We start from the raw sequence: 115,343 nt of genomic DNA, 5'->3' as shown, positions 1-115,343 counted from the left end.
AGGCGTTTCGGCACAAGACGCGCAAGGTTTCGTTCCAAGTGGTGTTCTGGTTGATCGTGCTGATGCACCAGGTGTTCTGGATCGACCACTTGTTCCTCGGCGCACACCTGTTCGCGCTGTTCTAAAGCAGTAAGCCGACCTGGCTGCGCTTGGGCAATTTGCTGACGACCAGTTGATGGGAGCGCCTTAGCAGCGCCTGCAATTCCTCGCCGCCCAGCGGATAGGGCGTGGCCATGATGATCCACTGGGCGCGTGCCAGATAAGGCGCCGGATGAATTCCCGGGCGATCGCAATGACCGAGAAACAAATCCTTGTCGACCTTGAACGCCAGTGACGCACCGCGCAGGCCCTGCAGGGCGAACATCTTGTTTGCGGCAATCGAAAACACCCGTACGCCGCCCCATTTGTAGTCTTCCCGTGCACCCGGCAGTGCGAGGCAGAATGCTGCGACCTCGTCTTCGCTCATGCGCCCAGCCTTCATATCAAGCGATCTCCGCAGGCATTGAATGTTTCGATCAAATGGTCAAGCCAGGCGCGAACCGCCGGCATCACCCCACGTCGATGAGGGTAGACGGCTTGCAGCCAGCCTCCCGGCAAGGACCACTCGGGCAGCAACTGCACCAGAGAGCCGTTTGCCAGTTCCTGCTCGCAGTACATCATCGGCAACGTGGTAAAGCCCTGGCCGGCGAGGGCGCAGGTCTTGCGCACGATGAAGTCATCAATGCCCAGTCGTGCTTCAAGGGACAGCTCGTAACTTTTGCCCTGACGATCAACCAGACGAATGTGCACCATTCGATCGGGTTCAAGTGCACCCAGCACTGGCAGGCTTTTCAGGTCATCGGGATGACTGATGTCATGTCCCTTGAGGAACGCGGGGTTGGCCACCATCAGCATTTGCGCCTGACGCAGTCGGCGTGTAACCAATAGCGGGTCTTCGTCGCCGGGCTCGCGTACACGTAAAGCGACGTCCACGCCTTCGGTCACCAGATCGACGCGGCGATTGACCAGCATCACTTCCAATTGCACCTGGGGAAATTTTTCGAGGAAATTGCTGATCACACCCGGCAACATTTCATGGGCCAATCCGACCGGCGAAGACACCCGTAAACGACCGCGTGGTTCGCTGGACATGCTGGCCACAGCCTCATCAGCCATTTCCGCTTCGAGCAGCATTGCCTGGCAGTGTCGCAGGTAGCGTTCACCTACAGCCGTCAGCTTGAGCTGGCGGGTGGTGCGTTGCAGCAGACGTGCGCCGAGACGCTCTTCCAGTTCGGCAATGCGCCGCGACAAGCGCGATTTGGGAATCCCCAGCGAGCGCCCGGCCGCTGCGAAGCCGCCAGCCTCGACAACTTTGGCGAAGTAATAAAGGTCATTGAGGTCTTGCATGCGTGTGTGCTCGATTGTTCTATCAGTGAGACAAACTATCGCATTGTTGCATGCTAATCAGCTATTGGTTTCGTCTGTAGGATTGTTTCCATCAGATCGCCCTTGTGGGCGATCCTCACCTGGAGATCCCACATGAAACTGCTGCATATCGATTCGAGCATTCTTGGTGACAACTCGGCTTCCCGTCAGCTGAGCGGTGAAGTGGTCAAAGCCTGGCAAGTTGCCGAGCCATCCGCTGTGGTGACCTATCGTGATCTGGCCGCTGATGCCATCAGCCACTTTTCCGCGACGACGCTGGTTGCTGCCGGGACCAGCGCTGAACTGCGCAATGCCGCACAACAGCACGAAGCCGAACTGAGCGCCCAAACCCTCGCTGAATTTCTCGCTGCCGACGCAGTAGTGATTGCCGCGCCGATGTACAACTTCACCATTCCAACCCAGCTCAAGGCCTGGATCGACCGCATCGCCGTGGCCGGTCAGACCTTCCGTTACACCGAAGCCGGTCCTGAAGGCCTGTGCGGTGGCAAGAAAGTGGTGATCGTTTCGACGTCCGGCGGCCTGCACGCAGGTCAGGCGACCGGCGTAGCCCACGAAGAGTACTTGAAAGTGCTGTTCGGTTTCATCGGCATCACCGATATCGAGTTCGTTCGCGCCCACGGCCTCGCCTATGGTGATGAAGTGCGTACCAAAGCCATGAACGACGCCCAGACGCAAATCAGCGAGCAACTGTTCGCCGCTGCGTAAGGCTTGCGTAAAGCAGCAAACCGTTCAGGTAAAGCCCCAAAAAACTCTGTATTCTGGATACGCAAGTACCAGGTGCGGAGTTTTTTGTTTCTGGTCGTTACAGGTTGTGGCCCAAGATATGCAATCGAGGGTTTACCTCCATGGTCCGGTAACAAGGTGGGCATCCCATGATGCGTCTTTGTGCAACCTTAGTGATATGCCTGTTGAGCAGCCTGAATTCGGTGCACGCCGCCCCCGCGCCACATCCTCACTGGAGCGTCGGTTATCACGAGATGAGTTTTCTCGACCCGCTCGATCTGCAGCCGATGCGCGGCATCGCGTTCTATCCCTCCAGCGAAAAAGAACATTCCAGCAAGCTTGAGGGCTACACGGTCGAAGCCGGCGAAGACACCAGGGTCGCCATGGGCCGCTTCCCGATGCTAATGCTCTCCCACGGCAATACCGGAACCCCGCTGGCGCTGCACGACCTGGCCACGTCGCTGGCTCGCAAAGGGTTTGTGGTGGTGGCGGTGATTCACCCCGGGGACAATTCCAGGGACCACAGCCGACTCGGCACCTTGAGCAACCTGTACGGGCGGCCGATCCAGATCTCCGAAGCCATCACCGCGACGTTGGGCGATCGTATGCTCGCGCCGTTCGTCAATGCCGAGCAGGTGGGCGTTATCGGTTATTCAGCCGGCGGGGAGACCGCGTTGATTCTGTCCGGCGCGACGCCCGATCTCGATCGCCTGCGCCGTTACTGCCAGGAGCGTCCGGATGACCGTGACGCCTGCAATACCCAGGGTGAGTTGATTGTCGACCGTGATGATTTGCAACCGGTGGCTGACCCGCGGGTCCATGCGTTACTGCTGATGGCGCCGCTGAGCCTGAAGTTCGGCCGACACACGTTGGCCGATGTGCATGTGCCGGTGCTGCTCTACAGCGGTGACGGCGACAAATTGGTGGCCTTTGACAAGAACGCCGCAGCGCTGGCGCGCAAACTGCCCATCGCACCGGACTTCAGATTATTGTCCGGGGCAGGGCACTTCGTGTTCATGGCACCTTGCAATGACGAACAGATCGCGATCATGCCGGCACTTTGCACCGATGCTGATGGCGTCGACCGCGAAGACATTCATCGCAATCTGATTGCCGAGGCTGGACGTTTTTTCTCGCGTACCCTGGGCAAGGCAACCCGGGCCGGGATGCAAACCGCCGATCAGTAGCTCAACGCCCCCACAGTTCATTGGGCCATCGAACGCTGCTTGAGCAGCAGCGTCAATCCAAGACCGCTGATCGACAACAGCGCCGCACTGAAGAAAATCCACGAGTACCCCATGTTCAGCGCAATGGCCCCCATCAGCGGGCCGGCAATCGCCAATGCCAGATCGAAAAATACTGCGTAAGCACTCAGTCCCGCGCCACGGCTGGAGTTGGGCACTTGTTTGATCGCCTCGACACCGAGCGCGGGGTAAACCAGCGACAGGCCAAACCCGGTCAACCCGGCACCTATCAAGGCATACCCGGTTGAGGGTGCGAGCCACAGCAGCACCAGGCCGACTGTCTCGATGGTCATGCAGGCAATGGCCGAGCTGAATCCGCCAAACCGGCTGATGCTGGAAATGAACAACAATCGCGCAAGGATAAAGCACACGCCGAACACCGTCAGGCAGTACGCCGCACCGCTCCAGCCGCGGTTCAAGTAGTACAAGGTAATGAAGGTGGTCAGGGTGCCGTAGCCAATGGACGCCAGGCTCAAGCTCGCACCGAACGGTGCAATGCGCCCGAACACCGCCCAGAACGGCAAGCGCTCACCACGCACCACTGGCACCGACGGTTTGTTGCGAATCAACAGTAGCGCCGCCAAGGCCAGTACCGACAGGGCAATGCCCAGGCTGGCGAACCCCAACTGAGCGACCATCACCACCCCCAACGGCGCTCCGATGGCGATCGCACCGTAGGAAGCTATTCCATTCCAGGAAATCGAACGTGCCGTGTGCTCCGCGCCAACCTGGCCCATGCACCAACTGATGGTGCCGACGCCGATCAAGCCTTGGGCGATCCCCAGCAACAAGCGGCCGGCTATCAGGATCGACAAACTTAACAACGGAAACCCTTGCAGCAAGGTCGACAGCAGCGTCAGCACACCGCTCAACACAATCCCTGACAACCCGTAAACGATCGCCCGTTTGGTCCCGACATTATCGGACATGCGTCCGGCCATGGGCCGACTGAGCAGGGTCGCAAGGTACTGCGAACCAATGGTCAGCCCCGCGATTACAGCACTGAACCCCAGTTGTTCATGGACATACCCCGGCAACACTGCAATCGGCAAGCCGATGCAGAGGAAAGCAATGAAGGTGTAGAAAACAATGGAGACGATCTGCAAGGTGATCGCCATGGAACTGTGCGGTGGCTGTTGCTGCGCAGACATGAGGGCTCGTTCGCGGGCGGCGGTGGGAGAGCTGCATGATGGCTGGGGTGCGGGATAAAAGAAAGCTGGCTAACGATTGAATGCTTAAACTCTTCGTCGATTGTGATGCCCACATCGCGGGCAAGCCTTGCTCCTACGGGTTTTGAGGCTGGCCGCGGTTTGGTGCTCAGCGCAAAGCCCTTGTAGGAGCGAGCCTGCGCGCGATGGATTCGGCACCTGAAAATTCCAGCCCTGGTATGCAAAAAGCCCCGTCACAAGGACGTAATGCTGTTCACTTAAGAGATAGAGCGAACAACAAGTAACCTGTGGCGAGGGAGCTTGCTCCCGCTGGACTGCGCAGCAGTCCCATTTTTAGGGTCGCTTCGCGCCCCAGCGGGAGCAAGCTCCCTCGCCACAGATACAGTGTTCGTCCTTAAGTGAAGAGCATTCCGTCACAAAGACAGGGCTTTTCGATTGAAGCGCAGGCTTAGAACACTACGCCCTGGCTACGCAGGTAATCGTCATAGGTACCGCTGAAGTCGGTCACGCCATTCGGGCTCAGCTCGATGATGCGAGTGGCCAGGGAGGATACGAATTCACGGTCGTGGCTGACGAAGATCAACGTGCCTGGATAGTTCTCCAGCGCCAGGTTCAGCGCTTCGATGGATTCCATGTCCAGGTGGTTGGTCGGTTCGTCCATCACCAGTACGTTCGGCTTTTGCAGGATCAGCTTGCCGAACAGCATGCGGCCTTGTTCACCACCGGAGATGACCTTGACCGACTTGAGGATCTCGTCGTTGGAGAACAGCATCCGGCCCAACGTGCCGCGAATGATCTGCTCGCCCTGTGTCCACTGGCCCATCCAGTCGAACAGGCTGACGTCGTCTTCGAAGTCGTGGGCGTGGTCCTGGGCGTAATAGCCCAGCTCCGCGCTTTCGGTCCACTTCACGGAACCGGCGTCCGGGGTCAGCTCGCCCATCAAGGTGCGCAGCAGGGTGGTTTTGCCGATACCGTTCGGGCCGATGATCGCTACGCGCTCGCCAGCTTCAACGGTGAAGCTGAAGTTCTTGAACAGCGTCTTGCCGTCGAAGCCCTTGGACATCTGCTCGATGGTGACAGCCTGGCGGTGCAGTTTCTTGGTCTGTTCAAAGCGAATGAACGGGCTCACGCGGCTCGATGGCTTGACCTCGGCCAGCTGGATCTTGTCGATCTGCTTGGCACGGGAAGTGGCCTGCTTGGCTTTCGAGGCGTTGGCCGAGAAGCGGCTGACGAACGTTTGCAGTTCGGCGATCTGGGCTTTCTTCTTCGCGTTGTCCGACAGCAGTTGCTCGCGGGACTGGGTCGCCGCGGTCATGTACTCGTCATAGTTGCCCGGGAACAGGCGCAGTTCGCCGTAGTCCAGGTCAGCCATGTGGGTGCACACGCTGTTGAGGAAGTGACGGTCGTGGGAAATGATGATCATGGTGCTGTTACGCACGGTGAGAATCGATTCCAGCCAGCGAATGGTGTTGATGTCCAGGTGGTTGGTCGGTTCGTCGAGCAACAGCACTTCCGGATCGGAAAACAGCGCCTGGGCCAGCAATACGCGCAGCTTCCAGCCTGGAGCGACTTCGGACATCGGGCCGAAATGCTGTTCCAGCGGAATGCCCAGGCCCAGCAGCAGCTCACCGGCACGGGACTCGGCGGTATAACCGTCCATTTCGGCAAACTCGGTTTCCAGTTCGGCCACGGCCATGCCGTCTTCTTCGCTCATTTCCGGCAGCGAGTAGATGCGGTCGCGCTCGGCCTTGACCTTCCACAACTCTTCGTGACCCATGATCACGGTGTCGATCACGGTGAATTCTTCGTAGGCGAACTGGTCCTGGCGCAATTTACCCAGGCGCACGTTCGGCTCGAGCATGACCTGACCACCCGAAGGTTCGAGGTCACCGCCAAGAATCTTCATGAAAGTCGACTTGCCGCAGCCGTTGGCGCCGATCAAGCCGTAACGGTTGCCACCGTTGAATTTGACCGAAACGTTTTCGAATAGCGGCTTGGCGCCGAACTGCATCGTGATGTTAGCTGTAGAGATCAAAGGTTTTTCCTGCGAAGCATTCAGAGTAGCCAGGGTGGCGGCTGGACCGCGCTTGACCCGAGTCAAGGTGCGCTGAAACGGGTTTTTTCCGTCATCAACGAGGTGGCGCGTAAAGTTTGGCGGCGATTGTACTGGTCTGGCTCTTTAAACGATAGGGCAATGGAGGCCACACCGTCGTTTTGGCGGTAGCAGTGCGCATTTTCAATGTTATAGGTTAACTATTGGTTACAAAGTGTGGCTAAAATGCCATCTCTCACCGAGGCCGACATACGGCCTGGCTCGAAAACGGGCCAAAAGACGCTGCACAAGCCTCCACACGCCGCTGGCTGGCAAGGGGCGCAGTTTGTTCACTTCTGATGTGTGACGATTTCCGTGAAACTGATCATTGCCGCTGTCTACGTTGTATCCATCGCGTACGTCCATCTGCGCGGTCGCGTGCGCCACAAGTTGGGGCGCCAGTTGAGCGATCACTCGACGTTTCTGGCGCCGATCAATTGCTTTCTTTATCTGTTCTCGAAAGTCCCCAACAAGCCCTACCTGGATCCGGCGGACTTTCCCGACCTGACGCCCCTGCAAACCCATTGGCAGGAAATCCGCGCCGAAGGCCAGAACCTGCTGCGTGCCGGCGAGATCAAGCGTTCCAACCAATACGATGATGTTGGCTTCAACTCGTTTTTCAAGACGGGCTGGAAGCGCTTCTATCTCAAGTGGTACGGCGACAATCACCCGTCGGCGATGAAACTGTGCCCGCGCACTACTGAGTTGGTTCAGAGCATCGGCTCGATCAAGGCCGCGATGTTCGCCGAGTTGCCGCCGGGCTCCAAACTGGTTCGTCACCGTGATCCGTATGCTGGTTCCTATCGTTATCACCTGGGACTGGAAACGCCTAATGATGCTGGTTGCTACATCAACGTCGATGGCGAGAACTATCACTGGCGTGATGGCGAAGCCGTGATGTTTGATGAGACGTTCATTCATTACGCGGAAAACACCACCCAACAGAACCGCATCATTCTGTTCTGCGATATCGAGCGGCCCATGAAGTATCGCTGGGCGGCCGCGTTCAATGGCTGGTTCAGCCGCACGGTGATGTCGGCTGCCGGCGCGCCCAACGAGGCGGGCGACAAGACGGGTGGCATCAATCGCCTGTTCGGCAGGATTTACAAGATTCGTCTGCGCGGCAAGGAATTGAAGAAGCGTAATCGCAAGCTCTATTACTTGCAGAAATGGGCCTTCTTCGGTGGTCTGCTGGCGATTTTTGTCCTGGTCTGAATCTCTTGTCAGTGCTGCTGCTGACGTCATCGCGGGCCTGCCTGCGATGACGCCGGAACATTCACCGCATCACTTGCTGACTTTCTTCCGCGCAGCCGGTTTACTCGCTGATTTGCTCTTGGCTGGCGCCTTGTCGGCGCTCCTGCCCCCAAGACTGCGCTTGAGCAGTTCGGTCAAATCGATGACATCCGCGGTCTTGCGCTCTTCTTCGCCAGTCGCCGTTTCAACGTCTTCGATCTTGCCTTCATGGGCCTTCTTGTCGACCAGGGCCATGATCTTGTCTTCGAATTCATCGCGGTAATCTTCGGGCGTCCATTCTGCGCTCATGTCCTCCACCAGGCGTTTGGCCATGTCGAGTTCACCTTTGGCCAGTTCTGCTTTGGTGACGTCCGGCCCTAACGCCAGCTCGTCAAGGCTGCGGACTTCCGCCGGCCAACGCAGCTTGACCAGTACCAGCGCCGATTCCAGTGGCATCAATGCCGCGAGGTACTGGCGGGTATGCAACACCACGCGTGCCAACGCGACTTTCTTGGTTTTGGTCAACGTCTCGCGCAACAGCGCGTAGACTTTGCCGCCACGTTTATCCGGTGCCAGGTAATAGGGCGTATCGATGTTTTGCAGCGGAATCTGCTCGCCGTCGACAAAGGCGAAAATGTCGATGGTTTGCGTGGATACGGGGTGCGCTGAGCGAATTTCCTCTTCGCTGAGCACCACATAACGACCCTTTTCGTAGGCTACACCTTTGACGATGTGTTCCTTGGTCACCTCCTTGCCGGTGACCTTGTTCACACGCTTGTAACCCACCGGCTCCATGCTGCGGCTGTCGAGCCAGTCGAAGTCCACCCCTTGGGAAGAGGTCGCCGAGACCAGCGCCACGGGGATATGCACCAGTCCGAAACTGATCGCGCCTTTCCAGATTGCCCGTGCCATGGTCGTGTTCTCGCGAGTGATGATCAGGTGACCGTAGGCCTCGAGCAAAAGTTTCAGCGGCCTGCAGCCCGTCTCTCGCGCAAGATCAACTTCGTGTTACACCTTGCCGTTGAGGTTTTGATTAACAAATCCGAACCCGGGGCGTAGCGTGCTATCGAAGACCTTACACGCGCGTGCCCAGAGGCAACCCATGAACAGATGCATCCTCGGCTTCATCCTGTTGGCCTCGAGCAGCATTCTCGGCCCGCTGGCCCAGGCGCAAGTCCCTTCGACTCACGCGCCGTTGCTTTTGGCGCAGAGCCTGCCGAACAGCGGTAACAACAACCCCTACAACAGCCCGATTCGCCGGGCCAATCCCAACAGCATGCAAGGCACGCAACCCAGTGCCCCAGCGATCCGAGGACCGAACACGGTCCCTGTGCCACGTCCGCCAACCCTCGACAACGGTGGCATCGGCAATCGCTACCCGCAGACGCCAGCGGCTCCCGCCAGCTCTCCCAGATTCATACCCAACCCGCCAGCGCGGGGTACTCCCATTCGTTGAACGGCAAAATCTGCATTTCTCCCCGCCATTCTCATGACAAAAGGAATCGTGCATGTTGTGTAAATCTCTTCTGACCGCTCTCTGTGCCAGTGCAATGTTGACCGTTACGCCGCCTGTGCTTGCCGCGTCCGCGCAGGCGATGAAAAGTGAACTGGGCACGCTTGAAGTCACGCCCATCGCCGAGGGGCTGGAGCACCCCTGGTCCGTGGCGTTTCTGCCGGATCGCCAGGGCATGCTGGTAACGGAAAGGCCCGGTAATCTGCGCCTGGTCAACACGCAGGGCAAGGTGTCGGCGCCGATCAGCGGAGTGCCCAAGGTCTGGGCCAAAGGGCAGGGCGGCTTGCTGGATGTGGTGCTGTCACCCGACTTCAAGCAAGACCGCTTGATCTACCTGTCCTACGCCGAGGGTGGTGGTCAGGGTAACAAGGCCGGTACGGCCGTCGGTCGCGGCAGGCTGTCCGAAGACCTGACGAGCCTCAGGGATTTCACGGTGATTTTCCGTCAGGAACCCAAGCTATCCGTCGGCAACCATTTTGGCTCACGGCTGGTATTTGACCGTGATGGTTATCTGTTCATTACCCTCGGGGAAAACAACGACCGGCCGACCGCACAAGACCTCGACAAACTCCAAGGCAAGGTCGTTCGCATATATCCCGACGGCAAGGTACCGGACGACAACCCGTTTGTCGGTCAGTCCGGTGTGCGTCCCGAGATCTGGTCCTACGGGGTGCGCAATCCGCAAGGTGCGGCGCTCAACCCATGGACCGGCACACTGTGGGAAAACGAACACGGGCCTCGGGGCGGGGACGAGATCAACGTGATTGAGCGCGGCAAGAATTACGGTTGGCCATTGGCGACTCACGGCATCAACTATTCCGGGCTGCCCATTCCTGAAGCCCAGGGCAAAACCGCCGAAGGCACCGTCGGGCCACGGCATTTCTGGGAAAAATCTCCCGGGTTGAGCGGCATGGCGTTCTACGACGGCGATCGTTTCAAGGCCTGGCAACACAACGTTTTCATTGGTGCGCTCGTCACGCAGGAACTGATCCGTTTGCAGTTCGACGGCGACAAGGTGGTTCACGAAGAGCGCCTGCTGGGGGAACTGAACAAGCGCATCCGCGATGTGCGGCAGGGGCCGGATGGTTACTTGTATGTGTTGACCGATGAAGAGGACGGCGCGTTGTATAAAGTCGGATTGAAGTAACGCAAAAAGGATCGCAGCCTGCTGCAGCGCCTGTATGAACACGCGCGACCTGGAAGCGCCGCCGCAGGCTGCGATCTTTTCAACGGTTATGCAGGATCACCGCCGCCCTTAACTTGTCCCGACCAAAGCTGCACATCTTCTCGAATTCCCTATGGCTGACCGGCACATGCTGGCAGTCCATGGTTTGTCGATGCTGGCTGTGGTCCACATCGGGATCGTGCAGATAGACGAATTCGTCGTCGCAATCGGTAACGATCACCCAGTGCGGTGATTTGGAGCGAGTCAGGCGATAGCTGCTGATCAGTACCAAAGGCTGACCGCCTTGCTCCAGCAGCCGTGGGAGGTCCAGCTGTCCGCCGATTTCGCACTCGACGTCGCTGGCAAGCAACTGTTCAGTGAACGCTTCGTGCACCAGACGCATTACGTCTTTTTTATGCTCGTTGCGCACGCCGTCGAGAAACAACGGCCCGCTCATGCTCAGTTGCAGACGCACCCGAAACCCGCGGCGCCAGGCCGCCAACGCCAAGCCTTGAGGGCTGCAGCCACCGTGGCCGGAGGTCATGAAAACGGTAGTCGCCTCGCGCCAGATCTGCAGTTCTTCGCGGCGCTGCGGATATTGGTCACGCTGCAGTGCGGCCATGGCCATGATCAGGCAAGCCGGACCGCAGGTGAATTCGGTGGTTTGTGCGTAATAAGGCACTTGAACGTTACGCGACTCGCGATGCTCAAGGATGCGTTTTTGCAGGCGCAGCGCATCGGCATGGTCCTGGTAATAGTCATGAATCACGGCGAAGCGCCGGTAGCCGTTGCGTTCATACAAGGCAATCGCCGCAGGATTGTCGATACGCACCTCCAGCCGCAAATAAGCACAGTCGTGCTCCAGAGCGCAGGCCTCGACGCAATCGAGCAATTTTTTACCCAATCCGTTGCCTCGTGCCTGGGCGGCGATGGCGATCGAATACAGTCGTGCCAGCGACGTACCTCGATGAAATAGCACCACGGCGTAACCCAGCAAATGCTCACCGTGCTGTGCTACCAACAGTTGCCCGTGGGCACGAGTAATCATCCATTGAAAGCTGCGACTGTTGAGCCGATCGGTGGTGAAACACTGCTCTTCCAGTTGCAATAACTGAGGCACGTCTTGCAATACCGCCAAACGAAATATTGTATTCATACGACCGCCGTAAAAGTTGCGTAACGAAACGGGACTTTCAAAAAACATCGTGCTTAATAGGAAAGGTCTTGTTCACCAACGGATCGATCACTATGTCAGCGGTACAAGGTCATTGGCGCGAAGTATCCGAGCAAACTTTGCCGGCGGCAATCACTTCTGAAACTTATTTAAAAGGTTCTTCAAATGAGTCGGGTAGAACTTCCAGCCAGTTGATTATCATCGTCGAACGCAGGGAGGACTGGGCTTCCTACTTTCCCAGCGAGGACATTGTCACGGCCCAGGAATACCTGGAACAAACCCGCGACAACGACCAGGGCAAGCGGGTTCAGGTCATCAACCTGTGCCGCAGCTACAAGTATCTGGGGCACGGGTACTACTGCTCGCTGCTGGCAGAGGCCCGTGGGCACAAGGTCATTCCCTCTGTGCGAACCATCAGTGAACTCACCCGTAAATCCTTGTACGGCCTAGCGTTGGATGACTTGGATAAAACCCTGGAAAAAGCGCTCAGTCATCATGCTTACAGCGATACCGAAGGTTTTACCCTGACACTTTACTTCGGCAAGACCAATATCGAGCCGTTGCAGGATTTGGCGCGGCAATTATTTGAAGTATTTGCCTGCCCGATTTTGTTAGTTGAATTTCGTCGAACTAACGGCTGGCACATCGAAGGCGTTAAGTCGGGCGCACTGCATAAGTTGCGCGAAGATCAGGAAGATCAGTTTGCACAATCCCTGGATAGTTTCAGTCGAAAAATCTGGCGCCAGCCGCGATCCCGGCGATTGGCCCGATACGACCTGGCCATTCTGCATGACCCCCAGGAAGCCTTGCCGCCCTCCAATGCCAAGGCGCTGGATAATTTTGTCAGGGTCGGCCGGACGCTGGGCATCGACGTTGATCTGATCGAGCGCAAGGACTATTCGCGAATTGCCGAATACGACGGCTTGCTGATCCGCGAGACCACCAGCGTCGACAACCACACGTATCGATTCGCCAAGAAGGCCGAAAGTGAAGGGCTGGTAGTGATGGACGACCCGGCGTCGATTCTGCGTTGCACCAACAAGGTGTACCTGACCGATCTGCTCAAGAGTCACCAACTGGGCATGCCCGCTACTGAAATACTCTACAAGGAACGACCGGAAGATTTCGAGCGGGTGGGCGAACGCCTGGGGTTTCCGTTGGTGCTGAAGATCCCCGACGGGTGTTTTTCCCGGGGTGTCATCAAGGTCGAAAGCCAGCAAGCCTTGCTCGAAGCTACCGCTGAATTGTTCGAGCATTCGGTGTTATTGCTGGCGCAGGAGTTTTTCTACACCGAGTACGACTGGCGCATCGGCGTGCTGAACCGCAAGCCGATCTTTGCCTGCCAGTACTTCATGTCCAAGGGCCATTGGCAAATCTACAACCACAAGGCCAAAGGCCAGGATATCAACGGTGAGTGCCGAACCCTGGCCGTCCACGAAGCGCCGCGAGCGGTGGTGGAGCTGGCAGTGAAGACCGCCAACCTGATCGGCGATGGTCTGTACGGCGTTGACCTCAAGCAGTCGGGGGACAAAGTGGTGGTGATCGAGGTCAACGACAACCCGAACATGGACGCGGGTATCGAAGACGCGTACTTGCAAGACGACCTGTATTCACTGGTGCTGGAAGAGTTCGTGCGACGCCTGGAACTGAAACGTCGCGGCCAGGCCTGGTGATCAGCCGATGATCAAGGGCTTTGAATTGACCCACGGCGCTCTGCACGCCGTCGATCGGCTGGATGCCCCGGTCGTGCTGTTCAGCAATCCCGATGTGGCCGAGCGCGACCTGTTGCACAGCCATTTCAAACTCGATGAACACGCCTTGGCGTCGGCACTCGACCCTGACGAGGTGTCGCGCATCGAGTTTCACCCCGACAACCTGTTCCTGATCTGGAAACGCCCGGAAAACTACTCCGGCTCGCAGAGCCTGGCGTTTGAAGTGTCATCCTGTGGCTTGCTGTTTTGCCCGGACCGCTTGCTGGTGATCGCCACCGATGACGCGCCGCTGAGCGGGTTGGGCAAGCGTCAGGCGCTGAACACGCCGATGGATGTGTTGCTCGATCTGCTCTTCAACAACATCCATCACTACTTGGGTCACCTCAAGGTGATCAAATTGGTTGCCCGGGAGCTGCAGCAGAAATTCAATGCGTCGATGCAGAATCAGCACCTGATCCAGATGTTCAACCTCAGCGAAAGCCTGATCTATTACATCAATGCCATCCACAGCAACGGCGCGGTCCTCACCCGACTGCGCAACCACGCAGAAAAGCAACACTTCAATGCCCATGCCATCAGCCTGATCGACGACCTGATCATAGAAAACAACCAGTGCTACAAGCAGGCGGAAATCTACTCGACGGTGTTCTCCGGGCTGATCGACGCGCGGGGCAATCTGATGAACAACAGCATGAACAACCTGTTGCGCAAACTGACGTTGATCAATGTGGTGTTTTTGCCGCTGAACCTGATCGCAAGCATCGGCGGAATGTCCGAATTCAGCATGATGACGGCAGGCACGCCGTGGTGGATTTCTTATCCGTTGTTCTTGAGCGCGATGCTGCTGGGGGCAGGGGTGATGGTGCTGGGGCTCAAGCGCTTGGCGAAATGAATCGGGTGATGTTCACCAGGCCTGTGGGCGCGAGCCTGCTCGCGATAGCCGCTTCCAAATCGCCAAAATGTCCGGATCAGAGCTGTTGAGCCGCATCCATGCGGTCGAGCGCGCCGCGTTTGGCGACGCGTTGGCATGATGTGCAAGGATTATTCGGCAACGGCTTTTTCGACTTTAGTCGACGCCGACCAGATCCTGTAACGTACCTCTACATCCTCAGGTACATAGAGCACGATCGGCAGTTTGCTGTTGTAGCGCAGCATGAAACCGTCACCCACCACGGGCACGAAATCCTGTTTGCGCTTGCCGTCCGGGCAGGCCATCAGGGTGCTCATCGGGCCGATGACTTTTTCCAGTCGGTAAAACGGATAACCCCAGCCTTCGAGGTTTTTTTCCTCAAGCATGCCGCCCAGGCGTTGGCGGTTGCAGTCGACGGTAAGGGTCTTGCCAGCGAGTATTTCGACCTGGAAATCGTCTTCCCGGGTTTGCGGTGCCAAGTGAATGACCTGGCGGCTGAAGCCGTCCTCGGCTTTTGGAAATGGCGCGGTTTTTTCCAGCGTTGCCCCGTGGATGACGCCCGACAGTGCAGCCGCGATAACGCCGATGGATGTGCGAAAAAATAAAGGACTCATGGTGCCTCCTTGCAGGTAAACAGAAGCGAACGATCGCCTGCGCGCATTCTCCCTTCCACGGGCACCCGATGCAAACTCACGCTGTGTGCAATTTGCAGGGCTATCTGAGGCCGATAGTGCAATTTGCATGACGGTTGTTACAGGTTGTTAACCTAAACCTCTGATTTACCGATGAGCTGCATAGCTGAATTCAAGGCATGTTTTATGCTGTAGATGTTCTTAAGCTGACCGGGATCGCACACGAGTCAGCCATCGATAACCGTTGGCAGTCTCACAAAGGAGAGGGTCGCCATGTTTCTTTCTGCCTTGGAACTTCGCAACATCATTGAAAGCAGTTTCCTGCCGAAACGCTGCCAATGTTCGCTCTCTCCGGACCTCAAGATGACCGTCAAGGTCTTCGCGGAGGATGGCACTGATACCCTCGATCTATTGAGAACGGATATCGATGCCCAGCATCTGAACAGCTGCAGGGAAATCCATGAGTTGATTGCGGGGCTGCGCTCAGACCTTTACCACCATCACGGGGAAAACGAGCACCGTGAGGTACTGGGCAAAGCGCTGTAGCCCAACGTTTGAATCTGCCGTGCGCTGCGGGCCTGGATCAAAATACCAGGCCCAGCGCCAGATCGAACGCATAAATGCAACTTGTGCGATCAGTCAGTTTTGATAACTGCAAGCGTCCGACAGTTTTCGGTAGGCGAGTTCCGCGGGTTTGCCCGACTGCTTATCGATATACGTCATCGTTGCCGTGATCACTTCACAATCCATCGTCGTGGGTTCGGTCAGGGCAATCACTTTGCCAATGTGCAGGGGCATTCCGTAATGATACGAGGGTATCGCGTCGGCGACGGTGGTGTCCGCTACGGTAAAACCTGAAAAGCTGGCACAGACAAGAGCTGAAGAAACGAGCAAAACGCGCGAGTTCATGGGGCAATCTCCAGTGCAGACGGAAGTCAGCTCGACGGATCGTCGAACCTGCCGCACTGGGCGTCAGAGAACTCTGAGGGCGTGCGGTCCAGTAAGTGTTGGACTGCACGATTAAGCATTGGTTAATTCTCCTGAACGCCACCTGTCGCTTTGCCACTACCGTTCGGCGGACGACCACACCATCAGGTGCGTTATGCCAGTTGTTTTCGATAGGGCAGGTCCGGCCCGGTTTTGCCGCAAGTCAGTGCCGCTGCCTGAACCGCAAACCGCATCATCGCTTCGATCTGCTCGCGGCTGAGCTCACGCAATCCCTCGATTGAATCCAGTTGTTGCTCAGTCAACCAGGCAATCAACGCCGCCTGAAAAGTATCGCCAGCGCCCACGGTATCTGCGATTTTGACCGCGCAGGCCGGCACCGACCACGAACCATGGACCCGGCTGAACACCGTCGCGCCTTCGCCACCGCGCGTCAGGAACACCAACTGGCAACGGTGCTGCAACCAGCCCTCGATGACCCGCGCAGGGTCCTGTTCGGGATACAACAGGCGCAAATCCTCATCGCTGACCTTGATCAGATCGGCATGTTCGACCAGCGTGGCCACGCGCGAACGCCACAACTCGATATCTGGCTCGGGGTTGAGGCGCACGTTCGGATCGAGGCTGATCAGGCGTTTACCGCTTTCCCGTCGCACCAACGCCAGCAGCGTGTCGGCAATCGGTTGCACCACCAGCGAAAACGAGCCGATGTGCAAGCCGCGTACGTCAGGCCCAAGTTCCGGCAGATGCTCAACTTTCAATTGCCGATCGGCACAACCTTCGCCACGGAAGCTGTAATGTGGCGAACCATCAGCACCCACCGCAACCATCGCCAGCGTGGTTGGTGCGGCGAAATCCCGTAGATAGCCGGTTTGTACCCCTTCGTCCTGCAGCACTTGCAACAGTCGTCGGCCAAGGTAATCGGTGGACAACCCGGCAAACAGCGCCACGTTCACACCCAATCGGCGCAAACCCACCGCAACATTGAACGGCGAACCGCCGGCAATCGCCTTGAAATTCACTTTTGAAGCCAGGCCACTGGCATCGTTTTCACTGAAAAAATCAAACAGCGCTTCGCCACACACCAGATACATAATTGTTCACTCTTCAAAGGGTTGCGACATGCTGTTGATAGCGTTCGTAGGCTTGCTGCGAAGCCACGACGTTTTGTGCAATGGGCAAGGTTTCACTCGCCGGGTCGAGCGTCACGCAGCGCTCGCACAGATCCGCCAGGCTCTCTTCTCGGCCGCTTTCCCGGGACTTGCACCAGGCCGCCTGAATCGCCGCCCCAAGGGCCGCGGCTTCGCTTTGTTCAGTGCAGACCACCGCAGTGTTCATGATGTCCGCGACTACCTGGCGCCATACCGTACTTTTCGAGCCGCCGCCGATCAGGCAAATGCTGCGGCTTTGTAAGCCATTTTGGCGCAGCAGGTCCACACCGAAACGCAATCCGAAGGTCGTGCCTTCAACCACTGCACGGCACAGATTGGCCTGGGTCAGGTTGGTCATGGTCAAGCCGCGCACGCTGCCGGTAGCGTGGGGCAGGGCGGGTACGCGTTCACCATTGAAAAACGGCAGCACACAAACGCCTTCGGCACCGATCGGTGCCTGGGCCGCGAGTGCATTGAAGCGATCGATATCCAGCTCGAATAACTCACGGAACACCCCGGTGGCATTGGTCAGGTTCATGGTGCAAATCAAGGGCAACCAGCCACCGCTCGAAGAACAGAATGTGGCGACTCCAGCGTCCGGGCTGACGATCGGTTGATCGGCATAGGCGTACACCGTGCCGGATGAGCCGAGACTCATGGTGATGGCGCCTGGCCGAATATTGCCGGTGCCGATGGCGCCCATCATGTTGTCGCCACCGCCGCTGGAAACAAGGGCTTGCGGATTGATACCCAATCGTCCAGCGATCGCCGGCAGGATCGTACCGACCGCTGCGTGCGCGTCGATCAGCTCCGGCAATGCCGCTTGCAGGCGCCCGCTCGGATCGATGTCGCGCAGCAATTGTAAATCCCACTGGCGAGTGCGCACGTTGAAATAGCCCGTGCCGGAAGCATCGCCGTACTCGCTGCAACTGCGGCCGGTGAGCCAGAAATTCAGGTAATCATGGGGCAACAGAATGCGGGCGATTCGGGCAAATACCGCCGGGTGCTGTTCTTTGGTCCAGAGCAGCTTAGAGACTGTGTAACCCGGTGCGATGACCACGCCAAGGCGCTCCAGCGAACCTTTTTCACCGCCCAGGCGTTCGAGAAGGCGATCGTTCTCGGCGCTGGTTTCGGTGTCGCACCAGAGTTTGGCAGGGCGCAGGACCTGGCCCTGATCATCGAGCAGGACGAGGCCGTGTTGTTGTCCGGACACACCGATGCCGAGGATCGATTGGCCATCGACACCGGCCGCCAGCAATGCGTGGCGAGTGGCGCTGGCGAAAGCATCCAGCCACTGAGCGGGGTCCTGCTCGCGACGGCCGTTGGCGCCGCTGATCATGGTGTGGGCAGCGGCGCCCTGGCCAATCACGGCACCACTGACCGCATCGAGGATAATGGCTTTGGTGCCTTGGGTGCCGCAGTCGATGCCGAGGAATAATTGTTGGTCTGCCATGGTGGGTCCTTGGTGTATGAAGATCGTTCCCATGCTCTGCGTGGGAACGCCTCAATGGACGCTCCGCGTCTGCTTCTGGATGGGGACGCAGAGCGTCCCGGGCTGCATTCCCACGCAGAGCGTGGAAACGATCAGAAATCACTGTGGGTGCGGCGGTGCGACGATTCGACTTGCCCGCGATGACGGCAGCAGATTCACCGCATGCTTACGCCAGAACCCGCTCCAGCGTGCGCGTCACACCCACCTCGCGCAAACTGTTGCAACACCACTCAAACGCCGCGACAAACTCTGCCGAGCGAGGGATCGCGGTGCCGAAAATCTCCTCAACCTCCAGCAAGCGCTGGGTGATCAATACGTCGTCGGCCACCAACGCCTGACAGAACGCCGCCCGTGGATCCGGTATCGAGTAGGTATCGCCATTTTCATCCACGCCTTTCAAGTACAAGGCCCATGCGGCCACCACCAGCGCCGCACGCTTGGTCTCGCGGCCATCGGCGATCAAGCGGTTGATGGTCGGAATGGTGAACTTGGGAAACTTCGACGACCCGTCCGAGCACACACGTTCCAGTTGATCGGCAATGGCCTGATTGGAGAAGCGTTCGACCAGCGTGTTCTTGTAATCGGTCAGGTCAATGCCTGGCACTGGCGCCAGTTGCGGCGTGACGTCGAGGTCCATGTAGGCACGCATGTAGCGCACGAACAGCGGGTCGTTCATGGTTTCGTGAACGAAGCGATAGCCCTTCAAGAACCCTAGATAGGTCAGGGCCAGATGACTGCCATTGAGCAGTTTGATCTTCATCTCTTCATAGGGCGTGACATCGTCGGTGAACTGCACGCCGACCTTTTCCCAGGCCGGCCGGCCATTGACGAACTTGTCTTCCAGCACCCATTGCACAAAGGGTTCGCAGACCACCGGCCAGGCGTCATCGACGCCATGTTTGTCCGCCAGCAGCAGGCGATGCTCAGTACTGGTCATCGGCGTGATGCGGTCGACCATGGCGTTGGGGAACGTCACGTTGCGCTCGATCCAGTTGCGCAACTCGGCGTCCCGCAGCGCGGCGAATGCCAGCAGTGCTTTGCGAGTGACCGCGCCGTTGTGCGGCAGGTTATCGCAGGACATCAAGGTAAACGCGGGTATACCTGCGGCCCGGCGCTTGGCCAGTGCCGCGCAAAGAAAACCGAACACGGTTTTGGGTGAGTCCGGGTTGGCGAGGTCGTGCTGGATCTGCGGCAGGTGCGCCATGAACTCGCCGTTGCTGTCATCGATGCAATAACCGCCTTCGGTGATGGTCAGCGAGACGATGCGGATCTGCGGGTCGGCGAGTTTGTCGATCAGCGTTTGCGCACCGTCCTCTGCCAGCAGCATGTCGCGAATGGCGCCGATCACTCGGACTGCGGTGTCATCGGTATCACCCAGCTCAAACAGGGTGAACAGGCAATCCTGTTGCTTGAGATCGTCGCGGGCGCGGCGGTCTTCGGCACGCAGGCCAACACCGCAGATCGCCCAGTCCAGGCCCTCGCCGGTGTTCATCAGCGCGTCGGTGTAGTACGCCTGATGGGCGCGATGGAAACCGCCGACGCCGATGTGGGCGATACCTTGGCGCGTGTCGCTCAGGGCGTAGGCGGGCAGTGCCACTTCGGGGGCGAGGCGGTTGAGGTTCTGTTTATTCAGTTTCATCACACACTCTCGCAAATCAGGCAGCAACGCGCAAAGGACGGGTCAGCGCCACGCCGTCGGCATCGAATAAATGGCAGTGTTCGGCATCCAAATGCAGGCTCAGGGTTTCGCCATAACGGCTGGCGAGGTCGCCGCGTACACGCATGGTGAGGGCTTCGCCGGAAGCGGTGCGAACATGGCAGAAGGTGTCGCTGCCCAGGCGTTCGCTGACATCGGCGGTGACTTGCAGTGTGCAATCGCCGGGTTTGGCCAATTCCAGGTGCTCGGGGCGAATGCCCAGCGTCACCGCACCGCCGACGCTCAGCTTGGCGCCGCTCAGCGCCAGGCTGATGCGGGTGCCGGCGTCCAGTTGCACTTCACAGCCCTGGCCATTGACCTGGGTGATCCTGCCTTTGAGGAAGCCCATTTTCGGCGTGCCGAGAAAACCGGCGACGAACAGGTTGGCCGGCTGGTGATACAGATCCAGTGGCGAGCCGACTTGCTCGATCTTGCCGCCATTGAGCACGACGACTTTATCGGCCATGGTCATGGCTTCGACCTGGTCGTGGGTCACGTAAATCATCGTCGCTTGCAGGTCTTTGTGCAGGCGCAGCAACTCCAGACGCATCTGCACCCGCAGCGCCGCGTCGAGGTTGGACAGTGGTTCGTCGAACAGGAAGATTTTCGGGTTGCGCACAATGGCCCGGCCGATCGCCACACGCTGGCGTTGCCCGCCGGACAGTTGCTTGGGCTTGCGCTCGAGCATCGGCCCCAGTTCAAGGATGCGCGCCGCTTCGCCGACTTTCTTTTCCACTTCGGCCTTGGGCACGCCGGCCAGATCAAGGGCGAACGACATGTTTTTGCGCACGCTCATGTGCGGGTACAAAGCGTAAGTCTGGAACACCATCGCCAGGTCTCGCTTGGCTGGACTGACTTCAGTGATGTCGCGGCCATCGAGTTCGATGGTGCCACCGCTGACTTCCTCCAGCCCGGCGATCAACCGCAGCAGGGTGGATTTACCGCAGCCCGATGGGCCGACGAACACCACGAATTCCTTGTCGTTCACTTCAAGGTCAATGCCCTTGATGATGGAAAAGCCTTCAAAGCCTTTTTGCAGATTCTTGATTTTCAGGTTGGCCATGGTGATGGGCCTCCGCATGTTTTTATTCATTTAAACCGGACGGCTTTTCGTAGGAGCCAGGCTTGCCGGCGAAGGCAATTTGACGGGCGCCTTCGCCGGCAAGCCTGGCTCCTACAAGGGGCGAACCGTTTATTTCACGGCGCCAAACGACAGGCCGCGCACTAATTGCTTCTGGCTGATCCAGCCGAAGATCAGGATCGGCGCGCAGGCCAGGGTCGAGACCGCCGACAACTTGGCCCAGAACAACCCTTCGGGGCTGGAATACGAAGCGATCAAGGCGGTCAGCGGCGCCGCTTTCGATGAGGTCAGGTTCAGCGACCAGAAGGCTTCGTTCCAGCACAGGATAAGCGACAGCAAAACCGTGGAGGCCAGGCCACCCTTGGCGATCGGCAGCAGCACGCGGACCATTTCCTGCCACAGCGTGGCGCCATCGAGGCGGGCGGCTTCGAGGATGTCCTTGGGGATGTCCTTGAAGTAGGTGTAAATCATCCAGACCACGATCGGCAGGTTGATCAGGGTGTAGATCACGATCAGCGCGATGCGCGTGTCGAGCAGGCCGAAACTCTTGGCCAGCAGGTAGATCGGCATCAGCACACCCACCGGCGGCAGCATTTTGGTCGAGAGCATCCACAGCAGCGTGCCCTTGGTGCGCTGGGTTTCGTAGAAGGCCATCGAGTAAGCGGCCGGCACCGCGATCAGCAGGCACAGGGCCGTGGCGCAGAAGGAAATCACCACCGAGTTCCAGGCGAAACTGAAGTAATCGCTGCGCTCGTTGATGTGCAGATAGTTCTCCAGGGTCGGTGCGAAGATGAACTGCGGCGGCGTGGCGAACGCGTCGATTTCGGTTTTGAAACTGGTCAGCACCATCCAGAAGATCGGGAAGAAAATCAGGATCGCGATGGCCCAGGCCAGGGTGCCGAGCAGCAGGCTTTGCAGACGGCGCGATTGTTGAAGGGTCATGGCAGGCCTCAGGCTTTGTCAGTCAGGTTTTTGCCGATCATCCGCACCAGCACGATGGCCGCGATGTTGGCGATCACTACGGCAATCAAGCCGCCGGCCGAGGCCATGCCGACATCGAACTGCACCAGCGCCTGGTTGTAGATCAGGTAGGCGAGGTTGGTCGAGGCGTAGCCGGGGCCGCCGTTGGTGGTGGTGAAGATTTCGGCGAACACCGAGAGCAGAAAGATGGTTTCGATCATCACCACCACCGCAATCGGCCGCGCCAGGTGCGGCAGGGTCAGGTGCCAGAAAATCGCCAGTGGCCCGGCACCGTCCAGGCGCGCGGCTTCTTTTTGTTCCTGATCGAGGGACTGCATGGCGGTCATCAGGATCAGGATCGCGAACGGCAGCCATTGCCACGAGACGATGATAATGATCGACAGCAGTGGGTAGTGCGCCAGCCAGTCCACCGGTTGCGCGCCGAACAGCTTCCAGACGTAGGCGAGGATCCCCGACACCGGATGGAAAATCAGGTTCTTCCAGATCAGCGCGCCAACCGTGGGCATGATGAAGAACGGTGAGATCAGCAACACCCGCACGATGCCGCGACCGAAAAACTCGCTGGCCTCCAGCAGTGCACTGATCAACACGCCGAACACCACGCTGATCAGCAGCACACTGCCCACCAGCAACAGAGTGTTGCTGGCACCGGGCAGGAACCCCGAATCGGTAAGGAAATAGGTGAAGTTTTCCAGCCCGATGAACTCGTTATCGCCGGGATTGAGCAAGTTATAACGAATCGTCGAGAAGTAGACGGTCATTCCCAACGGCACGATCATCCATAACAGCAGCAATGCTACCGAAGGGCTGACGAGAAACCAGCCGGGGTTGACCAACCGGCTCTTGCGTACCGGTTGGGGCATTTCCATGTGAGCTTTGGCAGTTGAAGTATTCATGGTGATCACTTGCTCGTTGTCCGACGAGTTCTCTGTGGCGAGGGAGCTTGCTCCCGCTCGGCGGCGAAGCCGTCGTAAAACCGGTTCGCACGTTGCGACTGTTAGATCGCAGGGGCCGCTTCGCAGCCCAGCGGGAGCAAGCTCCCTCGCCACAAAAATGGATGTTTACGGGTTACTTGGGATAACCGGCGCGCTTCATCTCTCGTTCAGTGGTTTGCTGGGCGGCGGCCAGGGCCTGGTCGACTGTGGTCTGGCCGATCAGCGCCGCAGAGAAGGATTTGCCGACCTGGGTGCCAATGCCCTGGAACTCGGGAATGGTCACCAATTGAATGCCGATGTACGGCACCGGTTTGGCGCTCGGCTTGCTCGGATCTGCTGCCTTGAGCGATTCGAGTGTGACCTTGGCGAATGGCGCGGCGCTCATGTAGGCCTCGCTGTAGGTCGAGGCCCGAGTGCCTGGCGGCACGTTGGCGATGCCGTCTTTCTCGGCCACCAGTGCCCCGTATTCCTTGGAAGTGGCCCAGGTGCTGAAGGTTTTTGCCGCGTCTTTGGCCTTGGAACTGGTCGGGATCGCCAGCGCCCAGGAATACAACCAGGCCGAGCCTTTGTCGGTGACTTCATGGGGCGCGTAGGTGAAGCCGACGTGATCGCTGACCTTGCTCTGGGTCTTGTCGGTGACGAACGAACCGGCAACGCTGGCGTCGACCCAGATCGCGCATTTACCGCTGTTGAACAACGCGAGGTTTTCATTGAAACCGTTGCTCGATGCGCCCGGCGGACCGAACTTTTTCATGGTATCGACATAGAAGTTCAGCGCGTTTTTCCATTCGGGGCCGTTGAATTCCGGTTGCCACTTTTCATCGAACCAGCGGGCGCCGTAGGCATTGGCCACGGTGGTGATCAACGCCATGTTCTCGCCCCAACCGGCCTTGCCGCGCAAGCAGATGCCGTACTGTTCCTTGTCCTTGTTGGTGAGTTTGCCGGCGAATTCGCTGATCTGGGTCCAGGTCGGACGCTCGGGCATGGTCAGACCGGCGTCCTTGAACAGGTCGGTGCGGTAATAGGTGATCGAGCTTTCGGCGTAGAACGGCAGGGCGTACAACGAGCCTTTCACCGAAAGGCCTTCACGCACCGACGGGAACACGTCGTCGAGGTCATAACTGGCCGGCAGGTCCTTCATCGGCTCCAGCCAGCCTTTGGCTCCCCAAAGTGCCGCTTCGTACATGCCGATGGTCAGCACGTCAAACTGCCCGCCCTGGGTGGCGATGTCGGTGGTCAGACGCTGGCGCAGAACGTTTTCTTCCAGCACCACCCAATTGAGCTTGATCTCTGGATGCTCGGCCTCGAAGGTCTTCGAGAGTTTCTGCATGCGGATCATGTCGCTGTTATTGACGGTGGCGATGGTCAGGGTCTGGGCGCCGAGGGTGACGCTGCTGAGGGTCATGCAGGTGAGGGCAAGCAGAGCTTTGACTGAAGGTTGCATCGAGCACTCCTTTTCTGCACCCGAAGGGCAACAGAAGGACAGTTATTGTTTTTGTGTCTTCCGAAGGCTGGAAGAATCTGTGCTGATTACAGCCTTCAATGGCGGGCGAGACAAATCATCCATCGCACTGGGATCGATACTTTTTTGCACTGCTGTTTGGCGATGTAGACGCAGGGAAGGGGGTTCCAGCGAGGCAGGGGTATTGAATCCGTACAGGTCTTCGCTACCCCAAGGTCGCCAAACATCCTGTAGGAGCAAGGCTTGCCCGCGATGGCGTATTTGAGGTCGCTATCGCGGGCAAGCCTTGCTCCTACAAAAGCTTGCGCGGTATTTAACCGAGGTTTTGTTCGGTCAACCGCTGCACCACCAACCGCCGGTAATGCGAAGGCGTCATGCCCTTGAGCTGCTGGAAGCGTCGGTTGAAGTTGGAAATGTTGTTGAAGCCCGACTCGAAGCAAACGTCGGTCACCGCTTTATCACCATCGGCCAACAACTCGCAGGACTTGCTGATACGCAGGCGATTGACGAACTCGATGAAGTTGCGCCCGGTGGCCTGCTTGAATACCCGGCTGAAATAGGTCGGCTTCATGCCCAGATGCTCGGCCACTTCTTCCAGCGTCAAGTCCCGGGCGTAATGGGCAAAAATGTAATCCACTGCACGGTTGGTGCGATCAATATTGTGTTCGTCGGCCAGTTGCGGCGTGGTTGCGCCGGACAGCAACTGATAGTCGTCAGTAGCGGCCAGCAATTCCAGCAGGATGAAAAAGTGCCCGAGCCGGGTCACGCCGGTGCTATCGGCGATGCGTTGCATCAGGTCCATCGCTCGGCCAATCGTCTGCTTGCCACGAAACTCGATGCCGTACTTGGCGCGCTCCAGCAGTGGCGCGAGGGTCTTGAGTTCGGCGAAGACCTGATAGCCACTGTCGAACAACTCGTCAGTGAAGTTGACCAGCATGTCGCGCTTGGGCACGACTTCGTCTTCGGCGACCTGGCTGATCCAGTTATGGGGCAGGTTAGGGCCAGTCAGAAACAGGGTTTCGGGATAAAAATTGCCAATGTAATCGCCGATGAATACTTTGCCGGAACTGGCGACGATCAGGTGCAGTTCGTATTCCTTGTGGAAATGCCAGCGCACCAACGGACAAGGAAAACCGTGCTGACGATAGATGATGGACAAGCCGTTGTGGTCGTCCATCAATTCGTAGGAAGGGTCGGTGACTCTGGCGATTCGGGTCATGGCAGGGCGCTTTTGTGTTTTGGTTACATGGCGTCGATCGTATTCCGGTTCTTTGCCTCAATCCATTGCGCCATGTACTGGGTACTTTTGTGGTGGTGATGGCGCAACATGCTGCCGGTGAAATTATCCCGTCGAATGTTCGCCAGATTCTGTCGACATTCCATCAGTCGCTGAATCAACGCCGGGCCATGCAAGGATTGCCGGTAGCGGTTGGCGAGCAAGGTCTGGCCATGCGCCTGTGCTTCAAGCCAGCGAGGCTTGTCGGTGTACAGTTGCACAGCCTGATCGGCAATCTCGCGAGCGGTGCAAGCGACAGCGCCGGGCCAGGCTTCGTCGCCATGCATCGCCTCCGCCCCTACGGGCGTCGCGACGTTGGGGGTGCCGCAGAGCATCGCATCAACAATCTTGCCCTTTATGCCGGCACCGAAACGCAGCGGTGCCAGGCACACTCGAGCCGCCGACATGACTTGCAAGGCATCTTCTGCCCAGTTCATGACATGAAATCCCTGGGCCGGGTTATGCAGTGCTGTTGCCTTGGGTGGCGTGTATGAGCCATAGATGTGCAGTTGCGCCGCGGGCAGTTGCTCGCGAATCAGCGGCCAGATCGTGGTTTTCATCCACAACACCGCATCCCAATTGGGCGCGTGCCGGAAGTTACCAATGCTGAGAAAGTGCGCCCTGTCTTCAAATGCGGCCGGCGCCACACTCGGCAGATCGACCATCAGCGGGCACCAATGCAAGAGGGTAGCGGGCAATTTGAACTGTTCGATCAGCAATTGGATTTCCACTTCGGAAATCATCAGGTTCAAGTCGCAACGATAGATCGCGGCAATCTCACGCTTGGCCAGATCGTTATCGGCCATGAACTCAAACTCTTCACGCAGGCTGGGCGCAAACAGTTCACTGAAGTCATTCGCGTCGTCACTGGCCTTCAAACGCTGTTTGAGACGTTGCTGCCGGGCATCACGCAAGCTCTGCAGGTCCGACGTCTCCAGCACGCGAACGGCGTCGGGACAGTGTTTTTCCACGCGCCAGCCGAACTGTTCTTCCATCATGAAACGGTCGAACAGCACCACATCCGGCGCGAGTTCGCGGATGAATGTGTCGAAGCTGCTGTTATTCAATTCTATCGGCACTTCGCGAATGCCCAGCGACGTCAGGTCAGCGCGCTGCTCACCATAACCGGCAGGGCTGCTGAAGGTGATGTCCCAACCTTGCTGCAAGAAGGTCTCGAGAATTTGCATCATGTGCCCACCGGCCGCCGAAGAACGGGGCTCGGGCCAGACGTAGCCGATGACCAGGACTTTGGTTTGGCGAGGTTGATTCATGGGCGATTGTTCCAGGCTACAAACGAGAATAAGGCGATACCAGGGAAAAACAGGTGAGAGTGTACGTAACCTTCCAGGTCACCTGAATCGAATGCGGATCACCAGCAATTGTTGTTCATCCAAACCAGCTTACTTCGACTGCGCGAGAATTCCCTGGACCTTGTCTCGCAACTGATCGATCGAAAACGGTTTGCCAATCACTGACATGCCTTCGGGCACGTCAATATTCTCCGCATAACCACTGGCGAACAGGATGGGCAATTGCGGGCGCAGCATCCGGGCCTGGATGGCCAGTTCCCGACCATCCATCACCGGCAGGCCGACGTCGGTCATCATCAAGTCGATGTGCTGGTCCTCGTCATTGAGGAACTCCAGCGCCTGTTCGCTACCATCCGCGTCAAGTACCTTGAACTCCAACTCCTCCAGCACATCGACGATCAGCATGCGCACGATGGCATCGTCTTCGACGACAAGAATGGTGGACGCATTGGCGGTGGACATAGTGGGGTTCCTGAAAAATGATTGGCGGTTGCCGGCTTGCGAAAGCGCCGGTCTCTTGCATGAGTAAGTGACGGCTCCCGACAAGTTCCCGAGGGACGGAAAAAGATTGGTCGCACATGTCAGGCAAGGATACCCGCGTCCATCAACTGGCGCAGGGGAATGTAGGACCTGGCGTTAAAACATGTGAGAAAAATGGATCAATGTGCCAGTTTTGGGGCAAACTCGCCCAATTCTGACAGTTCGACAAGGCCTGCCCCATGACCTCTGCGTCTTTGGTTGATGAGCAACGATTCCGCAAACTCCTGAGCCGCAATATCAGCCTGCCGCTGGGTGTCGGCGCCATCAGCGCTGTTTTCTTCGTGTCATTGATTACCTATCTGCTGTCGACGATCCAATGGGTCGAGCACACCGATCGGGTCATCAATAACGCCAATGAGGCCGTCAAGCTGACGGTCGACCTGGAAACCGGGATGCGCGGGTTTCTGCTCAGTGGCGACGAAAAGTTTCTCCAACCTTATGAAACGGCTAAGCCTCGGGTCGAGGTGGTGCTCAATACGTTGCTCGAATTGACGGCTGACAATCCGGTCCAGACCGATCGCTTGCACCGCCTGCAGTCGTTGCAGCAAGAATGGGCCAATTACGCGCAATCGATGATTGATCTGCAGCGATCGAGCGGCGATTACCGTAGCGCGGTCCGCGCCGGCAAAGGCAAGCGCCTGACCGACGAGATACGCAAGCAGTTCGAAGACGTGATCGACATGGAGCAGCAACTGCGTGCCACGCGCAATGAAGAGGTGCGGCGCACCACTGTCTGGAGCATTGGCCTTTATCTGCTGTTTATCGCAGGCATCAGCGCGTTGCTGGCCTACATCGGCCGTCGTGATCTGTTGAACCTGTCGCAAAGCTACTCCGCGACATTGGCTGCGCAGCAAGCCAGTGCTCAGCGCCTGGAGCAACAAGCGTGGCTGCGCAACGGCCAGACCGAACTGGCCGAGCAAGTATTGGGGCAACTGTCCCTGAATTTGCTGGGGCGCAACATCCTGCAATTCTGCGCGCAGTACCTGGGCAGCGCCGTGGCGGCGATTTACGTGCGCGAAGAACATGGTGGCCTGCGGCGAGTTGCGTCTTACGGTTTTTCGCGCGACCAGGAGGCACTTGAGCAACATATCTACAGTGAGGAAGGCATCGTTGGTCAAGTTGCGCATCAGGCCAAGTTGATTCGCCTCGACAACGTTCCGAGCGACTACTTCAAGGTCAGCTCCGGCCTCGGTGAAGGGCTGCCACGCAGTGTGCTGGTGGTGCCGACCAGTGATGACGACCGGGTCAACGGTGTTATCGAACTGGGTTTCCTGCGGCCCTTGGTTGACCGCGACATCGAATTGCTGGAGTTGATTGCCGGCAACATCGGCACGTCTATCGAGGCTGCGCGCTATCGTCAGCGCTTGCAGGAAGTGCTGGCCGAAACCCAGCAACTCAACGAAGAGTTGCAAGTGCAGCAGGAAGAACTCAAGACCGCCAACGAAGAACTCGAAGAGCAGTCGCGGATTCTCAAGGAATCCCAGGCCCATCTCGAGACGCAACAGGTCGAGCTGGAACAGACCAATGAACAACTCGCCGAACAGGCCGAAGTGCTGGCCCAACAACGCGACGCCATGGACCTCAAGAACACTGAACTCAATCAGGCGCAGATCCAGCTCGAAGAGCGCGCCGAAGAGTTGCAGCGCTCAAGCAAGTACAAGTCCGAATTCCTCGCCAACATGTCCCACGAACTGCGCACGCCATTGAACAGCTCGTTGATTCTGGCCAAGTTGCTGGCGGAAAACCCTCAGGAAAACCTCAGCGCCGAACAGGTGAAGTTCGCCGAGTCGATTTACTCCGCCGGCAACGATTTGCTCAACCTGATCAACGACATTCTCGATATCTCCAAGGTCGAGGCCGGCAAGCTCGAGATTCGCCCGGAGAACACCAGTGTTGCGCGTCTGGTGGACGGCCTGCGCGGAATGTTCCAGCCGTTGGCAACCGACAAGCAGCTGCAATTCCATGTCGATTTGCAGGACGGCGTGCCCGCGATGATGTTCACCGACCGTCAGCGCCTGGAGCAGGTGATCAAGAATCTGTTGTCCAACGCGGTGAAGTTCACCGAAAAAGGCAGCGTGAGCCTGAGCGTCGCCGCAGCGCCGAACAATGGCATAGCCTTCAGCGTCCGTGATTCCGGCATCGGCATTGCCGCCGATCAGCACGAAAGCATTTTTGAAGCGTTCCGCCAAGCCGACGGCACCACCAACAGGCGATACGGCGGAACCGGTCTGGGGCTGTCGATCTCCCGCGACCTGGCGGCCCTGCTCGGTGGCTCCATCAGCGTGAGCAGCACGCCGGGGCAGGGCAGTGTATTCACCCTGGTCTTGCCGCAGCAGTACATTGAGCCCGGAGAAGAACCCGTCGAACCGATGCGTGCCGCGCCGGTGGCGATTGCACCTTATGTTGCGCCAGCTACCGTGGCGTCGGTGGTGGCGCAGGATATTCCGCGTTTCAATGATGACCGGCAGAAGGCGCCGTTCACCTCGCGTTGCATCCTGGTGGTGGAGGACGAGCCGAACTTTGCGCACATCCTCTTCGATCTCGCGCATGAACTGGGCTACCACTGCCTGGTGGCCCACGGTGCCGACGAAGGTTACGACCTGGCCCGGGAGTTCATTCCCGATGCCATCCTGCTGGATATGCGCCTGCCGGACCATTCCGGCTTGACCGTGCTGCAACGTTTGAAGGAACACGCCGAAACCCGGCACATTCCTGTGCACGTGATTTCGGTCGAGGACCGGGTCGAAGCGGCGATGCACATGGGCGCGATCGGTTATGCGGTCAAACCGACCACCCGTGAAGAACTCAAGGACGTTTTCTCGCGTCTGGAAGCCAAACTGACCCAGAAGGTCAAGCGCGTCTTGCTGGTTGAAGACGACGATTTGCAGCGTGACAGTATTTCCCGGTTGATTGGCGACGATGACATCGAGATCACCGCGGTCGGCTTGGCCCAGGATGCACTGCACTTACTGCGAAGCACGATGTTCGATTGCATGATCATCGATCTGAAGCTTCCGGACATGCTCGGCAATGACTTGCTCAAGCGCATGTCTACCGAAGATATCTGCTCGTTTCCGCCGGTGATTGTCTATACCGGACGCAACCTCACCCGGGATGAAGAGGCGGAACTGCGCAAGTATTCGCGCTCGATCATCATCAAGGGCGCGCGCTCGCCCGAGCGTTTACTGGATGAGGTGACACTTTTTCTGCACAAAGTCGAATCGCGGTTGTCCCATGAGCGACAGAAGATGCTCAAGACTGCCCGCAGCCGCGACAAAGTCTTCGAGGGACGCAAAGTGCTGTTGGTGGACGACGATGTACGCAACATCTTCGCCCTAACCAGCGCGCTGGAGCATAAAGGTGCGGTCGTGGTCATCGGCCGAAACGGCCGGGAAGCGATTGAGCGATTGAATGAAGTGGAAGACATCGATCTGGTGTTGATGGACGTGATGATGCCGGAGATGGATGGTTTTGAAGCCACCATCGAGATCCGCAAGGACCCGCGCTGGCGCAAGTTGCCGATCATCGCGGTGACGGCCAAGGCCATGAAGGACGATCAGGAACGCTGCCTGCAAGCAGGCGCCAATGATTATCTGGCCAAGCCCATCGACCTGGATCGGTTGTTTTCGTTGATCCGTGTGTGGTTGCCAAAGATGGAACGTATCTAAGTGGAGCGCAATTATTCAGGGGAACGAATCAGCGAGATAGAGTTGCGGTTGTTGATCGAGGCCATCTACCTCAAGTACAGCTACGATTTTCGTGATTATTCAGGCGCTTCCATCAAGCGCCGGGTGAGCCAAGCGCTGAGTCAGTTCGAATGCAACACCATTTCGGCCCTCCAGGAAAAAGTCCTGCATGACCCGATGGCCTTCATGCAGCTCCTGCAATTGCTGACGATTCCGGTCAGTGAAATGTTCCGCGACCCTTCGCACTTCCTGGCCATCCGCCAGGAAGTGGTGCCGCTACTCAAGACGTACCCGTCGATCAAGATCTGGATTGCTGGCTGCAGCACGGGGGAGGAGGTCTATTCGATGGCCATCCTCCTGCGTGAAGAGGGCTTGCTTGAGCGCACCATCATTTATGCAACCGACATCAATCCGCGCTCGCTGGACAAGGCCAAGCAGGGAATATTCTCGATGGAGAATGTCCGCGCCTACACTTCCAACTACCAGCAAGCCGGTGGTAAACGCTCGTTCGCCGACTACTATACGGCGGCGTATGGCTACGCCATTTTCGACAAGTCGCTGTGCGAGAACGTGACCTTTGCCGACCACAGCCTGGCTACCGACAGTGTATTTTCAGAAACACAATTAATTTCGTGTCGTAACGTATTGATCTATTTCAATAAAAAACTTCAGGATCGGGCTTTCGGTTTGTTTCATGAGTCGCTGTGCCACCGTGGTTTCCTGGTGCTGGGCAGCAAGGAAACCCCGGATTTTTCAGCCTTCGGCAACCAGTTCGAACCGCTGGTCAAACAAGAACGGATTTATCGAAAATCATGAACAGCGCAACGGGTTTGCCTTCAGTAGAAGCGATCGTGATCGGCGCTTCGGCCGGTGGGGTCGAGGCGCTGCTGAGTATTCTCGGCCCGCTGCGTGCAGGCTTCGTGTTGCCGATCATTGTCGTGTTGCACTTGCCGGAACAGCGTCGCAGCCATCTGGCGGAAGTGTTCGCCCGGCGCGTGTCGCTGCCGGTTCAGGAAGCCAGCGACAAGACTCCGGTGGTGTCCGGCACCCTGTATTTCGCATCGCCCGGCTATCACTTGTCGGTGGAACAGGACCGCAGCTTTTCCCTGAGCCTGGAAGACCGCGTGCATCATTCGCGGCCGGCCATCGATTACCTGTTCGAGTCTGCCGCCGACGCCTACGGTCCCAGCCTGGCGGCAGTCTTGCTGACGGGCGCCAACCGTGACGGTGCGAACGGTCTGGCGCAGGTCAAGCAGCGCGGTGGTCTGACCATCGTGCAAGACCCGCAGGAAGCCCAGGTTGCAACCATGCCCCAGGCAGCATTGGATATTCACCAACCTGACCACATTCTCCCTATCCGCGGCATCGGCCGTCTGCTTGTCGAGCTGGAACGAATCGCATGCTAAGTAATATCCAGGCCAAACTGCTGATCGTGGACGATCTGCCGGAGAATCTGTTGGCACTCGAAGCGCTGATCAAGCGTGAAGACCGTACCGTCTACAAAGCGCAATCTGCCGACGAGGCCTTGTCGCTGTTGCTGCAACACGAATTCGCCATGGCCATTCTCGATGTACAGATGCCTGGGATGAATGGCTTCGAACTGGCCGAGTTGATGCGCGGTACGGAAAAAACCAAGAACATTCCAATCGTGTTTGTCAGTGCCGCCGGTCGTGAGCTCAATTACGCGTTCAAGGGCTACGAAAGCGGCGCTGTGGACTTCCTGCACAAACCGCTGGACATCCATGCGGTCAAGAGCAAGGTCAACGTTTTCGTCGAGCTGTTCCGCCAGAGCAAGGCGATGAAACAGCAAGTTGAAGAACTCGAGCAAAGTCGCCGCGAGCAAGAAGCGCTGCTCAAGCAATTGCAGAGCACCCAGCTGGAATTGCAACAGGCGGTACGCATGCGCGATGACTTCATGTCGATTGTCGCCCATGAGGTGCGCACGCCGCTCAACGGCCTGATCCTCGAAACCCAGCTGCGCAAGATGCACCTGGCCCGGGATAACGCCTCGGCGTTCACCCTCGACAAAATGCACGCCATGGTCGATCGCGACGAACGGCAGATCAAAAGCCTGATCCGGCTGATCGAAGACATGCTCGATGTGTCACGCATCCGCACCGGCAAATTGTCGATCCGCCCCACGCGGTTTGATCTTTCGGCCCTGGTGCGCGCCCTGCTGGAAAATTTTGCCCAACAGATCGAAGCCGCCGAAGCGACCGTGACACTTGAAGCCGAACAACCGGTGGTCGGCAATTGGGACGAATTCCGCATTGAGCAGGTAGTTTCCAATCTGTTGACCAATGCCTTGCGCTACGGCGCCAAGAGTCCGATCAGCGTCAAGGTGTACAGTGAGCACGGCGAAGCACGGATAGAAGTCCGTGATTGCGGAATCGGCATCAGTGAAGAAAACCAGCAACGGATTTTCCAGCAGTTCGAGCGGGTGTCGGCCAAGCACGCCGTCGCCGGACTGGGTTTGGGATTGTTTATTTCCGAACAGATTGTCACCGCCCATGGCGGTACCATTACCGTCGAAAGCCGGATTGGCGAAGGCGCCCTGTTTCGCGTTTGTCTGCCGCTGTAGGAAAACAGCCCGATAAACGCAACCTCTGATCGACCCTACGGTCGTATCAGCAGCTATTGACCGAACAAAGGCTTCCCATGAGTGAAGATGCACAAGACGTCGTACTGATCGTCGAAGATGACCCCTCGATTCTGATGGTCCTGTCGGCCTATTTGTCGGGGGAGGGCTACCGGGTGTTGCAGGCCGAGAATGGCGAGCAAGCGTTTGAGATTCTCGCCAGCAAGCCGCACCTGGACATGATGATCACTGACTTCCGCCTGCCGGGTGGGATTTCCGGCGTGCAGATCGCCGAGCCCGCGGTAAAACTGCGACCGGAGCTGAAGGTGATTTTCATCAGCGGCTACCCGCAGGAAATCCGTGAAACAGACAGCCCGATCACCCGCTCGGCACCGATACTGGCCAAGCCATTCGACCTGGACGTGTTACAGGAAATCATGCAGGACATGCTCTCCTGAATCCCGGCAGAGGCCGCTTCAGGCGCTGATCATCTCCCGCACCTTGGCCGTCAACAGGTCAAACGTGAATGGCTTGGTGATCATCTGCATGCCCGGATCGAGGAATCCGCCGCGTACGGCCGCGTGTTCGGCATAACCGGTGATGAACAGTACTTTCAGGCCGGGCCGGAACTGCCGGCCGATTTCTGCCAGTTGCCGGCCGTTCATGCCGGGCAGTCCGACATCGCTGATCAACAGGTCGATGCGTTGAGCCGATTCAAAGATCGGCAGGGCGCTGTCGGCATCGCACGCTTCGACGAAGGCATAGCCCAAATCACTGAGCACCGTGCTGACCAGCACCCGTACAGCCGGGTCGTCCTCAACGATCAGGACGGTTTCGCCATTCTGCGCGAAGAGCGGGTGGTGACTGTCCACCGGCGGATCTTGCGGCAGATCACCACCGTAACGCGGCAGATAAATGCTCACCGTGGTGCCTTCACCCACTTCGCTTTGAATGGCGACGTGGCCCCGCGATTGTTTGCTGAAGCCATAGATCATCGACAATCCAAGGCCGGTGCCCTGGCCGATCGGCTTGGTGGTGAAGAAAGGGTCAAACGCGCGGTTGATGGTGCTCTGCGGCATGCCGCAGCCATTGTCGGTAACGCTGAGCGTCACGTAATCACCGGGTTCGAGATTGCTGTGCAGGTCGGTAAAGGACTTTTCCAGATGTTGGTTCGAAGTGGTCACTACCAGTCTGCCGCCGTTGGGCATGGCGTCGCGGGCATTGATGACCAGGTTGAGCAGGGCGCTTTCCAGTTGATTGGGGTCGGCCTCGGCCACCCACAGTTGTTCGCTCAACTGCATGTCCAGGCGAATGCTCTCATTGATGCTGCGTTGCAACAGTTCACCCATGGAAACCACCAGCGTATTCATTTCCACGGGTTTGGAATCGAGCGACTGCCGGCGAGAAAACGCCAGCAGGCGATGGGTCAAACCAGCGGCCCGGTTGGCCGAGGTCACGCCAAGATCGATCAGGCTGTCCAGGTCTTCGATGCGGCCGCGGGCCAGGCGCCGGCGCAACAGCTCAAGGCTGCCGATGATGCCGGTGAGCATGTTGTTGAAGTCATGGGCGATACCGCCGGTGAGTTGGCCAACCGCTTCCATCTTCTGGGATTGACGCAAAGCTTCTTCGTTATGGCGCAATTGCGCGGTGCGCTCTTCGACCTGTTGTTCCAGGGTTTCCAGGGTGTTTTGCAGGCGCAGTTCGCTTTGGCTCAAGTCGACCAGCCGATCCCTGGCTTCGTACTGTCGTCGACGGCCGCGCAAGGCGGTGGTCACCAGACTGATCAATGTCTCCGGGTGAAAAGGACGTTCCAGGAACGTGACGTTGCCCAACTGCGGCCCGAAGCGCGAAGCGGGGTTCTGTTCCGGGCCACCGTGGTGCGTCAGCAAAACAATTGGCAAGTCCGACCAGGCCGGTTGTTGATCGATGAGGGTCAACAGCGGACCCAGATCACTGCGCAACAGCGCTTCGGAAGAGATCAGCAGCAAACCGGCGCCTTGCTCCAGTTCGCTGCACAGTTGCGGTAAATCCTGGCTGATGATCCCGTCGAACCCTGCTTCTTTGAGCAACATCATCGCAATCTGACTGTCTCGCCCCAGCGGGGCGAGAATAATTGCGCGTTCGGATGTCGCAGGTTGGGTCATCACAGGCCTTCATCCCCAAGCAATGGAATGCTCGCGCCCATATAGGTCGGCACGCCGCGCAGTACGCCCTGGAAGGCTTCCAACGGTTCGCCGATGGTCATGCCTTTGGCGCTGATGCGGTATTCGCGGATAGTTGCTTCATGGCTGCCGGTACGTTTCTTGATGATTGAAATGGCCCGGCGGACTTTGCCCAAGGCTTCGAAGTAGCGCAATAGAATCACTGAGTCGGCCAGGTAGGTAATGTCCACCGGGGCCTGCATGTCGCCGACCAGTCCATGCTGGGCAACGGTCATGAAGGTCGCAGCGCCTTTGCGGTTGAGGTAAAGCAACAACTCGTGCATGTGCAGTACCAGGGCATTCTCCTCTGGCATCGCCGCTTGATAGCCGTTGATGCTGTCGATCACTACGGTCTTGATGTTGCCTTGATCGACGCAGCGCCGCACCCGGTGGGAAAACTCGCCAGGGGACAGTTCGGCGGCATCCACCTGCTCGATCAGCAGGTTCCCGCCATCCTGCAACGCCTGCAGATCGATACCGATGTTCTTCATCCGCTCGAACAGCAATCCAAGCTCTTCGTCGAAGATGAACAGGGCTGCTTTCTCGCCCCGAGCCACTGCGGCGGCGGCGAACAGCATCGAAATCAGCGATTTGCCAGTGCCGGCCGGCCCGAGAATCAGCGTGCTGGAACCCGTTTCGATGCCGCCACCGAGCAGCGCGTCCATTTCGGCAATGCCGCTGGTCAACTGCCGCCGGACGTAGTTGCCGCGATGTTCGGCGGCCACCAGGCGCGGGAACACGTGCACGCCGTCGGTCATGATCGTGAAGTCATGGAAACCACCACGGTATTTCTGGCCGCGGTATTTCACTACGCGGATACGGCGGCGCTCGGCACCGTAATTGGGCGTCAACTCCTCCAGGCGAATCACACCGTGGGCCACACTGTGCACGGTTTTATCCAAAGATTCGGTGGTCAGGTCGTCGAGCAACAACACCGTGGCATCGTAGCGCACGAAGTAATGCTTGATCGCCAGGATCTGGCGGCGGTAGCGCAGTGAACTCTGCGCCAACAAGCGGATTTCAGACAGGCTGTCGAGGATTACGCGGGTCGGTTTGACCCGCTCGACCACTTCGAAGATCTGTCGTGTGGCTTCACCCAGCTCCAGATCGGAGGAATACAGCAGTGATTGCTGATGCTCGGCGTTCAACACGCTTTCGGGCGGCGTCAGTTCGAAGATATGGACGTTTTCGCCCAGCTCCCAACCGTGGGAACGGGCACCCTGGCGCAACTCGTGTTCGGTTTCAGACAGGGTGATGTACAACGAACGCTCGCCGGCTTCAGCGCCAGCCATGAGGAAATGCAATGCGACAGTGGTCTTGCCGGTACCTGGTTCGCCTTCAAGTAAAAACACATGGCCGCGGGACAACCCTCCATTGAGGATGTCATCCAGGCCTTCAATACCTGTGGCCGCTTTTGTGCTGATCAACTCGTTGGATATAGACAAATAATGCCCTCTCTTGAATAGGGGAAACGAGGCTGCTGGCACGATGGCCATTATAGGCTGCCTGTTTCACTTGACCCTTTGTCGAGACGACGGTTCAACCTTTTCTGCTATGGGCGGTTGATGCGTATAAGGAAACACCGCAGAGAGCGCGTCCTTACAGACCTTGCTGCAAGGCCGGATCATCCGGATTGAGCTGTTCGAGTTGGGCCAGCAGGATCTGTACGTTTTGCAACTGGCCGCTTTCCTTCCAGTAGTTGATCAGCAGCACCCGCGCCCGGCGATCGTTGGGGTGTCGCTGCACGATATCCTGCAATTGCTTCTGCGCCGCTGCCAGTTCCTGTTCACCGTGCAGCGTGGTGGCCAGGTCATAGCGGTAATCCTTGTTGTCCGGTTCAAGCTCCACGGCCTTGGACAAGCCGAGCAGGGCGAACTCGCTTTGACCGTGATGCAACAGCCACATCCCCAGTGCATGTTGTAAATAGGCTGAATCGGGCTGCGCCTTCAGTTGTTTGGCCAGCAACTGGCGAGCGGCGTCGTTCTGACCAAGTTTATCCAGCACCTCGATCTGCATCACCAGCGCCGGCAAATTGTCCGGGGCAAGGCGCAAGGTATTTTCAAGAGCCTGCTGCGCTTCTTTGAATTGGGCATTGTGCAGATACAACCGCGCCAATTGATATTGGTTTTCGGCACTCTGCGGCGCACTTTTGAGCGTTTGCTGCCAGGCATCGATGGCCTGCTCCAGCGGCGCGAAATACAGACCAAGGTCATCCGGTGAAAGCCCGAGCAATGCGTTGACCGCGGCCAGGCGTACGCTTTGCTCGGGGTCATCGAGCAATGGCCCCAGCAACAGAGTGCGTTGGCCACTGGACACCAGCCCGCTGATGCTTTTGATCGCGGCAATACGCACGTCCGCTGATTCATGCTGCAAATCCGCATCAGCCAGTTTCAGCGCGACGGAGCTCGGATAGTTGGGCAGTTCGGCATGCAGCCAGACGCGTCGTTTCGGCGAAATGTCAGGCCGGGCCAGTTGCTGGTAAAGCACCCGTGCCGCACCCGGTTGGCCGGCCCGGGCCTTTTCCAGAGCTTCGCTGTAACCACGCTTGATGGCCTCGGGTATCACAGGGGTTGTACTGCGCAGAAACGCCCACGCAAGACCGATGGCGAACAGGACACAGAGGCTGATTAGCAGGTAACGGCGGGACTTGGGCATGCAGAATCCGGGCTGGCAAGCTTTTGCAAAGTGATCAGCTTCGGTCAGGCAGGGCTGTGAGTCAAACCTTGGGCGCTTGCAAAGCGCTTTCTTCAGGTTGTCGAGGTTGCGAAGCAGTGTCTACGCTTGCTGAATAGCAATCAACGAGCGTTCCATGCAGCCGTTTTTGCAGTACTTCAAGGCGATCCTTCACCCCGGCCCCGGGGTGTTGCTGTTTGCCTTGCGAACCATTGCGGCCGGGTTGCTGACGCTGTACCTGGCATTTGTGTTCGATCTTGAGCAACCCAAATGGTCGATCATGGCCGTGGTCATCATTAGCCAGCCCTTGGCCGGCATGGTCTTGGCCCGCAGTTTCGGCCAGGTCATCGGCACTACGCTTGGCGCGGCTGTGGCGGTGCTGATCATGGCGATTTTCCCCCAGGCGCCGGTGCCGTTTCTTATCACGCTGTCCCTGTGGCTGGCGTTGTGTACTGCCGGTGGCACCTTGTTGCGCTACACCAGTTCGCAGGCATTCGTACTCAGCGGGTATACGGCGGTGGTCGTCGGTTTGCTGGCCGTGCCGGAACCTGACGGCACATTTTTGCTGGCCGTCACCCGTGTCACCGAAACATTGCTCGCGGTGGCCTGTGTTTGCGTGGTGAGTCTATTGACCGCACGCCCGGAAGCCGTGGCCAAGGATTACTTCGCGCGGATCGATCAGGTGATCAAGCTGCTGGCCACGCACGCCAGCGCCGTCATCCGTACTGAAGAAAGCGAGGCCGAGTTCCATCGCCGACAAATGCAGCTGCTTGCGCAGATTGGTGCATTGGAAGGCGTTCGCCGCCACCTCTATTACGATGCACCGCGGTTGCGCAGCGCCGACGATCTGGTGCAATTGTTGGGCAACCAACTGGTGCTGTTGACGGCACGGCTGACTGCGTTGCGCCATCAGCGCGAATTGTTGCTGGAGCGCTGGGAGGGTGAGATTCCCTTGGAGATTCGGCAGTTGCTCACCGAAGAACTGGAGTTTCTCGATGAATTGGCCCGGCAAGGGCGCGCACTTCCGGCGGAGCAACGACGGCAGTTTGCGGTACTGCAAAAGCGTTTTGATGCGCTGGCTTATCGCTCGGAACAGCTTACCGAACCGCTCAAGGCGACATTACGCTCGCTGTCATGGTCTTTGCGCTGGGAACAGGCGCGAATGCTGCAGCAGCTGGAAACCATTCTTGAGTTGAGCGACGCGATCCAGAGCGGGCGCGGCGCCAGCAGCATGTTTCGTGGGCAGAAGAATCCCTTGCATCTGGATTACACGCTGGCGGCGATGAACGCTATCCGCGCCTACAGCGCGCTGATGGTCGCGGGCCTGATCTGGATAGAAACCGGCTGGGACGGCGCGCGGGGCGGGATGATCGTGACCGGCATTCTCTGTTCGTTGATGGCGACATTTCCCCGGCCATTGCTGGCAGTCCAGAGTTACGCCAGAGGGTTGGGGTTGGCGTTGGTCGTGTCGGCGGTGCTTCAGTTCGCCCTGGTACCGATGATCAGCAGCTTCGAATTGCTCGCTTTGTTATTGGTGCCATTGCTGTATGCGGTCGCCGTCGGGTTGTCCAGCCCGCCGACCACAGGGACCGGGATCGGTCTGGGGCTGACCACGTTTTTGCTGTTAGGTCCGCAAAACACCGGTTTGGGCCAGAACACCGCGATTCAATGGTTCGAATTTGCCGGTGCTTACGTGTGCGCTGCCGCTCTTGCCTTGAGTGTCTATGCCTTGATTTTCCCCTTCAGGCCCGGCCTGCGCATGCGTCGGTTGCACCAGGAAAACTGCGAACAGGTCTACGCCTTGCTCAAAGCTGCGGCCACCGATGAAAACCAGTTTGCTTTCGAAAGCCGCATGGTCGATCGCCTGACCATGATGCTGGGCTTGTTGCCAGCCATCGAGGACTCGTCTTCGCGGGAACTGTTCGAAGTCAGCCTTGGCAGTATGGCCCTGGGCATTGCCTTGAATCAGCTCAGGCAGCAGGGGCAAAGCAACGTGTTGTTGAGCCCGCAGACGCAGGAGCGTTTATTCGCCACGGTTCGGGAAACCGGGCGCCTGGTCGCCGGCCGGGCCAATATCGATGTCGATCGCGTGCTAGGCAGCCTGCACAGCTTGGGTGATGAACTGGACGCGTTGCATTCAAGCGTGCATGAACATTTATGGTCGGTGTTCCGCATGCGCGTAGCGCTGCTGATCGTCGTGTCATTCCTGGAACGACACCGCGGCCACTTTGAATCCACAGCACCCCAAGGAGAACCGACACTTGCCCATTGATCTGGAAATAGGCGGTGTTTATCTGCCGCCGATTGCCCAGGCACTGTTGCTGGGGCTGCCGATATTTTTGCTGCTGGACTGGCTGCTGCGCCGCCTCGGCGTGCTGCGGTTGGTCTGGCATGAAGCGTTGTTCGAAGGCGCGCTGTACGCCTGCGTGTGCGCGACACTGATTCTGTGGATGGGAGCCTGATGCCTTGAAGACGATTCTTGCCCGACTCTCGACGTTAGCCGTGGTAGCGCTGGCGTTTGTGCTCGGCTGGTTTGCCTGGGAGCATTACACGCGCGCGCCGTGGACCCGGGACGCCAGGGTACGTGCCGATGTGGTGACGTTGTCCGCTGATGTCGCCGGACGCATCGTCAAACTCAACGTGCAGGATAACCAGCATGTGGACAAGGGCCAGTTGCTGCTGGAGATCGATCCCTCGCGCTACACCCTGGCAGTGGAGCACGCCAAGCGCGCGGTGGAAGTGTCCAAGGCCTCACTCGGTCAATCGCAGGCGACGATTGTCGCCAGCCAGGCACTGCTTCGCCAGCGCCAGAGCGAAGAACGCCGTCGGCGGACCCTCAAGGAACGCTCGGCAATCTCCGGCGAAGAGTGGGAAAAAGCCAACACCGATGTATCGGTGGCCGAAGCTGACTTGCTGCGCAACCAGGCCAATCTGGGGTTTGCCCAGGCCAACGTGCAACTGGCGATTGCTGCGCTGGCCGAGGCTGAACATGATCTTGAACGCACCCGGGTCGAGTCGCCGGTCAGCGGCTACGTCACCAATCTGCTGACCCGCCAGGGTGACTATGCAACGGCGGGTGGACCCTTGGTGGCGCTGGTGGACAGCGATTCGTTTTATATCAGCGGCTACTTCGAAGAAACCAAATTGCCGCGAATCGGGGAGGGCGACCGGGTCGCTATCGAGTTGATGAGTGGCGAGCGATTTGGCGGCACCGTGCAAAGCATCGCCTTCGCCATCGCCGACCGTGAAAACCTGCCGGGCGGGCGTTTGCTGGCCAACATCAACCCCAGTTATACCTGGGTGAAACTGGCGCAGCGGGTGCCGGTGCGGATACGGATCGACGAGGATTATGCGGGCAAGGGCAAACTGCGCGCCGGAACAACAGCCACCGTGACCGTCCAGAACAACACTACCCCCCCGTAGGAGCCGGCTTGCTGGCGATGGCGGCATAATGTTCAACATCTCTATTGACTGATACACCGCGATCGCCAGCAAGCCGGCTCCTACAGGGTGATGAGGTGTTGTCGTGAGCAAAAAAAGCCCCGCGACCGAATGATACGCGGGGCAAAAAAATTGGTTGGTTGCGGCCAACCAAAGGAGCTCTTTAGTAAACCGAATTACTTGCTGGCGACCGTCTCCGGCTGCCAGCCACCGCCCAGGGCCTTGTAGATCGCGACGATGCCGCGATACAGATCGACCTCAGCCTGGGCCTGGGTATCTTCAGCCGCCAGACGTTCGCGCTGCGCATCCAGCAGCACGAGGAAATCGGCGGTACCTTCGCGGTAGCGGATCTCGGCGAGATCGGCTGCGGAGCGGCTGGACTCACTCTGGCGAATCAATGAAATAAGCCGCTGTTGGCGCTTGCCGTAATCACTGAAGGCGTTCTCCGATTCTTCCAGGGCCAACAGCACTTGTTGCTCGTAGGTCGCCAGTGCGCCTTCGGCATCGGCATCGGCACCGCGCAGACGGGCACGCACGCTGCCCAGATCGAAGGCCGCCCAGGTAATGCTCGGGCCAAGCGCCCAGGCGTTGGCCGCCGAGGAGCCGATCTGCGAACCGCGCCCGGCGGTGAAGCCGAGGAAGCCGCTGAGGCTGACACGCGGGAACAAATCCGCCTTGGCCACGCCGATGCGCGCCGTGGCCGAGGCCAGTTTGCGTTCGGCACTGAGAATATCCGGACGGCGTTGCAGCAGTTCACCCGGATCACCAATCGGCAGCGCCTTGGCAATCGCCGGCAGGTCTTTGGGGCTGAGGTCCACAGTCAGCTTGTCCGGGCGTTCACCGAGCAGGGTAGCGATGCGGTTTTTCTGCCGCACCTGCTCCGCCTGCAATTGCGGCACGCTGGCTTCGACCGAGGCCAGGCGCGCATCGGCGCGCTCGACATCGAGCTGATCGCCAACGCCGGCATCACGCAGGCTGATGGTGATCTTGCGCGATTCCTGCTGGTTCTCCAGGTTGGCCAGGGCAATCTTTTCCCGTAGCTGGGCACCGCGCAGTTGACCGTAAGCATCCACCAGTTCGGCGATCATGGTCACTTGCAGCTGGTACAGATCAGCCTCGAGTGCCTGTTGCTCGGCGTTGGCCGATTCCAGATTGCGCTGGATGCGGCCAAACAGATCGATCTCCCAGGCCATGTCCAGGCCCAGGTCGTAGCGTTCGCTATTGACCCGGTCAGTGGTTTCGCCAGGGATCTGGCCCTTGCCCAGGTCACTGCTGACCCGGCTGGTGATCGTCGGCATCGCGTCATTGCTGACGTCGTCACGGATCGCCCGCGCCGCTTTCCAGCGGGCGAAGGCGACGCGCAGATCGCGGTTGCCCTTGAGCGATTCAGTCACCAACTGGTTGAGGGTCGGGTCTTCGAACTGCTGCCACCAGATGCCTTCGAAACGCGAGCGGTCAAAATTCTTCTGACCGGCCGCACCGTCGGTGGCGGTGGTGATGTTGGCCGGTTCTGTGGCTGGGGTCTTGTAGTCCGGGCCGACGGCACAGGCGCTCAGCGCCAGTACCAGCAGGCTCGGCAGGAAAGCTTTCAAACTCATCAATGCGACTCCAGCTGATTTTGCAGTTTCAGCGCCTTGGCGGCTTTGCGCGCTTCACCGCGTTCGACGAAGTTACGGATCAGTACGTAGAACACCGGCGTCAGCAGCAGACCGAAGAAGGTCACCCCGAGCATCCCGGAGAACACCGCCACACCCATCGCATGACGCATCTCGGCACCGGCACCGCTGGAGAACACCAGTGGCACCACACCCATGATGAACGCGAAGGAGGTCATCAGGATCGGCCGCAGACGCAGACGGCACGCTTCGAGTACCGCCGCCAGCGGGCTCATGCCTTCGAGCTGTTTGTCCTTGGCAAACTCGACGATCAGAATCGCGTTCTTACAGGCAAGCCCCACCAGTACGATCAAACCGATCTGGGTAAAGATGTTGTTGTCGCCACCGGAGGCGATCACCCCGGTAATGGCCGACAGCAGGGTCATCGGTACGATCAGGATCACCGCCAGTGGCAGGCTCCAGCTTTCGTATTGGGCCGCCAACACCAGGAACGCCAGCAGCACACAGAGCGGGAACACGAACAGCGCGGTGTTGCCGGACAGAATCTGCTGGTAGGTCAGGTCGGTCCATTCGTAGGTCATGCCGTTCGGAAGTTCTTCCTTGAGCAGTTTCTCGATGGCTTTTTCGGCCTGGCCGGAGCTGTAGCCAGGGGCTGCCGCACCGTTGATTTCAGCGGTAATGAAACCGTTGTAGTGCATCACGCGGTCAGGTCCAGAGGTGTCGCTGACCTTGATGAAGGTCGCCAGCGGGATCATCTCGCCTTTGTTGTTGCGCACTTTCAGCTGGCCGATCTGGTCGGATTCGAGGCGGAACTGTTGTTCGGCCTGAACGTTGACCTGATAGGTGCGACCGAAGCGGTTGAAGTCGTTGGCATACAGCGAACCCAGGTAGATCTGCAGGGTGTCGAAGATGTCGCTGACGGCCACGCCGTGGGTCTTGGCTTTCTCACGGTCGATGGCGGCATCGACCTGTGGCACGTTCACGGTGTAGCTGGTGAACAACCCGGCCAGTTCCGGCACGCTGTGGCTCTTGTTGATGATGTTCATGGTTTCTTTGTACAGCTCTTCGTAGCCCAGGTTGCCCCGGTCTTCGATCTGCAGGCGGAAACCACCGATGGTGCCCAGGCCTTGTACCGGCGGTGGCGGGAAGATCGCCATGTAGGCTTCCTGAATCCCGGCGTACTGGCCGTTCAAGGCACCGGCGATGGCACCGGCGGACATGCTCGGGTCTTTGCGCTCGTCGAACGGTTTCAAGGTCACGAACACGATGCCGGCGTTCGGGCTGTTGGTGAAACCGTTGATCGACAGGCCAGGGAATGCCACCGCGCTTTCCACGCCAGGCTGTTTCAGCGCCAGGTCGGACATGCGCTTGATCACGTCTTCGGTACGGTCCAGGCTCGCCGCATCCGGCAATTGAGCGAAGGCCACCAGGTATTGCTTGTCCTGGCCGGGTACGAAACCGGTCGGGGTGCTGGAAAAACCGAAGAAGGTCAGGACCATCAGGCCGGCATACAGCAGCAGGGCGATACCGCTTGAGCGGATCACACGGGCAACGGTGCCGACATAACCGTGGCTGGCCTTTTCGAAGAAACGGTTGAACGGGCGGAACAACCAGCCGCCAAACATCTTGTCCAGCACCTTGGAGAAACGATCCTTCGGTGCGTCATGGCCCTTGAGCAATACCGCAGCCAGTGCCGGCGACAGGGTCAGCGAGTTGAAGGCCGAAATCACCGTCGAAATCGCAATGGTCAAGGCGAACTGCTTATAGAACTGACCCGTCAGGCCAGAAATGAACGCCGCCGGTACGAACACCGCACACAGCACCAGCGCCGTGGCGATGATCGGGCCGGTGACCTCGCCCATGGCTTTTTTGGTCGCTTCGACCGGCGTCAGTCCGAGTTCAATGTTGCGCTCGACGTTCTCCACCACCACGATCGCATCGTCGACCACGATACCGATCGCCAATACCAGGCCGAACAACGACAGGGCGTTGAGCGAGAATCCGAACAAGTGCATCACCGCAAACGTACCGATCAACGATACCGGCACCGCCACCAACGGAATGATCGATGCGCGCCAGGTTTGCAGGAACAGGATCACCACCAGCACCACGAGGATCAGCGCTTCGAAGAGGGTATGCACCACTGCCTCGATGGAACCGCGCACGAAGATCGTCGGGTCATAGACAATGCTGAAGTCCATGCCTTCGGGGAAGCTCTTCTTCAGCTCGGCCATTTTCGACCGCACTTCGTTGGAGATTTCGATCGCGTTCGAACCCGGACGCTGGAAGATCGGGATCGCCACCGCCGGCTGGTTGTTGAGCAACGAGCGCAGGGCGTATTGGCTGGAACCCAGCTCGACCCGAGCGATGTCTTTAAGGCGAGTGATTTCACCGTTGTCGCCCGAGCGAATGATGATGTTCTCGAACTCTTCCTCGGAAACCAGACGACCTTGGGTGTTGACCGACAGCTGGAACGCGGTGGCATTCGGCGCAGGCGGGGCGCCCAGGGCACCGGCCGCTACCTGGCGGTTCTGTTCACGAATCGCGGTCACTACATCCGTTGCAGTCAGGTTGCGCGAAGCGGTCTTGTTCGGATCGAGCCACACCCGCAGCGAGTAATCGCCCATGCCGAACAGTTGCACGTCGCCGACACCGCCCAGACGCGCCAGCTCATCCTTGATGTTGAGCAAGGCGTAGTTGGACAAGTAGAGCATGTCGTAGCGTTTGTCCGGCGAGGTCAAGTGCACCACCATCGTCAGGTCGGGCGACGCCTTGTCCACGGTGATGCCGATGCGCGTCACTTCCTCGGGAAGTTTCGGCTCGGTCCGGGTCACGCGGTTCTGCACCTGCACCTGAGCGTTGTCCAGGTCAGTGCCCAGCGCAAAGGTGATGGTCAGGGTGATCTTGCCGTCGGCGGTCGACTGCGAGGACATATAGAGCATGTTCTCGACGCCGGTGATCGCTTGCTCCAGGGGAGCGGCTACGGTTTCACCGATGACTTTCGGGTTGGCACCCGGGAAGTTCGCACGAACCACAACAGTCGGCGGCACCACTTCCGGGTATTCGCTGATCGGCAACTGGAACAGCGAGATCGCACCGGCGATCAGGATCAGCAGCGAAAGCACCGCTGCGAAGATCGGCCGTGAAATGAAGAATTGGGAGAAATTCATCGGAGTCGTTATCCCTTAACCGCGTGGGGTCGCTGCAGCCAGTTTCACAGCCGTGCCCGGCGCAACCTTGGCAGGTGCGACTTGTGGCAGGTTGCTGGCTTCCAGCGCTTGTCGTTGTTGTGCGAGGGCCGCGAGCGTTTGTTCGCTGGCCATCGGGATCACTTCAGGGGTGACTGGCGAACCGGGGCGTACCCGTTGCAGGCCCTTGACGATGATGGTGTCGTCCTTGTTCAAGCCGTTGCGCACGATGCGCAAGCCTTCGATCTTCGGCCCCAGCTCAACGGCGCGGTAGGCGGTCTTGTTGTCGGCATCCATCACCAGCACAAACTTTTTGCCAAGGTCAGTGCCGACTGCTTCGTCATTGATCAGCATGGCGTTGTAGGTGCCGCTGCCTACCAGTTTCAGGCGTGCATACAGGCCCGGGGTGTAGCTGCCGTCGCTGTTGTCGAACACGGCGCGACCACGGATGGTGCCGGTTTTCGGGTTGACCTGGTTGTCGACGAAGTTCATCACGCCCTGGTGCGGGTTGCCGTCTTCGTTGGACAGGCCCATGTAAACCGGGGTGGTGGCGCCGCGTTTACCCTGGCGTGCGAGTTGGGTGTACTTGAGGAACACACGCTCGTCAGCGTCGAAGTAGGCATAGACCTTGTCGGTGGACACCACGCTGGTCAGCGCGGTGGTATCGGCGGTCACCAGGTTGCCGGCGGTGATCTCGGCGCGGCTGACGCGACCGCTGATCGGCGCGGTGACGCGGGTAAAGCTGAGGTTCAGCTTGGCCAGGTCCAGTTGAGCTTGCAGGGCGCCGACTGCGGCGCGGGCTTCCTGGGCGGCACTGGTTCGCGAATCGGCCAGTTCGGCGGAAATCGCATTGCTGGTACGCAGGCGCTCACCGCGCTGGGCTTCGTTTTCGCTGCGGGTGGCGGTGGCGCGGGCCTGAGAGACCAGCGCTTCGAGGCGGCGAACCTCGGCCTGGAACGGACGCGGGTCAATCTGGAACAACAGGTCGCCTTTCTTGACGAGGGCACCCTCGGTGAACGCCACTTCATCGATCTGGCCGGAGACCCGTGGGCGGATCTCTACGGTTTCCGGTGCCTCAAGGCGCCCGGTGAACTCGTCCCACTCGTTGACCGGCTGCTCGAGCACCTTGGCGACGCTGACTTTTGCCGCCGGCATCGTAGCGGCCGTTTCCGGTGCCTTGCCGCAAGCGCTGATCACCACCATGGCCAATAAAGCCAACGGGAAGCGCAAATGTTTGAATGACTGTTCCATGGATGCATCCGCCAATGTGTTTAGATTGGCGAATGATGCTCGGCGAGGTTGTATGGCACGAATCGAATGAGCCGAAGGTAACTATCATCCGGAATGATATGAGGCCTCATGCAGCCCTCTAGCATGCACCTCTGATCAGCGGACTATCAATTGAGTCAATAGCAATTCAGTGTTGCCGAAAATGCATCAAAGGGCATGAGTCAACGCCACCGGCAGGCAGTTAAGCGTGACCGGACACTGTCGAGTATCTACACTGCCCGCTATCGGAGTTGATTCCGGCCCGCCCTGGATAACAAGCATGTCCCTTCAAAGTCGCAACAATGTAAAAGTGATCGGTGAAGGCTCGGCGACGCTCATTTTTTCCCATGGCTTTGGCTGCGACCAGACCATGTGGCGTTATCTCGTCGATCACTTCACCGGGCATTTCAAAGTCGTGCTGTACGATCTGGTAGGCGCGGGTCAATCGGACCTCGGGGCCTATGATCGCCAAAAATACGACTCGTTGGCGGGCTACGCTCAGGATTTGGGTGACATCATTGATGAGTATGCCTGCGGGCCAGTGATCGTGGTCAGCCACTCCGTCAGCAGTATGATCGGTGTCCTGGCTGACCGCATGTCCCCCGGGAAAATCGACGCGCATGTGATGATCGGCCCGTCGCCATGCTATATCGATTCCGACAACTACGTGGGTGGTTTCAAGCTTGAAGACATTCACTCGCTGCTTGATACCCTGGACAGCAACTATCTGGGCTGGTCCAGCACCATGGCCCCGGTCATCATGGGCGCACCCGGCCAGCCGGCACTGAGCGAAGAGTTGACCAACAGCTTTTGTCGTACCGAGCCTGAGATCGCCAAGCAGTTCGCACGGGTGACGTTCATGTCCGACAATCGCAAGGATGTTGCCGGATTGACCACCCCCACATTGATTCTGCAATCGACCGATGATCTGATCGCCCCCATTGCGGTCGGCAAGTATCTGGAAGCCGTAATGCCCAACAGCACACTGTGCATCGTCGCCAACGTCGGTCATTGCCCGCACATGAGTGTACCTAGCGCCTGTTCTGAAGCTATCGACAACTTCTTGTTGCCGTGGACGGCTGCCAATGCCGGCTGACATACCGTTTTTGCTCGACCCTCAAGCGCTGTTCGACGAGGCTCCCTGCGGGCTGGTGGTCACCAGGGAAGATGGCACCATTCTTCGCAGCAATCAGACCTTCAGTCATTGGATCGGCTGCGATGCCCCTGATTTGGTCGGTCGGCGTTTTCAGGACCTGTTGACGATGGGTGGGCGGATTTTCCACCAGACCCACTGGGCACCCCTGATGCAGATGCAAGGTTCGGTGGCCGAAGTGAAGCTCGATCTGCTGCACCGAGACAAACGCATCATCACCATGTTGCTCAACGGCGTGCGTCGAGAGCACGACAGTGGCGCGTTTTATGAACTGGCGCTGTTCGGCACCACCGATCGCGACAAGTACGAGCGCGAATTGCTCAACGCCCGGCGAACTGCAGAAGCTTTGCTGCGGGAAAAAACAGCAGCCGAAACGGCCCTGCAACAGGCGCAAACAGCGTTGAACGACGCTTACGAAAAATCCCAGCGCCGCGCTTCATTCGCCGAACAAATGGTCGCGATTGTCAGCCACGATCTGAAGAACCCTTTGACGGCTATCAAAATGGCTTCCGACATCCTCGCCCAATCCGAGCGCAGCGCAAAGGAAAGCAAGATGCTCGAGCACATCAGTCGCTCGACCGACCGCGCCGAGCGCATGATCGGAGATTTGCTGGACTTTGCCCTGGCGCGCATTGGGCGGGGTATAGCGGTCAATCCCGATTGGCTGGATTTGCATCGATTCATCAACCAAAGCATTGACGAACTGCGTGTCGCTTTTCCGCAAGCCACACTCTTGCACACGTCCAACGGTTCTGGCCGCGCTTATCTGGATGCTGACCGGGTGCAGCAAGTCATTGGCAATCTGGTCGCCAACAGCGTGGCGTATGGTGATCTGGCGCATCCGATCACTATTGTTTCCGAATGGGGTGACGATCAATCGGTGATCTCGGTCCATAACCACGGCCCGGCAATTGCGGATGCATTAGTGGCCGCTCTGTTCGAACCCATGACCCGTGGCACCGAAACCGACAGTGATGTGCGAAGCGTGGGGCTTGGTTTGTTCATCGTCAGAGAAATAGCCAGGTCCCATGGCGGGGAGGTTGCGGTCAGCTCGACGGCCGAGGAGGGCACTCGGTTCAGCGTGCATCTTCCCCATCCTGAATAAGGGCCGGTCAACAAATTACCAATGATCGACGTGGTGTTGTGTTCCAGAGTTTCGATTGATTGTTTGGCGAATCGCAGGACCCCGCGGGATCAACCAAGGCCCGAGCTCAACGGAGCACAGCAAAGGCCAGGCTGTACCGGGTTGTCATTGGGGGCAGGGTGTTGAAATCAACCCGATGCATTTGTTTCAGATAAATGTGGCCTGGCATCCGGGCTGCTTTTACTATCGAGTCCCATCCGACATGTTTACCGCGTGCTGCAGAGCGCGCGGTGTTTAAAACCAAGGGGCTTGCATGGCTCAATCGACTTCTTCATTGGTAGCTCCTCTGCGTGCTTTCTTTACACAGTTGACCCGTTCTGGACGGGGTGGCATGGCGTTTTGGCTGGTGTTGGCCTGTGTGATGGCGTTGCTGATGGTGAGCGGTTACAGCGCTGTTGTCGGGGGCAACAAGGACAATCTGCGTTTTGCTTTACTCGGGGGATTGTCCGGATTCGGCGCAACGGCGCTCGGCGCAGTGGTGGCGATTGCGCTTCGCGACATTGCGGCTCGCACCCAGGACATCATGCTCGGCTTTGCTGCCGGGATGATGCTGGCCGCCAGCTCTTTCTCGCTTATTCTTCCTGGCATCGAGGCGGCTCGGCAACTGAGCGGCAATGGGTTACTGGCAGCCGGTATTGTCGTATTGGGTTTGGCACTGGGCGTTGCCTTGATGATCGGTCTTGATCGATTTGTGCCTCACGAGCACGAAAAAAGCGGCCGGCGCGGCCCAGAAGCCAAACGGATCAATCGGGTATGGCTGTTCGTCCTGGCCATCACGTTGCACAACTTGCCCGAAGGCATGGCGATCGGTGTCAGCTTTGCAACAGGCGACATGCAGGTGGGAATACCGCTGACCACGGCGATCGCCCTTCAGGACATACCCGAAGGTCTGGCGGTGGCAATGGCTTTGCGAGTGACCGGTATTACGGCACTGCGCGCGGCGCTGATTGCCGTCGGATCAGGCTTGATGGAGCCTTTTGGCGCCTTGGTCGGCCTCGGTATTTCCAACAGTTTTGCCCTTGGCTACCCCATCGCACTTGGCCTCGCCGCCGGCGCCATGATCTTTGTGGTGTCCCATGAAGTCATTCCCGAGACCCATCGCAATGGTCATGAAACGCCGGCAACACTGGGCCTGATGCTGGGCTTTGGCGTCATGATGTTTCTCGATACTGCGCTGGGATAAAACACTCGCGTTATTGTTTCTGCATTGGCCAGATCATCCGCCACTGACTTTCCAGTGTTTAACATCATCGGCAAACACCATTTGCCTCATCTCGTGAGCAATGCCGTATGCGAGAGACTCATGGGCGGCGATGACTTTTTCCTCCGCGGACAAGCAATGGAAGATATCGAGTTTGGTCTGCGCTTCAGCGGTTTCCAGCGCGAAAATCTGCACGTAGCGCGCAAGGTCATTGTCGAGACTCGACAGGTATTCACGCAGACGTTGATGATCAACGGATTTCTGACTGAAATACCAATTCATCGGGTGGATCAGAAAGCGCGAGTGGGGAGAGGTGATCCGGCGCCCTGCGGCCAGGAACATGATGATGCCCATCGATTCGATGTTCCCCGCATTGATTGCACACAATGGCACTGGCAGCGATTTCAGGAAGGTATAAAGCGTGAAACCGAAATTGGTACTGCCCCCGGATGTGGACAGGTTCAACAGTAAAGACGTGGCACCTTGATCAATGGCTTCGAGACAGCAATCCCGGAAACGCTCGGTGGTTGCCTGGTCGATCTGGCAATGAAAATGCACGATATGTTCGGTCATGGCCCGACCTCCGAAATCCATTATTTGTAAAGCTGCGTATGCGCTATGCAGTCTAGTAAATATTGACCTTTCGTTAGCGAAATATTCGACTTTATCAACCGGTTTTTGAGTGCCTGTTCCGTCAGTCGAAAGTCTTTATTTTTCATTGAACTAACGTCGTAAATCCACTGGTCGCGAAGCCTTTTTTTTGTTCAAACTTTCGATTTCCCATGCCATCCGAATTAAACGGGCGACTGCTCGTGTCAATGATTCAGAGGTGATTGAAATGGCCAATACAGGAAATAACAATCCCGGCAATTTTTCTAATGACCGAGATAAGGCATCCGAAGCTGGCAAGAAAGGTGGCCAAGCTTCAGGCGGTAATTTCGCCAATGATCCACAACGAGCATCTGAAGCCGGCCAAAAAGGTGGCCAGGCATCAGGTGGACAACAATCGAGAGATGCTGATCGTATGTCCGGAGGCGGGCAGGGTACCCAACGCGGTGGAGAGTTCACCGATGACATGGAGGACATGAACAAGCCTGGACAGAAAGGCGGACAGGCATCGGGTGGACGGCAATCCAACGAGGCTGATCAATCCACCGGTGGTGGTCAGCAAAGTGGACGCGGCGGCAATTTTGCCGATGACAGGGACAAGGCGTCTGAAGCAGGCCGCAAAGGAGGAGAAAACAGTGGTGGCGGAGGGCGTCAGTCCTGATGCCTTGTAATCACCAAGCCCCGATTTTTCGGGGCTTGGTTTAAAGCTTCCAGGGTGACCGCATCAGCCTTTTGCCGGCGGGTCTTTTTACGAAGCACCACTGTCTGCAGCATTCACCTGTATCAAAGCATGAACGCGGGAACTGAGTTCATTCAGGCTGAAGGGTTTGGTCAGCACCTTGGTAGTGGCATCGACAGAAATCAGGCTGGAGCCACCTGCGAAACCGGTGATGAACAGCACCTTCATTTGCGGGAATTTCAATTTCAGTTCAGCCGCCAGGCTGATCCCGTTCATCATGCCGGGCAGACCGATGTCAGTCAGGAGCAAATCCAGGTGCCCGAGCTTTTCTGCCTGCTTTATTGCCGATACGCTATCGACCGCCTCTACTACGCAGTAACCTGTTTCGCTCAATAATTCCGAGGCCATCTGGCGTACCGCGGCTTCGTCATCCACCAGCAAAATAGTTTCGCCGTTCCCCACTGGCTCCGTCGAACCTGATTCGGAATGGGCTTGGGTCTTATCGGGTTCAGAATTGTCCACTGGAAAATACAGGGTTACGGTGGTGCCGACGCCGACGCTGCTGTGGACCCGCACCTGCCCACCGGATTGTTGGGTAAATCCATAGATCATTGAAAGACCCAGACCGGTACCTTCGCCGATTTTCTTGGTGGTAAAAAACGGATCGAAAATGCGCGACAACAGTTCCGGTTTGATCCCGGTGCCGGAATCTGTCACGGATATGCTCACATAGGATCCTGGAGGCATCATTTTCTCGGACGACGACGCTTCATCGATCACGCATCGGTCGACCGAAAGATCCAGCGTACCGCCATTAGGCATGGCATCTCTTGCGTTGATGGCAAGATTGAGCAGGGCATTCTCCAGCTGATTGAGATCGCACTTGATACGATCACTGGTCTTGAACGAGCACCCCACTACAATGCTCGGCCCGACCGAACGGCGGATCATGTCTTCAAAATCAGCCACTACTTTGCGAGGTTCAATAATTTCGGGGTTGAGTGATTGCTGTCTCGAAAACGCCAGCAGACGTTGCGTCAAAGCGGCTGCGCGAGACGCTGCGGTCATGGCAATCGAGTTGTAACGGGCCAGTTTGTCATGGCGACCGGCATCAATTCGACGTTGCATCAGCTCCAGGTTACCGATGATGCCCGCCAACAGGTTGTTGAAGTCGTGGGCGATGCCACCGGTCAGTTGACCTACCGCTTCCATTTTCTGGCTCTGCCGAAGCTTGAGCTCGGCCATTGCCCGTTCATGTTGTTCGGCTTCCAACTGCTGAGTGCGCTGATTGATTCGGTCTTCCAGCAGCTCGTTCCAATCGCGCAATGCGTTCTCTAGCTGAACCCGATCGTCGATGTCTTCAATGGTGCCGTACCACTGCTCGCAATGACCGTCGATACCGAGGCTGCACAACGCGCGGACGCGGAACCAACGATATTCTCCGGTGCCTTTGCGTAAGCGGATTTGAGAGTCGAAAGGCTGCAAGGTGGTCAATGATTGATCCCAGAGCACAATCAACGCCGTCTTGTCCTCAAGATGCACCGCGTTGGACCATTGACGATCCAGCGTTTGCTCAGGTGTCAGGCCGGTGTATTCATACCAGCGATGATCGATGGAAATGAGATTGCCGTTTTTGTCGGCCGTCCAGGGCCAGAGCGGATTGAGTTCAGCCGCTATTCGATAGTGCCTTTCACTTTCCCGTAGCTTTTTTTCGGTCAAGCGCATGGCTTGCATGGTTTTGGAACGCTTTAAAGCTGCGCCAAGCAAATTGCTGTAACCGCGAAGAAAATCGATATCGCTGTCGGTGAACTGGCGAGGGATTCGACTATCCACCTCAAAAATGCCGAATGGACGTTCTCCATCGGCACCGTGGACGAGCACGTTGACGAACGCTTTAACGCCGTTTTCGATTTGAAAATCGTGATAGCGAAAGCGGGTTTCCGTTGCAATGTCCGTTGAAATGACCGGGCCGTTGGTGTCCAGAGAATGACGTTCAGGGGTTCCCTCGCAGGCTTTTACTTTCACCTTCCCGACGACATTGGGTGCCCAGCCCACACCATTTCGCACAAAAAAAGTGATCTCGTCTTCCAACAACAGCATGAATTTCGCCATGTTGGTTCCGAGCCCGTCGCCGACCAAGCGGCAAGCTTCATCGAGAATTTGCTCCAAATCATCTGACGCCAAGGCCAGCTCGCCAAATTTGGCAAGCACCTTGCGCTGGCGCAGAAGCGTCTCCTCGATTGCCATGTCATCACCTATGGGGTTTTAGTATCCGAGGGTCGGGCACTGGCCTAGGTTCAAACGATGTGATCAAACGCAGTTTGTCTTTACTTCCTGCAGCGCGGTCAGTCAAACCAGACAGGGATCTCAGGCGAGTTCAACAGGCCGATCACAGATGATATGTAAATCCTTTGAACTGTGTCTAAAGCTAGAAATTAGGCGATAAGACACAACTTCAGGGAATTAAGTTGCTTGATAGGGCTGGGCGTTAATTCTATAATTTTGGGAATTAACTGGCACAAAACAGGCTTGGTGCACTCTATGTTGGATTTAAGCTTCAGCAAGCCGAGCGAGGTCGTCAAGCGCCTCTGCGATCGCTTGCGCACAGAGCGCTTGGCGCAGGATATGACACAAGCCGACTTGGCCGGACGTGCCGGCATCGGCACAAATACAGTCTCCAACCTTGAAGCCGGGCGCAATGTCGGATTCGAGAACGTCGTTCGGGTGGCGATGGCTCTTGGCCGAACCAAGGAACTGGAAGGCCTGTTTCTGCCTAGACTGGACAGCATCGAGGACATTCGGCGCTACGAAAACAGCGCCAATCGTCTCCGTACAAAAAGGAAGTCCGGCAATGCTTGAGCAGGTGAACGTCTTCTACGAGGGATGGGGTGAACGATGGCAATGGGGCACGCTGGTCTCCACGACTGCCCTGACCGGTCGCCCGTTGATCGTGTTCGAGTACAGCAATGAAGCCAGGCAAAGGGGCTTGGAACTGTCCTCCTACACGCTGCCGTTGGGGGGGGCTAACTTGCGCCGAGATTTTCCAGAGCACCAACTGTACTTGCCAGGGCCTGTTTACGACGCCTTGCCGGATGGGTGGGGCATGTTGCTGATGGACCGTTTGTTCAGGCGTCGCGGGCTCACCACAGCACGCATCGGTTCACTGGAACGGCTGGCCTACATTGGTAGCAATGCAATGGGGGCCATGACGTTTGAGCCCGTGGCACCCGAAGGGCAGGAATCTGAAGTCCACATCCCGCTGCAGCAGCTTGCCGCCGAAGTACAGAAAGTCCTCCATGGAGACGGTGGCGAGTTCCTGCAGACGTTGCTGCTGGTGGGCGGCTCGCCTCAAGGCGCAAGGCCTAAGGCCCTCGTCTATCGCGATCCAGAAACTGGCGGATTTACCACTGCCGCCACGCCGGGCTTTGAAGCATGGTTGATCAAGTTCCCGGCCAAAGAAGAACATGCCGAGGTGTGCGCTGTCGAAATGGTCTACGCCGAATGCCTGCGCATGTGCGGTATCGAGACCCCTGACACGCAGTATTTCAATCTGCCTGATGGGTTGGCGGCGTTCGCCAGTAAGCGATTTGACCGTCGGGATGGTCTACGCGTACCCATGCAAAGCCTCGCGGCGTTTACGGGGGCAAATTACCGCTCCCCGGGAGTGTTGGACTACGTCAACTTCCTGCGGGCAACACAGATGTGTACCAACGACGTGCGAGAAATGGCGCGGGCGTTCGAACGTGCAGTCTTCAACGTTGCGTTCAACAACAGAGACGATCATCCCAAGAACTTCGCCTACATCATGTCGCAAGACGGTCAGTGGAGACTGTCACCGGCTTACGACGTGACCTTCTGCGAGGGGCCAAGTGGATATCACCAGATGGATGTGATGGGGGAAGCACTGTCGATTTCCCGCACGCAAATGCTTCGGCTGGCCGAGGAAGCCGAGGTGCCCCCGGAGATTGCAGGCAGAATGATTGACGGCATTTGTGATGTGGCGAGCCAGTTTGAAAGCATCGCCGAGAACCTGTATCCACAGGTTATTACTCGAGACACCTTGCGCACGATCCAAGACCGCATCGATCAGAACGTAGCTCGGTTACACCGTGGTCCATAGTGTGTGGAAAGGCAAAATAATCAGATTAGGAGCCTGCCCGACGACACTTAAAGACTATCCGGGTCCCCGAAAAACATCGAGATGATCCTCTAGCTAGAGGGTTATGGCTTGAATAAAATCAAAATGTACCCCCAGTTGTACCCCCAGTCGCCCATCAAGGATCCAAGATCGAGAATGGCGACTGCTGACAGCGATGTGAATGGAACAACTTGGTGCCCAGTAGACTTCGAACCCGCTCCGAAGCAGAGCCGGCGCTTAAACCGAGGCAAGCATGATTTTGTTTTTGACTGGAATTGCGACGGGCGGTACGTACAATATCCATCATCCAACGGCGAATATCACCCGATACCATCAATGCCGCGAGCGTGGATGTATGAGTTCCACACTTGGGTGAACCACGACCAGGGCAGTGCAGACTACGTCGGTAGCGTCTGGCGGCGCCGTTATACGACCCCCCAACCGGCGTTCATGTGATGTCCAAAGGGGCTGAGTGTCCCAAGTAAATCAAAATGTAGGTGTCCAGCGCTGTCAAGCTCGCTGAGGGCGAGACCTGGACGGCTTAAAATGGCTCTTAACGCAATCCTGGGAATGACGGGAACATAAACGCCGATTTGATTGATGATGTTCGTGCGAGCAAACACATCTAACAAAGTCGCGTACGTAGGCGCGATATTCATACTTTCCTTCCGTTTTGGGAGGGTTTTTCTCTCGTTTCTATCAGGCCTGATGGTGACGCCCTGCAGATCGACCTCATCCCCCAAGCTAACCGATTTCCTACCTGCAGCGGCTGCAACGAGCCCAGAACCACCCCGCCCATGAATATTGCCAACGGCTTATTTGAGACCTGCCTGGTCTCGGGCACTCGCTGCAGTTAAGCGTCGAACTCAGACGAGTCGGGTGCGGCCGTTGTGGCAAACGCATGGAGGCTGTCAGCTGGCTGGGTCGTTACTCTCGTATGACGCGTCGCTTGGCTGAAGCCGTTATCCAAACCGGCCGACGGTCGCCTACCTTGCATGTGGCTCAACTGTTCGGATTGCACTGGGACAGCGTGCGATTACTGGAGCGACGGGCGCTACAGACGGAGCTCGACGAGTTTGCCCTACTCCAAGGGCATCGATACACCAGCGTCGTACAGGATGCGGACTCCGCCGGGTCGGCGAAGGACGTAGACGGGCCGCTATCAGACTCTTCTTCGAAGAGCTGGGGGCCTTAAGGCTGCTCGCAAATAGAGACGGTGGCGATGGACAAGAATATTGCTTTCGACCTCGAGGTGCGCCAACACTGCCCGCAAGCACGAGTGGTCTACGACCCGTTTATGTAGTGGCCAAATACGGCCGAGAAGTGCTTGCCCGTGTACGAGTCGATGAGGCCCACCGCCGCGCCATGACAAGCCCGCGCGCAAAGTCATCAAAGCTCGCTGGTTACTGCTGCGCAATCCGGGTAACCGCAAGAGTGAAGATCAGCAGGAGCACCTGCAGGATCTGTTGGCTGCAAACCAATCACTGATGACGGTTTATCTGGATGAAGCCAGAGCTCAAAGCACTCTGATCGCCCCTTTCCGCTTGAGGCTGGAGATCATCCTGGAAGCACAGGTTACGTCTAGCGAATGAAAGCGAAATACCGGATCTGAAGCAGTTCGCTATACGCTTGAAGGGTTACTGGCAGGACATTTTGAGCAGGATTCGCTGGCCGATGCACACCAGTCGACTGGAGGGGATCAATAACCGCATCAAGGTGGTTAAGCGTGTGGCCTACGGCTACTGGGGCAGCGAATTCTCTTTTACGAAGATTAACAGCGACTTTCCCGGCAATCGGTGAGGAACCTCAAAAATGGCACGCTCTATTCTGAAGCAGGGAAGTATTAATTAGTCCCAGTCTCCCGGGAAGCAATCGTGATGACGCGCGCGGCACACCGCTGACCAAAAGAAAACGACGGGAGGCGGCGCAGTGGCGTGAGATGGCCTAACCTTCAAGCACAACGCTTACATGAAATAATCATTGCTACGATGGGTTTCGACGCGATAGCGCTTAGCGAAACTGGCGCATTGTGGGCGTGGCGATAGAGGGCAGAATGGCGCGAAACTACGGGTTGTACGGGGATTTGAGGGGCTATCGAGGATAGGGCTGCGCGAATGAGTTTAATCAGGATAGGCGCGGGAGCCCGGTGATTATGACTTGAAGAATATCGAGCAGAGCCGTACTCCTCACGCACTAGGTGCAAGTTGCGCTGACAAGCCTGCGTGGTTGGCGCATTCTGTGTTTTGCAGCGCCAGTGCGTGCCCTATCTAGCTCCAGCTGGCAGGGGTTGATGCACGCATTATTTGACCAGGCCAGTTGTCGTCGAGGCGCGGAAGACTAGCCACACTCGATGGCGTACTCAGTCACTGCAAAGTCTTCCGTCTGGCGCCGGGAATTGTGCTCACTGTCGGAGAATCGCAGGTGCACGACTGGATTAGGCCTGAGAAGGCACAAAACGACGGCTAAACCATCGGAACTGCGTTAGCTATCTGTGGCAACCTCCCCGTCGGATCTTGGGTCTGGGTAGGCAGTTAGGTAAGACCTATGGCTCACTGGGCGAGAAAACGTTTGGCTCCGAGGAATAGCCGCAAGAGCCGAAGGTCGCCGGCTGTTGATACTTCATGCTTTTGGGCATCTGATCCTGCTGGCGGATTTGACTATGCAACCATAGGAACTTGCCGCGCTACCGAACTGATGGTGTACACTCGGGCGGCTTGATATTCAAGTTCCTTACTTTTCTTACCCGCCTTGTGCGGGTTTTTTTTGAGAAGCACCATGACACCCGTTTTTGATAAAAGCGCGGCTTTAGGGTTCTGATTAATAACCGATTGTTGTCGTTCAAGATTACCTCAGCTTCACGAGTTATCCGACGGTTCACGTTGTGCAGCGAGTACCCATACGTCGCGTGGCACCGCCATCCGCAACGACAGTTGGAAAGCCTGCCGCTGGCAAGCGGTCTGCCGATCAAGTCCGGACGTCTTGAGCAGCGAACCAAATCGGATTTGAACTTCATTACGCACCTAGATAAACGATGACCGCATAATCAAAATCGCAGACAGCAAACAGCGGCATGTTATGACCTAACTGCCTAGACTCACTGTATTGGCATTCCGTACGCCAACGGCAAGTGTTTGGTAGGTGCCCCGCAAAATTTTCCCGACTCGACAATAAGTCAATTAAGAGCATCGTCATCGATACGTAGCAATTCACAATAAGCCCCGCCGGAAGGGACTTATTCACCCTCTTGGACCAATGCAGACCGCCCTGGGCAACCTGGTGGTACCCACTGATTGTTGGAACTCCCCCCTTTCGGAGCTGTGTTGAACCACACCGTCCAGCCTGTATGGGGGATATAAAAATTGAGGGTATTTCCTACAGACGGTAGTCACGCTTATCTTGATCATCGTTGCTTCGTCGAGAGGGGCCTTCGCGTAGCGTGGGTGGTAGGCATCCTTTCAGTCACTTATAACTCGATCAAAGCAATAGGAAAGACATGCCATTCCCTACTTATGACGCGTTTGGTGGTTTTGCAAATTCCGTTCTTCCATTCAGTAAGCGACGAAAAAAACTTCCCGGCCCGGTAGATTTGGATACGTTGAATACCGGCGTTACCCGCATTATTGATGTCTACGCCGCGGATTATGCATCGGTGGTTCGAGATAACCCAGCACCGTTGGCGACTTTAAATGATTCACAAAAAAATACTGAAGTAGCGATTGTCGGCGCGGGTATGGCTGGTCTTTGCGCGCTATACGAACTGACCCGTTGCGGGTTAAAGCCCACAATTTTTGAAGCATCCGGTCGACTAGGCGGAAGATGTTATACCGAGCATTATAGCGGACCTGCAACTGGAGCTGATCCCGCCGAAATGGGAGCGATGCGTTTCCCGGACACTGCAAAACTGATGTGGCATTATTTTAAGAAGACAGTTGAGAAAACTGAGAACCCAAACCCTGTCTTCCAGCCGTTCCCCAATCCTGGCATTGTCGCCACAGCGTTGAACGTTGAGGGCAATACTTCGTGTTGGATTTCTGACCCGTCCTCAGAAGATTTTGGGTTGCCTCCTCGTGTAAACAAGTTAGGTGTCGAGTTTGATGACGTGTTCTTAATGGAAACAACTGTAGAAGTCGCACCACAGGTATATTGGGGGTTACACGAAGCTGCTGCGGCACTCAAAAAAGCAATATTGTCAAGTCATGAGGAAGAGTACCTTTTTTCCTATTGGACAGCAATCATCAACAAATTTGATCACGTCAGCGTCGAAATGTTCGTCCGAACAAAACTTCAAGGTCCGGATGCGCAAGCCAATTGGACTGAGAGCGACGTGAGGTTGTTTAAAGCAGTAGGGTTCGGAACGGGAGGGATGGGGCAGGATTTTCCAACCTCAATGGTGGATTTTATTCGTTATGATCTCTGGGACTATGAAGCGCTTTATCGCTGGGGCCCCGATTATACGTCAACAGGATTTGCTGAATCGTTTTTTAAGTTAAGTCTAGAAGAAGGCTTGCCACGTGAAAACCTGATTAAGAGTGCAGCCTTCGACATTCATCGCTCACTGCTTGAATCTAATAAAATAGGGGTTCGATATGTTGACCCCGATACGAACGAAGTCACTTTAAAACTCTTCGATTATGTCATCATTGCGACAAGTAACCCAGCAATGATGCAACCAATGCTACTTGATAGCGGAGATAGTAGTATTTATCCCGCGTCTCGTGCTCAGCGCCCGTTCGGCTATATAGCCTCAGATTTACAGGCTCCGCTCACGCTCTATACGAAGCAGATTAGAGAATCGATTCGCAATGTTGAATTTTATCCATCGACGAAAATTTGGGCCGCGACTCATGGCGACTATTTAAAAAGTCCAGAATGGCCTAAAGTTGAAGGCGCTGATGGGGTTAAGCACCCTGTAAGATGGATAGTCACAGATCGTCAACTTGGTCAAACCGCTATTTTTCCGAACGAGGACGGATCTAAATGTTCTGTGCTATTAACCTATCAGAATGGCATTGATGCACTGCGCTATCATCCCCTGCCGTTGCCCATTCCTCAACCACCCAGCGTAGTTTCGAAAATCCAGTACGCGCTTGCAACGAACCAATTAACGCTCAGTTATGTTGGGATGTCTTCTAATAATCCCGGAACGACCCCGCTTAATGAGTTTGGCGATATCCTTAATAATAAATTTCTGGAGTCGGGTATTCCTGGGGAAAATACGTTTAAAATTGAATGGCATAATGAGGCGTATTTTCAAGGTGCATTCCGCTTGCTTCTAGCGGGTCAATATAATTACAATGCTGTACTCGCTTTTCAGTATACCGTTGCATCTCCATCTCGTTATATGGAAAACGGTACTGAAGTAATTCCAGAGGCATATCGTAGGGTGTTTCTTGCTGGCGAATCTGCTTTTTTCCTGGATGGGTGGATTGAAGGTCCTTTGTATTCTGGTGTCAACGCGGCTACTGCCGTGCTCCACTCTATTCAAGGTGTGGGTGGTGATCTAAGAACATCAAAGTTTTTGGATCCGACCTACGTATGGAGGTTTCGTAATAACGCTCAAACCAACTCCGTCGATTTTTGGAACGATTCGATGGAATAACAGCTAAAAATTTTGATGCACTCATACGAAACGTATAAAAGGCAGAGATTTACGCAATTTCAGTGCAGAAACTGATCTAAACCCCGCGGAAGCGGGGTTTTTATTGGGTGCGCCATTGCATTGCTCGTTGCGCGCAAGCGCAATCAGTGGGTGTTGTGGCCTCGCTGGTGACTTGGAAGCGAAAGTCCTCTACACACCCCGGCAATGGGATGTGTTAGCCAGAGATAAGTCGTAGTCGGTTTCAGCGAATCTGAAGAATGCCCAAGGCAAAATGCTGGGCTAACGAACAGTAAGCGGATAGAGATGGTGCCGGGAGGTAAAGCTGTCCAAGCTGTCAAAGCCCGATATTTGCAGGGAGCGCTGTGTCGTGGGCCCGACAGGCATAAGCAGGTAGGTCGCGTGATTTACCCTGAGAGATCTGCACGTTTGCCTGTGCTATCGAGCATCGACCATCGCGTGGAAGTCAGTTGACTCGGTAGTCAGTGGCGAGTACCCATCCAAAGAGCCGAACAGGTTATTGATCTGGAGCTGTAATTGCGGGTCATCGCTTCGTGCGCTACGGTGGCGACGCAGCGAGGTATGACGGCCATGATTGTTTAAACCCGATATTTGTATGTAACACTGTGACGGATCCGACCGGCATAAGCAGACGGACGAATTATGGTGGAGGCTTATACGTTTGCCATTGCGCTACCGAACTTCATGAGGCGTCGGGATGAAACTGCATAATTCAGCCGAAACCGTAGCAAGGTCGCTAACCGCGCCACTAAGGGTCGCTTAGATTACGCCGCCAGTGGGCGCCCGCGTCTCGCTGAATACCGAAATGCAGGAAATTTTAGCTCTGCAGCTGTTAATTTAGTCCGGGTCGGTATCCTAGTATGACGACCAACAGTGCGAAGGTACCAGCGGCCAATGTGGCGTGGCGGGCTTCAAACAAATATACGGGCTAGCAAACAATTCGATCTATAAGTAATATGGTTGAATGAAGTTAAAAATGCTAGGAAATGTCGTTTAACTTCCCAATCAAAATTTTTTATATATTTCTCTAGGTTGGCGACTATTTGCAAAATTATATTCATATTTATTTAACGTTTTTTTGACCTTCCGCTGTGCACCTTGTACCAACCACTACATCACCGTACACCCGCTGATTGTCGCCATGCATGAATCGGCGCTCGGCGTAACACCCTTTATACCTTATCAGGAGCGTGTTTTTTATGAGTACCCATACCAACCTAAACAAACTGCCGGAAATAACCTTGGCTTTCTGGGTTATGAAAATCTGTGCTACCACCCTCGGCGAAACCGCCGGCGATCTGTTGTCTATGACCTTAAACGTGGGCTACGCTATGAGTTCGTTGATCCTGATCAGCGTCTTTTGGCTGACGCTTGGCTTGCAACTGTTTTCGAAGAGTTATAATCCAGTGCTGTATTGGATCGTGATTCTCTCCACCAGTACTGCGGGCACGACAATGTCGGATTTTATGGACCGTACTCTCGGCTTAGGCTATGCCTCGGGTTCGCTCATTCTGATCTGCATGCTGATCACGATTTTTGCGGGTTGGCGCCGGAGCGAATTAAAGCTGTCTGTGGACAGCATCTACACCACTAAGGGTGAGTTGTTCTACTGGGCAGCCATTCTTATTTCTAACACTCTGGGTACGGCGCTAGGTGACTATTTGGCAGATGATTCCGGCCTTGGCTTTGCCGGTGGCGCACTGCTGATTGGTTCGGCAATTACCGCAGTGGTGCTAGCCAGGTTTTACACCACTGTCTCTGGCGTGCTGTTGTTCTGGGTGGCGTTTGTCCTCACCCGTCCGTTCGGTGCAACCCTTGGCGACTTATTGACTAAGCCGCATGAAAAAGGTGGTTTGGACTTTGGTACCATCGGTTCCTCCTTGGTACTTGCTGCGGTCTTAGTAGTCCTGGTGGCCGTCGCTGCGAAAGCCCGCCGAGTGGGGCAAGCGTGCGGTTAAAGACCAGTTTGCGTTGACCGTTCTCAACTTAGAGGCTAGCGAAAATTTTGTCTTGGTGAGTGACTAGAGAGCCTGCTACGCGGGCTTTCTACGTCCTGATTTAATTGACGCAACATAAGTCTGCAAGTTGCACGGCGTCCCTCGATGAAGCCGTGCGGCCACGCAACGTGGTGATTGAGTGCGCGTCGAGAGGTTGGGCCGAGGTCAGGCCAGCTGGAAGATCTGACCTTTTCAACAGAATCGGCCAAATGCGGACATAAATGCGTGTCAACTCATGACTCACGGCGGCATCTGTCTGTTGAGAATCACCAACGGCCACGTGTTGGGCGGTGAGCAATGGCTCCAGGCTATCGACCGTGTGGCGTTGGCCAGTCTTCATACCGTTTGATGGGGCGATCGTGATGTCGTCCTCAGGTTCGCTGGTGTTGCGATAGAGGATTGGGCTGCGTTGGATGTTGCATTGGGATGCTCAACGACTGTTCGTTGGTATTTTGCCGCAGAACATCCCCTGAGATATCTCCCGTATATCGCTAGTCATGAAGATCGCTGCCGCGCGTAGTTCCTTGCTTATACTGAGTGCTCCCACTGAAGGGGCGCTAACAATAGGTGAGAGCTGCATGAGATCTGCTTCGAAACGTCCCAATTCGTTGCCTGAGCGAGATGGGATCACTCCAAGTCATCTACGGTTTCCCGTGGTAGGCATCGGCGCTTCCGCTGGTGGGCTCAATGCATTGAAGACTTTTTTCGAGCAGATGCCTGCCAATAGCGGCATGGCATTCGTTGTTGTGCTGCACCTCTCACCCGACCATGAAAGCGTGGCCGACCGCATGCTCCAGGCGTCGACAGACATGCCAGTGCAGCAGGTCAATGATGCGCTCCCCATTCAGCCCAATCATGTGTACGTCATTTCACCAGCCAGCCAGCTATCGATGAACGACGGCTATCTTCGGCTGACGTCTTCTCGGCGGCCATTTGGCATCCATATCGCCATTGATCTGTTCTTCCGCGATCTGGCTGATGTGCACAAGGAATATGCCTTTTGCATCGTGCTTTCTGGGACGGGTAGCGATGGCGCCGTGGGGCTGTCGCGTATCAAAGAACAAGGTGGTGTGACAATCGTACAAACCCCCACTGATGCCGAGTTCGACGGCATGCCCTTGGCGGCTATTGCTACAGGTTTGGTCGATGTGGTGCTGCCTGCGGCAGAAATCCCGCACAAGCTTGTAGAACTGTGGGAGAACTCGCAGTCCATCAAGTTGCCGCCTCCGCACGATATACGACTCCCAGCGGACATTGCGGAACCTGACCGTGCTGAAACCGAGCACGCTCTGCAGGATATCCTGCTGCTGTTGCGAACTCGCAGCCCGTGCGCCCTGCCTGTGAGGACGGCACGAGTACTGATCAGCGAGATCGATGCATCGGGGCGTTGACGCTTGACCGGACTATGGCGGACAGCACGGAAAGACGTGCGGATCTATTCATTCATTTCGCGTTTTATGCGCAGCCAATCCTCATAGGCGGCTCTACGCGTTTCATCGGCCAATGTTTTGGCTTCGGAAAAGCGCTTCCAGACGCTTTCATTTCCAAGTTCGTCCTGAATGATTTTGTAAGCAGCGTCGTCCAACTTATCCGCTTGTCGAAACATGGCCGTATTGGCAGCGATCTGCTCATCCCATTGGCATTCATTAGACAGGTGCTTAACTCTGCTCATTTTGCTGTTCCTCTTCCCAAATTACAGCTGACGTTTTTCGCCAGCAGACCCCAGTCACTCCGTTTTATTCCGCCATGGGTCTTGAGAAGCGTTTAAGCGGTGGGCGACCCGGTTTGGGGATAGGGGCAATGCCGGCATCACAGCTCGCCTATTGCCAGGCGTCGGCATTAGTCATCGTCTGCGCTCGGATCACGAAAGACTTGGGCCGCCCTTGGAGCAAGTACTCGATTACAAAAAACTCCACCTTACTCATGCGTACAATTCCTTGGCTTTGAGTAGGTGATGTTGGGCGACAAAGAAGATTCAAAGAATTGGCTGACCAGTCTTAACGATTCGCTCAACGGCCCCGTCCAATTTATTGCCTATGCAAACTTCCATGCCGCCGGTCACCCGGCGGCGTTATGTCCCGAAACGGTCGATGGTCTGCAATAGTTCCTACACGAGTACGCGAGCGTCGGTTGTGTCGTCGGCCTCAGGTACAGGCGTGTGTGGTTCGCCCGGCGTCAGGATGACTTTCCTGCAATCCTACGCTGGAACGCTGCCGACCTGCGAATTGGTCACGGTCTGCTAGGCAATGAGCAGAATGTCGGATGGTTCGAAATCCTACGCTTCCGCCACTAATTTTCATTAAAGCCCTGATATTTCAGGGCTTTTTTGTATCTGATCGTTTTCAGCCCATACCCTAGCCCATACTTCGGGCGCTGGCTTTCAGTGAGCGTCACTGGATTTTTCTGCCCAACGGTCTCGAACCTCTGGGCGTGCGAGCGCGTTTTTCAAAGCAACCCGCAAGCATCAAGGCTGTAGCGCTTCACTGGGCGAAGGTTATGGGTCGACCAGTGCTACGCTAGATCACCTAGCACTGGTAATTACCTTACTGTCTGTTAGGAGCGCTTGGAAAATTCCGCAATCCAAGCTTGAAGCGCTGTGAGGTCAGCCTCAAAAATTTAAGGTCAACGGCGCTGCTAGGCAGTTCGTCCGACTGGGCATGCTCGAAGACTGAATAACGTGTCATCAAATCATCGATGAATACGCAGTCCTCAATGCTTACCTTGGCGATTTTATGTAGCTTCCCCTGAGTATTGATTGCACGACGGAAGCGGCCTACCACATCCGCAAGCAAAATGAACTCGACGGTTTTCTCCACAATAATCCTGAAATCACTGCAAGCGCTTTTCGCTAGGATTTCGTAGCTATCGACTTCGGCGTTCTCTTGATGCTTCGTCAGGTGCTTAACCGTGTGGTCGATCAGGTATTTCACAGCATTAGCTGGTTTGGCGTCGCGGGCACTTTGGGTCGCCACGATACCGGCGGTTTTGTCCATCCTGCGAAGCGAGATCAGCGTTGGCTTGATAGTAGGAACGTCGGGGATTTTTGACAATTTGTCAGTGACAGAATCCACTAGCGAAACCAGCGAAAGTCTATGGGTGAAAATGATGACCTGCCTCGTATGCGACAACTGCACGAGGCGCTCCACGACTTTCTCTTCGAAATCCTGGTCTAGTGATGAGATCGGATCGTCAAAGATAAAGGGGGCCAGCTGATTAGAACCTGTGGTATCCGCCAAGAACGCGGCGAGTGCAGCTATTCGAGTCTCGCCCTCACTTAGAATGTACTCTGGACCATGCGCACCGTGAGCCCCCACCAGATTCAAACCGAAAGTGATTTTTCCCTTGCCCCCGGATTTGCTTTGCGGTGAAACGGGGATGCGGTGGCCGCCCAAAAGCTTAAGTTCTTTAACAAACCGAGCCTGATAGCCAGCATCCAGTTCGGTTTTGGCAAGCTCATTTTTCTTCGTGGTGAGCGAGTTGGTCGCAGCCGAGCGTGATGCTTTGTCTAGAGAGGCAACTGCTGTGAGGCGGGTTTTCTCGGTGACAATCGAGGATTTGTTCTGATGAAGCCATTGCTTCGCCTGAAGCGTGAGGACGCGCTGATGCATGGCCTGGCGGTGCTCATCTTTCTGAAGTGCAGCGAGGCTTGCCTCTTCAGTAGCCAGGGTCGCGGACTTCGTTTTCACAGCCTCATTGATCTTCGACCAGTCAAAAAGGTGCTGACCATCGAGGGGTACACCCTTGGCAATTTGCTCGATCCGCGTCCTCAGTAAGCTGAACCAAGATTCAGCTTCCGCCTTTTCGAAGCCCAAGGTGGATATTTGCACGAGCCAATCAGCCTGGGAGGGAAGGGCGGGGACACGACGCCTGCGTTCGTTTAAAGCTGTTTCGGCTGTCTTTGCCGCGGTCTCTAGGCCGTCGGTGACAAATTTTTCAAATCCGGCCAGTCGTGCCTTCGCTGCATCGTCTAGAGCTTGATGGCAAAGAACGCATCGTGAGTCATCTGACACGTTCGGGAATGCGGACTCAGGATACGCCGCGGCAGCGGAATAAGCGCGAGCGTGCTCCCACATCTGCTGCCACGTTGCCGAGCCGACACCCTCCAGTTCTGCTTTCCCGAATATAGCGGCCGCAGCCTCTTCACTTGCTTTACGTGACTTCACGGCTTTTTCATTCAGGCCGACTAGCTCAAGCGCGGCAGCATCATTTGAACCTAATTGCAGCGTGGACATCGATGTTTCGATGCTCTTCAGAGCTGTTTTCTCTTTGCCAATCGCCTGGATTCGACCAGAAATATTTTTCTCGGCAAGGAGTGCTTCCTTCTCGATCCTTTCACGGGCAAGCTCCTCGGTATATGAGCATTCTTTATCAATGCTTGACGACGGGGTCGTGCTTTTGAGGGCCTGCAACCATTTCGCTTCGGCCGTGACCGAAAGGGCACTTGGCAGGGTTGGGAGGGCCCCTTTGAGTTTTTCTCTTTCTCTGGTCAGCTCTGCGTTGACTGCATCGGCAGTGGCGATGAGCGCCGACACAAATTTCATGCGACTCGGTTCATAGCAAGCTTCAGTTCGCCCCATGTATTGTTGTGCGGCCTTGCTGTCGAACACCTGCGCTTGACGCAACGCTTTGTGGGGGCCGCTTGGAATGTCCCACTGGACGTCAACGGATTTCCCGTCAATTGATACTTTGAATTGAGCACGGCAATCCGTAGGGTTGGGATCGAAGACGTTGCCCCGTATTTCATCCTTGGATCGTGAGCCGCAAATCTGCTTTAGCAGCCGGGCAAAGCCGCTTTTACCAGTGCCATTCTGGCCGTAGATGACAGTCAGGTTCGAGCTACCAAACGGGAGATTGGCCCCGGCTTTGATGGCGTTGAGACCATGCACCTCCAGGATTTCATCAATCCTCACTGGCGGTCGGGTTGCGGCCTGGGAAAGTGTGCCAGGCACTACGCTTAGAAAACCTGGGTCAGGCTGGCCCTTAGCTTCCAGCTGGCAGAGTCTTGACAGCTCCTTAATTTTCCCTTCATTCAGCTGGCGCTTCGTGTCGATCATCATACGCGCAGCAGTCTGCAGCCACTTCGGACGACCATTTAGCCAAGACTCAAAATCGTCCATCACTACCGGTTCTTGCTCAAGCGTCGACATGCTTCCTATCCCACGGCTAAATCTGTGAGATTAGGCGTAAGGTGGCTTTTGGCCAGTATTTGGCTGCTGGTTTGGCGACTAAAATGTAACTTGGAAAGACTCGCGTTCAGAAATAGCTTCCTAGGGACGCTTTCGCCGTTTGCACCCGCCATATGTTAATGTGCCATCATCAGACTATTTCAAGGAAAGATCTTATGGGATGGAAAGGCACGCTCAGGTCAATGCAGGCTTCAGCATGTCGTGCGGAGCGCAATTCACATCGCCGGCAGCGCGAATTGGAGCGCCAACACAAAGAGTACGCGCGCATGGAGGCCCTTGAGCAGGCAGCCTATGAGGTGGAGGTTTACGAGAACCACGTCGAGGTCTTGCTTTCGGTGCACAAAGATTGCGGTGATGTCATTAACTGGAAGTCCCTGCTGAACAGTGTTGAGCCTAGGGAGCCATCTCTGGACGTTACCGCTGAAGCAGCAGCATCTGATGCACTAGCAACCTATGCGCCTAATTTTTTGGCCCGCCTACTCAGACTCGAAGCCCGACAGCGCAGAGCCCTGAGTCGCAAAGTGGAAGAGGGGAAAGCTGAAGATCTGCGGCGTTTTCAAACGGCACATTCCGATTGGCGCCAGGCTCATGCCAACTGGGCTGATGAACGGGAGCTGGCGCACCGCATTATTAACGGTGACAAACAAGCCAAACTGGATGCGATCGAAGCGTTCGAGCCATTCACCGAAATCGCTCATCTGGGCTCGGGTATTGAGTTGATTGTCCATGAGTCCGGCTTAGTGGAGGCCCGGCTGGCTATTCATGGCACGCACGTTATCCCGAGCGAGATTAAGTCACTCCTGAAAAGCGGAAAGCTGTCCACTAAGGCCATGCCGATCGGCCGTTTCAATGAGCTGCATCAAGACTACGTATGTAGCTGCGCGCTGCGTGTAGGTCGAGAGCTGCTGGCGATCCTGCCTGATGATTTGGTGATGGTGACGGCACTCGATAACGTGCTCAACAGCTCCACAGGCCATTTGGAAGAGCTACCGATCTTGAGCGTAGCTTTCTCCCGAAACACGCTGGATTCGCTCAACCTTGATGCCATTGATCCGTCTGAAGCAATGAAGAACTTTGTTCACAGCATGGCCTTCAAGAAGACCCAGGGTTTCTCAGCCGTCGTTGCACTGGATGCCAGGAGTTTCAATCTGCAACGCGCTTGAATGCAAGCCCGGTGCAGCTAATGTCACAGCTAGCTGCGTCGGTACCCTCAGGAGGCCTTACCTCGTTCACCCATTGCCTGGATCGGCATCTCGTAAAATGCACGGGAGACCAAAGGCTCATTACTACTCCTGCTAGAAGCGCTATCATCCCGCCACCAGCTCAAGTGGGGGCCCTCTTGATCGGGCATTCGCCTGCACCCCCTGAGCATCTGAGACAAGGAAGGTTGCGCATGGACGAGCTCGTTCAACACGTCACCCCACAAGAAGAACCAAAGCCGAAAGAGTTCAAGATCCTCGCTACCTTGGTATCAAAGCTCAACCTTGCAGACTTCCAGAATGCGATTCCGGTTATCCATGAGCTACGCCTCTCGAACGAAACGAGTGAGCGTTACCTCAACGCTACGCTGACGCTGACCTCTTCACCGGAAGTGTTCAAACCGAAAACCTGGCGTATCGAAGAGGTAGCGCCCGAGTCGTTTCGATCCATTCCTGGCCTAGACCTCATTCTGGATGGGCCTCTGCTGAGTAGGCTCACAGAAGCCGAAATGTCTACGTTCTCCTTCACATTGGAGGCGGATTGCAACGAGGCGGAAAACGGTCGCAAAGTGATTGCTCAGCTCGAGCAGGTCGTTGAGCTACTGCCCCGCAATCAGTGGGGTGGGTTAAGGCATATCCCAGATATGACAGCTGCGTTTGTTCAACCGAACGATCCGGCTGTGGAGCGGCTGCTTAAGCAGGCTGCTGAATTGATGCGCTTGAGTGAAAAGTCGCCCGCTTTGGATGGTTACAGCGGTGGGCCCAAGCGGGCTTGGCAACTGGCGTCAGCCGCATGGGGCGCAGTTGCACGCATGAAACTGGATTACTCCTTGCCGCCGGCCAGTTTTGAGCAATCCGGTCAGAAAGTGCGTAGCCCGAGCCAGATCGCAGATTCCGGCCTGGCCACTTGCATGGATCTGACCCTCTTCCTATGTGCAGCATTGGAGCAGATCGGCCTTAACCCGGTAATCGTTTTTACTCGCGGTCATGCTTTCGCGGGGGTTTGGCTGAAACCAGAAGAGTTCACCACCACCTTAATCGACGACGTTTCGACTGTGAGGAAGAGGGTGAAGCTCAAAGAGCTTGCTCTGTTTGAGACTACGTTGCTCACTCAACCATCGATCCCTCCCTTCGCCTATGCAGTTGAACGTGGAGCCAAGCAGATCGATGAGGAGGCTGAGTCCGAATTTGAAATGCTGCTTGATGTACGGCGTGCCCGCCTGCAGCGCATCAAACCGTTGGCCAGCTCCGAAGCGCAGATTGCCCGAGTCGTTACGACTGATTTGGACGATGGGCCAGGCCTTCTCATTGAAGATGGCGATGATATCCCCGATGAGATCGTCAACGTTGAAGTCGAAGACATTGCCAAGCTTAGCCCCAAAGACAGGCTAGAACGTTGGCAGCGAAAACTGCTTGATCTCTCGTTGCGTAACAATTTGCTCAACTTCAAGTACGGGAAGAAGGCGCTCAAGCTTGAGGCCCCGGATCCTGGCGCTCTCGAAGACATTCTTGCCAGCGGACAGTCGCTGAAGCTTCTGACGCGGCCTGACCTCATGGATGGAGCTGATCCACGTGAGAAAGAGCTGTATGAACAGCGTGAGCGTGAGGATGTTCGCCGGCGTCATGCAGAGGACGCCCTGAAGCGTCGAGAGGTGTTTGTAGCTCTCACCAGCCGTGAGATGGACGTGCGCTTGACCGAGCTCTATCGCGGCGCTCGTACAGCACTGCAAGAGGGTGGCGCCAACACGCTGTTCTTGGCTGTCGGTTTCCTGAAGTGGACGCGAGAAGATAAGGCCGGTCAAAAGTACACTGCGCCCCTGGTGCTGATACCAGTCAGCCTTGAGCGTAAGAGTGCGCGTTCTGGTTTTTCGATCGTGCTCCATGACGATGAGCCTTGCTTCAACCCTACGCTGATCGAGATGCTTCGACAGGACTTCGAACTGGGCCTGGGGTCGCTCGAGACCGAGCTACCTCGTGATGACTCGGGGTTGGACATCGTCGGCATCTGGAGGCGAGTAGGTCACGCTATCAAGGACATTCCTGGATGGGAGCTGTCCGAAGATGTGACCTTGGCCATGTTCTCTTTTGCCAAGTACCTTATGTGGAAGGACTTGTCAGAGAACGCCCATCACCTACGGCAGAATTCTGTCGTTCAGCACCTTCTTGATACACCTCGGGACTCGTTTGCATCGGGTACACCATTCCCGGATGCAAAATTCCTGGATCGTGATTACGGCCCTGCAGATGTGTTCTGCCCACTGCCATCTGATTCGTCCCAGCTTGCCGCGGTCATGGCTGCATCCAAAGGAAAGGACTTTGTGCTGATCGGGCCACCTGGTACCGGTAAAAGCCAGACGATTTCAAACATGATTGCTCAGTCGATCGCTCAGGGTCGGCGTGTGCTGTTTGTCTCCGAGAAGATTGCCGCTTTGGACGTCGTCTATAGGCGTCTTCGTGAAATCGGCCTCGGAGAGTTCTGCCTCGAGCTACATTCCAGTAAAGCCCGCAAGGCTGATGTATTGGCTCAGCTGCAGTCAGCCTGGGAAGCTAAAGGGGAGGTGGATGTGGATGCGTGGGAGGTCGAGGCTCAGCGGCTGGCCTCTATTCGCGACAGCTTGAACATCTATGTAGAGCGTCTCCATAACCGATACCGGAACGGTTACTCCGTATACGATGCGATCGGTACCGTTACCTCCGGTACTGACGAGCCAATAGCGAGCTTGAATTGGCTGTCGCCTGAAACTCATGACCAGAAAGCAATGCTGGACATTCGTGAGCTCGGCGACCGTCTTGAGGTTAACGCTCAAGAGGTGGGTTACGAAAATCTCGGCGGCCACGCTCTTTCCGGGATCGGTCAAACAGAGTGGTCTCCGCATTGGAGGCAAGAGTTTGTTCAAGCAGCTCGTGATGTGCTGCCTTCGGTTCTAGAGGCACAAAAAGCGATTCATCGCTTCATCGAATTGGCAGGGCTGCCGACAGTTCCCCACACACCTTCGCCTCTTGAAGGTCTGTCGACTCTTTCTTCGGTGCTGCCCACCGCAGCTGGTCATGACTGGCGCTTCGCTTTGTTGCCGAACGCTCGATCAATTGCACAGCGCTTAACGGATGGCTGTAACTGGATTGAGGAGCACCGGGATCTTACTTCCAAGCTGTCTGCTATCTGGCCTGCCAGAGTCGCGGGTGATGCCAGGCGTGCGATGGATTTGCTGAGTCAGCGCAGGTCGACTATGGGCTCCCTGGGTGCTGCTTGGGCTCCAGCCGTAGTGGAAACGCTTCAAGATGCGCTTTCAAAATTCTCAACAATCAAAGAGCTCTCTGATCAGCTCTCCGTAAGCTATAGCGAGTCGGTAGAAGGGCTCGAGGTCGAAAACCTGCACCAAGACTGGCTAAAGGCTGACGATGCCATCTGGCCTAAATCCTGGTTAGGCAAACGACGCGTTACGGCCTCACTTGCTGCTGTGCAGGCCGCTCCTGGAGAAGCGGACGTAGCGAAGGATCTTTCGACTTGGATCGAAATCCGTGCCGTCAGAAAGTCGATTGACGAACTCCAACCGGGAGCCCAGTGCGCCGATGTTTGGAGTGGGGCAAAGACCAACCCTGGCCACCTATCGCGTGCCATTGCCTTCCAGATCGCTTTGTCTAATCAGTTGAGCAATTCCGGGTGGCACGACGAGGGGTTCGAAGCCATCGAGCAAGGGCAGCTTGGCGAAGCGCTGAAGGCTCAACTATCCCGCATGCGCGCTATTGTTCGCCTCGACGGTGAGTTGGCGGAGTTCACAGAGCTTGCGAGTCAGACTGCGGAGCTTTGGAAGGGCCTCGCTACTGAGACCGAAATACTTACGGCAGGGTTGCAGTTCCAGTCTGAGCGACGCGAGATTGAAGAGCGTGGGCGTCTAACCGATGACCATCCTCTTGTGGAGGAGGGACGTTGCGGGAACGTTTTGAAGAATGACGTTGTTCTGCTCAAGAAGCGGGGCATCCTGGAGCGAGATTTGGCAGACCTTTCTGACCTGCGAGAGGTTGTTCCACTTTGGAATGATTTGAAGACAAAGGTGGACGACGCACGTCAGGCTGTGCTGTTCCAGGGCCAGATTGCGGTAGCTTTGGCCAAGCTAGCCGAGAGCCCGGAGCAAATTGCAGGGTTCAAAGGGCCACTCAATGCGTTGCTTGGCGACGGGAATGCTTTGCTCGAGCCTGAAGGCTCCATCATTCAGTCGGGGATTTCCCTTCGTGACAAGCTGAAGAATGTGGAGGCGCGGTCGGCTCACTTGACGGCCGTTGGCCAATTCACCGAGATAACGGTAGCAGCGAACTCAGAGCTTTCGCTCGAAGAGCTCAAGCAGAACTGTGAGCTGATGGTGGCTTCCGAGCCTCGCCTGAGAGCCTGGTGCGCCTGGCGCAAAGTCCGCGATGAGGCGTATGCAGTTGGCTTAGCTCCGATCGTGGAAGCTATGGAGAGCGGCGCCATCACCGCGGGCAAGGTGCGTCGTGTGCTTGAAGTGAACTACGCTCGCTGGTGGCTTAACGCGACCGTCGACAACGAGGCCGTCATCCGCACCTTTGTCAGCGCTGAGCACGAACAACGCATTCGCGATTTCCGAGCGTTGGATGATAAGTTCATCGCCTTAACTCGTGACTGGCTGCGCGCGCGTCTGTGCTCTGAGCTGCCTAGCCAGGAGAGCGTAACGCGTTCATCGGAGTGGGGGTTGTTGCGCCATGAGATGAACAAGAAGACTAGGCACATGCCACTGCGCGAGTTGATGAGCCAAGCGCCAGGTGCACTAACCAAGCTCACACCGTGTCTGCTTATGAGCCCGCTGTCGATCGCCCAGTATCTGCCATCTGATACGACACCGTTCGACTTGGTCATCTTCGATGAGGCATCCCAGATTCCTGTGTGGGATGCGATTGGGGCGATGGCTCGCGGTCGCCAAGTCGTGATGGTGGGTGACCCGAAACAGCTGCCGCCGACATCGTTCTTCGGGCGTGCTGAGTCTTCATCGGAAGACGAAGACACTGAGGCAGATCTGGAAAGCATCCTGGACGAATGCATCAGTGCAAACCTCCCGACTCGCAACCTTAACTGGCACTACCGTAGCCGTCACGAGAGCCTCATCGCATTCTCGAACCAGCGCTACTACAAGTCGGAGTTGGTTACATTCCCGTCGCCATTTACAACCGACAAAGCAGTCAAGCTGCATCCCGTTGCCGGTATCTATGACCGAGGCGGTTCGCGCACAAACCGCATCGAGGCACAGGCGCTGGTAACCCACCTTGTCGCTCGGTTGAAATCGCCAGCCTTCCGCGAGTCTGGCCACACCGTAGGTGTTGTGACCTTCAACGGCGAGCAGCAAAAGTTAATTGAGGATCTGCTCGACGAAGCCTGCCGTAAGGATCCGTCCCTGGATAGCTACTTCTCTGAGTCGCTGCTTGAGCCGGTGTTCGTGAAGAACCTCGAGAGCGTACAAGGCGATGAGCGAGACATCATTTACTTCTCGATCACCTTCGGTAAGGACGCAGCCGGGCACACCTCGATGAGCTTTGGCCCGATGAACGAGAAAGGTGGAGAACGTCGACTCAACGTAGCCATCACTCGAGCACGTCAGGAGCTTGTCGTGTTCTCGACCACTCGCCCCGAACACATGGATCTGTCTCGTACCAAGAATGAAGGTGTACGCGATCTGAAGCACTTCCTGGAGTTTGCTGAGCGAGGGCCGCAGGCCCTGGTTGAAGCTGATCGAGGAAGCGTTGGTGGCTTCGATAGCCCATTCGAGAAAGCAGTTGCGGCTGAGCTTTCCAAGAAAGGCTGGCAGGTCGTTACCCAGATCGGCGTGTCGTCATTCCGCATTGACCTCGGCATCGTGCACCCTGATTCGCCAGGTCGATTCCTTGCCGGCGTTGAGTGCGACGGTGCTACCTACCATCGCAGCGCGACCGCTCGTGATCGAGATAAGCTTCGAGAATTCGTTCTGCGTGGGCTGGGTTGGGAGATCGTGAGGATCTGGTCGACGGACTGGTGGATTGACGCTGCGGGCACTGCAGAGAAGGTTCATCATAAACTCATGGCTTTGCTGGAGTCATCGCGTGCCAAGCAGGCTGCAATCGATGCTGCCGAGGAAGCAGAGCGACTCAAAACCGACGCTGCCGTTGCCGAGGTGATTGAGGTGGTGGAGCAAGTGAGCCAAGTGATCACGGGCGAGGAGGGTATTCCTGTGGCCAATGACCCGACTGGCGCCTTCCAGGAGCTCAAATACGCGAAGGTGGCCACCGTTGAGGCCGCTGCTGAATACGTAGCCTATGTACCGGCAGACTACCCAGTCTATCGTGAGACAGATCCTACTCAGGCCGTGGATGGCGTGAGCCCTGACCATTTCTTCAATGCCGCCTACACGCCGATTCTGCAGAGCATGATCGCCCACGTTGTAAACGAAGAAGGCCCCGTACTCGACAGCGTGCTGTCCCGACGCATCGCCCGGGCACACGGATGGGTTCGTACAGGAGCGCGTATTCGTGATCGCGTTGATCAGATCGCGCGTGCTCACTTCAGGTCTCATGAGGAAGAGCAACTGGGGACCTTCTTCTGGCCAACCAACCTCGATTCAGCTATTCCGCCGTCCTGGTGACGATGACTCCGTGCGCAGCCTGGCGGAAATCTGCCTGCAGGAGTTGTCTGCGCTTGTGGGTGAGATGGAAGCAAAGGGGCATGCGGCTGAGGCCTTGATCCACGCCGTCGCCAAGGAGGCGGGTGTTATGAAGCTCGCACATGCTGGCCGCTCGCGAATCGAGAAGGCCATTCGTCATCACAGGAATGATTAGATTAAGGTGCCCATGGTTTGATTGTTCAAGCCATGGGCTACTTAAGGGAATTGCGTTGGAGGTTTACCTGACTAATGTAAGAAACGGATTGTCCGCCGGTGACTCTTGGGATATCGCTGCCTTACCGCGCAGGAGGTAGCCATTGAGTGAGCTCGTTTTGCGAGGACCTTTAACCTTGCAGGTCCAAATGTTCTGGCCATTAGGCTTTTTAAGATGGACATCCAGTTTCTCAAATTGATGTTGTAGAACACGCCAGGAATCGCTCTTAGGGGACGCTTCGGCCGAGTCTGGATGCTCAGCTACGTAGCGTTGGAAAATGCCCGGCGTTACTAGGAAAAATGTGCCGTCCACGGTATGGACCATGGCCTTGCTGTCGTTGACCACTAAGCGATGACTGTGAACTCCTTCGCGCAGCCACTCGATGAAGGCTAATCCCACGTCGTCTTGACACGGCGAAGCGGAAGACCGCAGGCTTTCCGCAGTTGGTCGAGCTTGGAGTTCGGCCGGCTCCTGCAGCATGTCCATCAGATCGTCGAGATAGGCGAAGTCCTCAGTTAGCGCCACAGCGGTGTGCTGTTGTTCTGCAGCTGCGATCTTTGGCCGAGCTATGGCTGACTCCCTCGCTTCATCGGTCGGCAGGGACGGTGCCACGGTCAACTCAATAGTGCCACTGAAAACTTCGGGTCGGAGTTCATCGGCCCAGACCAGGCTCGGCTGCAGGCAGAGGAAGGTGAAGCGATGCTGCCAGTCACCGTCCGTGACAGTGGCGTTCCAAACAGCTTTGCTTTCCGGTGTCGCTTCCACCAATCCATGTGACTGCAGCTCATCGAACAAGGCGATGTTGGAGGTGGGGATACCGTCCACAGCCTGGGCCAGTAGATGTGCGCGCAGTTTGTCGGTCGTGGTCTTGCTGACCAGCCATAGGTGGTCTTCAGTTAGCCAGCCGGCTGCGCCGGGCTGGTTGAGCTTGAACTCGTTCTTGACCAGATGGCGCAGTCCCGTGAGCAAGTGGTGCTGCAGGGAGTGCTTGGGCGCCTGCAAGGCCTTCGCGGGATTAGCACCGATGTTCTGTGCGGTGGACACCCGGTCAGCTTGCAGCACCAGTTCCCCGAGAATCCCTGCGTGCTCGTAGTGGTCGGCGAGCAGGAACAGCAATTGACTCCATAATTCGGAATAATCGCTTAGCCAGTCGAGCAGGGCGGGCGATAGGATCTGCGTATAGAGCAACCCCGCCGCGGCACCGTGCAGCTTGTATTCGCGGCCTGGGTGGTAGCGGAAACGGTAGGGCTGGCACAGCGGTCCGTGCCAGGGGTGCCAGCGCGCTGCGTTCTGGTACTCCACCTGCAAATCGACGGCGATTTTGCCGATGTCATGGAGCAGGGCACCGTAGGCAATCGCGGCGCTCCAGGCATCGGCTTGTGCCGCGTGGTCTTCTGGCGCCGCACCGCTGGGGAGGAGGTAGGATTGGCGTAGCTTCAAGCAGCAGGCCACGAGTTCCAACCCGTGATCGAGCATGCCCCCGGGATAGGCGTGATGATGGCTTTCGCTCGCCGGGAGTTGCTGTACGAAGCTGGCGTAGCGGCGGATGGGCTCTAGGTAGAGCCGATCAAACTGCGCTTCGGAGAGGGCCGTGTACTGCCAGATGCGTTCGAGCAGCTTTCTCCGGTGGTCGGCGGCGAGTAGCGATTCGGCCGACCGGGGAAGCATGAAGCCCTCGACGAAGGGAGTGGGAGTGAGTTCTGCCGCCTCACCTTTTCGAAATCTAAACCACGAGCGTTTCATCGCATGACCTGCTGTTCGTTCGGGAGGTCCTTTTGCCTTTTCGGATAAGCCTCTTACCCTTGCGCCCCCTTCCATTGCCGCCGTTACCCTTTACCGCCTTGGCCTTTTTTACGGGAGTGATAATTCGAAGCCAGGTCCATCGGAATCGGTGGCCGATCGGAATAGCGACCCCTTTGTCCAGGGCGTAGACTGGCCGGCATCATTGCTAGAGTAGGGGCGCGGATGACGTTAAGTGATGCAGTGTTGATCGTGTTACTGGCCGATCGGATTCATGGCACGGATACGGCCATCCGATCTGCAGCCAAGCGCTGTGCGAAAAAGCTGCCCCGCAGCCAGCGCGATATCGTGTTCAAGATTGGAAACAGCGCAAATCCGCGGCAACTTGTGGCGCACCTTTGTCAGCACTTGTCTGATTGAGTGACCAAGCGAGGTCGTTTTAACCGAAACCTTGCAAGAGCGCGTGCGCTTTAAGTAAACCTTCGGCTAAAACCGCAGTCTCAGTTATTATCCCTGCACTTGTCCCACGCTTAGGAAAATTATTCATGTCCAAACTTGCCGAGTTCAAAGCACTGGAAGCGCAATTGGCCGCGCAGCTGCAACAGCTGGATGCCATGAAAAACGACTCTGGTTTGAAGCAGGAAATCGAGTTTGAGCAGAAACTCAAAGCGTTGCTGGAAGAGTACAGCATGGGCCTGCGCCAGGTGATCAGCATTCTGGATCCGTCCAAGGGTCTGAGCGTACCGACCGCGAGTGCGTCCAGCAGCAGCCAGCGTAAGCCGCGCGAGGTGAAACGCTACAAGCATCCGCAGAGCGGTGAGGTTGTGGAAACCAAGGGCGGCAACCACAAGATCCTCAAACAGTGGAAGCAGGAGCACGGCTCGGACACCGTTGAGAGCTGGGTGCAGTAATCGCTGACTTATTGACAGCGGTACAAGTCACGCAGCAGACAAAATAAAGGCCCCGGATAGGGGCCTTTTTGCTGGGTGAGAGCAATCATGCGGTGAGTCGAGCGGACGTATCCGTGGCTTGATCAGACTGCAAGGCCAACAGGTACTCAGAGGCTTCCCGGGCCTGACCACTGGCGCGGAAAATGGCTCGTTTGTCTTCCTTGAGTATCTTCAACCAGGACGCCAGGTATTCCTCGTGACGCAACTCGCCCGTGGTACCGGTGAGTGCGCAGAGAAACGCGGCGCCCATTTCTGCGACCAGTTCCTCGAAGGCATACGCCGTGGAGCCGAATGCATGCCCGCCGGTGATACCTTCACGGTTCAGACGCGACCGGTGGCCCGACCAGTGTGTCAGCTCATGCAGAGCCGTTGCGTAGTAGCTGCCGACGTCTTCGAACTGCGCCTTCGTAGGTAGTTGGATCAGATCCCGAATCGGCTGATAGCACGCATCATCGCTGTAGCGATGCTCGATGCGCGCACCGCTGGCGACCAGCAGTTGCTCTGCTGGTTCATGATCGATGAAGGTCGCGGGGTCAGTGTGCTCGGTGGAGGCTGGCTCCTCGTCAGGCAAGCCTTCGGTCTGCTCAATGTTGAACAGGCAGTGTGTGCGCAGAATCGCGAACTGCACCAATTTGATGTTGCCCTGCTCATCGCGAACGACTTGGCCGTCCTCGTCATGCGCCTCCTTGCTCATCGGTTTGTACAGCACCGCGAGGGTGGATTGCTCGCCCTTGCGCACATGGCCGCCAGCCTTGCGTGCTTGATTGAAGGTCAGCCAGCGATCCTTGGTGAACCCTCGCAGGCGGGCCTCGGCCCACAAGAGTGGAACGTTGATGCCGGCGTAAGGCCGCCGGGTAATGGCGTTGATGGGGAATGGGGAGTCAGCGCTCGAACCTGCGGTAGTCCAGGGTTTGATCCAAGGGATCACGCCTTGGCTCAGGGCACTGACGATCTTGTTGGTGACGTCCAGGTAGATATCGGACATGGCGTTCTCCGGTTGTGAAGGGGGAACACCTCCCCACCGGGAAGGGTTCCCGGTGGGGTAGAGGGGCAGTGACGGTGCTGAGTGGGTCAGAGGGCAGCGATGTCTACCGCGCTCTCATCAGGCAGTCGGACGAGCAAAAAAGCTGGGCCGCTGTGTGGGGTGACGCGAGCCAGCTGAAGCTGCGGCAAATGAGCAACTACTGAAGTGCCGTTGCTCTGCAGCTCGAGCTGCAGTGCTATGGGATGGTGCAGGGCAAGCGGTGCAGACGTTAGCGCGCTATTGAGCAGTTCTGCCAAGCGCAGTGTGGACTGACCAACCGGCTCCTCGCCTGTGGCAGGTTCAATGAACTGTCGCCAGACACCTGGGCTCAGCACAATGGCAGTGGAGAGGTGGTTCATCCTGGACATGGTGGCCTCCGGTTAGCAGATTCCGCGTCACCTTTCTGAGGTTTGGTGTGGATTTGCCGGATCCGATCAACCCGCCGAGCAGAGAGCGTCCGTCCATTAAAACGCGCCTGAACGTGGGGTCAATCTCCGATCCTGACCTCCTTTGAACGGCTCTATCCAAGGCGTTCAAAGGAAGACTATCGGCCTTGAATTCCTGACCAGTGGCGATCTCCAGTCAGTCTGAACGTAGTGTGTAATGCCTCCCGAAAGGCCCGCTAGGTGCCTCTCGGGAAGCGCGAGGTGCTCGCTTTTAGGTTCAAGGTTTTCCCGCAGGATCAACCTCGGCGGCCAGGTACAGGTGGGTGGAGGTAGCCTCCACCCCCAGCGAACCTGCAGTGCCGCGAAGGCTGGCGAGAACGGGATCGTCAATGTCAAAGTACTCGGCAAAATCATCGCCACCGAATTCATCGCGGGCATGATTCCACCAGGTGTCGAAGTCGTCGACGGCAGGGTTGCAACCGGTGGCATAAGCCACGCGTTTGCGCCCACCGCCATCCGGCTTGCATTCGCCAACCTCTGACATGAGGTAGACGCCGTGGTCTTTGACCAATATGACTCTGCAACCGTTGATACCGGCCTCTGCTAATACGGCGTGAAGTTCAGTGCCTGTAAAACTCAGCATGATGAGATCCTCCAAAATGTGCGGAGGAATGCCACCCATGCGGGAGAATTCCCAGCACTGGTATGGATTGGGTTTGGGGGGCGTCAAAGACGCGGGCTCAATGAGCTATGGGGGATTGGAAGGCGTTCATCACCGGGGAACGGTGACCATGCGAGCTGCCGAACGCGAATCGCATTTGGGGATAACCATCACGTGTGTGACGTAGCCTCAAAGGTTATGGCTACCTGGGATGCTGGAAAACCAGCGATTGCACAATTGGTTTAACAAGCGAACCGACATAGCGTCAATGGTGTTTTTCGCATGGGTCGAGCGAACCAGTGCACTGAGCGCCACCGGTGATAATCGGCGACTGGCAGGTGATCAACGGTCATGAAAATCAGCAGCAGAAGAGTAAGCTAAAGCTTGGATCCAAGTTGGCGGTAACCAAATGGCCCCGAGCGAAATGACGGGAGAGGAGCCAATCAAATGTTGACTACAGCTTCTTCAACCTCCAGTCGGACAAGCATCGGCAAGCATTGCATACACGCTGCGGTTGGTGCTGGCCGGATGGTCAAGCGACTCGAAACGACGCTGCTGCATTCCAGTGCATTAGCTTCAGTGCCCTTCAAGTATCGGCAATTTGGCTTGCAGATTTTCAAGTTGCTCATCTTGCTTGCGGTTGCGTCAGTTGCACTTTTCTTAGCGCTTGGAATGCTTGCGCTTTGGACAATCGCAGCATTGCCAATAACTGCACCTGACAATGAGCCTGATATTTTCGAAGTGAGTCACCCTCGCCATCGTTTCAAGTATCCTGAGATGTATGACGATCACGGATCACTACGCTGATTTTTACTTGAGCTTTTGAATACCTTCGACAACTTGAGATGATCCTTTCCCGGCTTGAAGTTTGGCGCTTTCCGCGCCCTGAGTAAGCAAGCTTTGAACGTTGCTGCCAACGTTGTAACCAGCCCAGCTCATCGCGCCGAGGAAAAACATTGGCAGCACCACGAACATTGTGCCCATAACGTACTCGATCACCTGCGCGGTAACCGTCCCGTCCATGAATCCTGCCGTCGGTAATGACAAAAGCAGCTGGTCGGTGGCGGAGACTTGGTTGTACAGCGTTTCCAGCATGCTCGAATCGATCCAGCGCGCAAGCTCCCACCAGAACGTCAGCATGTGCAGGGTGAACAGCGCGAACGTGATCGTCATGAGCGCCTTGAGCTGGTAAGTGCTGATCAGCAGTACCAGCGGCAAACTGATGATCGTGCCCATGATCAGGAAGGCCTGAACCATCGGCAAGGCCGTTCGCAGCGCATTCATCGCCGGGAAGTTGCTGAACGAGCCCAGGGCCAGGCCGGTGTTTGTCGCCAGATTGTTGAGGCCTTGCGTCAGTGAGCCGCCCCGGGCACTGCTGCCATAGTCCTGGAACACCTGTCCGGGCGCCATACTCAATGACTGCTGCCGCGGGCTCACCAGCTCCCGTAGAGTAGCGTTTTCGATCTCGCTGGCACTCCGCCCGGTCAGCCAGCCCCGCAACTGCGAAATCAGCGACGGATCGACCTCGGCGACCAGGCGATCACGCAGCCCGACCGTGGCATCGCTCCACCACTGTTTGCAGGTGGGGTAACCCGCGTCGTTGTCGAGCCGAGGCAGGGAGGTATCCCGGGTCTCGTCGTATGGCCAGTCGACCCTAGGCGTTCGCGAGCGATCGGTGTCGTAGTAACCCGGTCTGTTGAGCAAGTAGGTCGAGCCGATCCAGGACGCATCGTAGCTCTGCGATTCGTCCAGCTCGGGACGATTGGTGAACAGCCGCGAGCGCGAAAAGCCGTAGCAGTCCCGGGTGAAGTCGGCGACCTCCTGCAGCAGCACCTGGTCGTTGATGCGCGAGCTGTCGATCTCCATGCGCATCGCGCGGATGTCAGGCGCGCACGGAATCGACGCGGTGGCAGCGGCGGTGATGCCTTTGCTCATGGCATGCACCAGGAACCACCACACCGGCACGTTTGCTGACTTCTCACCGATGGTGTTGAAGGTCGTGCCCCAGGCCGTGTCCGCGGGCTTGGCCATGGACACCCCACAGCGCTGGTTCGCCGCATCATCGAAGGTCACCGAGGACAGGTTCAGCGGGAAGAACGGCATGCAGCCAAACAGGATGACCACGTAGCTCATCCACAGCCGGTTTTCGACCCGAGGGATCGTCAGCAGGCCCTTGTTGCCTTCGTCAGCGCCCTGTTGGCGGGCCGACAGCCATTCCTGCAGGATGATCGCGCCGAAGGGCGCGGCGAACAGCCCCGTGTCGGCCAGCGTGTTCCAGATGCCGTTGTTGATGATCCAGGCCAGCAGCGACAGGTAGTACTCGAGGTAGCTGTTGGTGCTCATGTTCATGGCTACCCCTCACACGCGAGACAGTTCGACTAGGATGATCGAGCTGAAGCCGATTAATCCCAGACGCTTGACGCGTTGCTGGTCCACAAGCGCGGGCCGCAAGCGCAACGCCGCGGTCCAGTCGGCGAGGATCAGGGTGTACTGCAGGACGCGCCAACAGGCGAAGTAGGGCGTAGTCCCCCGCGCCTGCGTAAACCAATCAAGCTGGGAGCCCGGCAGTTGCAGTGCCATCAAGGCAATCACCAGAATGACCACTATGGCGCCGAGGATCAGCAGTGCATGACAGATCGTTGACCTCACCGAGAGCGGCATCATGGTGTGCTCCTCCCTTGGTCCGCCCGGTGCAGTCGATCCGGCTCAGGATCGCGCTGATCGATACTGCGCGAGGCGTCGGCGCCGCCGACATGTCGATCGAGCACCAGGCTGGCGGTGTTGGTGGCCAGCGACTGGCGTACCTGCAGCTCGGTTTGCAGCAGGCGGATCTCGCGCTCCAGCGTTTCGACATTACCGTTGAGGGCGGTGGTGGCAGGCTGCGCCGACGCGACATTGGGCTCATGGCTGCCGGCCAGCAGCGTGCGCTGCAGCAGCATCGCTTTGTAGATCACGCTCGATAACGCGGTCTCGCTGGCCAGGCGTCGGGCCAGCAGGTTCTGGTCGGGATCGTCGCGCAACCCCTCGATGACCCCGCGGGAGACCTGCAGCAAGGGGCTGGAAACTTTGCCGAGGTTTTCCGGCGTGGGCTGTTCCGAGCCCGACAACATGCGCTGCAGTCCCTCGAGGTGCTCCGTATAGGTTTCCTGGATCAGTGGTGACAAACCTGTGCCGGCGGTCACACGCAGCGTTTCGCAGTCGTCACAGGTCTCCACCTCGGTTTCACCGAGCACGCGGGTGGCCCATTCGGAGGCCTCCTCGGGGCTCGACCAAGCTTGGCAGATTGCGCCATTCTGGCACCCAGACCCGACGGCCGACGTTTCCCCAACGGCTCGGTTGTGTAGCAGGTTATAGCCCGCCTTGACCACGTCTGAGGTCAACCGGATAGGTTGCTGACCGTTGCCCCCGGCTTTCTGTCCACCGACCCAACTGACACCGTTGTTGCCGTTGTTCGATTCGGTGTCCTTCACCGCCATCACGGCATCACCGTCGGACCGCTCGAGGTTTTGCTGCATCTCCTGGTTCTGCGCCAGCGCGCCCCAGCCGGCCTGGTCGACTTTGTCGGCCATTTTCGCGGCCATTGCCTGGCAGGTGAGCTTGGAGCGGTCGAAGTCGATGCGCCCTTGCAGCACACCATTGCTCAGCAACTCGTACAGCCCGGGGTTGGCGCGCTGAATGATCATCGCCGGTAGCGACATCACCGCCTGCGTGGCGTTCTGTATGACATTGCCCATGATCTGCTGGAAGCCCTGGGTGGCACCGTTGAGCTGGTTCTGCAGGGTGTTCGAGAGGTTCATGTTTCCGCACATCATGTTCGCCCGCCAGGACATGCCGACGCCGAGGCCATTGGGGCGGTAGAGCGAGGAGGGCGCTCCCGCCGCTGATCCGCCGCCGATGGTGTACATCACTCGGTCATCCAACACTTCGGCCTGTTGGCCAAGGTGGTAGCCGCTTTCGGCGGCGTAACCCGCGGTACACACGAGGAAACACAGCAACCCGATTGAGAGGGTGTTCATCATTGGCCTCCATCAAAGTCGATGCTGAACAGGAAGGTCTGACCCATGCGCTGGCAGCAGCGGTAGGGGCGCCAAAGCGACCAGGCATAGGCGCCGTCGTTGTTCTGGACTGTCGAGCTGGGGAAGATCGCGCAGGTGTTCTGGACCGTCGGGACCAGCAACTGCCAGCGGTGGTTATTGACGTTGTTCTCCATGACCTGCTGCGGCGGCCAGTAGCCGGGAGCGGGCAGCGGCTGCAGCGGCCGGTAAACATGCGGCTGGCCAGCGCGCGTGATGAAGTCGCTGGCGCGCTGAGCCATGACGGCAGCCGCCTTGAAGTCGTCGGGCTGCACCAGAAAACCGTGGCGTGGATAGACGCTGCCCCACATGTCCCCAAGCGCTTGGCTGCCAATCTCGCGCATGCCCGGTACGAGCGCCTGCGGGTAGACGGATTCAGGGATGGTCTGGCGCCAAGCCAAGGGGTCGAGCGTGCTGAGGTAGTAGGGTGAAAAAGACACGGCCCCACTCGGGCACGCATAGCCGAAACTTTTCGCCAGGGCAGTCAGCGCCGCGCCGCCGGGATGCCCGATGCCGTCGACGTTCTTGAAGCGCGGAAGGTTATCGCGCTGCAGTGAGGGCGTGATCAGGTTGCCGCCGCCCTGCGACGCCGGCGTCGGCGCCGCCAGTGCGGACATCTCGCTCCAAGGATTACCACCGGTGTTGGAATAACTCGACACCACCAGTTCGGGAATGAAATGGCGGACCTTGGGTGAGGTCCGCACGGTGCAGCCAAAGGGCGTGCAGAGTAGCCAATAGCAGATTCCGACGACTCGGTACTCCAGGCACTGCAGCGAAGTGACGGAGGCGATGATGGCGGGAGTGGTCAGTGCCAGGCACTGCTCAGCCACGACGAGCAGAGCGGCCACAGTGAAGGTTCGGCCGCGCTCTGTCCTCCTGGCCTTTCGGTATCTGCGTTGGGTGGCGGCGGTCACATTCATGGGCAGCGCTCGGCAGGTGGCAGCGGTGGGCATCCGTGCGCCAAGTGTCAGCATCCCGGATCTAACTCAGGAGGAGGACGGGCAAACCGAGTCCGGGGTGATCGGTTTCGTCCGTCGCCGGGTTGAGGGGGCGAATGAGGCGAAACGACCGATGGAGTGAAAATGTAATCCTGTCGAATTTTGCTAAGGGAAAGGGCTTTGACTATGGCTGGCTCTGGGCTGTTCAGGACATACCGCGCAGGCGATCGATCTCTGCGGCGACCTGCAGGGCGGCCTCCAGCTCGGACTGTTGGTACTCTTCCATCAACCGCCAGCGCTGAGCTTTCTCCTCGGGCTCGGTCATGGCCAGGGCGAGGTACAGGCTCGGCGGCACCGCGCGAAACAGTGTCTCCAGGTTCTTCGACAGGACCACGCCCTCGGTGTACTTGCCCGAGGCCTTGCTCGCGGACAGCAGCAGCGCTTTCTGCGCCGGCGTGAGCTTCTTGAAGCGGGCGATCTCCTCGATTTCCGCCGGCGGCATGTTCAAGCAGATCCACCACTCGATCATGTTGAGCATGGTCTGCGCCGCGTCGGGGAAGTCGGCCAGGTTCTGCGTCGCCAGCCAGAACCATGCGCCGAGCTTGCGCCACATCTTGGTGCCCTTGACCACAAAGGGCGCCAGCAGTGGATTTTTGGTGATGATGTGGCCTTCGTCGGTGACCATGATGATCGGGCGCCCCAGGTACTGGTCGCGTTCGGCGAGGTTGTTCACCGTGTTCATCAGACTGATGTAGCTGATCGACATCTGCGCCTCATAGCCCTCACGGGCATAGGTGGCGAGGTCGACGATCGTCACATCGCTCTCCGGCCAGGGCGTGCCGGGTCGGTCGAAGAGGGCGCCCTCGAAGCCTTGGCAGAACAGGTCGATGGACTCGGCCATCTCCTGCGCTCGCTCACGGCGCTTGTCGGGCAGGTGGACATCGCCGGCGACCTGGCGCAGCGCATCACGGACGTGGCGGGTCATGACCTGCTGCTTGGTGGCTGCGCAGTGCCGGGCGGCATCGAGGATGCACTCGCGGATCAGGCTGCGGTCTGCTCGGGTCAGGCGTGCCTCTTCCTTGGCTTCGCCACCGGTGATCATCAGCCGCGCGGTGATCTCCAGCTCGCCCAGCACGTCGCGCTGCTCATCACTATCCGGTGCGACTTCATCCAAGTCTTCGGTCGACAGGCTGGCCACCTGGTCAGGGTGCTCGATCAGCCGCCGGGCATCGGCAAAGGGCGCCAGGCTCAGACCACTGCCGGGTTTGAGCTGGACCTTGTTCACGGACAGCCCGAGGGTGGCGAAGTAATCGCCCTGCAGGCCGAAGGAGTTGCCGGCTTCGACGATGAACAGCCGCGGCCGGTACACGGCCATGACCTGCATCAGGATTGAGACCAGGGTGGCCGATTTGCCGGCGCCGGTCGGGCCGAACAACAGCAGGTGGCCATTCATGGAGCGGTCGAAGCGCGACAGCGGATCGAAAGACAACGGCGCACCGCCGCGGTTGAAGAAGGTAATGCCGGGGTTGCCGGTGCCGATGCTGCGCCCCCAGAGGGGCAGCAAGTTGGCGGCATGCTGGGCAAACAGCAGTCGGGTGTACCAGTTGCGCGTGTCTCGTGCAGGGTTATAGACCATCGGCAGCCAACGCAGGTAGCTGTTGCACGCGGCCACTTCATCACCCTCGCGCACCGGTTGCAGGCCGGCCCCGAGCAGCACATTGGCGGCCTGGATTGAACGCTGGCGCAGTTGCTGTTCGTCGGCGCCACGCAGGTACAGCGCCAAGGTGCCGCGGTACAGCTTGTGCTGGCGGCCGATCAGCGCGCGGGCCTCTTCGACGTCCTGGCGGGTCTGGGTCGAGGCGAGGTTCTCGCCGATGGCTTTGCGCGCTAGGCGGTTGAGCTGCTCCTCGAGTACATCCTGGGGCGTGATCACCAAGGTCAGGCTCATGACCGCCTGCTCGGGCAACTGATCGAACAGGGCGTTCAAGGCTTCGCCCTTGCGCGTTTCACCGGTCAACTGACCGATATGCGGCGGTCTGCGCAGCTTGTCGACCACTATCACGGTGTGGGGTTGTTGATCGAAGTACCAAAGGCCCTGGTCGTTATCGGAACGCGGTTCGTGGAAGAACAGCCGCTCGGCGAAATCGTGGTCGAACGGCAGCGATAGGTCCTCGCCGTCGTCCGTCTCCGGATAGGGCACGCGTCGATAGAACGCTGCGGGGGATTCGCCGGTGAGGGCAGGAGCCGGGTTGAACCAGGGTAGCAACCAGGCGTAAAAGTCGCGCCCGGTCAACCGCCGAGGGCTGACCCCGCAGGCCTGCAACGAGGCCACCAGGCGATCGCAGGTGCGACTCAGCAGTTGAACCGGGCTTTGCCCTTCATCGTCAGCCTGGTCCCCGAGCCGGCGATAGACCACCAGCCGAATTCGCCGGTTGCTGCCACGCCAGGGCAGGTGAGACACGACATGGTCGTCAAACAGCCCGCCCGGTTTGGCGATGGCGTGGAGGTGACACTGCATCGACGCGAGGAAGGCTCCGGTAAACGGCGTGCCTTGTGCCCGAAGGGCGATGTAGCGCTCCAGGCGTTCGAGGTACGGGTAAAAGTCACTGTCGTCCTGGCAGAAGAACTGCACCACCCAAGGCGCCTGGTCGAGTTCGTCGAAGCTGTCCTGCAGCGCATCTTCCAGGGCGTCGCGCGCCGCCATCAGCCACTCGGGTTCACGGCCTTCGGTCCCGATCGGCTGCAGCTCGAACACGGCGCCTACGGAGCGATTGTCGTCGAGCAGAAAGCACTGTTCCTCCTCGAGGTATTCGACCCAGGGCAAGTGGTCGGCGAAGCTGGGATTGTGCGCGTACTGCGCCGCTTCATCGGCGCAGGTTGCCCGCCGACGCTGCGCCGCACGCCAAGGCTTCCAGCGCGGCGGGTCGCGATTCGCGTCATCGGCCATCACAGATCATCCAGGCGTTCGCCCGGCAGCGCGTACTGGACCTTCTCGTACAACGGAAACACCGTCGAGTAGCCTGGCACCGGTGTCTGCTGGGTACCGGTCAGGTGCGGGTAGATGTACATGACCAGGTCGGGATTGGGCAGGCGCGGAAACTGAGCGCGGATCTCGTTGGCGGCGGTGCGGGTGTAGGCGTTCTGGTCGTTGATCAGGTGCTCGGGATCCAGCACCGGACGGCGTAGTTCGCTGCGGGCCTCCTGCAGCTGTTGCTGGGCGCCGACCGAGCCGCTGCCGTTCCAGATATCCAGCATGGTTTGCTCGCCGTGGGGCAGCATTTCATCCTTGCTGGTGGAACAGCCAGCCAGATGCAGGCCAAGCAGCAGGCTAATCCAGATCCAGTACCGAAACGGATGGGCTTTCATGATTCACTCTCCGACCTTTGGGTTCGTAGTCGATGCTGATTTCGTGATCCAGGTGCAGAGCCACCTTGGCCCCAGGCGGGACATAGATGGCGGCGAAGGCTTCGCCGTAGAGCTTGTTGATCCAGTCACGGATGTCGCCGATGCCACCGCTGATGACCGAGTTCAGAGCGCTGGTGCCGCTGTTCTGGCTCAAAGCCAGGCTGCCGCTGGCCGAGTTGATGAACGAGGTGTTGGTCTGCTCGCTGCCCAGCGCCGCGGCAAAGCCGGCGCCAGCCGCGGTGATCAGGCTCTGGCTGCCCAGGTACTGCTGGGCGTTGGAGCGGCGCTCGCCGGAGATGCAGGGAATACCGTAGGGATCGGAGATATAGCCCAAGCCGCCGCGGATGTTCTCGGTGTCCGAGGTCTGGGTGCTGCTGCGATTGCGGCTCACGACTTTTTGCGGTTGCGGCACCGTGCGGACGGTGCCGTCGCTGAAGACAAAGGTGATCGACTCGACCTGGCCGCGCACACAGGACAAGGTCCAGTCGCCTGAGGCGGTGCCGCTCATGACCGCGCCGACCACGTCCGGCAGGTCGATGCCGTTGGCGGTGAGGTTGTCGGGTCCCACCAGTACCTTGAAGGGGTAGGGATCGTTCACCGTGCCGTCCACCGGTACGCGGCCAATCAGGGCTGTCATGGCGATCGAGCCCATCAGCGTCGAGTTCTCGGGAATGGTGTAGATGGGCTTGGCCCCTTCAGTGCGATCCTTGGCGTTTTCCAGGTCGCGCTCGCCTTTGGCGACGGCGCGCAAGTGGTCCTGGCTGCGGTCGATGGCGCTGTTGTCCAGGCCGTGCAGGTCCTTGAATTTCGACGTCAGTGTCGACAGTGGACCGTCGGTTTTGGTGGCGTCCTCCTGGCCGGTGCGCGCATTCGACGGTTCGACCCACTGCACCGCATCAATTGATGTCTGTGCGTTTGAAAACTGTTGCTCGTCACCTGGCTCAAGACCAAAGCCCGCAGGTACATCCGACTTCTCACCCGGCTTGCCGGTGAGCTGGTCCTTGAGCCTGGACAGCAGCCCCTGGGTCTCGCGGTGCTGCTGCTCGGCCTTCTGCCGAGCATCATTGGCCTGCTGGCGCTGTTCGGTGACCTGCTGGGTGACGCTGCTCAACGTGCTCTGGATGCGGCTGTCAATGTTGCCTTCGCGCGTGCGCAGTCGGTTGTTCTCGGTCTGCAGCGTATCGTTACCTTTCTTCAGTGACAACATCTCGCTGCGCATCGCCTTGACCTGACCGATCAGGGTGGCCACCGTGTCGCGTGGCGTGTCGCCAGCGATGCCCAAAGCTTTTGCCTGTTCCGCAGTGAGCGCTGTCTTATCTGGATCATGGGCCGGCTGGCCGTCTGGAGCGACCACCCAGGATTTGCCGATGATCAGCACAATGCCCAGCAGCACGCCGGGTACCAGCCACTTCAGCAGGCTGTTAGCTTTCATGATCGGCAGCCTCCGGCGTTGGCGGGGGCAACAGCAGGGCATGCTTCAGGTCGCCGCCGCGGGTGACTAGGTACGCCACAGTGGTGTCCTCCGGCGTGCGGGCATGACCGAGGTACGCGTGCTGAAACGTTGCGGCGTACAGCGTGGCTTGCAGATGACGCGGGTCCAGCGAGACCTTGCCTGGTCCGCGGTTCACGATCTTCACTGCAGTCACCCAGTAGTCACCCAACCGCCAGGCCGCGAGTGCCTTGATCGAAACCCGTTCGGTAGGCAGCAGCGTACTGAGCCCAACAGAATCGCCCAGCGGTACCCTACGAACACCGGGCAGCGGCGCCACCGTGCGCAGAGGCGCATACAGGTTCTGCGCCGCAAAACGGGTGAGCACGACCGGCACCGGAGTCGCTGCCGGTGCTGACCCCTGTGTTGTTTCCAAGTCCGGTTCCTGAGCCTGGGCGACGATCTTGATCGGCTCAAGCGACTCGCTGCCCTCGAGCGCTTCGATGTCGATCAGGATGATATCCCCCGACTTCACCGACTGCAGCTGCAGACGGGTCGGGGGAATAGCTTCCGCTGCACGCAGGTACACCGTTCCCCCAACGGACTGCACCCGCAGCTTGTTGGCGATCGCACTCGGCAGTCCGATACGGACATCTTCATCCAGCATCAGGATGCGCTCCTGGCCCACCGTGAGCGGGATGGCCAACGGCAGGCGATCCCAGTATTTGACCTCGACGGCGCCAGCGGTTGAACACCAGCCGGCGACCGACACCAGGATCAGGATCAAGACACGCATCATTACGCACCTCCAGGCAGCGTCAGCTTCTGCGGTGTGCCTTCGTAGCAGTCCAGGGCCAGGCCCCACTTGTTGTGCTCAGGGTCGACGTCGAAGCGCACCACGCGCAACGGATAGCGCACGACCACGCGCTTCACCGGCTCGGCGGCGTAGTACTCGTCGGCGTTGAGGTCGAGCTTGACCAGCCAGCTGTGCTTATCCAGCTGTTTCACGCGCAGGTCGGGGTCGTCGCTGTAGCCGCGGCCCAGCACCTCGTATACCCCACGCACCCGGCCGCGGAGCTCGCCGGCGGCCTTGCGGTATTCAAAGTCGCCATCGAAGAAGGTCTTGCACGCCGGGGTGAGGTAGGGCTGCAGGGCGAAGATGGCGCGGTGATAATCGGTCTCGCCGTCAGTGGGCCAGCGGTTGAGCTGGCCAAAGATGTACAGGGCAAAGGCGTAGATGTTCTCGGGGGGCACGTCCCACCATTTGCGCGTACTGCCGGAACGCAGGTCGGGTGGCACGTGAATGGTCAGCTCAGAAGGCGCGGATTGCCAGCCGTACCAAGTCCCGGTGCATAGCAGCGCGAGGATCGCCACGGCTATGCGCAGGCTAAAGATATGCGCTTGCTGCGCATCGACCTTGTTGCGAAAGCGGCTCATGCGGCGGTCCTCACATGCCGGTGTGTACGGCGGACGGTCCAGGGACCGGAATGCAGGATCAACTGGTGAATGCCGATGCCCCAGTGCACCGCCAGATGCCACTGCAGGCGCCGGTACAGCCAGGTTTCGGGGCGGGCACGCTTGGCCCGACGCAGCAGCTTGCCGCCACCGAGCAACACCAGTGCCATGCACAGGAACATGCAGGTAGGCAGGGTGGCGATGGAGGCGCTGGACACCGCCAGCGGCGCGCCGAGGATCACACCCAGCACGGCACCGACCATCAGCGCGACCCACATCTCGTCGTTGGTGAGACCACGCAGGACGGCCGGGTCGCGGTTGAGGCGCTCCGGGAGGAAGGTCAACGTGCCGTCAGGCAGGGTGGCAGGGGCGTCGGACATGGTGACCTCACAGAATCGTGGCGGCTTTGGTCAGGAACCACAGGATCACCACCACCAGCAGCGCGCCGACCCCGACCACCGCGCCGAGGTCCTTCCAGGTCTTGCGCTGGTTCTGTACGTCGGCGTAGACGGTGAGCGAATGCCAGGCCACGCCCAGGAAGGCAAGGGTGGCGATCAACAGGCCGAGCAGGATGCCGCCGTCATAGGCGTAGTTTTTGATGGTGTCAATCAACCCCGAACCTTCGCCGCGAGAGGGCGCTTCCATGGTCGGCAGGTCGGCCCAGGCGAGTGTCGAGCTCAGCAGTATTAGACCGCCGAGCAGGGCTTTCGAACAGCTATCCTGCAGCAGAGTGAGCGGGTGGTGGCAACGACGGGAAAGGTTCATGGCAAGCTCTCCTGGTTACGACAGCATGAAAAACATCAGCACGATCAGGGTAAGGGCAAGGCGCAGTGTGCTGCCGCCGAGCGTGCCGAAATTGATGTTGCCGGCCGCCCAGCCGCGGTAGCCGGTCCACAGGGCCCAGGCACACCAGAGCAACGCGAGTACCAACACCGATGAGCGCCACAGGACCGAGCTGAGCTGCGGGGTAAACCCCGCCACTGCGGAAAACGCGGTGAGTTGGGCGTCAGTCATGCTCATCGGACGGACTCGAGTGAGGCACCTCAGCGCGATAATCACCGGTCAACTCGGCCAGGTCGGCAGGCTGCGCTCGGGTGGGCGAAAGGTACTTGTAGATGCCTTGGCGCACGCGCTGCAGATCCGCTGCGAAACGTGGGTAGTCGAATTGATACCGAGCCGTATCGACACCGATCTGGCTACTGCGCGCTCTATCAGCCAACTGTTCGATGGCAATGATCTGCCGCTGCACTAGGCCCAGGTCCGAGCGTTCGCGAACGTCTTGAGCTGTGGCCGTGAGTGCAACCATGCAGGCAAACAATAAGGGGTAGGGAGAAAGCATCATGGCGAAATCCAGCCGGGAATCTGACCTTCACCTTGATCATTCAGGCTGGTATCGGCATGAGCTAAAGGGAATTTCGAGGGCTCGGTTTTAAGAGGAGAAGTGACGAACAAAAGTCGGTTGCTTGGATGACTCCAAACCGGAGTTTCAGCACTGGGTCACGAATGTTGTAAAAACAGTCGTGACACACTCAAAGATACTTTTTGAATGTAGCCATCGTGATGGCAACCATGCATCCCAGCAGAGCCGCACATGGGAGCAGCACCCAAGTGGGATTGAGTGACCAAGGCAAGGAGAGGTAGATCACCCAGGGGCTGACCATCAGCGGCAGTAATGTCCGCTTTGCTCGGTGGTAAACAAAGCTGCTCTCGTGGTCCGCCCCAAATTTGCGCAGGTCACGGCGCATCAAACCATCGACAGCGCCGGTGATCACGGCGAGCAGGAACAGGGGCATGGCCAGGGTGAGGACGGCCAGGCGAACGACAAAAGTGAAGACCGTGAACAGCGCTGCCATCAGGTAGTCCTGTATCACGACGTAGACCTGGGCAAACTGACCCTGGAGCGACGCCTCGCGACTAAGCAACTTCAACTGTGCGTCGGATTGTGCCCATCCGGAGTGGACCACAACCCATTCATACAGGTATTCAAGTATTTTGGCGGTCGCTTGCGCCGGTTCTTGTACTAGCAGTGAACTCTTGAAATGGCCGCTGAGCCAGCCCAGCTCACTCAGCCACATGGCATGGCTGTGGTGCCAGCCCTGGTCTGGCCAGAACCACAACATGCCCACGAACTCCAGTACGATGGAGAACAGCAGCGAAGCGAACAGCAGGCCGAGCAGCCGTAGGCACAATTCGACCGTGCCGAATACGAGCCCCGGACGTCGCGGTGCAGAAGGCGGACTGGCTGGGATGATGGGCATACAGGTTCCACAGGATTCGGTTGCTTGCGAGGTATTTACGAGGCGCGTCTACGCCCAGGCGGTGGCATCTCTGGATCGAAGTCGACGGTCGGTGCTCCTCCCGCGCTGGACCACCAGTTACCCGCATTGGCGTTGTATGAGTCGCGCATGCGTGCGGCCAGGGTCTGCAGATCCGCCGGCATCGCATCGTCGCTGGCCGGCATCGGCAGTGGCATACGCACTTTCCACAGCTGCCCGCCTTCTTGGAACGAGAACATCTGGCCTTTCGGCAGGGCGATGATGTGCGCCGGTTCGATCAGCGGCACGGCGGTGGTGGTGACGCGGTCCTGGGAGGAGGAGGTGAAGTCCGTACGGGCATCGGGATCCGCGGTGTCCGTCGCCCCTGAGACCAGAGTGCGGGTCTGCACGTTGACCTTGGGCAATTGATTGGTCAGCAGTTCCGCCGTCGCGGTTTCCCGAACACGGAGCATCTGCAGGGTGTTGAAGTTGCCGATGACCTGGCCGGCTTTGGCCCGGCTGCCAATGCGCGCCTCGATGTCACTCAAAGTCTGGGTGTAGGCAGTCACCTGGATACCCGCACCGCCGCCCTTGTTGATCAGTGGGATGAACTCATCGCCCATCAGTTCGTTGAACTCGTCGGCGTGCAGGTTGACCGGCACCTTGTCCACCGCGCTGGAGGAGCCCGGCAGGCCATGGTCGATGCCGTGCTTGTAGATATGCCCGGCGACGGAGACCAAGTCGGCAAACATCGAGTTACCGACGGCGGCGGCGACTTCGGCATCGGACAGGGCATCTAGGCCGACGTAGACGATGCCGCGCTTGCGGATGATTTGTAGCCAGTCGAAGATCGGCCGGGGATCGTCCAGGTCAGTATAGTTGGGGGCCAACAGTTGGGCCGTCTTGCCGCTGGTGAGCTTTTCCAGCAATGGCAGCAGCGAGGCCACGATTTTATCGAAATAGGTGCGGTCATAGCGCACGGCCGAACGCAGGCCGTCCATCACCGGGTCGAAGATGCGTTTGGCCGCCAGGTACTGCTCGATGGCGACCACTCGCTTTTCACGGCCGATCATGTGTCGTGGCACATTCTTCTCATTGAGACGGCCCTCGATCTGCACGATCGCTTCCCAAGCCTGCGCGTCGTGGTGGGCGAAAAAGTGTTGGGCGTACTCGATGAACAGCGCATCAATGTTCACTACGTGCCGCTGGATCTGCAGGTAGTCCGGGCGTCGGCCCAGTTCGATCAGCGCCCGGGCAATGATGTTCACGAAGCGCCAGGCGAACTCACGAAACGCCGCGGAGTTGCCTTCGCCGCTCAGTTGCCCGGCGATCCGGGTGGCGACTTCGGAGATGCGGCCGAACCGGCCAATTGCGTTGTAGCGTGCGGAGATCTCCGGCCAACCCAGGTGAAAAACGTAGAATTCGTGCTCGCGACCGGCACGCCGTGCCTCCACGTACATGCGCTTGAGCAGGTCGGCGTCGCCCTTGGGGTCGAAGACAATCACCACTTCCTGAGTTGGACGGTGGATGTCCTGGGTGATGTAGACCTCGGCCAGGCGCGTTTTGCCGACGCGCGTAGTGCCCAGCACCAGGGTGTGCCCTACGCGTTCGCCCAGCGGCAAGGTGGCTTCCTGCTCACTCGGCTCGACGCCGTGCAGCAGCGGTGATCCCCCCATCGGAGGTAGCGGGCGTACCGGGTTGAGCGGACTGTTCCAAGCGGTCAGGCGGGGCAACAGCGAAAACGCAGATGGGGCCTTCTCCAGCCGATGCTCCATCCTGCGCGCCCATTGGTAGGCGGCCGATTGGTTGACATAGCGGGCCAGCGCCGGGTCCTGAGCCTCGAGCAGACGTTGGGTATGCAGGCGGGTCCAGCGAAAGCCACGGCCCATGAACAGGTGCTTTCGGCTTACCGGAATCTGGCGGCTGGTCAGCGTGTAGCGCGGCAGGCGACGAATGTTGCGCCGATAGCGCAGGACAATCCGGGCCTCGTTGAGCCGCTTGATGCCGAATGCGATGTAGGCCAGGGCCATGCCCGTACCGACCTCAGGCGACAGTGCCACCGCCCAGGGTGAGTGCAAGCACAGGGCACCAGCACCCGCGCAGAGGCCCACGGTGTACAGTTCCACCGCGGGGCGTAGCAGTGACTCCATCGTATGGTCGCCCATGATGATCCCTCACTGTTCCAGGCCGGTGGGCGTGATGAGCACCGGGTAGTGCTCCAGCTCCAGGCGTTCGGCGATGTCGTCGCCACTTACCGGCCAGATGTTCAACTTGGGGGCTGCCGCCTGGATGCGACGCAAGGCCTGGGCGTTTACGACCTCGACCGCCAGACCGCTGGCGTTTAGAGCCTTCAGGGCTTGCGCATGCTTGGACAACCACTCCAGGGAAACGGAGTCCTGCCCGATCAGGAACAGCGGGAGCAGGCCTGGCAGGTTCAACGCTCTACGCACCACGGTGCCTGGAGTGAGGCGCGCGCTGTGCACCGGCAGCACCCAGTTCAGTGCGTGTGGGTCTGGGGCCTGATCGAGGGCGGGCGACTCGAAGGCTGCATGGGGCTGGGGATTGGCGGGGGCATCGAACGCGGCGACGGACAGCCACTGACAGATGGCCAGCGCCGCTAGGCGCGAAAGACTCATGGCTGTGCCCCTCGACGAAGGGGCGTGATCGCTTGGATGCGTTGCCAGTGTCGACTGAATTGTATGCGGTAGCGCGCCGCGTGCGCGCCGCCGGCCGGCCGGTGGTAACGGCCGGCCGCCACGATCCAGTCACCTGTGTCGGCATAATGTTCGCGCAGCAGTTCGGCGGTGACGGCCAGATTCGCCCGCGGATCAAGGGCATCGCACGCGCTGGGGTAGCGGTCAGGGTGATATCCAAGATTGGTCTGTCCTAGCCCGACATCGATGCGTTTGGGATCTTGACGGGTGAGCTCTAGCTGGAGCGCGGCACAGGCCTCCTTGCGACTGGCAAAACGGCGCGATGTGCCAGCTACATTCAAGGTCCAGGGCCAGGGTATGAGGTGGCCGCGTAGCGGGATGCCGCTCTCCTGTAAGGCGATAGCGAAGAGCACCGAGACGGGGATGTCGGCCCGCGCGGCGGCCAATTGGTACGCGGGCGGAGGCAGAGATTCCGCCTGGACGATGGTCACGCCGGTCAAGGCCAGCGCAAGGATCAGTCGATGCGCTGCCATTTTCCGTCCACCTGCTGAAAGCGCGCCGGCAAGGGGCGGGTGGCACCCAAGGCAAACCACCGGCCGCGGTCGTGGTTGAGGGTGACCTGGCCGCTGCTGACCTGGGCTGGGGTAATGCCGGCGCCACGCGCCCAGTGCCGCAGACTCGCATCGTCACCCTGGCTGCCCACCAAATACACGTCCAGGCGGACGCCGGCAAGGAGCCACTGCTGGGTACTGGTTATGCAGGCCGGACAGGGTTCTTCCACGAACAGGGTATAGCGGGTGGTGGTTGGCGTTGCTGACTCGTCGGTGAGACCCTGCACTGGCAGCATCCCCGGAAACAGTCGTGCCCAAGCGGCGGTGTAGGCTTTCTGGTAAGCCAGCTCGCGCTCTGCACGTTTGGCTTCGAGGCGAACCTGCAGTTCGGCATAGCGCTGTCGCTCGTGTTCAGATTCGGCCTCGACGCCCAGGGTGGTGAGGGGGTCGAGCTGCGGCGACCAGTAGTGGCGGGGTCCGGTCTGCAGGCGTTCGAATGTGGCCCATTCGCCATCGGTTAGCCCCCAAACTTTTGCCGGGGTCGCGCCCGAAGGCTGCCGATCTAGCGGTGCCTGCTCGCTGTACTGCTGGTCTGAGCCAACCATGTTTGGTGCGATCCATCTCGGACCTGCCAGCAGGCAGGTGGGGACTAGTAACAGAGAGAGGGCGGAGAGCCGAACCATAAACACCTCTTTACGGCAGGGGCAATGTGCGATCACCATGGCCAGGGATATGGAACACGACCTGATCCTTGCGGATCGCACGCAGCTGCCAACCATTGAGGCTGTCGCCGGGCTGCAGCAGGTGCACGGTCGACAACGAGTGGCTACCGGCGGGCAGGGCTGCAACGAATCTGGCCTCTCCTCGGGTCTGGATGCCCAGTAGGGTCAACGGCGGTGCCGGGGCGTTGGCCTGGGCTTTCTGGTCGGTGGAGGCCGCCGGCTGCGCGTTGCCAGCCGCTGGCAACGCGGGTCGGGACGAGAGCTTCTCGACCGCAGCCTCTGCCTTGCCCAACCGTTGCTCCAGTGCGGTGAAGTCGGCGCGGTTCGGACCACTCGGTGCCGCTTGAACGGCCTGGAGCGACACCGCCATCGCATCTAACTGCTGGCTGAGCGTCGTCTGCGCCGACGCGTGCTGACGTTGCGCGTCGCCCAGCGCCGCCACCTGCGGTTGCAGTGTCGCGAGGGTGTTGCCGAGCGCATCGACGTCTCGCCGCAAGGCGGGCGCCGGGTCGGCGGGGGCATTGCGGGCTGCGGCTTGGAGTTCGGCCAAATGCTGGTGTTGGTTGTACGTTTCGGCAGCAAGCACGGCGATGCCCAGGCATAGGCCGCCGATCACTAGGGCCTGAAAGCGGTGGACCTTCATGGCGCGATCTCCAGTGTCGAGAGTGGCGGTTTGGGCCGTGGCGAGCGGAGGGTGTAGCAGACGGTCCGGTCGACCGGATCAATGTTGAGCCTCCAGGCCGGGCCGCCGATGATGGTCAAAGCGTCCAGCAGCCAAATCGGTCCGAGTTGTTGGTGCACGGCGGGCAGGGGGCGGCTGAACAACCGATCCACCGCTGCACTGTTGGGGCAGAGTGAGTAGCCCGAGCGTTGCAGCACGTGACGCAGTGCTTCACCCACATTCGCGTGCAGAGCCGGGGCAATCTGCACGTTGATCAGTTGATACAGCGGCTGGCGCTGGTCCAGGGGGGGCTGAATACTGGTCAGGGTGTAGCGATCCTGACGGACCCAGGCGGGTAGCGTGGGTTTCTGCTTCTGCACTGAAGCCGGCGCTGCTGCGGGAACTGCCGTTGTCGGCACCGGTGGCGGCGTGCTGCAGCCGGCCAGCGTGATCATCAGTCCGAGGGTGGAGAGTGTGGGAGCGTGCATGACCGGGTCTCGACAGAAGTTGCCGACACCTTGGCGAAAATGCGGGACGCGCCCTACTGAAAAAACGAATCTGGTCGCCCGGATTACCGCGAAGCATCCATGATAAAGGCGCCCAGTGGGGCGCCTTGGGTCAGTCTTCAGTGAATAGAGACAGCTCCGGGAGTGGCGCTGCGTCGGGGTCAAAGATCAGCAAACGGGTGTCGGCGAAACCTGCCAGCAGCAACAGCTGCAACAACACGGGTGGGACATGGTCGTCGCGCATGCATGCACTGACTTCGCCGGCGCTACAGCTGCTGCATCCTTCGGTCTCCATGCGCCAGGGTGTCGAATACAGCTTACATCCCACAGCATGGCTGTTGCGCAGTTCGAAGCACTCGAAGAAGCCCGCCGGTGACTGCTGCCAAGCGCGCTTTTGCAGGTACTCGAATTCTGTCGTTGGCAGGTGGGCAGAGCTGATCTCCCAGCTGCGGCTGTCGTGCCCCGTGGAAAAGGACAACAACTCGATCAGGGTGCGGGCTGCCTCCTCGCTGGGGAGGTCGCCGAGGTGCAGCGGGCTTCCACGGTGATGGCCGATGATCTGGTAGACCACACTGCACACCAGGCCGTCGGCCGGGCAGCGCATCCGGACAAAATTGGGCACGCTTTGGCCGTCGGTGATGAGCGCGTAATTGTCATCGAACAGGCATGGCCGGAAATTGATGGCCTCAATGGGCAGTTGGAGTTGCGCCGGGTGCAGAGGGCGGTAGCAGGGTGGACTATCACCGGCATTATTGATCTGGACAACGTGTTCATAGCTCAGATCGTGGAAGCCGCGAAGGAAAGGGTTGCGAAATGAAGAGTGCATGATCGTTCTCCAGAGGCGCAGAGGCCACCTCAAACTGACGGTGGCCTTTTGGACAGGGAAGGGACTGTTAGATCCAGCCATGTTCGGCGAGCGAAAGCGGGGTGCCTTCGCCGACGATGATGTGGTCCAGGACGCGTACCTCAACCAGTGCCAGGGCCTCGGTCAGGCGCCGGGTGAGCACCCGGTCGGCGGAGCTCGGTTCCGGGCAACCGGAAGGGTGGTTGTGACTGAAGATCACGGCGGCAGCGTTGTGCTCCAGCGCCTTGATGACGACCTCGCGTGGATACACGGAGGCGCCGTCGATGCTGCCGGTGAACAGTTCGTCAAAGCTCAACACGCGATGGCGTGAGTCCAGGCAAAGCAGTGCGAACACCTCATGTTGGTAAGGGGCGAGCCGCAGTTTCAGGTAGGCAGCGGCGTCGGAGGGAGTCAACAGCACTTCGCCGCGCTGGAAGTAGCGTTGATCCAGCAACTGCAGAGCTTGGGTGATCAGCGCATCCTCATGGGCGCGTTGGGTCAATGCCGGCTCGAGCGTGCCGACCAGGTTCAGGGCAGTGTTCATGGGCAATTCCTCGTGGGAGATGGAGCGCCCCCTGGGGAGTGCCCCAGGCAGGTGAAGTGTTGGATTCACAGACGTGTGAAGCGATGACGCGCACCGTGTAGCGGGCTGTGGCAGCTCTCGCACGCTCGGGTGGAAAAGGACTCAATACCGGCGCCGGTCTGCGGATCGAAATCGGCGCTCAGTGGCATCAGGGCCTGCAGTTCAGTGCGCAGGTGTGCGATGCGTTGCTCGACTTCAGCCTCGTTGTAATACAGTGACAGCGCGCTGAAATCGTCGTACGCAACAGCCTGCAGGCAGTCCTCGCAGAGCCAGAAGCTTTCCATGACGGCCTCCGACGTGAGTGGACAACAGGCGCTCGTGAGAGCGCCTGTTGATGGCGGGCAATTTGCCTCAGGCAGATTGACGTGCGGCGGTGGATTTACGCGAGGGGGCAGGGTCGGGTAGGCGCTGTTCGGCGACAGTGTCTGCGTCGTCCGATTCCGCTGCAGAGTCGGTAGCAGCGCTGGAGTCGGTACGAACGGGTGCTCTGTAGCTGAACTGGCCGTCGACCTTGATCCACTCGATGAAGATCAACCGGCCTTTCAGGCTGGCACCGGGTTGGCCCTGGCGCTCGCCTTTTTCGTACAGGAAGGGGTCGACCCAAAGGTCGCCAATGCGAAACGCGATGAGGACCTTGCGTTCAGCACGGACGTCATCCAAGTGTTCACGGATCAGCCGTTCGGCTTCACCGCCGGCGACCTTGCAATCAAAGCGGGTGTACTCGACGTCGTCCGAGGCACCGTGCAAGGCGGCAATATCACAGGCCATGAATGGTTGCCCGCGACGTACAGGGACTTCGCGAACGCGGTTCAGGTAACCAATGCCTTGGGTGTGCAGGTTGAAGTAGGTGGTGGGAGCATTGTTGCTTGCAGTCGTCATGGTGGATCTCCTTTTCAGCAGAAACGCGGACATCCACCGGCCCTGGCGGCTGGTGAGTTCCGCAAGGGGAGGTGCAAAGAAAGCGTGATCGGTAGAAGGGCGCTCATCACCGACAGGTCGGTGACCGTGCGAGCTGCCGAGCGCTGATCGCACTGGGGGAGAACCACCCGAAACGGGCGTAGCCTTAAAGGTTCCGGCTACCTGGGTGCTGTCAGCGACAGCGGTGTGCAGGTCATCTATAAAACGGCGCCAACGGCCCGTCAACAGTGGATTGGGGATGGTTTGGGCAGGTGGAAGTGGGTGGCACTCAGTGGATTTAGGGTGACGAAAAAATAGCCCGACGGTCATCAGGCTAGGAAAAACTAGACCACCCTCGACCCGGTAACGTGACACCGAAGTCCATCGCAAAACCTCCGCTGTCGATCCACCTGGATCAACCGACCCTTGTCGTGGCCTGGGTCGGAATCAACTGGCACGCATCCGCGCACAAAAGGTGCCCAGTGTTACGCCGGCGGGCACCGGTGCTGAGCATCGTCGCCGAAGCGGATGACCCCTGAGACCTGACACAAGCCGCACGGGTCATCCACCTTGGGGACCAGGAACGCTGGGGAGAAATCCGAAGAAGAAGTGAAATGCGGCTCCGAACTCTACGAGTCTGACCGAGCTGCCCGGAGCGAATCGGTCTGGGGTCGCCACACGGCGAGAGCCAGCTCACTACACCAGCGCGGTGGCGCGCCGTCAAGTCACGTATGCCCGCTCACGAAGGACCTGGCGGCTTGGTGCGCTTGGGTTTGGCGACCGGCTTGGTGCCCTTGCACTCCGGGTAGCGAGTGCACGACCAGAAGCTGCCGGTGCGGCCTTTGCGCTGGCGCATGGCGCTGCGGCACACGGGGCACAGCGGGCCTTTGGTCGTTGGTGGTTGAAAGGTGAGCGAGACGTGGCCACGCACCAGCCAGATCAGCCATTGCGCCTGTTTGGCGAGAAAGGTTTCGACGCTCAGCTGACCCGTCTCTATACGCTCCAGCGCCTGCTCCCAGAGTGCGGTCAGCACCGGGTCGGCGACCTCTGGGGGCACGGCCTCGATCAAGGTGTGCGCTGCCGCTGAGGCGACCAGGCTGCGTTTTTTCTTGGTCAGGTACCCGTGATCGATCAGGCCCTGGATGATCGCCGCTCGCGTGGCCTCGGTCCCGAGACCGCAGCGGTCCTTGAGATTCTGTTTGAGTCGTGAGTCATCCACCTGGTTGGCGATGTTTTTCATGGCTTTGACCAGTGTGCCTTCCGTGTAGGGCTTGGGGGGCTGCGTGCGCTGCGCATTGACCGTGGTGTCGGTCAATGCCACCGCAGCCGACTCGCACAGTGTGGGCAAACGTTGGGTTGGCTCGATGGGTTCGGTACCGTCGGCCTCGTCGATCACCGCTTTCCAGCCGCGGGTTAGGATTTGCTTGCCGCGCGCCAGCAACTGATCGTCGTAACTGTGCAATACCGCCAGGGTTTTCAGGTACTCATGGTCGGGTAGAAATTGGGCGAGATAACGGGCGCGAATCAGCGCGTAGACTGCTCGCTCGCGCTCAGAGAGCTGCGCTAGGTCAAACGTCACAGCGGTGGGGATGATGCCGTGGTGGGCGGTGATCTTGCTGTTGTTCCAGGCTCGGGAGCGTCGGCGGGGGTCAGCCACTTTCAGCCATTGTCCGAGTGAAGGAGCGGCCGCTGCCAAGGCGTGAAGTACACGCGGTACCTCATCCAGCATGCTTTCCGGCAGGTAGCCGCAGTCGGTGCGTGGGTAGGTCGTTGCCTTGTGGGTCTCATACAGAGCTTGGGCCACCGCCAAGGTCTCCTGGGCACCAAGGCCAAGCTTAGCAGAGCCGATCTCCTGCAGCGTGCCCAGGTCCAACGGCAGCGGCGGACCTTCGCACACCCGCTCGACCTCGATGCTGCGGATCTGGGCAGTCCCGTGCTGGCTCAAGCGCCGCGCTGCGCTCTGTGCGATTGCTTCGTGAACGCAGCGACCGGCTTCGTCGCATGCGGCGGTCGGTGGCTGCCAGCGCGCCTGAAAGACTACTCCATCGGCCTCCAACTGAGCATCGACGGTCCAGAACGGTTGCGGCACAAAACTCGCTATCGCCCGATCACGCTGGACCACCAGACGCAGTGTCGGCGTCTGCACGCGCCCCACCGGCAGCAGGCCGTCGAAGCCGGCGCGGCGCCCGAGCAGAGTAAACAGCCGGCTCAGGTTGATGCCCACCAGCCAGTCCGCACGTGAGCGGGCCAGCGCGCAATGGTACAGCGGCAAGGTCTGCTCACCTGGACGCAGCGTGGCCAATGCCCGGCGAATCGAGGCATCGTCGAGCGCGGAGAGCCATAGGCGCAGGATTGGTCCTTGGTACTGACAGCGCTCAAGGATCTCTCGGGCGATCATCTCGCCTTCACGGTCGGCGTCCGTGGCGATGACCACCTCGGAGCAGGAGCGCAGCAGCTGCTCGATCACCTTCAGTTGGCTGGCGACCTTGGGTTTGACCACCGACTGCCAGCGGGTGGGGATGATCGGCAGGTCCTCCAGCGACCATCGTTTGTAATTACCATAAGCCTCCGGGGGCGCTGTTTCCAGCAGATGGCCCACGCACCAGGTGACGGTGACCACCGGGCCCTGCAAGTAGCCGTCGCCTCGCCGGTTGGCCTGCAGCACGCGGGCGATGTCGCGGGCTTGAGATGGTTTTTCGCAAATAAACAGGCGCATATGTGGGCCCTCTCGGTGGGGTACCGACAGGGTGGGGGTGTGGCGTGAGAGCACCAGCGAAAACCCGAATACGCCGAGATCATTTCGGTCGTGGCGGTGGAAAGTTATTTCCTTTGCGCGAGGTGAGTGGCCAGCATTTGCAGAAACTCCAAAGCAAACTTTTTATCAGCTTCGCCCAGTTCCTTGATCAGCGATGCAATCCGCTGACCCTGGTCCTGGGGGCGAGGACTGATGGCGAGCAGCAGCTCATCGGCGGGGCAACCGTACATGTCGGCCAGTTGCAGCAGCTTGTTGACGGTCAGTTCGACCACGCCACGTTCGAAGCGCGATACTGCTTCGGCGCCGATCTCCAGGCGCTCACCAACTTGCTCCTGGGTCAAACCACGGGCGCGGCGATACTTCGCCAACTGGCGACCAATGTGTTGTGGGCTAGGCTCTTTAACTGGCAACGGGGGCGCTCTCCAATTCGACCCATATGGTTGACCAGCAACCCAAATATATGAACGCCCCATAAGGTTGACTAGCAACCCTATGGGGCGTATCACCTAAACTGAGTGCAATAACCCGCCCGTCAATACGGAGGTTACGACTTGGACGGATCTAACGAGCGTGAGGCAGACGCGTTAGCGATCAAGGCCTACGAGTTGTTCATTGCAACTCACCTGGAGCCGGACAATTTGAAGGCGCGCGCCAGGTTGATCGCATGGGTTCAGGAGAGCCAGGCGCACTGGCGGGCATTCCTTGCACTGGACCAGTACCTGTCTGAGGTCACGCAGCTGCTGGATGCTGATCAGCCGGGAGAGACTTGGCGGAATTGAACGACCTGCAGTATCCAGCGTTGCGCGCCGAACGGGCAGCGAGTCCTAAGGGGTATCGCGCTGCAGGCCGTGATTTCTCTGAGACCACCCGCTCAGTTGGTCTTGCGTGGGTTCTTCTTGCTAGCCCCCTTGCGCACGGAGCCGTTGCTTTCATTGGCCTTTTCGCGCATGGACACCGAGGCCAACCGGTGGGGCAAGATGCCGATGCGCCGCGCCTCCACCTTGAACGTCACTCGCGCGTTGTCCTCGCTGTCCTCCCATTCATCCTTGACCGTCCGGCCCTCGACCAGGATGCGCATGCCTTTCTGGTACAGGGTGCTCCAGTGCTCGGCGTCGCGGTGCCAGAGCTCGACAGGGGCCCAGTAGCCGCCGCGGTCCTCATAGCCGCCTTCGCGCGGTACCGGATTGTCGAAATAGACATTCAGCCGCAACAGGCGCCGCGGTTCATCCGGGGGGCTGTTGAACTCCTGAAACTCCGGGGTGCTGCCGATGTTGCCTTCGCCAACAAAGAACGTGCTCATGCTTGCTACTCCTCGGTGGGGGAACGGGAAAGATCGAAGAGGGTCTCGGCGGCCTGCAGCTTGGCGACGCCGGTTTCGGCCTGGCGATACAGCGACTGCAGGCTACTCATCTGCAGGTTTAGAATGACGCGGTTGATCTCTAACTGGTACAGCGCCTCCCGTAGCGAAGGGGCCAGATGCGGAAGTGCCATCGCGTGTTGCCACACCTGTACCCCCATGCGCTGGAAGTCCGGACTGCGCCAGCGCAGGAAGTCAGTTCCGGAGGCGCTGCGCTGGACGACCAGTCGCAGGTCCAGCAACGAGAAGGGAGGTTGCGCCATGATGGTCAGCATCCCCCCCATCAGTCCCGCGACCCGAGTTCGCAGGCGCAGGTTCGTCTCGGCGAACTGCTGCAGTTCCCCCTTACCCTTAAAAGGCTTTAAAAGGCCTTTTAGGGAGGCACCTTGTTCGAACTCGCGATAGGCATCCGCTGACAAACGCCGGGCGATCGCTTCGGCCAAGGTCATGCTACACCGCCTTCGGACGGAACGTTCTGCGCGGGCTGAACCTCTGCCTCTACCTGATCCGGTTCCTCGCGAATCGACGCCGTGGATCCGCGCGTGATCGGTGGAGCGAACTGGGAGCGGTGGCTGCCCTCGAGAATGTTTTGCGGCGGCGTGCCGAACTTGTCGATGGCTTCGCGGGCGCGGGCGTTGTTGGCGGCCATGTCATCCCGGCTGACCCCGGCCAGGCGGTATCGCTGCGCCAGACCGAACAGGCTGCGCAGCAGATGCGCGCCACGATCGATCCAGATCTCCATGTCGCTGCGGCCGATCAAGGCGGTGTGATGGGCGAGCAGTACGCGGCGCACCAAGGTGTCGTAGTCGGTCAGCAGGTAGACCGCGAGAAAGCCGAGCTGGCTGCCGATGAACAGCGGCAAAGTTACGGGATGGATGTTGAGGTTGTCGCCGACATCGACCTGGGTGGGCAGGTCGCGCTCCACCCGGCTCAGCTGGCTGGTCAATGTGAGCATTTCCGCCTTGGCCTGCAGCAGCTTGTCTTCCAGCTGGAGCATGAACCAGTCGGCGTATGGGTCGTCCTGGCTACTCGCATGCTTGAGCAAGTTGGTGACGCTGATGTAGCCGGCCATGCCCATGATGGGATGCACCCCTTCGCGGGCCATGCGGCCCTGCCACAGCCGCGCGGCATGATGGGTATGCAAGGTGAGGGTGATGCTGCTGCGCAGAGAGCCCAGGTTGAGCTGGTAGTGATCGACCATCGCAGGTACCTCGCCGTCGGAATGACGCAGACGATGGGCTGTTCTGTGAGGTCCGGCGCGGATCAACGCGAAGGTGGAGTGCTCGCATTTTCAGGTAGTGGAACACCCTGGATTTGATGGCACCGGCATTGATTCCACTGGCGACCAAACCTAAGACGCGGCGCCTATGCCGCGACAGCGTTGCTTCAACTCTTCCAGGCACGCCAAGGTCAGTGGCGAGGCTTTGCGCTCGCCGTTGCGCCGCGGTCGCTCGCAGGGCGATTCCGCCTTTGGCTCGCGTGGGGATGTGGTCACAGGCGTCGTTGTCTCGGACCGAGCCGCCCACAAGATAAATTCGCCTTGGCGTGCACGCTTGATCAAACCCATCAGGTAGGCGACCGGTTTGCGGATCTCGCCGCGAGCGCAGCGCACCGCCGCTTCGTTGATCACGGCTTGTTGCTGTTCGGGTTCGAGCGGGCGCATCGCCTGGGTGGCCATACGCCGCTCGGTTGGGCTCAGCGGTAGGTCCTCTGGCCATTGAGCGCGGCCGAACGCCACCTGCGGCAGTACCGTACTTTTTTTGCTTTGGTCTTTCCGTACTGTACGGCCGGCGTCGGCATTCCGAATCACAGTCGAAATCGGTGTGTTGTCGCAGGATTCGGAATCAGCTGCCGAGGAAACTATGTTCCGAACGTGGTGGCTTTTTCCGCGTTCGGAATTATCCGCAGCCTCGCTGGTTAGGGGTAGCGATTGCTGTTGAGCCGGCAAAGCAGGTGAGGTGAGTTTTTCCTTATCGACCGTCGCCACGTGCGGGTCTGCGTGAATTTCCCCAATCACATGCTGCGCCACATCGCGCACACCTTTGGCGGCGTGGGTGAGGTTCTGCTGGAGCAGCGCCGCGTAACCGTCATCGAGTTCCAGCTGTTCGGCGGGTGTCAACGGGTCGCCGTGCAGCACGTATACGCAACCGCGCAAACAGCCCTGGGCATCGCGGGAGCGATCTACCAGGCTGAGCCAGCGTGTGGTCCGGAGTACATTAAGCGCACGGGCAATGGTCTCACGTGATGCCTGCGTGCCGCAGGGGCTGGTGGCCAAGTAGGGTTGTAGGTCCTGGTAGCGAGGTGTTTTTACCTGGCGTTCGGTGATCAGCCAGCGCAACACCTGCCAAGTATTGCGCTCCAGCGGCGTCAGCCGGCGATCCAGCAGCAACGCTTGGGGCAAGGGATCATTGTCGCCATAGTAGATGGTCCGTAGCGGCGCTTCCGCTGCGGGGGCCTCTATCTGGGCCTGTGTCGCCTGCCACTCCATACGACGCCGGAGCGCGTCGTAACACTGGCGCACCACATCCTGCCAGTCGACCTGATAGAAGTTCAGCATGGCGTACCTCCGTACAGTTCGATCTGTTGCCAGATCAGGGTCAGGCTGATGTGTTGCTCCTCCGCCAGCATCATCATCGCGTCCAACGGATCGTTGTCGGGATCGTCTTTGCGCAGTTGGCTCCAGCGGTTCCACACGGCGTGCTCTTGCGCTTCGCTGAGCTGAACCGGGCGACCGCGATGGGTCTCGATTTTCAGCACGCGACGACGCAGCGCGGTTTCCGAATGGTCCAGGCCAAAGCAGCGGTACATGATGCTCGAGCTTGCACCCAACTTGAGTGCCCGATTGATCAGCCGCGCGTTTTGTTCGTCCCGTTCGGCTTGGGTGATGAGACGTCGCAGTACAGCCGTATCGACCTTGACCTCCACCCAGGCGATGGACGAGTGCGCCAGGTGGGACAAGGTGGTCGGTGGCAGCGACTGCAGGACCTCGATGTCTTCATCGGCCAGCCCCAAGGCTTTGCACCGCTGCAGGCGCCCGTGGCGCAGCTCATGCAACACCTGGTTCAACATGGCATGGTTCAACAGATTGAAAGTGGTGGCCATGAGGCAGTTCCTCACGTTAAAAAGTGGGTGACAGCGTCATATCGATCAGCTGCCGGGCGTGGCGGATCAGCTCGAACAGTTGCTCCAGTTGGGCGTCGGGGAGTCGCTCAAGGCCCACGGTCAGAGAGGGGCGTTCGGCAAATGGCAGGTCATAAGTTCCGATCAGCAGCTGACCAAACAGCGCGGCCGGCAACTGCTGACGTTGTTCCCAGGCCACGTCATCTTGCAAACGCAGCAGGGCCGAGAGCAAAAGCTGAATGCCGGTGTATCGCGGGCTGAGCAGCTCGTCGTACTCCAATGACAGCGTAAAGCCGAGGCCGTCAGCTTGGGGCCTGACCATTGCACTAGCGTCGGCATATTGGGCCAGATCGGCCGCCAGCGCGGCGCAACTCTCACGCAAGCCGCTGATGTCATCCTGTGACGTGACGCGTGGCGAAACCGGGCTCACCGATGACTGAATACCATCGATGCCATTCTGCTGCTTTCCAGCAGGCTGGTCGTCATTCAGCGACTGGCGAATGTGGGAGAGGCGGGGCTCATTCGCCGTCGAAGCGGCGCCGCCAGTTCGCGGTTGCTCGGAATTAGCCGACCTGATGGGCGTTTTGGGTGTGGATACGATTTCCGGCGACGGAGGTGGAGGATCGTCCTGCAAGCGTTGAGGCAGAGAGTGAGCGTTACTTGATTGAGCAGGCGACACACGCTGCTCCTGGTGCATTTCCAAAGCCAGTAGGCGGGGCGTCTGCTTCAGGATCACCGCCATTTTGGCGATCAGTTCGTCCTGCAGCTCAGTCGAATCCAGTTCGGGTTTTTCCCCTTCGAATGTCGACAACACTTCTAGCCACAGCAGTGTGAATTGCTGGGCATCACCGAAATACTGATTCCAGGTCGACTCCGCTCGGCGCCGCAGGGTGATGAGCCGCTCAATGACGGGCTTGCCGAGACCTGCATAAAGGACCTGCGGGATGGCCGGGAGCAGATGTTCGAGCGCATCGAACATGCGACTGATGTGCGATTGCGAGACAGGGTAGCCACTTTGGCTCAAGCGCGCGGAGAGCTCGCGTTGGCTCAGGGGTACACCAGGCTCCTGAAACATGTCCTTGAGTTTCACCACTGCGAGGGCTCGCTCGATGAACGTTAGCTGGCCATGCAAATCGCTTTCGGCCAGGTGCCCGAGCAAGGCATGTGACTCGGATTGCCAGGGACGGAACAGGCAATGGATACGAAAGAAATGCTCTTCGCGGGTTTCCTGCCAGAGTTCACTGAGGATACTCAATCGAGTATTGCCGCCATTGCGGATGATGAAGTGCTGCTCATTCGGACGACGCGTGATGGAGGGGGGCTGGTCCAAACCGCGCTCGCGGATCGAGGCCTTGAGTTCGTCATACAGCGGGTTGCGGATGACGCGTGGATTGAACTCGTAGGGGCGCAGTTGCTCGAGAGTGACAAGCATCGGCGTATCGCCTGCGGGATCCGCCATCAGTTCGCGCCCCTGCTTCTGCGGGAAATGGGTTTGCTGCAATTTACGTGTGATTTCATCGGAGGTCGGCGGCTTCATCACATCCTCCGATCAGTCGCGATTGGATAAGCCGACTGCCGGCAGCTGACGTTGGGTTAGGCACGCTCCCTATCGGGGCGCTCAGTTGATCGGTCCACTCCGGAAACAACTCGAGAGCCAGCGCACGCATGACCTCCGCTGCGCAACGGCTATGGCTGCCGGGTGGTGGGGTGAAGTCGACGCGATGTACGGGCAGCCCCAGTGAGGCCGCATTGAGATAGGCCACTCGATCGGGAATTACTGTGGCGCAGAGGCTGACATGAGGATCGGCCTTGAACGAATCTTGTAGACTCTCGATGATAAAGCGGGTGTCGCGGCGATTGGCGTTGACCTGATTGAGCAATAGTTTCACCGACGGCAACGCCACCCCCAGGTATCGGTACGGCTCCAGTTCCTCAAACAGTCCGAGCGTGCCGCGACGCAACTCGCGCGCGGCAAGCATTTCCGGCGGGACTGGGCACAGAGCGCAATCAGAGGCGAGGAAAGCCATCTCCACCACCACGCTACGTGCGCCTTGGGTATCAACGATGAGCACATCGTAACGACCCTGGAAGGCCGGCAGCAGATTGCGCAGTCGCAAGCGGCCATCAGCCGCTTGCATCAGGAGGGTGCTTATATGCCCGGCGCGGTCGTTGGACACGATCAATTCAAGGTGTTGAATTACGGTGGCGGTGATCACCTGTTCGGGAGCAGTGAGCCCTTGCGAAATGAGTTCGTAGCTGCCGGCGTCTCGGGGTTCGCACAAGGCATAGTAACTGGACAGCGTCGGTTGACTGTCCAGGTCCAGCAGCAGCACGCGCAAGCCTGAGTCGGCGAGTAACCCACCGAGATTGGCGGCGATGGTGGTCTTGCCCGCGCCGCCCTTGGTCGAGATCAACGAAAGGACTTTCATGACGCTAGGCTCCCGTCGACAGGCGATCCTGAACCCACTGCTCTATCTCCAGTGAGTCCCAACCGACGGCACGCGTGCCGATACGCCGGCATTGCGGGAACAGTCCGGCCTTCATCAGGTTGTAGATATGCGAGCGTTTGAATCCGGTTTTTTGTTCGACCTCATCACGACGCATGATGTGGCGATCGGCTGGGCTGATAGGTTGCACGGTGTCACTCCTTAGCGCCGGCTGGCACGTGATGGGATGTGACAGTTAGTGAAGGCCGGCAGAGGAGAGAAATCATTGCCAGGCAATGGCTGTCATTGCCTGGCAATTCGGCTTTAGGCCTGTAGGGCTTGGGCGAAATGACGCCGAGCTTGTGCAAATTTCCGATCAAGGGTGCGTTTGCTCAGGCCTGGAACATCCGGAAATTGTGTAGTAATGGCCTCGACCACGGCAGTCTGGTTCTTGTAAACCGACCGCAGTTGGCCGCTGCTGGATTTGCCCAGCATGACCGTCAGTAAGGCGCCAATGATCATGTAGTGCACGAATGCGGACGCTTCGGAGGGCGCCTCAAATGCGCCGAGCTGCGCGGACAACGCTTGCTGGTTGAAGGCGGGAGCTGCCTCTTCGACGATGGCCGAGTGCGCCTGGCGAAGTTTTTTAATCTCGCGTACGTCGGCCTCTCGCTCCGCTTGCAGGGCCAGGTGTGCAGTCAGGCTGACGCATTCGGAGTGGTCGATTGTCTGGGCAAAGAGGAACGCTGGTTTTTCCTCCGGGTAGTTGCGTGCAAACCACACCCGCAAATCAGAATGGCGAATGGACCAAAAGAGGCGTTCAGCCTTGTCGTTGGAAGTGATTGGGCGTCCGAGGTAGGTTGCGGGTAGCTCGCCACAGACGATGGCATCGTAGATACGTTCGGCGTAGGCGTGGAGAAAGGGCCATTGCGGGAAATGCTTGAGCAGGCTACCCGGGTGAGAGAGATCTACCTGTAGAATTTCGCCTTGGTGGTCGGTAAGGTCGCTCCAAAGAATCGCGGCATCGATAGGGTGGTAAGAGCTTCTGATCGAGACCATGACAAACAGCCTCCTGCTGAATTTGTCGTAAAATCGCTGGCGGGGGCTTCATTCCAGGCCACTGTCTAGCGAACCAGAGTCCAAAATAATTTTTGGATCCAAAGAAGGTGACAGTGTCATCTGCAAATAGTTCGAAGCAGATTTCCGATAAATAGGAGCTCTCTGCATTGATGTGCGTGGCGTTGATACAACAAAAAACTGTATTGTAATGGGCATTTTCCTAGGCGCTGTAGGAATATTAGGCTATACCCTATATTTCACCGCACCATTTTTCTAGCATTGGAGGCGTCCATGAGGCTCGGTAATACATGCGCAATATTTATTTTTGCTGTAACGCTACTTGGATGTACAGGTATATCAAAACAATCAGTAACTGTTAATTTGATGGCGACCCAGAAAAACCCCGGCCAAATTGGTACAACCACGTTGACTGGCATGGGAAATCAAACTGACTTTGATTTTTACATCAGTGGAGTGCCTGCTGGCACGACGCTGCCCTTGCGAATTTACTCTTTTATAAATCATGGAAGCTGTCGGCAGCCCGGTAACGTTGCATTCGCCATGAATGATAAGGTCAATACTCAAAGTACTACTTTGGGGG

Annotated in this window: 101 protein-coding genes and 3 pseudogenes (1 of these 104 running past the window's edge); 36 read left to right on the top strand and 68 right to left on the bottom strand. The window is 58.2% G+C overall.

The window, feature by feature from the left end; all coding sequences use genetic code 11:
* Nucleotides 1–125, top strand: the 3' end of a protein-coding gene (locus tag D8U73_RS20450; protein ID WP_130905607.1) for a DUF1294 domain-containing protein. Its footprint begins 304 nt before the window's first position; only the last 125 of its 429 coding nucleotides appear in the window; its start codon lies beyond the left edge, outside the window; it ends in the stop codon at nt 123–125.
* On the opposite strand, the gene D8U73_RS20445 is transcribed toward D8U73_RS20450, so the two are convergent.
* A complete protein-coding gene (locus D8U73_RS20445; protein ID WP_130905606.1) occupies nt 122–481 on the bottom strand; it encodes an MmcQ/YjbR family DNA-binding protein in 360 nt (119 codons plus the stop codon). The genes D8U73_RS20450 and D8U73_RS20445 overlap by 4 nt on opposite strands.
* Nucleotides 478–1,386: a LysR substrate-binding domain-containing protein gene (locus D8U73_RS20440; protein ID WP_130905605.1), complete on the bottom strand. Its 909-nt coding sequence runs from the start codon at nt 1,384–1,386 to the stop codon at nt 478–480. The genes D8U73_RS20445 and D8U73_RS20440 overlap by 4 nt, the downstream gene beginning before the upstream one ends.
* A 132-nt stretch (nt 1,387–1,518) precedes the next feature.
* On the opposite strand from D8U73_RS20440, the gene D8U73_RS20435 reads away from it, so the two are divergent.
* Nucleotides 1,519–2,130, top strand: coding sequence for an FMN-dependent NADH-azoreductase (locus D8U73_RS20435; RefSeq protein WP_056855438.1), 612 nt, complete (start codon nt 1,519–1,521; stop codon nt 2,128–2,130).
* 167 nt (nt 2,131–2,297) lie between these two features.
* Nucleotides 2,298–3,335 (top strand): dienelactone hydrolase, encoded by a 1,038-nt coding sequence (locus D8U73_RS20430; protein ID WP_130905604.1) that lies wholly within the window; start codon nt 2,298–2,300, stop codon nt 3,333–3,335.
* Nucleotides 3,336–3,352: 17 nt separating this feature from the next.
* On the opposite strand, the gene D8U73_RS20425 is transcribed toward D8U73_RS20430, so the two are convergent.
* Together D8U73_RS20425 and D8U73_RS20420 are read right to left on the bottom strand one after the other, a co-directional pair.
* A complete protein-coding gene (locus tag D8U73_RS20425) occupies nt 3,353–4,543 on the bottom strand; it encodes an MFS transporter (protein WP_130905603.1) in 1,191 nt (396 codons plus the stop codon).
* Nucleotides 4,544–5,009: 466 nt separating this feature from the next.
* On the bottom strand, nt 5,010–6,596 hold the full coding sequence (locus D8U73_RS20420) for an ABC-F family ATPase (RefSeq protein ID WP_033044478.1): 1,587 nt from the start codon (nt 6,594–6,596) through the stop codon (nt 5,010–5,012).
* Between the two features lie 372 nt (nt 6,597–6,968).
* Between D8U73_RS20420 and lpxO the strand changes: the two genes are divergently transcribed.
* Nucleotides 6,969–7,868 carry a lipid A hydroxylase LpxO gene (gene lpxO, locus D8U73_RS20415; protein ID WP_130905602.1) on the top strand — a complete coding sequence of 300 codons (900 nt, stop codon included), beginning with the start codon at nt 6,969–6,971 and terminating at the stop codon, nt 7,866–7,868.
* A 69-nt stretch (nt 7,869–7,937) separates the two neighbouring features.
* On the opposite strand, the gene D8U73_RS20410 is transcribed toward lpxO, so the two are convergent.
* A complete protein-coding gene (locus tag D8U73_RS20410; protein ID WP_056855593.1) occupies nt 7,938–8,798 on the bottom strand; it encodes a Ku protein in 861 nt (286 codons plus the stop codon).
* 190 nt (nt 8,799–8,988) lie between these two features.
* Here D8U73_RS20410 and D8U73_RS20405 point away from each other — a divergent pair, with 190 nt between their 5' ends.
* Both D8U73_RS20405 and D8U73_RS20400 read left to right on the top strand, forming a co-directional pair.
* Nucleotides 8,989–9,342: a hypothetical protein gene (locus D8U73_RS20405; protein ID WP_130905601.1), complete on the top strand. Its 354-nt coding sequence runs from the start codon at nt 8,989–8,991 to the stop codon at nt 9,340–9,342.
* A 52-nt stretch (nt 9,343–9,394) separates the two neighbouring features.
* On the top strand, nt 9,395–10,546 hold the full coding sequence (locus tag D8U73_RS20400) for a PQQ-dependent sugar dehydrogenase (RefSeq protein WP_130905600.1): 1,152 nt from the start codon (nt 9,395–9,397) through the stop codon (nt 10,544–10,546).
* Nucleotides 10,547–10,625: 79 nt separating this feature from the next.
* Here the strand turns inward: D8U73_RS20400 and D8U73_RS20395 are convergent, their stop codons facing one another.
* On the bottom strand, nt 10,626–11,720 hold the full coding sequence (locus D8U73_RS20395) for a GNAT family N-acetyltransferase/peptidase C39 family protein (RefSeq protein WP_130905599.1): 1,095 nt from the start codon (nt 11,718–11,720) through the stop codon (nt 10,626–10,628).
* Nucleotides 11,721–11,812: 92 nt separating this feature from the next.
* Between D8U73_RS20395 and D8U73_RS20390 the strand changes: the two genes are divergently transcribed.
* A complete protein-coding gene (locus tag D8U73_RS20390) occupies nt 11,813–13,411 on the top strand; it encodes a RimK family protein (RefSeq protein WP_130905598.1) in 1,599 nt (532 codons plus the stop codon).
* A 7-nt stretch (nt 13,412–13,418) separates the two neighbouring features.
* Nucleotides 13,419–14,342 carry a magnesium transporter CorA family protein gene (locus tag D8U73_RS20385; protein WP_130905597.1) on the top strand — a complete coding sequence of 308 codons (924 nt, stop codon included), beginning with the start codon at nt 13,419–13,421 and terminating at the stop codon, nt 14,340–14,342.
* A gap of 149 nt (nt 14,343–14,491) precedes the next feature.
* Here D8U73_RS20385 and eco read toward each other — a convergent pair whose 3' ends face one another.
* Nucleotides 14,492–14,974 (bottom strand): serine protease inhibitor ecotin, encoded by a 483-nt coding sequence (gene eco, locus D8U73_RS20380; protein WP_130905596.1) that lies wholly within the window; start codon nt 14,972–14,974, stop codon nt 14,492–14,494.
* 291 nt (nt 14,975–15,265) lie between these two features.
* Between eco and D8U73_RS20375 the strand changes: the two genes are divergently transcribed.
* Nucleotides 15,266–15,538, top strand: a complete 273-nt coding sequence (locus tag D8U73_RS20375; protein WP_130905595.1) for a DUF1652 domain-containing protein — start codon at nt 15,266–15,268, stop codon at nt 15,536–15,538.
* Between the two features lie 93 nt (nt 15,539–15,631).
* On the opposite strand, the gene D8U73_RS20370 is transcribed toward D8U73_RS20375, so the two are convergent.
* The 11 genes from D8U73_RS20370 to D8U73_RS20315 form a co-directional block, all read right to left on the bottom strand.
* A complete protein-coding gene (locus D8U73_RS20370) occupies nt 15,632–15,901 on the bottom strand; it encodes a DUF2790 domain-containing protein (protein WP_056855427.1) in 270 nt (89 codons plus the stop codon).
* A 191-nt stretch (nt 15,902–16,092) separates the two neighbouring features.
* Complete coding sequence (locus D8U73_RS20365; protein ID WP_130905594.1) at nt 16,093–17,031, bottom strand: carbohydrate kinase; 939 nt, start codon at nt 17,029–17,031, stop codon at nt 16,093–16,095.
* A 13-nt stretch (nt 17,032–17,044) separates the two neighbouring features.
* On the bottom strand, nt 17,045–18,541 hold the full coding sequence (gene xylB, locus D8U73_RS20360) for a xylulokinase (protein WP_130905593.1): 1,497 nt from the start codon (nt 18,539–18,541) through the stop codon (nt 17,045–17,047).
* Between the two features lie 205 nt (nt 18,542–18,746).
* Nucleotides 18,747–20,219 carry a mannitol dehydrogenase family protein gene (locus D8U73_RS20355; protein WP_130905592.1) on the bottom strand — a complete coding sequence of 491 codons (1,473 nt, stop codon included), beginning with the start codon at nt 20,217–20,219 and terminating at the stop codon, nt 18,747–18,749.
* A gap of 16 nt (nt 20,220–20,235) precedes the next feature.
* Nucleotides 20,236–21,339, bottom strand: a complete 1,104-nt coding sequence (gene ugpC, locus D8U73_RS20350; protein ID WP_056855423.1) for a sn-glycerol-3-phosphate ABC transporter ATP-binding protein UgpC — start codon at nt 21,337–21,339, stop codon at nt 20,236–20,238.
* Between the two features lie 129 nt (nt 21,340–21,468).
* The gene (locus D8U73_RS20345) at nt 21,469–22,299 is read right to left on the bottom strand and encodes a carbohydrate ABC transporter permease (protein ID WP_130905591.1); all 831 of its coding nucleotides are present in this window, start codon (nt 22,297–22,299) and stop codon (nt 21,469–21,471) included.
* 8 nt (nt 22,300–22,307) lie between these two features.
* Entirely contained in the window at nt 22,308–23,207 is a 900-nt protein-coding gene (locus D8U73_RS20340) for a sugar ABC transporter permease (RefSeq protein WP_241668544.1), read from the bottom strand.
* 199 nt (nt 23,208–23,406) lie between these two features.
* On the bottom strand, nt 23,407–24,717 hold the full coding sequence (locus D8U73_RS20330; protein WP_130905589.1) for a sugar ABC transporter substrate-binding protein: 1,311 nt from the start codon (nt 24,715–24,717) through the stop codon (nt 23,407–23,409).
* Between the two features lie 331 nt (nt 24,718–25,048).
* Nucleotides 25,049–25,954, bottom strand: a complete 906-nt coding sequence (locus D8U73_RS20325) for an AraC family transcriptional regulator (RefSeq protein WP_130905588.1) — start codon at nt 25,952–25,954, stop codon at nt 25,049–25,051.
* Nucleotides 25,955–25,977: 23 nt separating this feature from the next.
* Nucleotides 25,978–27,282, bottom strand: a complete 1,305-nt coding sequence (locus D8U73_RS20320; RefSeq protein WP_130905587.1) for a glycosyltransferase — start codon at nt 27,280–27,282, stop codon at nt 25,978–25,980.
* 129 nt (nt 27,283–27,411) lie between these two features.
* Nucleotides 27,412–27,783 (bottom strand): response regulator, encoded by a 372-nt coding sequence (locus tag D8U73_RS20315; protein ID WP_130905586.1) that lies wholly within the window; start codon nt 27,781–27,783, stop codon nt 27,412–27,414.
* A gap of 257 nt (nt 27,784–28,040) precedes the next feature.
* Here D8U73_RS20315 and D8U73_RS20310 point away from each other — a divergent pair, with 257 nt between their 5' ends.
* The 5 genes from D8U73_RS20310 to D8U73_RS20290 all read left to right on the top strand — a co-directional run bounded on the left by D8U73_RS20310 (nt 28,041) and on the right by D8U73_RS20290 (nt 34,583).
* The gene (locus tag D8U73_RS20310; protein ID WP_130905585.1) at nt 28,041–31,529 is read left to right on the top strand and encodes a response regulator; all 3,489 of its coding nucleotides are present in this window, start codon (nt 28,041–28,043) and stop codon (nt 31,527–31,529) included.
* Nucleotides 31,530–32,363, top strand: a complete 834-nt coding sequence (locus tag D8U73_RS20305; protein ID WP_130905584.1) for a protein-glutamate O-methyltransferase CheR — start codon at nt 31,530–31,532, stop codon at nt 32,361–32,363. It abuts the gene before it with no gap.
* Nucleotides 32,360–32,953, top strand: coding sequence for a chemotaxis protein CheB (locus D8U73_RS20300; RefSeq protein WP_056855414.1), 594 nt, complete (start codon nt 32,360–32,362; stop codon nt 32,951–32,953). The genes D8U73_RS20305 and D8U73_RS20300 overlap by 4 nt, the downstream gene beginning before the upstream one ends.
* A complete protein-coding gene (locus D8U73_RS20295) occupies nt 32,947–34,128 on the top strand; it encodes a hybrid sensor histidine kinase/response regulator (RefSeq protein ID WP_056855413.1) in 1,182 nt (393 codons plus the stop codon). Before D8U73_RS20300 ends, D8U73_RS20295 begins: the two co-directional genes overlap by 7 nt.
* Before the next feature lie 77 nt (nt 34,129–34,205).
* Complete coding sequence (locus D8U73_RS20290; protein WP_056855412.1) at nt 34,206–34,583, top strand: response regulator; 378 nt, start codon at nt 34,206–34,208, stop codon at nt 34,581–34,583.
* Nucleotides 34,584–34,601: 18 nt separating this feature from the next.
* Here D8U73_RS20290 and D8U73_RS20285 read toward each other — a convergent pair whose 3' ends face one another.
* The 3 genes from D8U73_RS20285 to D8U73_RS20275 form a co-directional block, all read right to left on the bottom strand.
* Nucleotides 34,602–36,269 (bottom strand): ATP-binding protein, encoded by a 1,668-nt coding sequence (locus D8U73_RS20285; protein ID WP_056855411.1) that lies wholly within the window; start codon nt 36,267–36,269, stop codon nt 34,602–34,604.
* On the bottom strand, nt 36,269–37,771 hold the full coding sequence (locus D8U73_RS20280) for an ATPase domain-containing protein (RefSeq protein WP_056855410.1): 1,503 nt from the start codon (nt 37,769–37,771) through the stop codon (nt 36,269–36,271). The genes D8U73_RS20285 and D8U73_RS20280 overlap by 1 nt, the downstream gene beginning before the upstream one ends.
* 154 nt (nt 37,772–37,925) lie before the next feature.
* Entirely contained in the window at nt 37,926–38,981 is a 1,056-nt protein-coding gene (locus D8U73_RS20275; protein ID WP_130905583.1) for a tetratricopeptide repeat protein, read from the bottom strand.
* A 154-nt stretch (nt 38,982–39,135) separates the two neighbouring features.
* On the opposite strand from D8U73_RS20275, the gene D8U73_RS20270 reads away from it, so the two are divergent.
* Genes D8U73_RS20270 through D8U73_RS20260 form a run of 3 tightly spaced genes read left to right on the top strand, consistent with a single transcriptional unit; the run spans nt 39,136 to nt 42,422 of the window.
* Nucleotides 39,136–41,271 carry an FUSC family protein gene (locus tag D8U73_RS20270; RefSeq protein WP_130905582.1) on the top strand — a complete coding sequence of 712 codons (2,136 nt, stop codon included), beginning with the start codon at nt 39,136–39,138 and terminating at the stop codon, nt 41,269–41,271.
* On the top strand, nt 41,261–41,461 hold the full coding sequence (locus D8U73_RS20265; protein WP_056855407.1) for a DUF1656 domain-containing protein: 201 nt from the start codon (nt 41,261–41,263) through the stop codon (nt 41,459–41,461). Before D8U73_RS20270 ends, D8U73_RS20265 begins: the two co-directional genes overlap by 11 nt.
* Before the next feature lie 4 nt (nt 41,462–41,465).
* Nucleotides 41,466–42,422 carry an HlyD family secretion protein gene (locus tag D8U73_RS20260; RefSeq protein WP_130905581.1) on the top strand — a complete coding sequence of 319 codons (957 nt, stop codon included), beginning with the start codon at nt 41,466–41,468 and terminating at the stop codon, nt 42,420–42,422.
* Nucleotides 42,423–42,616: 194 nt separating this feature from the next.
* Here the strand turns inward: D8U73_RS20260 and D8U73_RS20255 are convergent, their stop codons facing one another.
* Genes D8U73_RS20255 through mexE form a run of 3 tightly spaced genes read right to left on the bottom strand, consistent with a single transcriptional unit; the run spans nt 42,617 to nt 48,495 of the window.
* Entirely contained in the window at nt 42,617–44,038 is a 1,422-nt protein-coding gene (locus D8U73_RS20255; protein ID WP_056855405.1) for a TolC family protein, read from the bottom strand.
* Nucleotides 44,038–47,226, bottom strand: coding sequence for an efflux RND transporter permease subunit (locus D8U73_RS20250; RefSeq protein ID WP_056855404.1), 3,189 nt, complete (start codon nt 47,224–47,226; stop codon nt 44,038–44,040). Before D8U73_RS20250 ends, D8U73_RS20255 begins: the two co-directional genes overlap by 1 nt.
* A 15-nt stretch (nt 47,227–47,241) precedes the next feature.
* Nucleotides 47,242–48,495: a multidrug efflux RND transporter periplasmic adaptor subunit MexE gene (gene mexE / locus D8U73_RS20245; RefSeq protein ID WP_056855403.1), complete on the bottom strand. Its 1,254-nt coding sequence runs from the start codon at nt 48,493–48,495 to the stop codon at nt 47,242–47,244.
* Between the two features lie 298 nt (nt 48,496–48,793).
* Between mexE and D8U73_RS20240 the strand changes: the two genes are divergently transcribed.
* From D8U73_RS20240 to D8U73_RS20230, 3 genes are all read left to right on the top strand, one after another.
* Entirely contained in the window at nt 48,794–49,609 is an 816-nt protein-coding gene (locus D8U73_RS20240) for an alpha/beta hydrolase (protein WP_130905580.1), read from the top strand.
* A complete protein-coding gene (locus tag D8U73_RS20235) occupies nt 49,599–50,771 on the top strand; it encodes a PAS domain-containing sensor histidine kinase (RefSeq protein WP_130905579.1) in 1,173 nt (390 codons plus the stop codon). The genes D8U73_RS20240 and D8U73_RS20235 overlap by 11 nt, the downstream gene beginning before the upstream one ends.
* A gap of 292 nt (nt 50,772–51,063) precedes the next feature.
* The gene (locus D8U73_RS20230; protein ID WP_130905578.1) at nt 51,064–51,993 is read left to right on the top strand and encodes a ZIP family metal transporter; all 930 of its coding nucleotides are present in this window, start codon (nt 51,064–51,066) and stop codon (nt 51,991–51,993) included.
* A gap of 33 nt (nt 51,994–52,026) precedes the next feature.
* On the opposite strand, the gene D8U73_RS20225 is transcribed toward D8U73_RS20230, so the two are convergent.
* Entirely contained in the window at nt 52,027–52,605 is a 579-nt protein-coding gene (locus D8U73_RS20225; RefSeq protein WP_082557618.1) for an ATP-dependent Clp protease proteolytic subunit, read from the bottom strand.
* Between the two features lie 244 nt (nt 52,606–52,849).
* Between D8U73_RS20225 and D8U73_RS29595 the strand changes: the two are divergent.
* Both D8U73_RS29595 and D8U73_RS29590 read left to right on the top strand, forming a co-directional pair.
* A pseudogene (locus D8U73_RS29595) lies at nt 52,850–53,011 on the top strand (general stress protein); the annotation flags it as partial.
* Between the two features lie 24 nt (nt 53,012–53,035).
* Entirely contained in the window at nt 53,036–53,281 is a 246-nt protein-coding gene (locus D8U73_RS29590) for a KGG domain-containing protein (protein WP_330219577.1), read from the top strand.
* A gap of 87 nt (nt 53,282–53,368) precedes the next feature.
* On the opposite strand, the gene D8U73_RS20215 is transcribed toward D8U73_RS29590, so the two are convergent.
* Complete coding sequence (locus D8U73_RS20215) at nt 53,369–55,546, bottom strand: ATP-binding protein (RefSeq protein ID WP_130905577.1); 2,178 nt, start codon at nt 55,544–55,546, stop codon at nt 53,369–53,371.
* Between the two features lie 294 nt (nt 55,547–55,840).
* Between D8U73_RS20215 and D8U73_RS20210 the strand changes: the two genes are divergently transcribed.
* From D8U73_RS20210 to D8U73_RS20185, 7 genes and pseudogenes are all read left to right on the top strand, one after another.
* Nucleotides 55,841–56,158: a helix-turn-helix transcriptional regulator gene (locus tag D8U73_RS20210; protein ID WP_056855396.1), complete on the top strand. Its 318-nt coding sequence runs from the start codon at nt 55,841–55,843 to the stop codon at nt 56,156–56,158.
* Complete coding sequence (locus tag D8U73_RS20205) at nt 56,151–57,419, top strand: type II toxin-antitoxin system HipA family toxin (RefSeq protein ID WP_130905576.1); 1,269 nt, start codon at nt 56,151–56,153, stop codon at nt 57,417–57,419. Before D8U73_RS20210 ends, D8U73_RS20205 begins: the two co-directional genes overlap by 8 nt.
* Before the next feature lie 919 nt (nt 57,420–58,338).
* Entirely contained in the window at nt 58,339–58,632 is a 294-nt protein-coding gene (locus tag D8U73_RS29585) for a helix-turn-helix domain-containing protein (RefSeq protein ID WP_347238560.1), read from the top strand.
* A gap of 404 nt (nt 58,633–59,036) precedes the next feature.
* Nucleotides 59,037–59,237, top strand: coding sequence for a transposase (locus D8U73_RS29580; protein WP_347238561.1), 201 nt, complete (start codon nt 59,037–59,039; stop codon nt 59,235–59,237).
* Between the two features lie 1,693 nt (nt 59,238–60,930).
* Entirely contained in the window at nt 60,931–63,036 is a 2,106-nt protein-coding gene (locus D8U73_RS20195; protein WP_130905575.1) for an FAD-dependent oxidoreductase, read from the top strand.
* 1,217 nt (nt 63,037–64,253) lie between these two features.
* Nucleotides 64,254–65,012, top strand: a complete 759-nt coding sequence (locus tag D8U73_RS20190; protein WP_130905574.1) for a hypothetical protein — start codon at nt 64,254–64,256, stop codon at nt 65,010–65,012.
* A gap of 617 nt (nt 65,013–65,629) precedes the next feature.
* Nucleotides 65,630–66,286: pseudogene (locus tag D8U73_RS20185) on the top strand (chemotaxis protein CheB); the annotation flags it as partial.
* A 200-nt stretch (nt 66,287–66,486) separates the two neighbouring features.
* Here the strand turns inward: D8U73_RS20185 and D8U73_RS20180 are convergent.
* The 3 genes and pseudogenes from D8U73_RS20180 to D8U73_RS20170 all read right to left on the bottom strand — a co-directional run bounded on the left by D8U73_RS20180 (nt 66,487) and on the right by D8U73_RS20170 (nt 70,198).
* On the bottom strand, nt 66,487–66,723 hold the full coding sequence (locus tag D8U73_RS20180; RefSeq protein WP_130905572.1) for a hypothetical protein: 237 nt from the start codon (nt 66,721–66,723) through the stop codon (nt 66,487–66,489).
* 64 nt (nt 66,724–66,787) lie between these two features.
* A pseudogene (locus D8U73_RS29575) lies at nt 66,788–66,976 on the bottom strand (DUF6555 family protein).
* A gap of 618 nt (nt 66,977–67,594) precedes the next feature.
* The gene (locus D8U73_RS20170; protein WP_347239003.1) at nt 67,595–70,198 is read right to left on the bottom strand and encodes a hypothetical protein; all 2,604 of its coding nucleotides are present in this window, start codon (nt 70,196–70,198) and stop codon (nt 67,595–67,597) included.
* Between the two features lie 194 nt (nt 70,199–70,392).
* On the opposite strand from D8U73_RS20170, the gene D8U73_RS20165 reads away from it, so the two are divergent.
* Together D8U73_RS20165 and D8U73_RS20160 are read left to right on the top strand one after the other, a co-directional pair.
* The gene (locus D8U73_RS20165) at nt 70,393–71,400 is read left to right on the top strand and encodes a hypothetical protein (RefSeq protein ID WP_130905571.1); all 1,008 of its coding nucleotides are present in this window, start codon (nt 70,393–70,395) and stop codon (nt 71,398–71,400) included.
* Between the two features lie 230 nt (nt 71,401–71,630).
* A complete protein-coding gene (locus D8U73_RS20160) occupies nt 71,631–78,059 on the top strand; it encodes a DUF3320 domain-containing protein (protein WP_347238264.1) in 6,429 nt (2,142 codons plus the stop codon).
* A 256-nt stretch (nt 78,060–78,315) separates the two neighbouring features.
* On the opposite strand, the gene mobH is transcribed toward D8U73_RS20160, so the two are convergent.
* The gene (gene mobH / locus D8U73_RS20155) at nt 78,316–80,034 is read right to left on the bottom strand and encodes a MobH family relaxase (protein ID WP_130905570.1); all 1,719 of its coding nucleotides are present in this window, start codon (nt 80,032–80,034) and stop codon (nt 78,316–78,318) included.
* 222 nt (nt 80,035–80,256) lie between these two features.
* On the opposite strand from mobH, the gene D8U73_RS20150 reads away from it, so the two are divergent.
* Both D8U73_RS20150 and D8U73_RS20145 read left to right on the top strand, forming a co-directional pair.
* Entirely contained in the window at nt 80,257–80,451 is a 195-nt protein-coding gene (locus tag D8U73_RS20150) for a hypothetical protein (RefSeq protein WP_130905569.1), read from the top strand.
* 125 nt (nt 80,452–80,576) lie between these two features.
* A complete protein-coding gene (locus D8U73_RS20145; RefSeq protein WP_130905568.1) occupies nt 80,577–80,942 on the top strand; it encodes a histone-like nucleoid-structuring protein, MvaT/MvaU family in 366 nt (121 codons plus the stop codon).
* 85 nt (nt 80,943–81,027) lie between these two features.
* Here D8U73_RS20145 and D8U73_RS20140 read toward each other — a convergent pair whose 3' ends face one another.
* From D8U73_RS20140 to D8U73_RS20130, 3 genes are all read right to left on the bottom strand, one after another.
* Nucleotides 81,028–81,966 (bottom strand): zincin-like metallopeptidase domain-containing protein, encoded by a 939-nt coding sequence (locus tag D8U73_RS20140; RefSeq protein ID WP_130905567.1) that lies wholly within the window; start codon nt 81,964–81,966, stop codon nt 81,028–81,030.
* Nucleotides 81,967–82,052: 86 nt separating this feature from the next.
* On the bottom strand, nt 82,053–82,373 hold the full coding sequence (locus D8U73_RS20135) for a hypothetical protein (RefSeq protein WP_241667853.1): 321 nt from the start codon (nt 82,371–82,373) through the stop codon (nt 82,053–82,055).
* A 295-nt stretch (nt 82,374–82,668) separates the two neighbouring features.
* Entirely contained in the window at nt 82,669–83,034 is a 366-nt protein-coding gene (locus D8U73_RS20130; RefSeq protein ID WP_130905566.1) for a DUF3085 domain-containing protein, read from the bottom strand.
* Nucleotides 83,035–83,499: 465 nt separating this feature from the next.
* On the opposite strand from D8U73_RS20130, the gene D8U73_RS20125 reads away from it, so the two are divergent.
* Nucleotides 83,500–83,859, top strand: coding sequence for a hypothetical protein (locus D8U73_RS20125; protein WP_130905565.1), 360 nt, complete (start codon nt 83,500–83,502; stop codon nt 83,857–83,859).
* A 3-nt stretch (nt 83,860–83,862) separates the two neighbouring features.
* Here D8U73_RS20125 and D8U73_RS20120 read toward each other — a convergent pair whose 3' ends face one another.
* The 26 genes from D8U73_RS20120 to D8U73_RS19995 form a co-directional block, all read right to left on the bottom strand.
* Nucleotides 83,863–85,401 carry a conjugal transfer protein TraG N-terminal domain-containing protein gene (locus tag D8U73_RS20120; protein WP_130905564.1) on the bottom strand — a complete coding sequence of 513 codons (1,539 nt, stop codon included), beginning with the start codon at nt 85,399–85,401 and terminating at the stop codon, nt 83,863–83,865.
* 9 nt (nt 85,402–85,410) lie between these two features.
* On the bottom strand, nt 85,411–85,716 hold the full coding sequence (locus D8U73_RS20115) for a hypothetical protein (protein WP_130905563.1): 306 nt from the start codon (nt 85,714–85,716) through the stop codon (nt 85,411–85,413).
* Complete coding sequence (locus D8U73_RS20110; protein WP_130905562.1) at nt 85,713–87,068, bottom strand: integrating conjugative element protein; 1,356 nt, start codon at nt 87,066–87,068, stop codon at nt 85,713–85,715. Before D8U73_RS20110 ends, D8U73_RS20115 begins: the two co-directional genes overlap by 4 nt.
* Complete coding sequence (locus D8U73_RS20105) at nt 87,068–88,045, bottom strand: TIGR03756 family integrating conjugative element protein (RefSeq protein WP_130905561.1); 978 nt, start codon at nt 88,043–88,045, stop codon at nt 87,068–87,070. Before D8U73_RS20105 ends, D8U73_RS20110 begins: the two co-directional genes overlap by 1 nt.
* Before the next feature lie 223 nt (nt 88,046–88,268).
* Complete coding sequence (locus tag D8U73_RS20100; RefSeq protein WP_130905560.1) at nt 88,269–91,010, bottom strand: conjugative transfer ATPase; 2,742 nt, start codon at nt 91,008–91,010, stop codon at nt 88,269–88,271.
* Nucleotides 91,010–91,429, bottom strand: coding sequence for a TIGR03751 family conjugal transfer lipoprotein (locus tag D8U73_RS20095; protein ID WP_130905559.1), 420 nt, complete (start codon nt 91,427–91,429; stop codon nt 91,010–91,012). The genes D8U73_RS20100 and D8U73_RS20095 overlap by 1 nt, the downstream gene beginning before the upstream one ends.
* A complete protein-coding gene (locus D8U73_RS20090) occupies nt 91,392–92,900 on the bottom strand; it encodes a TIGR03752 family integrating conjugative element protein (protein ID WP_130905558.1) in 1,509 nt (502 codons plus the stop codon). The genes D8U73_RS20095 and D8U73_RS20090 overlap by 38 nt, the downstream gene beginning before the upstream one ends.
* A complete protein-coding gene (locus D8U73_RS20085) occupies nt 92,890–93,696 on the bottom strand; it encodes a TIGR03749 family integrating conjugative element protein (RefSeq protein ID WP_130905557.1) in 807 nt (268 codons plus the stop codon). Before D8U73_RS20085 ends, D8U73_RS20090 begins: the two co-directional genes overlap by 11 nt.
* Nucleotides 93,696–94,334: a PFL_4703 family integrating conjugative element protein gene (locus D8U73_RS20080; protein WP_130905556.1), complete on the bottom strand. Its 639-nt coding sequence runs from the start codon at nt 94,332–94,334 to the stop codon at nt 93,696–93,698. The genes D8U73_RS20085 and D8U73_RS20080 overlap by 1 nt, the downstream gene beginning before the upstream one ends.
* Entirely contained in the window at nt 94,331–94,732 is a 402-nt protein-coding gene (locus D8U73_RS20075; protein WP_130905555.1) for a TIGR03750 family conjugal transfer protein, read from the bottom strand. Before D8U73_RS20075 ends, D8U73_RS20080 begins: the two co-directional genes overlap by 4 nt.
* A 7-nt stretch (nt 94,733–94,739) precedes the next feature.
* Nucleotides 94,740–95,117 (bottom strand): TIGR03745 family integrating conjugative element membrane protein, encoded by a 378-nt coding sequence (locus tag D8U73_RS20070; RefSeq protein WP_130905554.1) that lies wholly within the window; start codon nt 95,115–95,117, stop codon nt 94,740–94,742.
* A gap of 15 nt (nt 95,118–95,132) precedes the next feature.
* Nucleotides 95,133–95,372 (bottom strand): TIGR03758 family integrating conjugative element protein, encoded by a 240-nt coding sequence (locus D8U73_RS20065; protein ID WP_130905553.1) that lies wholly within the window; start codon nt 95,370–95,372, stop codon nt 95,133–95,135.
* Complete coding sequence (locus D8U73_RS20060) at nt 95,359–95,694, bottom strand: RAQPRD family integrative conjugative element protein (RefSeq protein ID WP_130905552.1); 336 nt, start codon at nt 95,692–95,694, stop codon at nt 95,359–95,361. Before D8U73_RS20060 ends, D8U73_RS20065 begins: the two co-directional genes overlap by 14 nt.
* 187 nt (nt 95,695–95,881) lie before the next feature.
* Nucleotides 95,882–96,610 (bottom strand): TIGR03747 family integrating conjugative element membrane protein, encoded by a 729-nt coding sequence (locus D8U73_RS20055; RefSeq protein ID WP_130905551.1) that lies wholly within the window; start codon nt 96,608–96,610, stop codon nt 95,882–95,884.
* A 35-nt stretch (nt 96,611–96,645) separates the two neighbouring features.
* On the bottom strand, nt 96,646–98,772 hold the full coding sequence (gene traD, locus D8U73_RS20050) for a type IV conjugative transfer system coupling protein TraD (protein ID WP_130905550.1): 2,127 nt from the start codon (nt 98,770–98,772) through the stop codon (nt 96,646–96,648).
* Between the two features lie 9 nt (nt 98,773–98,781).
* Nucleotides 98,782–99,243, bottom strand: a complete 462-nt coding sequence (locus D8U73_RS20045; protein ID WP_130905549.1) for an integrating conjugative element protein — start codon at nt 99,241–99,243, stop codon at nt 98,782–98,784.
* Entirely contained in the window at nt 99,240–99,794 is a 555-nt protein-coding gene (locus D8U73_RS20040; protein WP_130905548.1) for a transglycosylase, read from the bottom strand. The genes D8U73_RS20045 and D8U73_RS20040 overlap by 4 nt, the downstream gene beginning before the upstream one ends.
* Nucleotides 99,776–100,495, bottom strand: a complete 720-nt coding sequence (locus tag D8U73_RS20035; protein ID WP_130905547.1) for a TIGR03759 family integrating conjugative element protein — start codon at nt 100,493–100,495, stop codon at nt 99,776–99,778. The genes D8U73_RS20040 and D8U73_RS20035 overlap by 19 nt, the downstream gene beginning before the upstream one ends.
* Before the next feature lie 10 nt (nt 100,496–100,505).
* A complete protein-coding gene (locus D8U73_RS20030) occupies nt 100,506–101,177 on the bottom strand; it encodes a hypothetical protein (protein ID WP_130905546.1) in 672 nt (223 codons plus the stop codon).
* Nucleotides 101,174–101,683 carry a PilL N-terminal domain-containing protein gene (locus tag D8U73_RS20025; protein WP_130905545.1) on the bottom strand — a complete coding sequence of 170 codons (510 nt, stop codon included), beginning with the start codon at nt 101,681–101,683 and terminating at the stop codon, nt 101,174–101,176. The genes D8U73_RS20030 and D8U73_RS20025 overlap by 4 nt, the downstream gene beginning before the upstream one ends.
* 130 nt (nt 101,684–101,813) lie before the next feature.
* The gene (locus D8U73_RS20020) at nt 101,814–102,527 is read right to left on the bottom strand and encodes a hypothetical protein (RefSeq protein ID WP_130905544.1); all 714 of its coding nucleotides are present in this window, start codon (nt 102,525–102,527) and stop codon (nt 101,814–101,816) included.
* A 67-nt stretch (nt 102,528–102,594) separates the two neighbouring features.
* The gene (locus D8U73_RS20015; RefSeq protein ID WP_130905543.1) at nt 102,595–103,089 is read right to left on the bottom strand and encodes a JAB domain-containing protein; all 495 of its coding nucleotides are present in this window, start codon (nt 103,087–103,089) and stop codon (nt 102,595–102,597) included.
* 65 nt (nt 103,090–103,154) lie between these two features.
* Entirely contained in the window at nt 103,155–103,412 is a 258-nt protein-coding gene (locus D8U73_RS20010; RefSeq protein WP_130905542.1) for a hypothetical protein, read from the bottom strand.
* Between the two features lie 67 nt (nt 103,413–103,479).
* Nucleotides 103,480–104,007, bottom strand: coding sequence for an STY4534 family ICE replication protein (locus D8U73_RS20005; RefSeq protein ID WP_130905541.1), 528 nt, complete (start codon nt 104,005–104,007; stop codon nt 103,480–103,482).
* 757 nt (nt 104,008–104,764) lie between these two features.
* Entirely contained in the window at nt 104,765–106,741 is a 1,977-nt protein-coding gene (locus tag D8U73_RS20000; RefSeq protein ID WP_130905540.1) for a DNA topoisomerase III, read from the bottom strand.
* A gap of 104 nt (nt 106,742–106,845) precedes the next feature.
* Nucleotides 106,846–107,190: a helix-turn-helix transcriptional regulator gene (locus tag D8U73_RS19995; RefSeq protein ID WP_130905539.1), complete on the bottom strand. Its 345-nt coding sequence runs from the start codon at nt 107,188–107,190 to the stop codon at nt 106,846–106,848.
* Nucleotides 107,191–107,331: 141 nt separating this feature from the next.
* Here D8U73_RS19995 and D8U73_RS19990 point away from each other — a divergent pair, with 141 nt between their 5' ends.
* Nucleotides 107,332–107,559, top strand: a complete 228-nt coding sequence (locus D8U73_RS19990) for a hypothetical protein (RefSeq protein ID WP_130905538.1) — start codon at nt 107,332–107,334, stop codon at nt 107,557–107,559.
* A gap of 92 nt (nt 107,560–107,651) precedes the next feature.
* On the opposite strand, the gene D8U73_RS19985 is transcribed toward D8U73_RS19990, so the two are convergent.
* The 9 genes from D8U73_RS19985 to D8U73_RS19945 all read right to left on the bottom strand — a co-directional run bounded on the left by D8U73_RS19985 (nt 107,652) and on the right by D8U73_RS19945 (nt 114,742).
* The gene (locus D8U73_RS19985) at nt 107,652–108,080 is read right to left on the bottom strand and encodes a single-stranded DNA-binding protein (protein ID WP_130905537.1); all 429 of its coding nucleotides are present in this window, start codon (nt 108,078–108,080) and stop codon (nt 107,652–107,654) included.
* A gap of 5 nt (nt 108,081–108,085) precedes the next feature.
* Nucleotides 108,086–108,586, bottom strand: a complete 501-nt coding sequence (locus D8U73_RS19980; RefSeq protein ID WP_130905536.1) for a DUF3158 family protein — start codon at nt 108,584–108,586, stop codon at nt 108,086–108,088.
* Nucleotides 108,583–109,338 carry a PFL_4669 family integrating conjugative element protein gene (locus D8U73_RS19975; RefSeq protein WP_130905535.1) on the bottom strand — a complete coding sequence of 252 codons (756 nt, stop codon included), beginning with the start codon at nt 109,336–109,338 and terminating at the stop codon, nt 108,583–108,585. Before D8U73_RS19975 ends, D8U73_RS19980 begins: the two co-directional genes overlap by 4 nt.
* 150 nt (nt 109,339–109,488) lie before the next feature.
* Nucleotides 109,489–110,694, bottom strand: coding sequence for an STY4528 family pathogenicity island replication protein (locus D8U73_RS19970; RefSeq protein ID WP_130905534.1), 1,206 nt, complete (start codon nt 110,692–110,694; stop codon nt 109,489–109,491).
* Nucleotides 110,688–111,239 (bottom strand): DUF2857 domain-containing protein, encoded by a 552-nt coding sequence (locus D8U73_RS19965; protein WP_130905533.1) that lies wholly within the window; start codon nt 111,237–111,239, stop codon nt 110,688–110,690. Before D8U73_RS19965 ends, D8U73_RS19970 begins: the two co-directional genes overlap by 7 nt.
* Nucleotides 111,240–111,255: 16 nt before the next feature.
* Nucleotides 111,256–112,794: a ParB family protein gene (locus D8U73_RS19960; protein WP_130905532.1), complete on the bottom strand. Its 1,539-nt coding sequence runs from the start codon at nt 112,792–112,794 to the stop codon at nt 111,256–111,258.
* Nucleotides 112,772–113,686 carry a ParA family protein gene (locus D8U73_RS19955; protein WP_130905531.1) on the bottom strand — a complete coding sequence of 305 codons (915 nt, stop codon included), beginning with the start codon at nt 113,684–113,686 and terminating at the stop codon, nt 112,772–112,774. Before D8U73_RS19955 ends, D8U73_RS19960 begins: the two co-directional genes overlap by 23 nt.
* 4 nt (nt 113,687–113,690) lie before the next feature.
* The gene (locus D8U73_RS19950; protein ID WP_130905530.1) at nt 113,691–113,894 is read right to left on the bottom strand and encodes an AlpA family transcriptional regulator; all 204 of its coding nucleotides are present in this window, start codon (nt 113,892–113,894) and stop codon (nt 113,691–113,693) included.
* A 113-nt stretch (nt 113,895–114,007) separates the two neighbouring features.
* Nucleotides 114,008–114,742, bottom strand: a complete 735-nt coding sequence (locus tag D8U73_RS19945; RefSeq protein WP_130905529.1) for a hypothetical protein — start codon at nt 114,740–114,742, stop codon at nt 114,008–114,010.
* A 291-nt stretch (nt 114,743–115,033) separates the two neighbouring features.
* On the opposite strand from D8U73_RS19945, the gene D8U73_RS29370 reads away from it, so the two are divergent.
* On the top strand, nt 115,034–115,343 hold a 310-nt coding region (locus D8U73_RS29370), incomplete at its 3' end, for a hypothetical protein (protein WP_206663029.1).

Origin of the sequence: Pseudomonas sp. Sample_22 (assembly GCF_004307635.1) — a bacterium.
Classification (GTDB): domain Bacteria; phylum Pseudomonadota; class Gammaproteobacteria; order Pseudomonadales; family Pseudomonadaceae; genus Aquipseudomonas.
This window is presented reverse-complemented; position numbering and strand designations above follow the sequence as displayed.

Excerpts from the sequence above, each read along its gene's own strand:
- D8U73_RS20135 (WP_241667853.1), bottom strand. The coding sequence starts at position 82,373 with ATGTCCAGGATGAACCACCTCTCCACTGCCATTGTGCTGAGCCCAGGT.
- D8U73_RS20090 (WP_130905558.1), bottom strand. The coding sequence starts at position 92,900 with ATGAAAGCTAACAGCCTGCTGAAGTGGCTGGTACCCGGCGTGCTGCTG.
- D8U73_RS20215 (WP_130905577.1), bottom strand. The coding sequence starts at position 55,546 with ATGGCAATCGAGGAGACGCTTCTGCGCCAGCGCAAGGTGCTTGCCAAA.
- D8U73_RS20115 (WP_130905563.1), bottom strand. The coding sequence starts at position 85,716 with ATGATGCCGCTCTCGGTGAGGTCAACGATCTGTCATGCACTGCTGATC.
- D8U73_RS20110 (WP_130905562.1), bottom strand. The coding sequence starts at position 87,068 with ATGAACACCCTCTCAATCGGGTTGCTGTGTTTCCTCGTGTGTACCGCG.
- D8U73_RS20180 (WP_130905572.1), bottom strand. The coding sequence starts at position 66,723 with ATGAGCAGAGTTAAGCACCTGTCTAATGAATGCCAATGGGATGAGCAG.
- D8U73_RS20140 (WP_130905567.1), bottom strand. The coding sequence starts at position 81,966 with ATGTCCGATATCTACCTGGACGTCACCAACAAGATCGTCAGTGCCCTG.
- mobH (WP_130905570.1), bottom strand. The coding sequence starts at position 80,034 with ATGAAACGCTCGTGGTTTAGATTTCGAAAAGGTGAGGCGGCAGAACTC.
- D8U73_RS20275 (WP_130905583.1), bottom strand. The coding sequence starts at position 38,981 with ATGCCCAAGTCCCGCCGTTACCTGCTAATCAGCCTCTGTGTCCTGTTC.
- D8U73_RS20120 (WP_130905564.1), bottom strand. The coding sequence starts at position 85,401 with ATGAACATGAGCACCAACAGCTACCTCGAGTACTACCTGTCGCTGCTG.
- D8U73_RS20150 (WP_130905569.1), top strand. The coding sequence starts at position 80,257 with ATGACGTTAAGTGATGCAGTGTTGATCGTGTTACTGGCCGATCGGATT.
- D8U73_RS20400 (WP_130905600.1), top strand. The coding sequence starts at position 9,395 with ATGTTGTGTAAATCTCTTCTGACCGCTCTCTGTGCCAGTGCAATGTTG.
- D8U73_RS20325 (WP_130905588.1), bottom strand. The coding sequence starts at position 25,954 with ATGACCCGAATCGCCAGAGTCACCGACCCTTCCTACGAATTGATGGAC.
- D8U73_RS20235 (WP_130905579.1), top strand. The coding sequence starts at position 49,599 with ATGCCGGCTGACATACCGTTTTTGCTCGACCCTCAAGCGCTGTTCGAC.
- D8U73_RS20165 (WP_130905571.1), top strand. The coding sequence starts at position 70,393 with ATGGGATGGAAAGGCACGCTCAGGTCAATGCAGGCTTCAGCATGTCGT.
- D8U73_RS20195 (WP_130905575.1), top strand. The coding sequence starts at position 60,931 with ATGCCATTCCCTACTTATGACGCGTTTGGTGGTTTTGCAAATTCCGTT.
- D8U73_RS20355 (WP_130905592.1), bottom strand. The coding sequence starts at position 20,219 with ATGAAACTGAATAAACAGAACCTCAACCGCCTCGCCCCCGAAGTGGCA.
- D8U73_RS20025 (WP_130905545.1), bottom strand. The coding sequence starts at position 101,683 with ATGCACGCTCCCACACTCTCCACCCTCGGACTGATGATCACGCTGGCC.
- D8U73_RS20085 (WP_130905557.1), bottom strand. The coding sequence starts at position 93,696 with ATGATGCGTGTCTTGATCCTGATCCTGGTGTCGGTCGCCGGCTGGTGT.
- D8U73_RS20320 (WP_130905587.1), bottom strand. The coding sequence starts at position 27,282 with ATGAATCAACCTCGCCAAACCAAAGTCCTGGTCATCGGCTACGTCTGG.
- D8U73_RS20370 (WP_056855427.1), bottom strand. The coding sequence starts at position 15,901 with ATGAACTCGCGCGTTTTGCTCGTTTCTTCAGCTCTTGTCTGTGCCAGC.
- D8U73_RS20020 (WP_130905544.1), bottom strand. The coding sequence starts at position 102,527 with ATGCACTCTTCATTTCGCAACCCTTTCCTTCGCGGCTTCCACGATCTG.
- D8U73_RS29590 (WP_330219577.1), top strand. The coding sequence starts at position 53,036 with ATGTCCGGAGGCGGGCAGGGTACCCAACGCGGTGGAGAGTTCACCGAT.
- D8U73_RS20440 (WP_130905605.1), bottom strand. The coding sequence starts at position 1,386 with ATGCAAGACCTCAATGACCTTTATTACTTCGCCAAAGTTGTCGAGGCT.
- D8U73_RS20205 (WP_130905576.1), top strand. The coding sequence starts at position 56,151 with ATGCTTGAGCAGGTGAACGTCTTCTACGAGGGATGGGGTGAACGATGG.
- D8U73_RS20240 (WP_130905580.1), top strand. The coding sequence starts at position 48,794 with ATGTCCCTTCAAAGTCGCAACAATGTAAAAGTGATCGGTGAAGGCTCG.
- D8U73_RS20015 (WP_130905543.1), bottom strand. The coding sequence starts at position 103,089 with ATGAACACTGCCCTGAACCTGGTCGGCACGCTCGAGCCGGCATTGACC.
- D8U73_RS20030 (WP_130905546.1), bottom strand. The coding sequence starts at position 101,177 with ATGAAGGTCCACCGCTTTCAGGCCCTAGTGATCGGCGGCCTATGCCTG.
- D8U73_RS20410 (WP_056855593.1), bottom strand. The coding sequence starts at position 8,798 with ATGGCACGGGCAATCTGGAAAGGCGCGATCAGTTTCGGACTGGTGCAT.
- D8U73_RS19960 (WP_130905532.1), bottom strand. The coding sequence starts at position 112,794 with ATGAAGCCGCCGACCTCCGATGAAATCACACGTAAATTGCAGCAAACC.
- D8U73_RS20365 (WP_130905594.1), bottom strand. The coding sequence starts at position 17,031 with ATGTATCTGGTGTGTGGCGAAGCGCTGTTTGATTTTTTCAGTGAAAAC.
- D8U73_RS20160 (WP_347238264.1), top strand. The coding sequence starts at position 71,631 with ATGGACGAGCTCGTTCAACACGTCACCCCACAAGAAGAACCAAAGCCG.
- D8U73_RS20010 (WP_130905542.1), bottom strand. The coding sequence starts at position 103,412 with ATGGAAAGCTTCTGGCTCTGCGAGGACTGCCTGCAGGCTGTTGCGTAC.
- D8U73_RS20130 (WP_130905566.1), bottom strand. The coding sequence starts at position 83,034 with ATGCTGAGTTTTACAGGCACTGAACTTCACGCCGTATTAGCAGAGGCC.
- D8U73_RS19965 (WP_130905533.1), bottom strand. The coding sequence starts at position 111,239 with ATGGCCACCACTTTCAATCTGTTGAACCATGCCATGTTGAACCAGGTG.
- D8U73_RS29585 (WP_347238560.1), top strand. The coding sequence starts at position 58,339 with ATGGAGGCTGTCAGCTGGCTGGGTCGTTACTCTCGTATGACGCGTCGC.
- D8U73_RS20105 (WP_130905561.1), bottom strand. The coding sequence starts at position 88,045 with ATGAATGTGACCGCCGCCACCCAACGCAGATACCGAAAGGCCAGGAGG.
- D8U73_RS19985 (WP_130905537.1), bottom strand. The coding sequence starts at position 108,080 with ATGAGCACGTTCTTTGTTGGCGAAGGCAACATCGGCAGCACCCCGGAG.
- D8U73_RS20270 (WP_130905582.1), top strand. The coding sequence starts at position 39,136 with ATGCAGCCGTTTTTGCAGTACTTCAAGGCGATCCTTCACCCCGGCCCC.
- D8U73_RS20375 (WP_130905595.1), top strand. The coding sequence starts at position 15,266 with ATGTTTCTTTCTGCCTTGGAACTTCGCAACATCATTGAAAGCAGTTTC.
- D8U73_RS20070 (WP_130905554.1), bottom strand. The coding sequence starts at position 95,117 with ATGAACCTTTCCCGTCGTTGCCACCACCCGCTCACTCTGCTGCAGGAT.
- D8U73_RS20390 (WP_130905598.1), top strand. The coding sequence starts at position 11,813 with ATGTCAGCGGTACAAGGTCATTGGCGCGAAGTATCCGAGCAAACTTTG.
- D8U73_RS20345 (WP_130905591.1), bottom strand. The coding sequence starts at position 22,299 with ATGACCCTTCAACAATCGCGCCGTCTGCAAAGCCTGCTGCTCGGCACC.
- D8U73_RS20005 (WP_130905541.1), bottom strand. The coding sequence starts at position 104,007 with ATGACGACTGCAAGCAACAATGCTCCCACCACCTACTTCAACCTGCAC.
- D8U73_RS20300 (WP_056855414.1), top strand. The coding sequence starts at position 32,360 with ATGAACAGCGCAACGGGTTTGCCTTCAGTAGAAGCGATCGTGATCGGC.
- D8U73_RS20385 (WP_130905597.1), top strand. The coding sequence starts at position 13,419 with ATGATCAAGGGCTTTGAATTGACCCACGGCGCTCTGCACGCCGTCGAT.
- D8U73_RS20295 (WP_056855413.1), top strand. The coding sequence starts at position 32,947 with ATGCTAAGTAATATCCAGGCCAAACTGCTGATCGTGGACGATCTGCCG.
- D8U73_RS20170 (WP_347239003.1), bottom strand. The coding sequence starts at position 70,198 with ATGTCGACGCTTGAGCAAGAACCGGTAGTGATGGACGATTTTGAGTCT.
- xylB (WP_130905593.1), bottom strand. The coding sequence starts at position 18,541 with ATGGCAGACCAACAATTATTCCTCGGCATCGACTGCGGCACCCAAGGC.
- D8U73_RS20125 (WP_130905565.1), top strand. The coding sequence starts at position 83,500 with ATGTTGACTACAGCTTCTTCAACCTCCAGTCGGACAAGCATCGGCAAG.
- D8U73_RS20035 (WP_130905547.1), bottom strand. The coding sequence starts at position 100,495 with ATGGTTCGGCTCTCCGCCCTCTCTCTGTTACTAGTCCCCACCTGCCTG.
- D8U73_RS20395 (WP_130905599.1), bottom strand. The coding sequence starts at position 11,720 with ATGAATACAATATTTCGTTTGGCGGTATTGCAAGACGTGCCTCAGTTA.
- D8U73_RS20145 (WP_130905568.1), top strand. The coding sequence starts at position 80,577 with ATGTCCAAACTTGCCGAGTTCAAAGCACTGGAAGCGCAATTGGCCGCG.
- D8U73_RS20075 (WP_130905555.1), bottom strand. The coding sequence starts at position 94,732 with ATGTCCGACGCCCCTGCCACCCTGCCTGACGGCACGTTGACCTTCCTC.
- D8U73_RS19980 (WP_130905536.1), bottom strand. The coding sequence starts at position 108,586 with ATGACCTTGGCCGAAGCGATCGCCCGGCGTTTGTCAGCGGATGCCTAT.
- D8U73_RS20425 (WP_130905603.1), bottom strand. The coding sequence starts at position 4,543 with ATGTCTGCGCAGCAACAGCCACCGCACAGTTCCATGGCGATCACCTTG.
- D8U73_RS20340 (WP_241668544.1), bottom strand. The coding sequence starts at position 23,207 with ATGGAAATGCCCCAACCGGTACGCAAGAGCCGGTTGGTCAACCCCGGC.
- D8U73_RS20055 (WP_130905551.1), bottom strand. The coding sequence starts at position 96,610 with ATGCCCATCATCCCAGCCAGTCCGCCTTCTGCACCGCGACGTCCGGGG.
- traD (WP_130905550.1), bottom strand. The coding sequence starts at position 98,772 with ATGGGCGACCATACGATGGAGTCACTGCTACGCCCCGCGGTGGAACTG.
- D8U73_RS20065 (WP_130905553.1), bottom strand. The coding sequence starts at position 95,372 with ATGAGCATGACTGACGCCCAACTCACCGCGTTTTCCGCAGTGGCGGGG.
- D8U73_RS20250 (WP_056855404.1), bottom strand. The coding sequence starts at position 47,226 with ATGAATTTCTCCCAATTCTTCATTTCACGGCCGATCTTCGCAGCGGTG.
- D8U73_RS20095 (WP_130905559.1), bottom strand. The coding sequence starts at position 91,429 with ATGAAAGCCCATCCGTTTCGGTACTGGATCTGGATTAGCCTGCTGCTT.
- D8U73_RS20100 (WP_130905560.1), bottom strand. The coding sequence starts at position 91,010 with ATGGCCGATGACGCGAATCGCGACCCGCCGCGCTGGAAGCCTTGGCGT.
- ugpC (WP_056855423.1), bottom strand. The coding sequence starts at position 21,339 with ATGGCCAACCTGAAAATCAAGAATCTGCAAAAAGGCTTTGAAGGCTTT.
- D8U73_RS19955 (WP_130905531.1), bottom strand. The coding sequence starts at position 113,686 with ATGAAAGTCCTTTCGTTGATCTCGACCAAGGGCGGCGCGGGCAAGACC.
- D8U73_RS20210 (WP_056855396.1), top strand. The coding sequence starts at position 55,841 with ATGTTGGATTTAAGCTTCAGCAAGCCGAGCGAGGTCGTCAAGCGCCTC.
- D8U73_RS19970 (WP_130905534.1), bottom strand. The coding sequence starts at position 110,694 with ATGCTGAACTTCTATCAGGTCGACTGGCAGGATGTGGTGCGCCAGTGT.
- D8U73_RS20445 (WP_130905606.1), bottom strand. The coding sequence starts at position 481 with ATGAAGGCTGGGCGCATGAGCGAAGACGAGGTCGCAGCATTCTGCCTC.
- D8U73_RS20290 (WP_056855412.1), top strand. The coding sequence starts at position 34,206 with ATGAGTGAAGATGCACAAGACGTCGTACTGATCGTCGAAGATGACCCC.
- D8U73_RS20315 (WP_130905586.1), bottom strand. The coding sequence starts at position 27,783 with ATGTCCACCGCCAATGCGTCCACCATTCTTGTCGTCGAAGACGATGCC.
- D8U73_RS19945 (WP_130905529.1), bottom strand. The coding sequence starts at position 114,742 with ATGGTCTCGATCAGAAGCTCTTACCACCCTATCGATGCCGCGATTCTT.
- mexE (WP_056855403.1), bottom strand. The coding sequence starts at position 48,495 with ATGGAACAGTCATTCAAACATTTGCGCTTCCCGTTGGCTTTATTGGCC.
- D8U73_RS19975 (WP_130905535.1), bottom strand. The coding sequence starts at position 109,338 with ATGGTCGATCACTACCAGCTCAACCTGGGCTCTCTGCGCAGCAGCATC.
- D8U73_RS20045 (WP_130905549.1), bottom strand. The coding sequence starts at position 99,243 with ATGAGTCTTTCGCGCCTAGCGGCGCTGGCCATCTGTCAGTGGCTGTCC.
- D8U73_RS20230 (WP_130905578.1), top strand. The coding sequence starts at position 51,064 with ATGGCTCAATCGACTTCTTCATTGGTAGCTCCTCTGCGTGCTTTCTTT.
- D8U73_RS20430 (WP_130905604.1), top strand. The coding sequence starts at position 2,298 with ATGATGCGTCTTTGTGCAACCTTAGTGATATGCCTGTTGAGCAGCCTG.
- eco (WP_130905596.1), bottom strand. The coding sequence starts at position 14,974 with ATGAGTCCTTTATTTTTTCGCACATCCATCGGCGTTATCGCGGCTGCA.
- D8U73_RS20310 (WP_130905585.1), top strand. The coding sequence starts at position 28,041 with ATGACCTCTGCGTCTTTGGTTGATGAGCAACGATTCCGCAAACTCCTG.
- D8U73_RS20000 (WP_130905540.1), bottom strand. The coding sequence starts at position 106,741 with ATGCGCCTGTTTATTTGCGAAAAACCATCTCAAGCCCGCGACATCGCC.
- D8U73_RS20225 (WP_082557618.1), bottom strand. The coding sequence starts at position 52,605 with ATGGATTTCGGAGGTCGGGCCATGACCGAACATATCGTGCATTTTCAT.
- D8U73_RS20060 (WP_130905552.1), bottom strand. The coding sequence starts at position 95,694 with ATGATGCTTTCTCCCTACCCCTTATTGTTTGCCTGCATGGTTGCACTC.
- D8U73_RS20190 (WP_130905574.1), top strand. The coding sequence starts at position 64,254 with ATGAGTACCCATACCAACCTAAACAAACTGCCGGAAATAACCTTGGCT.
- D8U73_RS20255 (WP_056855405.1), bottom strand. The coding sequence starts at position 44,038 with ATGAGTTTGAAAGCTTTCCTGCCGAGCCTGCTGGTACTGGCGCTGAGC.
- D8U73_RS20330 (WP_130905589.1), bottom strand. The coding sequence starts at position 24,717 with ATGCAACCTTCAGTCAAAGCTCTGCTTGCCCTCACCTGCATGACCCTC.
- D8U73_RS20435 (WP_056855438.1), top strand. The coding sequence starts at position 1,519 with ATGAAACTGCTGCATATCGATTCGAGCATTCTTGGTGACAACTCGGCT.
- D8U73_RS20080 (WP_130905556.1), bottom strand. The coding sequence starts at position 94,334 with ATGAGCCGCTTTCGCAACAAGGTCGATGCGCAGCAAGCGCATATCTTT.
- D8U73_RS20285 (WP_056855411.1), bottom strand. The coding sequence starts at position 36,269 with ATGACCCAACCTGCGACATCCGAACGCGCAATTATTCTCGCCCCGCTG.
- D8U73_RS20040 (WP_130905548.1), bottom strand. The coding sequence starts at position 99,794 with ATGGCAGCGCATCGACTGATCCTTGCGCTGGCCTTGACCGGCGTGACC.
- D8U73_RS20405 (WP_130905601.1), top strand. The coding sequence starts at position 8,989 with ATGAACAGATGCATCCTCGGCTTCATCCTGTTGGCCTCGAGCAGCATT.